General features: G+C 62.0%; 98 protein-coding genes, 1 other RNA gene and 3 pseudogenes (1 of these 102 cut by a window edge). 46 read left to right on the forward strand and 56 right to left on the reverse strand.

What is annotated here, in order from left to right; translation table 11 throughout:
* Window positions 1–248 precede the first annotated feature (248 nt).
* The 3 genes from recC to recD are packed head-to-tail and all read left to right on the forward strand — an operon-like array spanning window position 249 to window position 9,486.
* On the forward strand, window positions 249–3,725 hold the full coding sequence (gene recC / locus ACWKWX_RS19165) for an exodeoxyribonuclease V subunit gamma (RefSeq protein ID WP_483828584.1): 3,477 nt from the start codon (window positions 249–251) through the stop codon (window positions 3,723–3,725).
* On the forward strand, window positions 3,722–7,420 hold the full coding sequence (recB, locus tag ACWKWX_RS19170; RefSeq protein ID WP_483828585.1) for an exodeoxyribonuclease V subunit beta: 3,699 nt from the start codon (window positions 3,722–3,724) through the stop codon (window positions 7,418–7,420). Before recC ends, recB begins: the two co-directional genes overlap by 4 nt.
* On the forward strand, window positions 7,417–9,486 hold the full coding sequence (recD, locus tag ACWKWX_RS19175) for an exodeoxyribonuclease V subunit alpha (protein ID WP_483828586.1): 2,070 nt from the start codon (window positions 7,417–7,419) through the stop codon (window positions 9,484–9,486). The genes recB and recD overlap by 4 nt, the downstream gene beginning before the upstream one ends.
* Window positions 9,487–9,541: 55 nt before the next feature.
* Here recD and ACWKWX_RS19180 read toward each other — a convergent pair whose 3' ends face one another.
* From ACWKWX_RS19180 to ACWKWX_RS19195, 4 genes are read right to left on the reverse strand one after another with little or no spacing between them, the layout of a single operon-like run.
* Window positions 9,542–11,110, reverse strand: coding sequence for an amino acid ABC transporter permease/ATP-binding protein (locus tag ACWKWX_RS19180; protein ID WP_483828587.1), 1,569 nt, complete (start codon window positions 11,108–11,110; stop codon window positions 9,542–9,544).
* Between the two features lie 58 nt (window positions 11,111–11,168).
* Window positions 11,169–11,960 (reverse strand): ABC transporter substrate-binding protein, encoded by a 792-nt coding sequence (locus ACWKWX_RS19185; RefSeq protein ID WP_483828588.1) that lies wholly within the window; start codon window positions 11,958–11,960, stop codon window positions 11,169–11,171.
* Between the two features lie 29 nt (window positions 11,961–11,989).
* On the reverse strand, window positions 11,990–13,027 hold the full coding sequence (locus ACWKWX_RS19190; RefSeq protein WP_416422299.1) for an isopenicillin N synthase family dioxygenase: 1,038 nt from the start codon (window positions 13,025–13,027) through the stop codon (window positions 11,990–11,992).
* Window positions 13,028–13,036: 9 nt separating this feature from the next.
* Window positions 13,037–13,885 (reverse strand): sugar phosphate isomerase/epimerase family protein, encoded by an 849-nt coding sequence (locus ACWKWX_RS19195; RefSeq protein ID WP_483828589.1) that lies wholly within the window; start codon window positions 13,883–13,885, stop codon window positions 13,037–13,039.
* A gap of 334 nt (window positions 13,886–14,219) precedes the next feature.
* Between ACWKWX_RS19195 and ACWKWX_RS19200 the strand changes: the two genes are divergently transcribed.
* Window positions 14,220–15,155: a diguanylate cyclase domain-containing protein gene (locus ACWKWX_RS19200; RefSeq protein WP_483828590.1), complete on the forward strand. Its 936-nt coding sequence runs from the start codon at window positions 14,220–14,222 to the stop codon at window positions 15,153–15,155.
* 102 nt (window positions 15,156–15,257) lie between these two features.
* On the opposite strand, the gene ACWKWX_RS19205 is transcribed toward ACWKWX_RS19200, so the two are convergent.
* Window positions 15,258–16,211 carry a LysR family transcriptional regulator gene (locus ACWKWX_RS19205; RefSeq protein WP_483828591.1) on the reverse strand — a complete coding sequence of 318 codons (954 nt, stop codon included), beginning with the start codon at window positions 16,209–16,211 and terminating at the stop codon, window positions 15,258–15,260.
* Between the two features lie 102 nt (window positions 16,212–16,313).
* Here ACWKWX_RS19205 and ACWKWX_RS19210 point away from each other — a divergent pair, with 102 nt between their 5' ends.
* Window positions 16,314–17,831, forward strand: a complete 1,518-nt coding sequence (locus ACWKWX_RS19210) for a CoA-acylating methylmalonate-semialdehyde dehydrogenase (RefSeq protein WP_416422303.1) — start codon at window positions 16,314–16,316, stop codon at window positions 17,829–17,831.
* A 10-nt stretch (window positions 17,832–17,841) separates the two neighbouring features.
* Window positions 17,842–18,726, forward strand: a complete 885-nt coding sequence (mmsB, locus tag ACWKWX_RS19215; protein WP_476301417.1) for a 3-hydroxyisobutyrate dehydrogenase — start codon at window positions 17,842–17,844, stop codon at window positions 18,724–18,726.
* A gap of 70 nt (window positions 18,727–18,796) precedes the next feature.
* On the opposite strand, the gene ACWKWX_RS19220 is transcribed toward mmsB, so the two are convergent.
* A complete protein-coding gene (locus tag ACWKWX_RS19220; protein WP_008373643.1) occupies window positions 18,797–19,141 on the reverse strand; it encodes a cupin domain-containing protein in 345 nt (114 codons plus the stop codon).
* A gap of 96 nt (window positions 19,142–19,237) precedes the next feature.
* Complete coding sequence (locus tag ACWKWX_RS19225; RefSeq protein WP_476301419.1) at window positions 19,238–20,125, reverse strand: LysR substrate-binding domain-containing protein; 888 nt, start codon at window positions 20,123–20,125, stop codon at window positions 19,238–19,240.
* Window positions 20,126–20,211: 86 nt separating this feature from the next.
* Between ACWKWX_RS19225 and ACWKWX_RS19230 the strand changes: the two genes are divergently transcribed.
* On the forward strand, window positions 20,212–20,976 hold the full coding sequence (locus tag ACWKWX_RS19230) for a sulfite exporter TauE/SafE family protein (protein ID WP_483828592.1): 765 nt from the start codon (window positions 20,212–20,214) through the stop codon (window positions 20,974–20,976).
* A 111-nt stretch (window positions 20,977–21,087) separates the two neighbouring features.
* Here the strand turns inward: ACWKWX_RS19230 and ACWKWX_RS19235 are convergent, their stop codons facing one another.
* On the reverse strand, window positions 21,088–21,399 hold the full coding sequence (locus tag ACWKWX_RS19235; protein WP_476301423.1) for a putative quinol monooxygenase: 312 nt from the start codon (window positions 21,397–21,399) through the stop codon (window positions 21,088–21,090).
* Window positions 21,400–21,550: 151 nt separating this feature from the next.
* Here ACWKWX_RS19235 and mdaB point away from each other — a divergent pair, with 151 nt between their 5' ends.
* The 6 genes from mdaB to ACWKWX_RS19265 all read left to right on the forward strand — a co-directional run bounded on the left by mdaB (window position 21,551) and on the right by ACWKWX_RS19265 (window position 29,004).
* Entirely contained in the window at window positions 21,551–22,141 is a 591-nt protein-coding gene (mdaB, locus tag ACWKWX_RS19240) for an NADPH:quinone oxidoreductase MdaB (protein WP_483828593.1), read from the forward strand.
* A gap of 61 nt (window positions 22,142–22,202) precedes the next feature.
* Window positions 22,203–23,108 carry a LysR substrate-binding domain-containing protein gene (locus ACWKWX_RS19245; protein ID WP_473005281.1) on the forward strand — a complete coding sequence of 302 codons (906 nt, stop codon included), beginning with the start codon at window positions 22,203–22,205 and terminating at the stop codon, window positions 23,106–23,108.
* A 95-nt stretch (window positions 23,109–23,203) separates the two neighbouring features.
* Window positions 23,204–24,097: an NAD-dependent epimerase/dehydratase family protein gene (locus ACWKWX_RS19250; protein WP_416422310.1), complete on the forward strand. Its 894-nt coding sequence runs from the start codon at window positions 23,204–23,206 to the stop codon at window positions 24,095–24,097.
* Between the two features lie 114 nt (window positions 24,098–24,211).
* A complete protein-coding gene (gene ggt / locus ACWKWX_RS19255; RefSeq protein ID WP_416422311.1) occupies window positions 24,212–25,879 on the forward strand; it encodes a gamma-glutamyltransferase in 1,668 nt (555 codons plus the stop codon).
* A gap of 116 nt (window positions 25,880–25,995) precedes the next feature.
* A complete protein-coding gene (locus tag ACWKWX_RS19260) occupies window positions 25,996–27,453 on the forward strand; it encodes a hypothetical protein (RefSeq protein WP_483828594.1) in 1,458 nt (485 codons plus the stop codon).
* A 123-nt stretch (window positions 27,454–27,576) separates the two neighbouring features.
* Window positions 27,577–29,004 carry a hypothetical protein gene (locus ACWKWX_RS19265; protein WP_483828595.1) on the forward strand — a complete coding sequence of 476 codons (1,428 nt, stop codon included), beginning with the start codon at window positions 27,577–27,579 and terminating at the stop codon, window positions 29,002–29,004.
* Window positions 29,005–29,087: 83 nt separating this feature from the next.
* Here ACWKWX_RS19265 and ACWKWX_RS19270 read toward each other — a convergent pair whose 3' ends face one another.
* The 9 genes and pseudogenes from ACWKWX_RS19270 to ACWKWX_RS19310 form a co-directional block, all read right to left on the reverse strand.
* Complete coding sequence (locus ACWKWX_RS19270) at window positions 29,088–29,951, reverse strand: methyl-accepting chemotaxis protein (protein WP_416427531.1); 864 nt, start codon at window positions 29,949–29,951, stop codon at window positions 29,088–29,090.
* A gap of 39 nt (window positions 29,952–29,990) precedes the next feature.
* Window positions 29,991–30,992 (reverse strand): annotated as a pseudogene (locus tag ACWKWX_RS19275) (methyl-accepting chemotaxis protein); the annotation flags it as partial.
* A 249-nt stretch (window positions 30,993–31,241) separates the two neighbouring features.
* Window positions 31,242–31,796, reverse strand: a complete 555-nt coding sequence (locus ACWKWX_RS19280) for a sarcosine oxidase subunit gamma (protein ID WP_483828596.1) — start codon at window positions 31,794–31,796, stop codon at window positions 31,242–31,244.
* Between the two features lie 3 nt (window positions 31,797–31,799).
* Window positions 31,800–34,694 (reverse strand): 2Fe-2S iron-sulfur cluster-binding protein, encoded by a 2,895-nt coding sequence (locus ACWKWX_RS19285; protein ID WP_483828597.1) that lies wholly within the window; start codon window positions 34,692–34,694, stop codon window positions 31,800–31,802.
* Window positions 34,691–34,987, reverse strand: a complete 297-nt coding sequence (locus ACWKWX_RS19290) for a sarcosine oxidase subunit delta (RefSeq protein ID WP_483828598.1) — start codon at window positions 34,985–34,987, stop codon at window positions 34,691–34,693. The genes ACWKWX_RS19285 and ACWKWX_RS19290 overlap by 4 nt, the downstream gene beginning before the upstream one ends.
* A 10-nt stretch (window positions 34,988–34,997) precedes the next feature.
* Entirely contained in the window at window positions 34,998–36,239 is a 1,242-nt protein-coding gene (locus ACWKWX_RS19295) for an FAD-dependent oxidoreductase (RefSeq protein WP_483828599.1), read from the reverse strand.
* Entirely contained in the window at window positions 36,221–37,117 is an 897-nt protein-coding gene (gene folD / locus ACWKWX_RS19300) for a bifunctional methylenetetrahydrofolate dehydrogenase/methenyltetrahydrofolate cyclohydrolase FolD (RefSeq protein WP_483828600.1), read from the reverse strand. The genes ACWKWX_RS19295 and folD overlap by 19 nt, the downstream gene beginning before the upstream one ends.
* A complete protein-coding gene (gene purU / locus ACWKWX_RS19305; RefSeq protein ID WP_416422319.1) occupies window positions 37,114–37,980 on the reverse strand; it encodes a formyltetrahydrofolate deformylase in 867 nt (288 codons plus the stop codon). Before purU ends, folD begins: the two co-directional genes overlap by 4 nt.
* Window positions 37,981–38,267: 287 nt before the next feature.
* Complete coding sequence (locus ACWKWX_RS19310) at window positions 38,268–38,873, reverse strand: helix-turn-helix domain-containing protein (protein WP_416422320.1); 606 nt, start codon at window positions 38,871–38,873, stop codon at window positions 38,268–38,270.
* 258 nt (window positions 38,874–39,131) lie between these two features.
* Between ACWKWX_RS19310 and glnT the strand changes: the two genes are divergently transcribed.
* The 5 genes from glnT to ACWKWX_RS19335 all read left to right on the forward strand — a co-directional run bounded on the left by glnT (window position 39,132) and on the right by ACWKWX_RS19335 (window position 44,935).
* Window positions 39,132–40,466, forward strand: a complete 1,335-nt coding sequence (gene glnT / locus ACWKWX_RS19315; RefSeq protein WP_416422321.1) for a type III glutamate--ammonia ligase — start codon at window positions 39,132–39,134, stop codon at window positions 40,464–40,466.
* A 59-nt stretch (window positions 40,467–40,525) separates the two neighbouring features.
* Window positions 40,526–41,431: a class II glutamine amidotransferase gene (locus tag ACWKWX_RS19320; protein WP_483828601.1), complete on the forward strand. Its 906-nt coding sequence runs from the start codon at window positions 40,526–40,528 to the stop codon at window positions 41,429–41,431.
* An 11-nt stretch (window positions 41,432–41,442) separates the two neighbouring features.
* Entirely contained in the window at window positions 41,443–42,126 is a 684-nt protein-coding gene (locus ACWKWX_RS19325; protein WP_416422323.1) for a GltB/FmdC/FwdC-like GXGXG domain-containing protein, read from the forward strand.
* An 11-nt stretch (window positions 42,127–42,137) separates the two neighbouring features.
* Window positions 42,138–43,460 carry an FMN-binding glutamate synthase family protein gene (locus tag ACWKWX_RS19330; RefSeq protein ID WP_476301452.1) on the forward strand — a complete coding sequence of 441 codons (1,323 nt, stop codon included), beginning with the start codon at window positions 42,138–42,140 and terminating at the stop codon, window positions 43,458–43,460.
* A 152-nt stretch (window positions 43,461–43,612) separates the two neighbouring features.
* Complete coding sequence (locus ACWKWX_RS19335) at window positions 43,613–44,935, forward strand: ammonium transporter (protein ID WP_483828602.1); 1,323 nt, start codon at window positions 43,613–43,615, stop codon at window positions 44,933–44,935.
* A gap of 85 nt (window positions 44,936–45,020) precedes the next feature.
* Here the strand turns inward: ACWKWX_RS19335 and ACWKWX_RS19340 are convergent, their stop codons facing one another.
* A complete protein-coding gene (locus ACWKWX_RS19340) occupies window positions 45,021–45,839 on the reverse strand; it encodes an NAD-dependent epimerase/dehydratase family protein (protein ID WP_416422326.1) in 819 nt (272 codons plus the stop codon).
* A 238-nt stretch (window positions 45,840–46,077) separates the two neighbouring features.
* Between ACWKWX_RS19340 and ACWKWX_RS19345 the strand changes: the two genes are divergently transcribed.
* Window positions 46,078–47,385 (forward strand): MFS transporter, encoded by a 1,308-nt coding sequence (locus ACWKWX_RS19345; protein ID WP_416422327.1) that lies wholly within the window; start codon window positions 46,078–46,080, stop codon window positions 47,383–47,385.
* Between the two features lie 115 nt (window positions 47,386–47,500).
* On the opposite strand, the gene ACWKWX_RS19350 is transcribed toward ACWKWX_RS19345, so the two are convergent.
* Complete coding sequence (locus tag ACWKWX_RS19350; RefSeq protein WP_416422328.1) at window positions 47,501–48,538, reverse strand: LLM class flavin-dependent oxidoreductase; 1,038 nt, start codon at window positions 48,536–48,538, stop codon at window positions 47,501–47,503.
* 119 nt (window positions 48,539–48,657) lie between these two features.
* Entirely contained in the window at window positions 48,658–49,143 is a 486-nt protein-coding gene (locus tag ACWKWX_RS19355; RefSeq protein WP_416422329.1) for a flavin reductase family protein, read from the reverse strand.
* 186 nt (window positions 49,144–49,329) lie between these two features.
* Between ACWKWX_RS19355 and ACWKWX_RS19360 the strand changes: the two genes are divergently transcribed.
* A complete protein-coding gene (locus ACWKWX_RS19360; protein ID WP_483828603.1) occupies window positions 49,330–50,730 on the forward strand; it encodes a purine-cytosine permease family protein in 1,401 nt (466 codons plus the stop codon).
* Between the two features lie 154 nt (window positions 50,731–50,884).
* Here ACWKWX_RS19360 and ACWKWX_RS19365 read toward each other — a convergent pair whose 3' ends face one another.
* The 5 genes from ACWKWX_RS19365 to ribBA form a co-directional block, all read right to left on the reverse strand.
* Window positions 50,885–52,036 (reverse strand): ABC transporter ATP-binding protein, encoded by a 1,152-nt coding sequence (locus ACWKWX_RS19365; protein WP_416422331.1) that lies wholly within the window; start codon window positions 52,034–52,036, stop codon window positions 50,885–50,887.
* Window positions 52,033–52,854 (reverse strand): ABC transporter permease, encoded by an 822-nt coding sequence (locus ACWKWX_RS19370; protein ID WP_416422332.1) that lies wholly within the window; start codon window positions 52,852–52,854, stop codon window positions 52,033–52,035. The genes ACWKWX_RS19365 and ACWKWX_RS19370 overlap by 4 nt, the downstream gene beginning before the upstream one ends.
* Window positions 52,855–52,860: 6 nt before the next feature.
* The gene (locus tag ACWKWX_RS19375) at window positions 52,861–53,811 is read right to left on the reverse strand and encodes an ABC transporter permease (RefSeq protein ID WP_483828604.1); all 951 of its coding nucleotides are present in this window, start codon (window positions 53,809–53,811) and stop codon (window positions 52,861–52,863) included.
* Window positions 53,796–54,821 carry an ABC transporter substrate-binding protein gene (locus ACWKWX_RS19380; RefSeq protein WP_476298535.1) on the reverse strand — a complete coding sequence of 342 codons (1,026 nt, stop codon included), beginning with the start codon at window positions 54,819–54,821 and terminating at the stop codon, window positions 53,796–53,798. Before ACWKWX_RS19380 ends, ACWKWX_RS19375 begins: the two co-directional genes overlap by 16 nt.
* A 314-nt stretch (window positions 54,822–55,135) precedes the next feature.
* Window positions 55,136–56,245, reverse strand: coding sequence for a bifunctional 3,4-dihydroxy-2-butanone-4-phosphate synthase/GTP cyclohydrolase II (gene ribBA, locus ACWKWX_RS19385; protein WP_416422335.1), 1,110 nt, complete (start codon window positions 56,243–56,245; stop codon window positions 55,136–55,138).
* An 83-nt stretch (window positions 56,246–56,328) separates the two neighbouring features.
* On the opposite strand from ribBA, the gene ACWKWX_RS19390 reads away from it, so the two are divergent.
* Window positions 56,329–56,640, forward strand: a complete 312-nt coding sequence (locus ACWKWX_RS19390) for a DUF1330 domain-containing protein (protein WP_416422336.1) — start codon at window positions 56,329–56,331, stop codon at window positions 56,638–56,640.
* On the opposite strand, the gene ACWKWX_RS19395 is transcribed toward ACWKWX_RS19390, so the two are convergent.
* The 9 genes from ACWKWX_RS19395 to ACWKWX_RS19435 form a co-directional block, all read right to left on the reverse strand.
* A complete protein-coding gene (locus ACWKWX_RS19395; protein WP_483828605.1) occupies window positions 56,641–57,204 on the reverse strand; it encodes an NUDIX hydrolase in 564 nt (187 codons plus the stop codon). It abuts the gene before it with no gap.
* Window positions 57,205–57,206: 2 nt separating this feature from the next.
* On the reverse strand, window positions 57,207–57,959 hold the full coding sequence (locus ACWKWX_RS19400) for a GntR family transcriptional regulator (RefSeq protein WP_416422338.1): 753 nt from the start codon (window positions 57,957–57,959) through the stop codon (window positions 57,207–57,209).
* A 217-nt stretch (window positions 57,960–58,176) separates the two neighbouring features.
* Window positions 58,177–58,662, reverse strand: a complete 486-nt coding sequence (locus tag ACWKWX_RS19405) for a flavin reductase family protein (RefSeq protein ID WP_416422339.1) — start codon at window positions 58,660–58,662, stop codon at window positions 58,177–58,179.
* 13 nt (window positions 58,663–58,675) lie between these two features.
* Window positions 58,676–60,157: an aldehyde dehydrogenase gene (locus ACWKWX_RS19410; RefSeq protein ID WP_473005296.1), complete on the reverse strand. Its 1,482-nt coding sequence runs from the start codon at window positions 60,155–60,157 to the stop codon at window positions 58,676–58,678.
* The gene (locus tag ACWKWX_RS19415) at window positions 60,154–60,987 is read right to left on the reverse strand and encodes an alpha/beta fold hydrolase (protein WP_416422341.1); all 834 of its coding nucleotides are present in this window, start codon (window positions 60,985–60,987) and stop codon (window positions 60,154–60,156) included. The genes ACWKWX_RS19410 and ACWKWX_RS19415 overlap by 4 nt, the downstream gene beginning before the upstream one ends.
* A gap of 18 nt (window positions 60,988–61,005) precedes the next feature.
* Window positions 61,006–61,596 carry an amino acid synthesis family protein gene (locus ACWKWX_RS19420; protein ID WP_416422342.1) on the reverse strand — a complete coding sequence of 197 codons (591 nt, stop codon included), beginning with the start codon at window positions 61,594–61,596 and terminating at the stop codon, window positions 61,006–61,008.
* A 319-nt stretch (window positions 61,597–61,915) separates the two neighbouring features.
* Window positions 61,916–63,118, reverse strand: a complete 1,203-nt coding sequence (locus tag ACWKWX_RS19425) for an SGNH/GDSL hydrolase family protein (RefSeq protein WP_483828606.1) — start codon at window positions 63,116–63,118, stop codon at window positions 61,916–61,918.
* Window positions 63,119–64,132 carry an SGNH/GDSL hydrolase family protein gene (locus ACWKWX_RS19430; protein WP_483828607.1) on the reverse strand — a complete coding sequence of 338 codons (1,014 nt, stop codon included), beginning with the start codon at window positions 64,130–64,132 and terminating at the stop codon, window positions 63,119–63,121.
* A complete protein-coding gene (locus ACWKWX_RS19435) occupies window positions 64,119–65,522 on the reverse strand; it encodes an MBOAT family O-acyltransferase (protein WP_483828608.1) in 1,404 nt (467 codons plus the stop codon). Before ACWKWX_RS19435 ends, ACWKWX_RS19430 begins: the two co-directional genes overlap by 14 nt.
* A gap of 236 nt (window positions 65,523–65,758) precedes the next feature.
* Here ACWKWX_RS19435 and ACWKWX_RS19440 point away from each other — a divergent pair, with 236 nt between their 5' ends.
* A complete protein-coding gene (locus tag ACWKWX_RS19440) occupies window positions 65,759–65,950 on the forward strand; it encodes a hypothetical protein (protein ID WP_416422346.1) in 192 nt (63 codons plus the stop codon).
* 33 nt (window positions 65,951–65,983) lie between these two features.
* On the opposite strand, the gene ACWKWX_RS19445 is transcribed toward ACWKWX_RS19440, so the two are convergent.
* Window positions 65,984–66,844 (reverse strand): DMT family transporter, encoded by an 861-nt coding sequence (locus ACWKWX_RS19445; RefSeq protein ID WP_483828609.1) that lies wholly within the window; start codon window positions 66,842–66,844, stop codon window positions 65,984–65,986.
* Window positions 66,845–66,938: 94 nt separating this feature from the next.
* Here ACWKWX_RS19445 and ACWKWX_RS19450 point away from each other — a divergent pair, with 94 nt between their 5' ends.
* Window positions 66,939–67,499: a helix-turn-helix domain-containing protein gene (locus ACWKWX_RS19450; protein ID WP_483828610.1), complete on the forward strand. Its 561-nt coding sequence runs from the start codon at window positions 66,939–66,941 to the stop codon at window positions 67,497–67,499.
* Between the two features lie 101 nt (window positions 67,500–67,600).
* Here the strand turns inward: ACWKWX_RS19450 and ACWKWX_RS19455 are convergent, their stop codons facing one another.
* Window positions 67,601–68,044: a peptidase associated/transthyretin-like domain-containing protein gene (locus tag ACWKWX_RS19455; protein WP_483828611.1), complete on the reverse strand. Its 444-nt coding sequence runs from the start codon at window positions 68,042–68,044 to the stop codon at window positions 67,601–67,603.
* A 692-nt stretch (window positions 68,045–68,736) separates the two neighbouring features.
* On the opposite strand from ACWKWX_RS19455, the gene ACWKWX_RS19460 reads away from it, so the two are divergent.
* A complete protein-coding gene (locus ACWKWX_RS19460; protein ID WP_483828612.1) occupies window positions 68,737–68,976 on the forward strand; it encodes a DUF6124 family protein in 240 nt (79 codons plus the stop codon).
* Between the two features lie 308 nt (window positions 68,977–69,284).
* Window positions 69,285–69,623, forward strand: coding sequence for an acyl carrier protein (locus ACWKWX_RS19465; protein WP_483828613.1), 339 nt, complete (start codon window positions 69,285–69,287; stop codon window positions 69,621–69,623).
* Window positions 69,624–69,633: 10 nt separating this feature from the next.
* Here ACWKWX_RS19465 and ACWKWX_RS19470 read toward each other — a convergent pair whose 3' ends face one another.
* The 3 genes from ACWKWX_RS19470 to ACWKWX_RS19480 form a co-directional block, all read right to left on the reverse strand.
* Window positions 69,634–69,795, reverse strand: a complete 162-nt coding sequence (locus ACWKWX_RS19470; RefSeq protein WP_416422353.1) for a DUF2986 domain-containing protein — start codon at window positions 69,793–69,795, stop codon at window positions 69,634–69,636.
* A gap of 134 nt (window positions 69,796–69,929) precedes the next feature.
* Complete coding sequence (locus ACWKWX_RS19475) at window positions 69,930–70,328, reverse strand: nuclear transport factor 2 family protein (protein WP_483828614.1); 399 nt, start codon at window positions 70,326–70,328, stop codon at window positions 69,930–69,932.
* Between the two features lie 101 nt (window positions 70,329–70,429).
* Window positions 70,430–71,362, reverse strand: a complete 933-nt coding sequence (locus ACWKWX_RS19480; protein WP_483828615.1) for a LysR family transcriptional regulator — start codon at window positions 71,360–71,362, stop codon at window positions 70,430–70,432.
* Between the two features lie 112 nt (window positions 71,363–71,474).
* Between ACWKWX_RS19480 and ACWKWX_RS19485 the strand changes: the two genes are divergently transcribed.
* The 3 genes from ACWKWX_RS19485 (at window position 71,475) to ACWKWX_RS19495 (ending at window position 73,538) form a co-directional block, all read left to right on the forward strand.
* On the forward strand, window positions 71,475–72,227 hold the full coding sequence (locus ACWKWX_RS19485) for an SDR family NAD(P)-dependent oxidoreductase (protein WP_473005306.1): 753 nt from the start codon (window positions 71,475–71,477) through the stop codon (window positions 72,225–72,227).
* A 57-nt stretch (window positions 72,228–72,284) separates the two neighbouring features.
* The gene (locus ACWKWX_RS19490; protein WP_483828616.1) at window positions 72,285–72,809 is read left to right on the forward strand and encodes a VOC family protein; all 525 of its coding nucleotides are present in this window, start codon (window positions 72,285–72,287) and stop codon (window positions 72,807–72,809) included.
* 378 nt (window positions 72,810–73,187) lie between these two features.
* The gene (locus ACWKWX_RS19495) at window positions 73,188–73,538 is read left to right on the forward strand and encodes a DUF6124 family protein (protein ID WP_483828617.1); all 351 of its coding nucleotides are present in this window, start codon (window positions 73,188–73,190) and stop codon (window positions 73,536–73,538) included.
* Between the two features lie 99 nt (window positions 73,539–73,637).
* On the opposite strand, the gene ACWKWX_RS19500 is transcribed toward ACWKWX_RS19495, so the two are convergent.
* On the reverse strand, window positions 73,638–74,096 hold the full coding sequence (locus ACWKWX_RS19500) for a hypothetical protein (protein WP_483828618.1): 459 nt from the start codon (window positions 74,094–74,096) through the stop codon (window positions 73,638–73,640).
* Window positions 74,097–74,321: 225 nt separating this feature from the next.
* Between ACWKWX_RS19500 and ACWKWX_RS19505 the strand changes: the two genes are divergently transcribed.
* Complete coding sequence (locus ACWKWX_RS19505; RefSeq protein WP_483828619.1) at window positions 74,322–75,206, forward strand: HNH endonuclease; 885 nt, start codon at window positions 74,322–74,324, stop codon at window positions 75,204–75,206.
* A gap of 51 nt (window positions 75,207–75,257) precedes the next feature.
* Here ACWKWX_RS19505 and ACWKWX_RS19510 read toward each other — a convergent pair whose 3' ends face one another.
* Window positions 75,258–76,130 carry a BrxR family helix-turn-helix transcriptional regulator gene (locus ACWKWX_RS19510; RefSeq protein ID WP_483828620.1) on the reverse strand — a complete coding sequence of 291 codons (873 nt, stop codon included), beginning with the start codon at window positions 76,128–76,130 and terminating at the stop codon, window positions 75,258–75,260.
* Between the two features lie 120 nt (window positions 76,131–76,250).
* On the opposite strand from ACWKWX_RS19510, the gene ACWKWX_RS19515 reads away from it, so the two are divergent.
* From ACWKWX_RS19515 to ACWKWX_RS19525, 3 genes and pseudogenes are all read left to right on the forward strand, one after another.
* Window positions 76,251–76,505, forward strand: coding sequence for a hypothetical protein (locus ACWKWX_RS19515; RefSeq protein ID WP_483828621.1), 255 nt, complete (start codon window positions 76,251–76,253; stop codon window positions 76,503–76,505).
* Window positions 76,506–76,514: 9 nt separating this feature from the next.
* Window positions 76,515–77,567: an ADP-ribosylglycohydrolase family protein gene (locus ACWKWX_RS19520; RefSeq protein ID WP_483828622.1), complete on the forward strand. Its 1,053-nt coding sequence runs from the start codon at window positions 76,515–76,517 to the stop codon at window positions 77,565–77,567.
* Window positions 77,568–77,634: 67 nt separating this feature from the next.
* A pseudogene (locus tag ACWKWX_RS19525) lies at window positions 77,635–77,733 on the forward strand (IS66 family transposase); the annotation flags it as partial.
* Window positions 77,734–77,813: 80 nt separating this feature from the next.
* On the opposite strand, the gene ACWKWX_RS19530 reads toward ACWKWX_RS19525, so the two are convergent.
* The gene (locus tag ACWKWX_RS19530; RefSeq protein WP_483828623.1) at window positions 77,814–79,016 is read right to left on the reverse strand and encodes a hypothetical protein; all 1,203 of its coding nucleotides are present in this window, start codon (window positions 79,014–79,016) and stop codon (window positions 77,814–77,816) included.
* Window positions 79,017–79,278: 262 nt separating this feature from the next.
* Between ACWKWX_RS19530 and ACWKWX_RS19535 the strand changes: the two genes are divergently transcribed.
* From ACWKWX_RS19535 to ACWKWX_RS19545, 3 genes are read left to right on the forward strand one after another with little or no spacing between them, the layout of a single operon-like run.
* Complete coding sequence (locus ACWKWX_RS19535; protein ID WP_483828624.1) at window positions 79,279–80,154, forward strand: hypothetical protein; 876 nt, start codon at window positions 79,279–79,281, stop codon at window positions 80,152–80,154.
* A 56-nt stretch (window positions 80,155–80,210) separates the two neighbouring features.
* Window positions 80,211–81,842: a GTPase gene (locus tag ACWKWX_RS19540; RefSeq protein ID WP_483828625.1), complete on the forward strand. Its 1,632-nt coding sequence runs from the start codon at window positions 80,211–80,213 to the stop codon at window positions 81,840–81,842.
* Window positions 81,829–83,574, forward strand: coding sequence for a LeoA/HP0731 family dynamin-like GTPase (locus ACWKWX_RS19545; protein WP_483828626.1), 1,746 nt, complete (start codon window positions 81,829–81,831; stop codon window positions 83,572–83,574). Before ACWKWX_RS19540 ends, ACWKWX_RS19545 begins: the two co-directional genes overlap by 14 nt.
* Before the next feature lie 184 nt (window positions 83,575–83,758).
* Here the strand turns inward: ACWKWX_RS19545 and ACWKWX_RS19550 are convergent, their stop codons facing one another.
* From ACWKWX_RS19550 to ACWKWX_RS19575, 6 genes and pseudogenes are all read right to left on the reverse strand, one after another.
* The gene (locus ACWKWX_RS19550) at window positions 83,759–84,685 is read right to left on the reverse strand and encodes a DUF5655 domain-containing protein (protein ID WP_483828627.1); all 927 of its coding nucleotides are present in this window, start codon (window positions 84,683–84,685) and stop codon (window positions 83,759–83,761) included.
* Window positions 84,686–84,829: 144 nt separating this feature from the next.
* On the reverse strand, window positions 84,830–86,404 hold the full coding sequence (locus ACWKWX_RS19555) for a type IIL restriction-modification enzyme MmeI (RefSeq protein WP_483828628.1): 1,575 nt from the start codon (window positions 86,402–86,404) through the stop codon (window positions 84,830–84,832).
* A gap of 105 nt (window positions 86,405–86,509) precedes the next feature.
* Entirely contained in the window at window positions 86,510–88,312 is a 1,803-nt protein-coding gene (locus tag ACWKWX_RS19560) for a DNA methyltransferase (protein ID WP_483828629.1), read from the reverse strand.
* 316 nt (window positions 88,313–88,628) lie between these two features.
* A pseudogene (locus tag ACWKWX_RS19565) lies at window positions 88,629–89,009 on the reverse strand (tyrosine-type recombinase/integrase); the annotation flags it as partial.
* A 95-nt stretch (window positions 89,010–89,104) separates the two neighbouring features.
* A complete protein-coding gene (locus ACWKWX_RS19570; protein WP_483828630.1) occupies window positions 89,105–89,335 on the reverse strand; it encodes a DUF6124 family protein in 231 nt (76 codons plus the stop codon).
* 460 nt (window positions 89,336–89,795) lie between these two features.
* Window positions 89,796–90,038 (reverse strand): hypothetical protein, encoded by a 243-nt coding sequence (locus tag ACWKWX_RS19575; RefSeq protein WP_483828631.1) that lies wholly within the window; start codon window positions 90,036–90,038, stop codon window positions 89,796–89,798.
* Between the two features lie 564 nt (window positions 90,039–90,602).
* Between ACWKWX_RS19575 and mads1 the strand changes: the two genes are divergently transcribed.
* The 11 genes from mads1 (at window position 90,603) to brxL (ending at window position 105,783) form a co-directional block, all read left to right on the forward strand.
* On the forward strand, window positions 90,603–90,800 hold the full coding sequence (gene mads1, locus ACWKWX_RS19580) for a methylation-associated defense system helix-turn-helix domain-containing protein MAD1 (protein ID WP_167070214.1): 198 nt from the start codon (window positions 90,603–90,605) through the stop codon (window positions 90,798–90,800).
* Window positions 90,797–91,411, forward strand: coding sequence for a DUF1819 family protein (locus ACWKWX_RS19585; protein ID WP_483828632.1), 615 nt, complete (start codon window positions 90,797–90,799; stop codon window positions 91,409–91,411). Before mads1 ends, ACWKWX_RS19585 begins: the two co-directional genes overlap by 4 nt.
* A complete protein-coding gene (locus tag ACWKWX_RS19590; protein WP_483828633.1) occupies window positions 91,408–92,064 on the forward strand; it encodes a DUF1788 domain-containing protein in 657 nt (218 codons plus the stop codon). Before ACWKWX_RS19585 ends, ACWKWX_RS19590 begins: the two co-directional genes overlap by 4 nt.
* An 11-nt stretch (window positions 92,065–92,075) precedes the next feature.
* Window positions 92,076–95,630 carry a BREX system P-loop protein BrxC gene (gene brxC / locus ACWKWX_RS19595; RefSeq protein ID WP_483828634.1) on the forward strand — a complete coding sequence of 1,185 codons (3,555 nt, stop codon included), beginning with the start codon at window positions 92,076–92,078 and terminating at the stop codon, window positions 95,628–95,630.
* A gap of 79 nt (window positions 95,631–95,709) precedes the next feature.
* Window positions 95,710–97,518 carry a BREX-1 system adenine-specific DNA-methyltransferase PglX gene (gene pglX, locus ACWKWX_RS19600; RefSeq protein WP_483828635.1) on the forward strand — a complete coding sequence of 603 codons (1,809 nt, stop codon included), beginning with the start codon at window positions 95,710–95,712 and terminating at the stop codon, window positions 97,516–97,518.
* A complete protein-coding gene (locus ACWKWX_RS19605) occupies window positions 97,515–98,660 on the forward strand; it encodes an AAA family ATPase (protein WP_483828636.1) in 1,146 nt (381 codons plus the stop codon). Before pglX (ACWKWX_RS19600) ends, ACWKWX_RS19605 begins: the two co-directional genes overlap by 4 nt.
* Window positions 98,660–99,217, forward strand: a complete 558-nt coding sequence (locus ACWKWX_RS19610) for a hypothetical protein (RefSeq protein ID WP_483828637.1) — start codon at window positions 98,660–98,662, stop codon at window positions 99,215–99,217. Before ACWKWX_RS19605 ends, ACWKWX_RS19610 begins: the two co-directional genes overlap by 1 nt.
* On the forward strand, window positions 99,214–99,390 hold the full coding sequence (locus ACWKWX_RS19615; RefSeq protein ID WP_483828638.1) for a hypothetical protein: 177 nt from the start codon (window positions 99,214–99,216) through the stop codon (window positions 99,388–99,390). The genes ACWKWX_RS19610 and ACWKWX_RS19615 overlap by 4 nt, the downstream gene beginning before the upstream one ends.
* Window positions 99,387–101,153, forward strand: coding sequence for a BREX-1 system adenine-specific DNA-methyltransferase PglX (gene pglX / locus ACWKWX_RS19620; RefSeq protein WP_483828639.1), 1,767 nt, complete (start codon window positions 99,387–99,389; stop codon window positions 101,151–101,153). Before ACWKWX_RS19615 ends, pglX (ACWKWX_RS19620) begins: the two co-directional genes overlap by 4 nt.
* Window positions 101,154–101,160: 7 nt before the next feature.
* The gene (gene pglZ / locus ACWKWX_RS19625) at window positions 101,161–103,674 is read left to right on the forward strand and encodes a BREX-1 system phosphatase PglZ type A (RefSeq protein ID WP_483828640.1); all 2,514 of its coding nucleotides are present in this window, start codon (window positions 101,161–101,163) and stop codon (window positions 103,672–103,674) included.
* Between the two features lie 12 nt (window positions 103,675–103,686).
* A complete protein-coding gene (gene brxL, locus ACWKWX_RS19630; RefSeq protein WP_483828641.1) occupies window positions 103,687–105,783 on the forward strand; it encodes a BREX system Lon protease-like protein BrxL in 2,097 nt (698 codons plus the stop codon).
* 75 nt (window positions 105,784–105,858) lie between these two features.
* Here the strand turns inward: brxL and ACWKWX_RS19635 are convergent, their stop codons facing one another.
* The 8 genes from ACWKWX_RS19635 to ACWKWX_RS19670 form a co-directional block, all read right to left on the reverse strand.
* Window positions 105,859–106,155: a hypothetical protein gene (locus ACWKWX_RS19635; RefSeq protein WP_483828642.1), complete on the reverse strand. Its 297-nt coding sequence runs from the start codon at window positions 106,153–106,155 to the stop codon at window positions 105,859–105,861.
* Entirely contained in the window at window positions 106,152–107,132 is a 981-nt protein-coding gene (locus tag ACWKWX_RS19640; RefSeq protein WP_483828643.1) for an integrase domain-containing protein, read from the reverse strand. The genes ACWKWX_RS19635 and ACWKWX_RS19640 overlap by 4 nt, the downstream gene beginning before the upstream one ends.
* On the reverse strand, window positions 107,110–107,469 hold the full coding sequence (locus tag ACWKWX_RS19645) for a hypothetical protein (RefSeq protein WP_483828644.1): 360 nt from the start codon (window positions 107,467–107,469) through the stop codon (window positions 107,110–107,112). The genes ACWKWX_RS19640 and ACWKWX_RS19645 overlap by 23 nt, the downstream gene beginning before the upstream one ends.
* Window positions 107,453–108,850: a YfjI family protein gene (locus ACWKWX_RS19650; RefSeq protein WP_483828645.1), complete on the reverse strand. Its 1,398-nt coding sequence runs from the start codon at window positions 108,848–108,850 to the stop codon at window positions 107,453–107,455. Before ACWKWX_RS19650 ends, ACWKWX_RS19645 begins: the two co-directional genes overlap by 17 nt.
* A 962-nt stretch (window positions 108,851–109,812) precedes the next feature.
* Window positions 109,813–111,069 (reverse strand): integrase domain-containing protein, encoded by a 1,257-nt coding sequence (locus ACWKWX_RS19655; RefSeq protein ID WP_483828646.1) that lies wholly within the window; start codon window positions 111,067–111,069, stop codon window positions 109,813–109,815.
* 188 nt (window positions 111,070–111,257) lie between these two features.
* Window positions 111,258–111,649, reverse strand: a transfer-messenger RNA (tmRNA) gene (ssrA, locus tag ACWKWX_RS19660).
* A 94-nt stretch (window positions 111,650–111,743) separates the two neighbouring features.
* On the reverse strand, window positions 111,744–112,025 hold the full coding sequence (locus ACWKWX_RS19665; RefSeq protein WP_416422379.1) for a hypothetical protein: 282 nt from the start codon (window positions 112,023–112,025) through the stop codon (window positions 111,744–111,746).
* Between the two features lie 287 nt (window positions 112,026–112,312).
* Window positions 112,313–113,230, reverse strand: partial view of an FAD-binding and (Fe-S)-binding domain-containing protein gene (locus ACWKWX_RS19670; RefSeq protein WP_483828647.1) — the 3' portion only. 1,893 nt of this gene lie beyond the right edge of the window; the window shows 918 of its 2,811 coding nt (coding positions 1,894–2,811); the start codon falls outside the window, past its right edge; its stop codon occupies window positions 112,313–112,315.

Genomic DNA, 113,230 nt, shown 5'->3' on the forward strand with positions numbered 1-113,230 from the left:
TCGCCGATGGTAGTGTGGGGTTTCCCCATGTGAGAGTAGGTCATCGTCAAGATTAAATTCCGAAACCCCCATCTGCGAAGGCAGGTGGGGGTTTTGTCTTTTCTGGCTTGCACAAAATGCGTTCCGCCGCACCGCGCAATGATTTGATACCGTGCAGACCCCGGACGCCGCCTTCGGCAGCTGCTACGGGCAAACCACATCTGATAAGGTTTCCACCTGTCCCCGTTTCCCCAGCCAAGGAATTGCCCATGCCGGCCAGCCCCTCCCTTACACCAGGTTTCATGGTGGTTCACGGCAACCGCCTGGATGAACTGCGCAGCCTGGTGGTGAGCTGGATGCGGCGTTACCCCTTGGCGCCGCTGGAAAACGAAATCGCCCTGGTGCAGAGCAACGGCATCGCCCAGTGGCTGAAGCTGGCCCTGGCCGAAGACGCGCAAGACGATGACCTGGGTGGCTGCGGCATTGCCGCGGCCATCGATGTGCAACTGCCCGGCAGTTTCATGTGGCAGCTCTACCGCGGGGTGCTGGGCAAGGACGAGATCCCCCAGGCTTCGCTGCTCGACAAGGCACCGCTGACCTGGCGGTTGATGCGCCTGCTGCCGCAACTGATCGACCAACCGCATTTCGAGCCACTGCAGCGCTTCCTTACCGACGACAACGACCTGCGCAAGCGCTATCAGTTGGCCGAGCGCCTCGCCGACCTGTACGACCAATACCAGGTGTACCGTGCCGACTGGCTGGAAGACTGGGCCGCCGGCCGCCATCAGCTGCGCAACGTGCGTGGCGAGGCCAAGCCCTTGCCCGAGGCCAACCGCTGGCAGGCGGAGTTGTGGCGCGCGCTGCTGCACGACGTCGGCGAGCAGGGCATGGCCCAGAGCCGTGCCGGCGTGCATCAGCGCTTCATCGAGCGCATCAACGCGCTGGACACCGCGCCGCCCGGGCTGCCCAACCGCGTGATCGTCTTCGGTATCTCATCGTTGCCGGCTCAGGCGCTTGAAGCATTGGCAGGGCTGGCACGCTTCAGCCAGGTGCTGCTGTGCGTACACAACCCTTGCCGCCATCACTGGTCCGACATCGTTGCCGACAAGGACCTGCTTCGCCACCAATACAAGCGCCAGGCGCGCAAGCAGGGCATGCCGGTCGTCATCGACGCCGACGCGCTGCACCAGCACGCCCACCCGCTATTGGCCGCCTGGGGCAAGCAGGGCCGTGACTACATCAACCTGCTGGACAGCTACGACGACCCCAACAGTTACCGCGCCGCGTTCCGCGAAGGGCGCATCGACCTGTTCACCGAGGACGAGCCCACCACGCTGCTCGGCCAACTGCAGGACGACATCCTCGAGCTGCGCCCGTTGGCCGAAACCCGCACCACCTGGCCTGCGGTAAACCCGGCCAAGGACCGCTCGATACGCTTCCACGTGGCCCACAGCGCCCAGCGCGAAGTGGAGATCCTGCACGACCAGCTGCTGGCCCGGTTCAGCGCCGATCCCAACCTCAGGCCCCGCGACGTTATCGTCATGGTCCCCGACGTTGACAGCTACGCCCCGCATATTCGTGCCGTGTTCGGCCAGCTGGACCGCCACGACCCACGCTTCATTCCGTTCACCCTGACCGACCAGAACCAGCGTGGCCGCGACCCGTTGCTGATCGCCATAGAGCATTTGCTCAAGCTGCCTGACAGCCGCTTCGCGGTCAGCGAAATCCTCGATCTGCTGGACGTGCCCGCCCTGCGCGCACGTTTCGGCATGCAGGAAAACGACCTGCCCACCTTGCACCGCTGGATCGAAGGTGCCGGCATCCGCTGGGGGCTCAACGCGGCCCAGCGCGCTGGCCTGGGCCTGCCCGAGCAACTGGAGCAGAACAGCTGGCGGTTCGGCCTGCGGCGCATGCTGCTGGGCTACGCGGTAGGCGGCGGCGAGGGCTATGGCGGTATCGAACCCTATGATGAAATCGGTGGCCTGGATGCGGCGCTGATCGGCCCGCTGGTGGCCTTGCTCGATGCCCTGGAGGTCGCCCACCAGGTGCTGTCGACGCCTGCCGAGCCGCAGGAGTGGGGCGAGCGCCTGCACGGCCTGGTCCAGGTATTTTTCCAGGCCAGCACCGAGCACGACGACTACCTGCTGGTGCAACTCGAAGAGCTGCGCGAGCAATGGCTGCGCACCTGCGCCTCGGTGGAACTGCACGAGCCGCTGCCGCTGACCGTGGTGCGCGAGGCCTGGCTGGCCGGGCTCGACCAGGGCAAGCTGTCCCAGCGCTTCCTCGCCGGTGCGGTGAACTTCTGCACGCTGATGCCCATGCGCGCCATCCCCTTCAAGGTGGTGTGCCTGTTGGGCATGAACGACGGTGATTACCCGCGTGCTCAACCCCCCTTGGACTTCGACCTGATGGGCAGCGACTACCGCCCCGGCGACCGCTCGCGCCGCGAGGACGACCGCTACCTGCTGCTCGAAGCCCTGCTGTCGGCGCGCGAACAGCTGTACATCAGTTGGGTAGGCCGCAGCATCCGCGACAACAGCGAGCGCCCGGCCTCGGTGCTGATCGGCCAACTGCGCGACCACCTCGCCAGCGGCTGGGCGCTGCAGGGCGCGGAGGAGGGTGGCAAGCTCAACGCTGGCGAGCAACTGGTGCATGCCCTGAGCCTGGAGCACCCGTTGCAGCCGTTCAGCGCGCGTTATTTCCATGAAGGCAGCGGCCTGTTCAGCTTCGCCTCCGAATGGCGGGTGCTGCACACCGAGCAGAGCGAACAGCCCACCGAAGCCGTGCTGCCGCCCCATGAACAGGACGAGCCGCTGGCCCTCACGCAACTGCAGGATTTCCTGCGCAACCCGGTGCGTCATTTCTTCAGCCAGCGCCTGAAAGTGTTCTTCGAAACCGCCGAGGCGCCGCTGGCCGATGAAGAGCCGTTCGTGCTCGACGCCCTGGAGCGCTACACCCTCAGCGACCAGCTGCTGACCACGGCCATGGCTACCCTGGGCGCCGTCGATGAAGCGCTGCACACCCAGGCCCGGCGCATGCAAGGCAGCGGCCTGCTGCCCATGGCCGGTTTCGGCACCTTGCTGCAGGAAGAACTTATAGAACCGCTGCCCGACCTGCTGCAACGCTTCCAGCAGCTGTTGGTGCTGTGGCCGACGCCTGTGGTGGCCGCCAAGCCGGTGAACTTTGAATACAACGACCTGCGCCTGGATGGCTGGGTCAGCAACCTGCACCAGCGCGCCGATGGCAACCTGCTGAGCGTCACGGCCATCGCCAACGCCATCGGCGGTGCCCGTTCGCGCAAATGGCACCGCCTCACCCGCAGCTGGGTCACCCACCTGGCCGCCTGCGCGGTTGGCCTGCCGCTGACCACTGCGGTGGTTGCCAGCGACGACACCCTGGTGCTGGCAGCGCTGGAGCCAGGGCAGGCCCGCGAAGTGTTGGGCCACCTGCTGCAAGCCTGGCAACAGGGCATGCGCCGGCCGCTGCCGGTGGCGGTGAAAACCGCGTTCGCCTGGCTGGGCCAGGGCGACCCGGTCAAGGCCGAGGCCGCCGCGCGCAAGGCCTATGAAGGCGATGGCATCACCACCGATGGTGAGCGCCGCGAGAGCGTGGCGCTGGCCCGGCAGTTCCCCGACTTCAATGCGTTGGTCGACAGCGAAGAGTTCGAAGGCTGGTGCGATGCCTTGTACCGCCCCATGTTCGAAGCGCCCTGGCGCTCCATCGATGCCGACGAGGCCCGCTCATGACCGACTCCCGACTCAAGCCCCTGGCGCTGGCCTTCCCCCTGCGTGGCAGCCAGCTGATCGAGGCCAGCGCCGGTACCGGCAAGACCTTCACCATCTCGGCGCTGTACCTGCGCCTGGTGCTGGGCCACGGTGGCGAACAGGCAGGCTTTGGCCGCGAATTGCTGCCGCCGCAGATCCTCGTGGTGACCTTCACCGACGCCGCCACCAAGGAGCTGCGCGAACGCATCCGCACGCGCCTGGCCGAGGCTGCGCGCTTCTTCCGCGACGAGATGCCCAGCCCCGACGACCTGATCAGCCAGCTGCGCGACGAGTTCGCCCCCGAGCAGTGGGCCGGGTGCGCCAACCGCCTGGACATCGCCGCGCAATGGATGGACGAAGCGGCGGTCTCGACCATTCACAGCTGGTGCCAGCGCATGCTGCGCGAGCACGCCTTCGACAGCGGCAGCCTGTTCACCCAGACCCTGGAGACCGACCACAGCGACCTGCTGGGCGAGGTGGTGCGCGACTACTGGCGGCGCTTCTGCTACGCCATGCAGGGTGACACGCTCAACTGGGTGCGCAGCAACTGGGGTGGTCCGGCCGCGCTGCTGCCGCGCGTGCGTGCGCTGTTCGGCACCCCGCGCCGTGGCGACAGCGGCCAGGAGCCCGCCGAGCTCATCGAGGCCGCGCTGGCCGAGCGCAAGCTGGCCTTGCAGCAACTCAAGGCACCCTGGGCGCAATGGGCCGAAGAGCTGCGGGCCATCTGCCTGGAGGCCGTGGCGGCCAAGGCCGTGGACGGCCGCAAGATGCAGGCTCGTTACTTCGAGCCCTGGTTCGACAAGCTTGGCGCCTGGGCCGCTGACGAAAGCCTGGTGGACCTGGACATCGGCACCGGCTTCAGCCGCCTGACCCCGGACGGCATGGCCGAAGCCTGGAAGGGCGAGCCGCCGGCGCACCCGGCGCTGGAAGCCATGCAGGGCCTGGCCGACGCCCTGGCCGGCCTGCCCACCCCCGATGCCGCGGTGCTTGAGCACGCTGCGCGCTGGGTTGGCGCGCGCTTCGAGGAAGAGAAACGCCGGCGCGCCGAAATGGGCTTCGACGACATGCTGCTGCGCCTGGACGCTGCCTTGCAGGGCAGTGGCGGCGAGCGCCTGGCCGGGTTGATTCGCGAGCAGTTTCCGGTGGCGTTGATCGACGAATTCCAGGACACCGACCCGGTGCAGTACCGGATCTTCGAAAGCATCTACCACATCGAGGCCAACCAGCCCGAGAGCGGCCTGTTCCTGATTGGCGACCCCAAGCAGGCGATCTACGCCTTCCGGGGCGCCGACATCTACACCTACTTGCGCGCGCGCCAGGCCACCACCGGCCGCCTGCACACCCTGGGCACCAACTTCCGTTCCAGCCATGCGATGGTCGAGGCGGTGAACCACGTATTCAACGTCGGCGAACAGCGTGAGCTGGGGCGCGGCGCGTTCCTGTTCCGCCAGGGCGAGGACAATCCCGTGCCGTTCCTGCCGGTGCTGGCCCAGGGCCGCAAGGAGGCCTTGAGCGTCGGCGGCCAGCCCGTGCCGGCGCTGAACCTGTGGCAGCTGCAAAGCGACGCGCCGCTGTCCGGCGTGGTCTACCGCCAGCAGCTGGCGGCGGCCTGTGCCAGCACCATCGTCGAGCTGCTCAACGGCGGCCAGCGGGGCAGCGCCGGTTTCAGCAAGCCCGGCGAAGCCATGCGCCCGGTCACGCCGGCGGACATTGCCATCCTGGTGCGTGACGGCAAGGAGGCCCAGGCGGTGCGCGGCGAACTGGCGGCGCGTGGGGTGCGCAGCGTGTACCTGTCCGACAAGGATTCGGTGTTCGCCGCCCAGGAAGCCCACGACCTGCTGAGCTGGCTCAAGGCCTGCGCCGAGCCGGACGCCGAGCGCCCACTGCGTGGCGCCCTGGCCACCACCACCTTGAACCTGCCCCTCAGCGCCCTGGCGCAGCTGAACCAGGACGAGCTGGCCTGGGAGCGGCGGGTGATGCAGTTCCGCACCTACCGCACCCTGTGGCGCACCCAGGGCGTGCTGCCCATGCTGCGCCGCCTGCTGCACGATTTCCGCCTGCCGCAGACCTTGATGCTGCGCAGCGACGGCGAGCGCGTGCTCACCAACCTGCTGCACCTGTCCGAGCTGCTGCAGCAGGCCGCTGGCGAGCTGGACGGCGAACAGGCGCTGATCCGCCACCTGTCCGAGCACCTGGCTACGGCTGGCCAGGCCGGTGAAGAACAGATCCTGCGCCTGGAAAGCGACGAGCAGTTGGTCAAGGTGGTGACCATCCACAAATCCAAGGGCCTGGAATACCCGCTGGTGTTCCTGCCCTTCATCTGCTCGGCCAAACCGGTGGACGGCAAGCGCCTGCCCCTGGCGTTCCACGACGAGCAGGGCAACGTGCAGGTGACCCTGAGCCCAACCGCCGAGCAGGTGCAACTGGCTGACGACGAGCGCCTGGCCGAAGACCTGCGCCTGCTGTACGTGGCCCTGACCCGCGCCCAGCATGCCTGCTGGCTGGGTGTTGCCGACCTCAAGCGTGGCAACACCAAGGACTCGGTGCTGCACCGCTCGGCCCTGGGCTACCTGCTGGGCGGTGGCCAGCGCCTGGGCGAGCCCCAGGCCCTGGCCATCTGGCTGCGCGATCTTGCGGCAGATTGCCCGGCCATTCACGCCGGGCTGATGCCCGAGGCCACCACCCAGCATTACGTGCCGCCGCGCAACGAAGCCAACCTGCTGGCAGCCAAGCAGCCCAAGCGCCGGGCCGCAGAGAACTGGTGGATCGCCTCCTACAGTGCCCTGCGCATCAGCGACAGCGTGGCGCCGGGCAGCGACCAGTCCCCTGACAGCCCCCAGGCCCAGAAGCTGTTCGACGACGAACGCCTGGACCCTACCGCGCCGCGCGAAGCCCAGGCGATCAGTGGCGATATCCACCGCTTCCCGCGCGGCCCCAACCCCGGCACCTTCCTCCACGGCCTGCTGGAGTGGGCCGGGCGCGAAGGCTTCGCTACGGTCGCCGGGCAACCTGAGCTGCTGGCGGAAACAGTGGGCGCGCGCTGCAACCTGCGTGGTTGGAAGGGCTGGATCCCGACGCTGAACAGCTGGCTGCTGCACCTGTTGCAGACGCCCCTGGCCATTGGCGACACCCGCCTGAGCCTGACCGACCTTACGCAGTACCAGATCGAGATGGAGTTCTGGTTCGCCAGCCACCGCGTCGACGTGACCCAGCTCGATACCCTGGTGCGCGACCACACCCACGACGGCGCTGCGCGTGCGCCCGCTGAGGGCGCCATGCTCAACGGCATGTTCAAGGGCTTCATCGACCTGACCTTCGAGCACGAAGGCCGCTATTACGTGGCCGACTACAAGTCGAACTGGCTGGGCGCCGACGAGAGTGCCTACACCGAGTTGGCCATGACCCAGGCCATCCTCGACAACCGCTACGACCTGCAATACGTGCTGTACCTGCTGGCCCTGCACCGCCAGCTCAAGGCCCGCCTGCCCGGCTACGACTACGACCAGCACGTGGGCGGCGCGGTGTTCATCTTCCTGCGCGGCGTGCACGCGCCTAGCCAGGGCCTGGCGTTCGCCCGGCCACCGCGCGAGTTGATCGAACGGTTGGACGAGCTGTTCCGCGGCGTGGTGCGCCAGCCTGAACCCATGGGTGACCTGTTCGAAGGAGAACCGGCATGAGCCGTACATTTGCCGATCTGCTGCCTACTGCGCTGGAGGCCCGCAGCCTCGCCGAGCTGGCCCCGCTGCAACAGGTCGACGACCTGTTGGCGCTGCTGGAGCGCTGGGCCGAGCGCGGTTGGCTGCGGGCGCTGGACAAGGCTTTCGTCGGTTTCCTCGCCGAGCGTGACCCGGGCGGTGACCCGCTGGTGCTGCTGGCCGCTGCGCTCACCAGCCACCAGCTGGGCCACGGCCACGTCTGCCTGGACCTGGCGCAAACCCTGGAAGAGCCCGACTTCGCGCTATCGCTGCCGCCCGAGGGCGACGCGTTGGCAGGCCCGGTGCTGCTGCCCTCACAACTGCTGGAACACCTGCAACCCGAAGCCTGGCGCCAGACCCTGGCGGCCAGCCCGCTGGTGGCATTGGCCGACACCGACAGCGGTGAACGGCCGCTGGTGTTGGCCGGCCAGCGCCTGTACCTGCGCCGCTACTGGAGCTACGAACGGCGCATCGACACGGCCCTGCGCCAGCGCCTGGCCGCACAGGAAGCCACGCCGGACGATTTGCGCACGCGCCTTGAACAGCTGTTCGGCAGCCCCGGCAGCGAACGTATCGACTGGCAAAAGCTGGCCTGCGCCCTGGCCACCCGCAGCGCCTTCAGCATCGTCACCGGCGGCCCCGGCACCGGCAAGACCACCACCGTGGTGCGCCTGTTGGCCCTGCTGCAGGCCCCGGCGGTAGAGGCGGGCGCACCGCTGCGCATCCGCCTGGCCGCGCCCACGGGCAAGGCCGCGGCGCGGCTGACCGAATCCATCAGCGCCCAGGTCAAGCAGCTGGAAGTCAGCGACTGGGTCAAGGCCAAGATCCCCACTGAAGTGACCACCGTGCACCGCCTGCTGGGCAGCCGCCCGGGCACCCGGCACTTCCGCCACAACGCCGCCAACCCGTTGCCGCTGGACGTGCTGGTGGTGGACGAGGCGTCGATGATCGACCTGGAAATGATGGCCAACCTGCTGGGCGCCATGCCCGCCCACGCGCGGTTGGTGCTGCTGGGCGACAAGGACCAGCTGGCCTCGGTGGAAGCTGGCGCGGTGCTGGGCGACCTGTGCCGCGACGCCGAGCAGGGCTGCTACAGCCCGCAGACCTTGGCGTGGCTGGAAGCGGTCAGCGGCGAAGCACTGGCCGACGGCGGCCTGCAGGTGGGCAGCGCCGAGCGCAACCCGCTGGCCCAGCAGGTGGTGATGCTGCGTCACTCGCGACGCTTCGGCGAAGGCAGCGGTATTGGCCAGCTGGCCTTGCGGGTCAACCGCCAGGAGGCCGACCAGGCGCGCGAGCTGCTCAACGCCGGCCAGTTCGGCGACATCTTCGCCATCAAGCTCAGCGGCGAGCACGATCGCAAGCTCGACCGCCTGCTGCTGCAAGGCCAGGGCAGCGCCGGCCCCCAGGGCTACCGCCATTACCTGAACGTGCTGCAGGCCAACCGCCCGGCGCCGCGCACCGCGCTGGAAAGCGAGCTCTGGGCCGGTTGGGCGAAACAGGTGCTGGAGGCGTTCGAGTCGTTCCAGCTGTTGTGCGCGGTGCGCAAGGGGCCATGGGGCGTGGAGGGCCTGAACCAGCGCGCTACCCAGGCGCTGACCGCCGCGCGGCTGATCGAAGGCGACCAGCCCTGGTACGAAGGCCGGCCGGTGCTGATGACCCGCAACGACTATGGCCTGGGCCTGATGAACGGTGACATTGGCATTGCCCTGCGCCTGCCCGAAAGCGGTGCGCCAGACCGCCAGGTGCTGCGCGTGGCCTTTCCCCGCAACGACGGCCAGGGTGGCGTGCGCTTCGTGTTGCCCAGCCGCCTGAATGACGTGGAAACGGTGTTTGCCATGACCGTGCACAAGTCCCAGGGCTCGGAGTTCGCCCACACCGCGCTGATCCTGCCCGACGCGCTCAACCCGGTGCTGACCAAGGAGCTGATCTACACCGGCATCACCCGCGCCAAGCACTGGTTCAGCCTGATCGAACCCCGCGCCGGGGTTTTCGAAGACGCCGTGCGGCGCAAGGTGAAACGCCTGAGCGGGTTGATGCTGGAACACTGAGGCCCCGTAGCCGCTGCCGCCAGGCTGCGCAGGCCCGCGAGTGCGCTGGAAATCTTCAGCGTAGATAAGGGCCCGCGCCGCCTACGGCAGCGGCTACGAAGTGGGCAGGCTCCGCTTCCCCCAGCCCCATGAACCGCCGCACCCGCTCCGCCTCGGGCGCATGGCGAATGCGCTCGGGGCTGGCATCCAGCTGCACGTTGCCGTTTTCCATGAACACCACCCGGTCGGAAATCGACAGGGCAAAGTCCATCTCGTGGGTCACGATCAGCATGGTCATGCCGTCCTTGGCAAGGTCAGCGATCACCTTCAGCACGTCGCCCACCAGCTCCGGGTCCAGCGCCGAGGTGGGTTCGTCGAACAGCATCACCTGCGGCTCCATGGCCAGGGCGCGGGCGATGGCCACGCGCTGTTGCTGGCCACCGGACAATTGGTGCGGGTACTTGTTGGCGTGGGCCAGCAGGCCGACTTTATCCAGCAGGGCAAAGGCCTGTTGGCGGGTGACGTGCTTGTCGCCACCGTGGTAAATCGGCGCCAGGGTAATGTTGTCCACAAGGTTCAGGTGCGGGAACAGGTTGAAGCTCTGGAACACCATGCCGATGTGCCGCACGCCCCGGCGCATCTGCGGGTTGTTCGGCGTGTCGCCGGCGTGAATGAAGCTTTCGCCGAACAACACGATCTCGCCCTGGTCGATGCTTTCCAGGCCGTTGATGGTGCGAATCAACGACGTCTTGCCCGAGCCCGACGGGCCGATGATCGACACTACCTGGCCGCTGGCGACGCTGAGGTCGATGCCCTTGAGCACCTCATGGTCGCCATAGCGCTTGTGGATGTTCTGCAACTGCAGCGCTGGCGCCGCGCCGGCCAGGGGCTTGCGCCCGGTGCTCGGCAGCCGCGCCGCCAGGCTCTGGCGCAGTTGCGCCAGCGGGTTGGCCGCCAGGGTCTGCGGGCTGCGCTGGCTGAGGTCCAGGTAGCGCTCCAGGCGCTGCAGCAGCCAGCCGAACAGGCTGACGATCAGCACGTAGTACACGGCCACCGCCGCCAGGGTCTCCATGACCAGGAAATTCTGCGCGTACAGGCGTTGGCCCACGGTGAGCAGCTCGGTGAGGGAGATCACCGAGATCAGCGAGGTGAGTTTCACCACGGTGATGTATTCATTGATCAGCGTTGGCAGGGATATGCGGAACGCCTGGGGAATCACGATCAGCCGTTGCAGGCCCAGGGCGCCAATGCCCAGGGCACGGCCGGCTTCCTTCTGGCCCTTGTGCACGGAAATCAGGCCGCCGCGGTGGATCTCGGCCATGTACGCCGCCTCTGTCACCACCAGCGCCAACAGCCCCGAATAGAAGGGGTTGGACAGCACGCTGCCGGTCACCGGGAACAGCTGCGGCAGGTTGTAGACGAACACCACCAGCACCAGCAACGGAATGCTGCGGAAGAACCAGATGTACACCGCCGCTGGCAGGCTCAGCCACTTGATGCTCGACAGCTTGGCGCTGGCCAGGCCGAAGCCTAGCAGCATGCCGATGAACCAGCCCAGGGCGCTGAGTTCGACCACCGTGACGCAGGCTTCCCAGAACGCGGGCATGGAGAACAGCGAGATGAAATAGGACCAGTCGAATTGCATGGGTACCCGCTCCGCATTGAACGGCCGGCCACCCTGGCAAGGGCAGCCGGCGCCAGGGTCAGTTGGAGGCTTCTTCCAGGTTGTACTTCTTCAGGATCGCCGCGTATTCGCCGGACTGCTTGCTCTGGGCCACGGCCTTGAGCAGCGCCTGGTAGGTCTCCTCATTGCCCTTCTTCACGTAGATGCCCAGGGTCTGCGGGTACACCAGCTGCTGCGAGGTCACCAGCACGCGGCCCTTGGTCTTCTCGGCGATCATGTGCGCGGCGCCGGAAATCTCCACCTGGGCCTGGATGTTCTTCGACAACAGCGCCTGGGTCACCTCGGGCGCCGAGGGGTATTCGCTCACGGTGATGGCGCCCTTGTTGTTGGGCAGGCAGTAATCGGTGGATAGCTTCTGGAACTGCGCCACCCAGGTGGTGCCCTGCTCCAGCCCGACTTTCAGGCCGCACAGGTCCTCGGGCACCGCCGGTTTCAGCGGGCTGTCGGCCGGCACCATGATCGCCGCGCCGGTGCGCGCGTAGGGAATGGTCTGCGCCTGGGCCTGGCGTTCCGGGGTGATGTACATGCCGGAGATGATCGCGTCGTAGTGCCCGGCGTTCAGCCCCAGGATCAGGTTGGGGAACTTGGTGTCGACGAACTCGGCCTTGGCGTCCAGCTGCTTGGCCAGCGCGTGGGCCAGTTCCGGGTCGGAGCCCACCACGTTCTTGTCACTGTCGTAGGACTCGAACGGCGGGTAGGTGATTTCCATGCCGACCTTCAGCTGGCCGGGCGTGGCGGTGGTCGAGGCCAGGGCGGCGGTGGTGCTCAGCAGGCAGGCGGCCAGCAGGGTCAGGCGGGTAATGTGGGACATGCGGGTGCTCCAGAGTAAGGGGAAGAACGTCAGGCCTGTTTTTTCAAATGACCGAAACTCGACGGCTTGCGGGCCTTGGCGGGCAGCTGCACCTCGCCGTTTTCCACGCGTTTGCGCAGGTACTGGTAGGTCTGCAACGCCTGGCCGTACATGTGCTCGCCGATGGCGATTTCCTCGTAGTCCTGGCCGCCTTGGGCGAAGGCGGGCAGGGGCTTGATCTGGGTGTGGTAGTCGCACGCGTAGAACAGCGGGAACGAATAGCGCTCGTGGCTGACCTTGCGCACCCGATGGGCCGTTGCAACGAACGTACCGGCGGTCATCACTTCCAGCATGTCGCCGATGTTGACCACGAAGGCGTCGGCAATGGGCGGCGCGTCGATCCACTGCCCCAGGTCGTTCATCACCTCCAGGCCCGGCTGGTCGGCCTGCAAAATGGTGAAGCACTCGTAGTCGGTGTGTGCACCGATACCGGGCGCGTCGACGGCGTCTGCATCAAAGGGGTAATGGATCAGCCGCAGCTTGGAGGGCGGGCGGGTCACCAGCGGGTCGAAATAGTCCTCGGCCAGCCCCAGGGCCAGGGCAAAGCCGCCGAACAGCTTGCGGCCCAGGGCGAACACTGCGGCGTAATAGGCCTGCACCGAGGCCTTGAAACCCGGCACCTCGGGCCAGTGGTTGGGCCCCAGCAGCGGCGTGTTGGCCAGCACCAGCGGGTCGTCGGCGGGCACCTCGAAGCCCACGTCGAAGGCTTCCTTGTGATCGGGCTTGCCCTTGGAGTAGACCTCTTCACCCTCGGGCACGAAGCCCTTGTGGGTGGCCGAGGTGCCGATGTAGTGCTGCATCTTCGCCGCCAGCGGCTGGGCGAAATAGTCCCGGGCGGCCTGGCGCAGGTTGGCGATCAGCTGCGGGGCGATGCCGTGGCCGGTGATGTACAGGAAACCGACCTCGCTGGCGGCGCGGCCCAGTTGCTCGGCCACCGCCAGGCGGTGTTCCAGTTCGACGCTGAACAGCCCGGCGATGTTCACCACCGGGATGCTCTTGAAGTTGGCCTTGGGCTCAATGTTATTCATCAGGGTTCCTCAGCAGTGGGCGGCGCGGAAACGCTCGAAGTGGGCGCGTTCGGTGCGGGCCATCCACACGTTCAGCGACCACAGGTCGGCGACCGGGACATTGGTGAAGGGCAGGTGGTGCAGGTAGCCGTCGGCGCCGAACTCCGGGGTCAGGGTGGTGACCTGGTAGCCGCGCGCCTGTTGCGAGGCCCAGATGACCTCCCAGTGTTGTTGGTGGAAAGCCAGTTCGCGGCCGTATTCCGGGGCGCCGGGGTGCGGCACCTGCGGGCCCTGGTCGTAGCCGACCCGGGCCTGAATGTGATGCACGCGCTCGACGAACGCGCCGAGGTCGTCCGCCGGGTCGTCCAGCAGGCGCTCGCAGGTCACCACCCAGTGGCTGATGTCGCTGGTGAAACGCAGGTCCGGCAGCTGGCGGATCAGCTCCAGGGTCACCCAGGGGTTGAACAGCGAGCGAGAGCGGTGGGTTTCGAAACTGAGGAATTGGCCATGCTTGTGGCCCAGCTCCAGCGCGCGGCCGAAGAACTCCACCTGTTGGGCCAGGGGCCAGCGGTCGTTGCCGGCCAGCACGTTGATGAAGCGCGGCGTCAGCTCGCCGGCCCAGGCCAGCTTGGTGTCCAGGTCATTGAGGTGTTCGGCGGGTTGGGCCGATTGCTGGGGCAAAACGTCGTAGGCGGTGAACAGAGTACAAATGTACCCCGTCGAGTTGGCGCGCAGGAACGCGGCGAATTCGCTGCGCTCACGGGCCACCAGCGGCAGCCGCGCCTCCATGCCGTCGAAGCCGGCGGCCTGCAGTTCTTCCAGGGCCTGGGCCTTGCTGGCGGTGTAACCCCACAGGGTGCGGAAGGTTTCCAGTTTCATCGAGGCTCCTCATGCTACTCAGCACCCTGGCGGCATGGGCCGGGGCGTCATTGGGCTGGGCAGTAGCAAAAGGGCACGCGAATGGCCGGGTCTCTGGCGGAACCGGTCCGGTTGGATGGCTGGATCTTAGGCAGGGCCGTGTGTCGGGAAGAATAGGAAAGCTCAAATCGATAGTTCAGAAATCCTTGAACCAATAGCCCGCTACCGAACCGGGTAAGGTGAAAAGGCTGTGCTATCGTTTTGGCACGACCGGGCATCACATGGGTTTTCATCAGGGAGCTGTCTGGATGGCGGGTGTCATTGGCTACGGAAAGCGCATGTGGGAGCCTGCACCATGAGCGGCCGCACCCTGCGCAGCGCGCTGCGGCGTGCGCAACTGGCGGTGGCGCTGGGCGCGGCCGGCCTGTGCGCCGGCTGCATGATCGTGTTGGGCGCATTCGCCTGGCGCACCCAGGCCATCGAGGCGTTGCCGGCGGCCACGCAATGGCGCCTGGCCCTGGGCGGCATCGCTGGCGCGCTGATCTGCACGACGCTCGGCACCCTGGGCGCGCTGTACCTGTCGCGGCGCCTGCTGCGCGACATCACCGAGCCGCTGCACAGCCTGGCCAACGTCGCCGATGCCGCACGGCGCGAGCACCGCTTTGAACGGCGGGTGCCGCACAGCGAGGTGGATGACCTGGAACAGTTGGGCAGCGACGTCAACGCGCTGCTCGACGAGCTGGAACACCTGAGCGCCCACAGCCAGCCCGAGCCGTACCTGCAGGCCAGCCTCGACATCCTCACCGGCCTGCCCAACCGGGTGTTCTTCGAAGCGCGGCTGGCGCGCAACCTCAGTGACAAGCAGCCGCGGCGCATGGCCGTGCTGTACATCGACGCCGACCATTTCAAGGCCATCAACGACCGCCATGGCCATGCCGCGGCGGATGAAGTACTGATCTGCCTGGCCGGCCGGGTACGTACGCAACTGCGCGAAAACGACCTGCTGGCGCGCCTGGGCGGCGACGAATTCGCCGTGCTGCTGTCGCCGCTCAACGACAGCGATGATGCCTGGCGCATCGCCGACAACATCATCGCCGCGCTGCACGCACCGCTGGTGCTGCCCAACGCCGACAGCCTGCACGCCTCCATCAGTGTCGGCGTGGCCCTGGCCCCCGACCACGGCCAGGCCGCCACCGAGCTGCTGGCGGCCGCCGCCGACGCCCTGCACCAGGCCAAGCGGCTGGGCCGAGGCCGATGGCACCAGGCGGAGCCCACCAACCTGGCGGTGTGATCGCCGCGAAACTTGCGTAGCCGCTGCCGTAGGCTGCGCTGGCCCTTTGCCTCACTGGAGATCTTCAGGGGGCACCCCGGCCAGCGCAGCCTGCGGCAGCGGCTACGCGGGCGTGGTGAAATTCAGAAGCTGGGTTTCGCCCATCAGGAAGGGGGCGTTCAGCTCCGTCACTTCGCGGATGTAATCCCAGAGCAAATTGATCCGCTTCAACTTGCGCAGATCCTCCCGGCAGTACATCCAGAACTGCCGCGTTACGCTGATTTCCCCCGCCAGCACCGGCACCAGGTCGTCAGCCTGCGCCGCCAGGAAGCACGGCAATATCGCCATGCCATGCCCCTGGCGCGCCGCCACGTACTGGGCGATGACGCTGGTGCTGCGCAGCCCGGCGCTGGCGTTGGGCAGCAGGTTGGCCAGGTACAGCAACTCCGGGCTGAAGGCCAGGTCGTCGACGTAGCTGATGAAACGGTGCCCGGCCAGGTCGCGGCCGTGGCGGATGGGCGGGTGGTGGTCGAGGTAAGCCTGGGTGGCGTACAGCTGCAGGCGGTAGTCGCACAGCTTGCAGCACACGTAGGGCCCGTGTTCCGGGCGTTCCAGGGCGATAACCACGTCGGCCTCGCGCTTGGACAGGCTGATGAAGTGCGGCAGCGGCAGGATGTCCACGCTGATGGCCGGGTAGGCATCGACGAAGTGGCTCAGCTGCGGGGTGATGAAGAAGCTGCCGAAGCCCTCGGTGCAGCCCATGCGGATGTGCCCCGACAGGGCCACGCCCGACCCTGACACCTGCTCGCAGGCCATGTGCAGGGTGCTTTCGATGGACTCGGCGTAGCCCAGCAGGCGCTGGCCCTCGGCGGTGAGGATGAAGCCGGTGGTGCGCGACTTCTCGAACAGCAGGGTGCCCATGGCGGTTTCCAGCGAGGTGATGCGCCGCGACACCGTGGTGTAGTCCACGCCCAGGCGCCGGGCGGCGTTGCTGGCCTTGCGAGTGCGGGCGACCTCGAGGAAAAACTTCAGGTCATCCCAGTTCAGGTTGCCCAGGGAGGTGATGTTTTTTTGCATGTTGGACCGGCTTTTATCCGCGTTCTTGTTGGATGTTTGCACATCTATACTCCAGGAAAGAGCCATCACGCCATGCACAAAAACAATTACGCGGAGGTCTTGATGAACGTTTCGGTAAATGCCGGTATCCCCAAGGTGAAGCTGCTGATCGACGGCGAGTGGGTCGAGTCCCAGGCCAGCGAGTGGCGCGACATCGTCAACCCGGCCACCCAGCAGGTGCTGGCGCGGGTGCCGTTTGCCACCCAGGCCGAGGTGGATGCCGCCGTCGCGGCGGCGCAAAAAGCCTTCCTCAGTTGGCGCAATACCCCGGTGGGCGCGCGCATGCGCATCATGCTCAAGTTCCAGGCGCTGATTCGCGAGCATTCCAAGCGCATCGCCCAGACCCTCAGCGCCGAGCAGGGCAAGACCCTGGCCGACGCCGAAGGCGACATTTTCCGCGGCCTGGAGGTAGTGGAGCACGCCTGTTCCATCGGCAGCCTGCAGATGGGCGAGTTCGTCGAGAACGTCGCCGGCGGCGTCGACACCTACACCCTGCGCCAGCCCATCGGCGTGTGCGCGGGCATCACCCCGTTCAACTTCCCGGCCATGATCCCGCTGTGGATGTTCCCCATGGCTATCGTCTGCGGCAACACCTTCGTGCTCAAGCCCTCCGAGCAGGACCCGCTGTCCACCGTGCAACTGGTGGAGCTGGCGCTGGAGGCCGGCATTCCCAAGGGCGTGCTCAACGTGGTGCAGGGCGGCAAGGAGGTGGTGGACGCGCTGTGCACCCACGCCGACATCAAGGCAATCTCCTTTGTCGGTTCCACGGCAGTGGGCACCCACGTCTACAACCTCGCCGGCCAGCATCACAAGCGCGTGCAGGCGATGATGGGCGCCAAGAACCACGCCGTGGTGCTGCCCGACGCCAACCGCGAACAAACCCTCAACGCCCTGGTGGGCGCCGCCTTTGGTGCGGCCGGCCAGCGCTGTATGGCCACCTCGGTGGCGGTGCTGGTGGGCGCGGCGAAACAGTGGCTGCCCGAGCTCAAGGCCCTGGCGCAAAAGCTCAAGGTCAACGCCGGCAGCGAGGCCGGCACCGACGTCGGCCCGCTGATTTCACGCCAGGCCAAGCAGCGTGTGCTGGGCCTGATCGAGAGTGGGGTGAAGGAGGGCGCCGTGCTGGAACTGGACGGCCGCGACGTGCAGGTGCCGGGCTTCGAGGAAGGCAACTTCGTCGGCCCCACCCTGTTCTCCGGGGTGACCACCGACATGCAGATCTACACCCAGGAAATCTTCGGCCCGGTGCTGGTGGTGCTCACCGTCGACACCCTCGACGAGGCCATTGCCCTGGTCAACCGCAACCCGTTCGGCAACGGCACCGGCCTGTTCACCCAGAGCGGCGCGGCGGCGCGCAAGTTCCAGAGCGAGATCGACGTGGGCCAGGTGGGTATCAACATTCCCATCCCGGTGCCGGTGCCGTTCTTCAGCTTCACCGGCTCGCGCGGCTCCAAGCTCGGCGACCTGGGCCCGTACGGCAAGCAGGTGGTGCAGTTCTACACCCAGACCAAGACGGTGACGGCGCGCTGGTTCGACGACGACAGCGTCAACGACGGCGTCAACACCACCATCAACCTGCGCTAGGAGACTGCCCATGAACATCGCCTTTATCGGCCTGGGCAACATGGGCGCGCCCATGGCCCGCAACCTGCTCAAGGCCGGCCACCGCCTGCAACTGTTCGACCTGAACAAGGCCGTGCTCGACGAACTGGCCGCCCAGGGCGGCATCATCAGCGCCTCGCCCGGCGAAGCGGCGGCGGCCAGCGACCTGGTGATCACCATGCTGCCGGCCGCAGCCCACGTGCGTACCGTGTACCTGGGCGAGGGCGGCGTGCTGGCCGGTATTCGCCCCGGCACCCCGGCGGTGGATTGCAGCACCATCGACCCACAGACCGCCCGCGACATCGCCAGCGCCGCTGCCAAGCAGGGCGTCGACCTGGGCGACGCGCCCGTGTCAGGCGGCACCGGCGGCGCGGCGGCCGGCACCCTGACCTTCATGGTCGGCGGCAGCGCGGCGCTGTTCGACACCCTGCACCCGGTGCTGGCGCAGATGGGCCGCAACATCGTCCACTGCGGCGAAGTGGGCACCGGGCAGATCGCCAAGATCTGCAACAACCTGCTGCTGGGCATCTCGATGATCGGCGTCTCGGAGGCCATGGCCCTGGGCAACGCGCTGGGCATCGACACCGGGGTGCTGGCGGGCATCATCAACAGTTCGACCGGGCGCTGCTGGAGCGCGGACACCTACAACCCTTGGCCGGGGATTATTCCCACGGCGCCGGCGGCCCGTGGCTACACCGGTGGCTTTGGTGCGGAGCTGATGCTCAAGGATCTGGGGTTGGCCACCGAAGCCGCAAGGCAGGCGCACCAACCGGTGATCCTGGGGGCGGTGGCGCAGCAGCTGTATCAGGCGATGAGCTTGCGCGGTGACGGCGGGCTGGATTTCTCGGCGATCGTGAAGGGGTATCAGAAACCCTGAGAGTGCTGACGCGGCCTGTGGCCGCTGCTACGTACATCCCGTAGCAGCGGCCGCAGGCCGCGTCCCGCTTTCACGCGAAAACGAAATACTTGCGCACCGTCTCTACCACCTCCCATGTGCCCTTCATCCCCGGCTCGACGATGAAGATATCCCCCGCGCGCAGGTGCACCGGCTCCATGCCGTCCGGGGTAATCACGCAATAGCCTTCCTGGAAGTGGCAGTATTCCCACTTCACATAGTCCACCCGCCACTTGCCGGGGGTGCAGATCCAGGTGCCCATGATCTTGCTGCCGTCTTCGCTGGTGTAGGCGTTGAGGTTGACGGTGTGCGGGTCGCCTTCCAGCTTCTCCCACTTGCAGGCATCCAGCACGGGCAGAGGGTGGGTGTCGCGCAGCACAACGAGGGGTTTGGACATGGCGGGCTCCGGCAGTGGTTTCAAGAGCCCGCATGCTGACCCGCCCACGCCCGGCGCGGATGCCTGAGGTCGACACCCGGGTGCCTGTTTGCGCGCTCAGCCTTGCGGCAGCAGGCTGGCCACCAGCGCTTGGGCGTGGCCGGGCAGGGCGTCGAAGTCCGCCGAGCACAGCAGCAGGCGCCGCGCCGCCCAGGGTTCCGGCAGGGCGCAGCTGGCGAACTGCAACTGGCCTTGGCAGCGCCGCACCGCCGCCAGCGGCACCACGGCGACGCCGGCGCCGCGCGCCACCATGCGCACCGCGCCATCGAAGCCCTCGGCGCGCACCCGCACCTGCATGCGCCGGCCGCTGTGCAGCGCCTGTTCCTCCACCAGAATGCCCAGGGCATTGCCGGCTGCCAGGGCCACATGGCCGTGGGCCAGGCTGTCGACGAAAGTCACCTTGGGCTGGCGCGCCAGCGGGTGGTCCACCGGCATGATCAGCATCAGCGGGTCGTCGCGGAACGGCCGGGTCTGCAGGCCTTCGGTGGCCACGGCGCTGGAGACGATGCCCAGCGGCGCCGCGCCCTGGCGCAGGGCATGGAGGATGCGCTGGCTGGGCATTTCCTCCACGTCCAGGTCGACGCCGGGGTGGCGCTGCAGGAAGTCGCCCAGCAGCTCGGGCAGGTATTCGGTGAGGGCGGCGGTGTTGCACAGCAGCCGCACCTGGCCCTGAATGCCCTGGGCGTATTGCGCCAGGTCGAACTGCAGGTGCTCCACCTGTTGCAGCACCCGCCGGCTGTGCTCGCCCAGGGCTTGGCCGGCGGCAGTGGGTTGCACGCCACGGCGGTTGCGCTCGAACAACGGGATGCCCAGCGACGCTTCCATGGCGCGGATGCGCGCGCTGGCGGCGGCCAGGGACAAGTGCGTGCGCTGGGCGCCGGCGGTCATGTTGCCGCTGTCCAGGGTGTGCAGAAACAGGCGAAGGTCGACGAGATCGAAATGCATGGCAGGCTCCAGCCTCAACCAGGACAAGAGGCTGGCTCAGTATATGGCAGATTTTCAGCCGGCCGCCGAGTCGTCAGCATGGGGCCATGAATACCTTACTCGCGTTGTATCAGGAAATGGGCTGGGGCTTGTCGCTGCTGGTGCTGGCGACCTTCCTGCTGGCCGGCACGGTCAAGGGCGTGATTGGCCTGGGGCTGCCCACGGTGTCCATGGGCCTGCTGGGCCTGGCTATGGCTCCGGCGCAGGCAGCCGCGCTGCTGATCGTGCCATCGACCTTCACCAATATCTGGCAGCTGATGCTCGGCGGGCACTTGCGCGGGTTGGTCGTGCGGCTGTGGCCCATGCTGCTGGCGATCTTCGTCGGCACTGGCATCGGCAGCCTGTGGCTGGGCATCGATGGCGGCAAGTGGGTGGTGCATGCGCTGGGCGGCGCGCTGGTGCTGTACTCGCTCAGCGGCCTGTTCCTGCCGGTGCTGCGCGTGCCGGCCCGGCATGAGGCGTGGCTGGGGCCGTTGTGTGGCGTGGCCACCGGCATCATCACCGCCGCCACCGGGGTGTTCGTGATTCCGGCGGTGCCTTACCTGCAAGCGCTGGGGCTCAACCGTGACGAGCTGGTGCAGGCGCTGGGGCTGTCGTTCAGCGTCTCGACCCTGGCGTTGGCGCTGGGGCTGCTGTGGCATGGCGAGCTGGGTGGCGGCGAGTTGGGGGCGTCCTTGCTGTTGCTGGTGCCGGCGCTGCTGGGCATGCAGTTGGGGCAATGGTTGCGCCAGCGCATCAGCGCGGTGATGTTCAAGCGGGTGTTCTTCACCGGGCTGGCGCTGTTGGGCGCGCATTTGCTCATCAATGGCTGACACAGGTCCCGTAGCCGCTGCCGCCAGGCTGCGCTGGCCATCACGTGCGCTGGAAATCTCCAGCGAGGCACAGGGCCAGCGCAGCCTTCGGCAGCGGCTACGGGGGGAACCTCACACCGCGCTGGACGGGCTCAACATCTCCACTCGCTGAACGTCGAAATCCGCCTCCAGGTATTCCATGCGCTGGGCGAAGAACGCCGCCATGTGCGGCAACGCCGAATGCACGTCCAGGTCGGCCTTCGACGCCCAGATCTCGTAGAACACGAACAGCGTCGGGTCATTCAGGTCGCGCAGCATGTGGTACTCGATGCAGCCCGGCTCGCTGCGGCTGGCGCTCACGTAGCCGAGGAACAGGTCGCGGAAGGCGTCGGCCATGTGCGGCCTGGTCTTGGCCTTGAGGATGAAGCCGTGTTGTTCGTGCATGGGGGGATCTCCAGGGAAGTTGCAGCGATTCTAAAGGCAACAATCCGCCGTCATTCGTGATATTCAAGCAAATGTAATTTGCCCGATCAGGCCTTATTCCGCCCGCGCAAGGCCGGTAGAGTGCGCTGCATTCCTTACCGAGACCTTTCCCATGAAAAAGATTTTGTTGCTCAACGGCGGCAAGCAGTTCGCCCACTCCGAAGGCCGCTATAACGAAACCCTGCACGACGCCGCCGTGGCCGTGCTGGACCGCGCCGGGTTCGACGTGAAGACCACCTTCATCGACGGCGGCTACGACATCGCCGAAGAAGTGCAGAAGTTCCTGTGGGCCGACGTGGTCATCTACCAGATGCCCGGCTGGTGGATGGGCGCGCCCTGGACCGTGAAGAAGTACATCGACGAAGTCTTCACCGAAGGCCACGGCAGCCTGTACGCCAGCGACGGCCGCACGCGCTCCGACGCCTCGCAGAAATACGGCAGCGGCGGCCTGGTGCAGGGCAAGCAGTACCTGTTGTCGCTGACCTGGAACGCCCCGCAGCAGGCCTTCGACGACCCCAGCGACTTCTTCGAGGCCAAGGGCGTGGACGCTGTGTACTTCCCGTTCCACAAGGCCAATCAGTTCCTGGGCATGACCGGCCTGCCGACCTTCCTGGCGGTGGACGTGATGAAGCGCCCGAACATCGAGGGCGACGTCGCACGCTACCAGGCACACCTGGCGCAGGTGTTCGGTTTCCAGCTGTAAGGTAAAGTGGGTGACCAGCGCGCCAGCCGGCCTGGCGGCGAGCCTTACAGGGAAACCCAGGTTGAAAGCCAGATCCGACGAACTCCAGGTCTTCATCTCGGTCATCGAGTGCGGTTCCATTTCAGCGGCGGCCGAGCAGGTGGGGCAGACCCCCTCGGCCATCAGCCGCACGCTGTCGCGCCTGGAGAGCAAGCTCGACACCACGCTGATCAACCGCACCACGCGGCGCATGGACCTCACTGAAGAAGGCCGGTTCTTCTTCGAAAAGGCCAAGCAGATCCTGCAACAGATGGACGAGCTGGAAGAACGCCTGGCGGTGCGCCACCAGACGCCGTCCGGGCGCCTGCGGGTCAACGCCGCCTCGCCGTTCATGCTGCACGCCATCGTGCCGTACGTGGGCGAATTCCGCGCGCGCTACCCGGACATCACCCTGGAACTCAACACCGACGACCTGCTGATCGACCTGCTCGAACAGAGCACCGATGTCGCCATCCGCATCGGCGTGCTCGCCGACTCCACCCTGCACGCGCGCCTGTTGGGCCGCAGCCCGCTGAACATCCTCGCCAGCCCCGAATACCTGCGCCAGCACGGCACGCCGCGGCAGGTGGAAGAGCTGCGCGAGCACAGCCTGCTGGGCTTCACCCAGCCCGACCACCTGAACCTGTGGCCGCTGCGCCACGCCGACGGCGACCGCTGGCAGGCCAGCCCGCGGGTGGCCGCCTCCAGTGGCGAGACCCTGCGGCAGCTGGCGCTGGCCGGGCAGGGCATTACTTGCCTGTCAGACTTCATGACCCACCAGGACATCGCCCAGGGCCGCCTGGTGCCGCTGCTGGTAGCGGCCAACACTGGTGAGCGGCAGACCATCAACGCCGTGTACTACCGCAACTCGCAGCTGGCGTTGCGCATCCAGTGCTTCCTGGATTTCATGCAGGAAAAGCTGGCCTGCTACGCCCAAGGGGATTCGTGACCGGCGGGCAAAAGTCTATTGGCCGCCACCGGCTGTTTCCGCACGGATAACCCTTCGATACTGGCCGCCTCCACACATCGAACGGGAGTTTGAGCATGAACGTATTCGTCACCGGTGCCGCCGGTTTCATCGGCGGCTCGATCGCCACCGCCCTGGTCCAGGCCGGCCACCAGGTCACCGGCCTGGTGCGCAGCGCCGAGCAGGCCGAGGAAATGCAGGCCCTGGGTATCACCCCGGTGCTGGGCAGCCTCGATGACCGTGCACTGCTGATTGCCCAGGCGCGCGCCAGCGATGCCGTGATCAACGCCGCCAGCAGCGACCACCGCGGCGCCGTCGAAGCCTTGATCGAAGGCCTGCAGGGTTCCGACAAGCCGCTGCTGCACACCAGCGGTTCGAGCATTGTCGGCGACGCCTCGGGCGGCAAGGGCAGCGACGTCATCTACTACGAAGGCCACCTGCCCGAGCCCACCGTGGACAAGGCCGCGCGCGTGGCCATCGACAACCTGGTGCTGGCCGCAGCCGCCCAGGGCGTGCGCTCGGCGGTCATCTGCAACACGCTGATCTACGGCCACAGCCTGGGCGTGAAGCGCGACAGCGTGCAGCTGCCACGGCTGCTGAAGCAGGCGCGCAAGAGCGGCATCGTCCGCCACGTGGGCCCTGGCCAGAACATCTGGTCCAACGTGCACATCGAGGACGTGGTGGCGCTGTACCTGCTGGCGCTGGCGAAGAACCCGGCCGGCACCTTCTACTTCGTCGAGAGCGGCGAGGCAGCCTTCGTCGACATGACCCGCGCCATGGCCACCGCCCTGGGCCTGGGTGAACCCCAGGACTGGCCACTGGCCGACGCGGAAAAAGAATGGGGCTATGAAATGGCCAATTACGGCCTGGGCTCCAACAGCCGCGTGCGTGGCAGGAACGCCCGGGAATTGCTGGGCTGGGCGCCCAAGCGCAGCTCGGCGCAGCAGTGGATTCTCGACGAAATGCTCTGAAACCAGCAGCAACGCGGCCGCCCCTGGGCGGCCGTTTTGCCCTGTAGGGGTTGAAACCACCGCCATCCTGGGCCTAACTGTGGCTGCAATTCATAACAACAGTAAGGACACCCGATGCGTATTGTGTTGTTCAAGACCCTTGCCCTGAGTGCCGCCATTTTCGCCAGCACCCACTCCTACGCAGCGTTGCTGGACAGCGGCGCCGTCGCCGCGCCCGACCAATACGGCGCCAAGGTCGCCGCGCAGATTCTCAAGCAGGGCGGCAACGCGGTGGACGCCGCCGTCGCCACGGCCTTCACCCTGGCCGTCACCTACCCCGAGGCCGGCAACCTGGGCGGCGGCGGGTTCATGACCCTGTACGTCAAGGGCAAGCCCTACTTCCTCGATTACCGCGAGACCGCGCCCAAGGCCGCGAGCCGCAACATGTACCTGAACGACAAGGGCGAGGTCATCGAGAACCTCAGCCTGGTCGGCGCCAAGGCCAGCGGCGTGCCCGGCACCGTGCTGGGCCTGTGGGAAGCCCACAAGCGCTTCGGCAAGCTGCCGTGGGCCGAGCTGCTGACCCCGGCCATCGGCTACGCGAAAGACGGCTTCACCGTCGCCGACAAGCAGTTCCAGTACCGCCAGGACGCGCTGAAGCTGTTCAACGGCCAGACCAACTTCAACGACTACTTCGGCACCATGAAGCCCGGCCAGACCTTCCGCCAGCCGGAGCTGGCGCAGACCCTGGAGCGCATCGCCGACCAGGGCGCCAAGGACTTCTACGAAGGCAAGACCGCCGACCTGCTGGTCGCCCAGATGCAGGCCGACAAGGGCCTGATCACCAAGCAGGACCTGCACGACTACAAGGTCAACTGGCGTGAGCCGCTGCACATCGACTGGCGCGGCAACATCATCTACACCGCGCCGCTGCCCAGCTCGGGCGGCATCGCCCTGGCCCAGCTGCTGGGCATCAAGGACATCCGCAAGGACGACTTCAAGGGCGTGGCGCTGAACTCGGCGCGCTACATCCACCTGCTGGCCGAGATCGAGAAGCGCGTGTTCGCCGACCGCGCCAACTACCTGGGCGACCCGGACTTCAACGACGTGCCGGTGAACAAGCTGATTGCCCCCGCCTACCTGCTCAAGCGCGCCGACGAGGTCAACCCCACCGCCATCTCCGCCACCGAGAACGTGCACCCTGGCCTTGAAGCGCACCAGACCACGCACTTCTCCATCGTCGACCACGACGGCAACGCCGTCAGCAACACCTACACCCTGAACTGGGACTACGGCAGCGGCGTGGTGGTGAAGGGCGCAGGCTTCCTGCTCAACGACGAGATGGACGACTTCAGCTCCAAGCCAGGCGTGGCCAACGCCTTCGGCGTGGTGGGCGGCGACGCCAACGCCATCGAGCCGGGCAAGCGCATGCTGTCGTCCATGAGCCCCACCCTGGTGACCCGCGACGGCCGCGTGACCCTGGTGCTGGGCACCCCGGGTGGCTCGCGGATCTTCACCTCGATCTTCCAGGTGCTGAACAACACCTACGACTACCGCCTGCCGCTGGCCAAGGCCGTGGCAGCGCAGCGCGTGCACCACCAGTTGCTGCCCAAGGACACCATCTACTACGACAGCTACGCGCCGCTCACCGGCCAAACGGCCGAAGAGCTCAAGGCCATGGGCTACAAGCTCGAGGACCAGGGCTGGGAAATGGGTGATGTCCAGGCCATCAAGGTCGATGGCCGCAAGGTCGAGACTGCCTCCGACCCGCGTGGCCGTGGGGTGGGCCTGCTGGCCAAATGAAGTTCATGAAGTGAACCGTCACTAGCGGTAAGATGGTTTCCTTTTCGCGCGCCACCCTGTAGCCGCAGCCTGCGGCCGCGGCTACCGGGACCTCGCCTGCCAAATCAGGAAAACCCATGAAACGTGTTGCCCTTGCCCTGGCCATCGCCGCGACCGCCGCCTGCGCCCACCAGTCCACCCCGGCGCCCGCGCCCGCCGCCCCGGTGGCCAAGGCCCAGCCGACGCTGAAGGTGCCGGCCCCGGTCGACAAGGCCAACCAGCTGATGTTCGACATGGTCAAGCGCACCCCGCTGAGCAACAGCGTGCTGCGTGACGGCGACCAGCTCAGCTTCATGGTCATCCGCCCCAAGGATGACACCCTGCGCCAGGACATCATGATGCAGATCCAAGCCTCGTGCGTGGAGCCATCCGCCAAGCTGATGTACTTCGACGGCGGCAAGCGCTCCTACGTGAAGAGCCAGGACGGCCTGTACATGCCCGCCGTGCGCATGCGCAAGGATGTGGCCCAGGCCCTGTTGAAAAACCCCGATTTCGTCGACGCCTGCACCAGCACGCCGCAGCCGGACTGGCGTGTGGTGCGCACCGCCGCCAACGGCCAGCAGACCCTGATCGACCGCGCCAGTATCAAGCCCCAGGGCAACACCCTGCGCTTCTGGACCGCGTGGGATGAACCGGTCACCACCTTCGACCTGCCGTACTACGCGCCCATGGCGCAGAAGCGTGAATACGTGGCGGTGGACTGCACCCAGCAGACCTTCAAGGTGCTGTCGGGCTTCGACCTGGACGAACGCAACAACGTCACCGACGGCGCCGTGCACTTCGTGCCCGAGGCCCAGCAGATCGCCCGCGACACCGACAACCACGCCACCTACAAGGCCATCTGCGGCAACCCGCAGGCGCTGGAAAAACTCCCGGCGTTCAGCCCGCGGGTGAAAGCACCGCTGGCCGGCCCGTTCCCCGGGGTGATGGCGCTGCCACTGGCCGCCGTGCACAAGCTGGGCATGCCGGCGCCGCGCAAGCCGCTCACCTACCTGTCCGAGACCGGCACCGCCAACGGCCCCAACGGCGAAGTACCGCTGAACGTCGACACCTTCATCAAGCCTGACGCCACCACCGGCCAGCTGGCGGTGCGTTCCACCAGCGATGGCTTCGACAGCAGCGAAATCTCGTTCCGTGGCCTGTTCTCCCTGGCCAGCAAGACCACCTTCCATGGCCTGGACACCGTGTTCGAAAGCTCGTCGGTGATCGACGCGCACTTCACCGGTGACTGGCGCACTATGCCGGTGGGCAGCACCGTGGGCGTGGTGCTGGACACCAGCGCGGTCAGCGGCAACACCGGCGCCATCCTCACCCACACCAACGTGCAGTGCGCCATCAAGAGCCAGGTCAGCGCCGCCCAGGTCAACCCGCACCTCAGCGGCCAGGCCAAGCTGGTGCGCTGCACCGTGAGCAGTGACAAGCGCCAGAGCGTCGATACCCTGTACTACCTGGAGGACTACGGTTACTTCTACCAGTCGGGCACCGACAAGAACGACCAGTACTACAGCCAGCGCCAACTGAAAAAGGTCCACTAAACCCGTAGCAGCTGCCGCAGGCTGCGTCCGGCCCCACCGCGGGATCCCTGATGCACCGGCGGTGGCCAAGGACGCCGCCTGGCGGCAGCTGCTACGGGTGGGTGTTTCATGGAGAGAAGTGTTATGCAACGTCTGCCCCTGGCCCTGCTGATTGCCCTCGTGGCCGGCTGCGCCCAGCACGCGCCCAGCCCCGAGGCGCCGAAGCCGCACGTGCCAACCGACGCGGAAAAAATGCTCAGCGACACCCTGGCCCTGCCGCCCGTGCCCGAGTCAGTGATGCGCAACGGCGACACCCTCAGCTACCTGGCCGTGCCCCCCGTCACCGAGCAGCAACCCTACCCGTTCGCCGCGCAAATCGAGGCGTCGTGCAGCAGCTACCAGGCGCGCATTGCCTACGTGCAGGGCGAGAAACGCGTGTACTTCGGCAGCAGCAACGGCGGCTACATGCCGCCGCGCGACGTGCCTGACGAACTGGCCGGCAACCTCAAGAGCAACGCCGCCTTCAAGGCCGCGTGCCAGGCCACCGCGGTGCCGGAGTGGCGGGTGATCAAGGGCGGCGACCAGGTGTTCTGGGTGTTGCTGGACCGCAATAGCCTCAAGGCCGAAGGCGACGAGATGCGCTTCTGGGCCGCCCTCGACGAGCCCACCGTCACCGCCAGCCGCCCCTACAACGCCCCCAGCGCGCAGAAGCGCGAGCACTACGCCGTGGACTGCGGCAAGCAGAGCTTCCGCCTGCTGATGGGCTACGACGTCGACGAGCGCGACAAGGTGACCGACGGCAAGCTGTTCAAGGACCCGCAGCCGCAGCCCTTCAGCCGCAGCGTGCCCGAGTACCAGACGCTGTTCCGCGCCGTGTGCGCCAAGCCCGAGGCGCTGGCCCAGCTGCCGGCGTTCAGCCCGCGCAGCAAGGCGCCCATCAACACGCCGCTGCCGGCGGTGGGCGCGGTGCCCATGACCGCCATCAAGCACCTGAACCTGGCGCCGCCGCGCAAGGCGTTCAAGCAGACCCTGGAAACCGGCATGGCCAACACCGCCAAGAGCAACCTGCCGATTCGCGAAGAGCGCTTCTTCGAGGTCGACAAGGCCAGCGGCCAGCTGGGCATCCGCACCCGCGCCGACAGCTACGAAGGCAGCGAAGTGAGCTTCCGTGGCCTGGTGGCGCTGGCGCAGAAGACCCGCTTCTTCGGCAAGACGGTGATGACCGAGGACTCGATGCTCACCAACCTGACCTTCAGCGGTGACTGGCAGCAGATGCCGGTGGGCCAGGAGCTGACCTACATCACCCAGGGCAAGCGCAAGAACTCGATGATGGGCGACCTGGGCGAGAGCCGCCAGGTGGTCAAGTGCAAGGTGGACAGCGAGGCGCCGGCGGCGCAGCTCAACGCCAGCCTCAGCGGCCAGGCGAAGAAGTTGCGGTGCAGCGGGGAAGGGGACCCCTACAACCGCGTGGACACGGTGTGGTACCTGGAGGACTACGGGTACTTCTTCAAGCAGGGCACCGACAAGAACGCCCTGTACTACGACGACCGCACGCTCAAGACCGTGCAGTGACCTGTGGGAGCTGGCTTGCCAGCGAGCTTTTCAGGCCCTCGAAAAGCTCGCTGGCAAGCCAGCTCCCACCAGGTTTGTAGCCGTTACACGCGGAAGTGGCTGACCATCATCTGCAGCTGTCCACCCAGGCGCGCCAGCTCGACGCTGGAGGCCGCGGTTTCTTCGCTGGCTGCCGCGGTCTGTTCCGACACGTCACGCACGTTGATGATGCTGCGGCTGATCTCTTCGGCCACCGAGCTCTGTTGCTCGGCCGCCGCGGCGATCTGCTGGTTCATCAGCTGGATGTTCGACACCGTGCGGGTGATGTTCTCCAGTGACACGCCGGCCTGACGGGTCAGGGCCACGCTGCTGTCGGTCAGCGCGCTGCTGCTGAGCATCACGTTGGCCACTTGCTGGGTGCCGGTCTGCAGGCCGGCCACCAGGCCTTCGATTTCCTCGGTGGACTTCTGCGTACGCTGGGCCAGGCCACGCACCTCGTCGGCCACCACGGCGAAACCGCGGCCGGCTTCACCGGCACGGGCCGCTTCGATGGCAGCGTTCAGCGCCAGCAGGTTGGTCTGCTCGGCCACGGCCTTGATCACGTCCATGACCTTGCCGATCTTGTCGCTTTCCTGCTGCAGGTGGCCCATGGCCTCGGTGGAGCGCTTGACCTCGGCGGCCAGGCGTTCGATCTGGTCGATGGCCTGGTTCACTACCTTGTCACCGTCACGGGCCTGGCCGTCGGCATCGGTGGCGGCCATGGAGGCCTGCTCGGCGTTGCGCGCGACTTCCTGCACGGTGGCAGTCATCTCGTGCATGGCAGTGGCCACCTGGTCGGTTTCCACCTTCTGGCTGTTGACCCCGGCGCTGGTTTCCTCGGTCACGGCCGACAGTTCCTCGGCGGCGCTGGCGATCTGGGTCACGCCGTCGCGGATGCTGGTGATCAGCTCGCGCAAGGTGGTGCCCATGTTCTGGATACCTTGCTGCAACACGCCCAACTCGTCCTTGCGGGTCACGCGCAGGGTCTGGGTCAGGTCGCCGTCGGCGATGCGTTTCACCGCGTCCAGGGTTTCCTGGATAGGGCGGGTGATCTGGCGGGTGATGATCAGGGCGGCGGCGATGCCGAACAGCAGGGCCAGCAGCGTGGCGATCAACTGCACCGATTGCGCCTGGGCGCTCTCGCTGTCGCGGCGGTCCAGTTGCAGTTTGTACAGGGCGTCGCTGATGCGCACGATCTCGTTGCCCTGGTCGGTCATTTCCTTGCGGGCCTGGACGATGTCGGCGTTGGCGGCCTTGAAGCGGTTCAGCGCAGCGCGGTAGCTGTTGACGGCGCCCTCGTACAGCTTGATGCCGTCCTGTTGGCCCGGCAGCGCGCCATACAGCGGGGCCACGGCGGCCTGGGCGGCGTCGAGCTGGGCGAACGCGGTCTGTTCGTTGGCGGCGCTGGCGTCGCCCAGGTAGCCGCGTACTTCGTAGCGCACCACCAGCAGCAGGTCTTTGGCCTTGGCCACGGCCACCACTTCTTCCATGCGGCGGTCAGCCTGCACCGACAGGTTGACCTTGTCGATGGTCTGGAACGCCGCCAGGGCGGTGTCGTTCAGGTCCTGGCGCGCGGCGTTGCTGGCGCGGTAGGCGGCACGCATCTTGTTCAGCGAGACCTTGTAGGCTTCCAGCTGGCCGTTCTGCTCCTTGAGCAGCTTGATGTTTTCCGGGCTCTTGAAGGTGTCGAGGATCTTCTTCTGCTGGGCCTCGAAGCCGTCCAGGGTGGTCTGCACCAATTGCGCCGCGGTGTCGTCGCCGTTGGCGAGCATGTACTGCAGGCGCGCCACGCGCAGTTTGGTCAAGGCAGAGTTGAGCTGGGTGATGTCACTCATCCAGTTGCTGCGGTTAATCAGGCCACCCATGCTGTTCCAGCCGGTGGCGGCCAGCAGGGTGGTCAGTACCAGCACCAGGCCAAAGCCCAGTCCCAGCTTTTTGTTCACGCTTATGTTGGCAAACCAACTGTTCATTCTTCCCTCCGGAAACTTGTGCGCTTCTTGATCGTTGGTTGCTGGGGGGTATTTTTTTATCGTTGGCAGCCAGCAGTTTTTTTCTTCTTAGGCACGGTTTATCGGCGGGGAAAGCGCAAACATGAAATTTTAGTCATAAGCCTGTAGCCGCTGCCGTCAGGCTGCGCTGGCCCTGTGCCTCGCTGAAGGTGTCCAGTGAATGTGGGGGCCAGCGCAGCCTGGCGGCAGCGGCTACAGGTGGGTGGTGTATCAGGCGAACTCTTGCAGGGCGTCCTGGACGGCGGACAGGAAGTATTCGTGGGAGGCGCGGTCGAACAGCACGTCGAAGGTCGGCACCTCGCCGCCTGCGTTGATGATGATCACGTTGATGCGCGCCGCCGAGGTCTGCGCCACCGCGCCGGGGGCGAAGGCCTGGGCGCGCAGGTCGACGGCGCACAGCTTGGCCATCAGCGCCGGCAGCAGGCTGCCGCCCAGCCGTATCCAGGCGTGGCTGTCCTGGCGCGGCAGCAGGTAGTTGGCGCTGTGGTCCAGCGCCCAGCGCGCCTCCTCATCGGCAATGCGCTGGCCCTGATCGCCCTGGCTGCCCAGCAGCAAGTACTCGGTCTGCGACAGGCGCGCCACGCGGCTGCCATCGGCCTGGGCCACGGCGCGGTTGGCGGCCTGGGGCAGTTCGAAGCCACGCTGTTGCAGGTAGGCGGCGCTGTCGGCGCCGCGGAAACCCACCCGGGGCAGGTCGGTGAGGTCCAGCAGGGTGCAGGGCTGCACAGCCTGCCCGATGTAATCTTCAGCTTTGAGACTGGACATGGCTTACAACTCCTGGCGCAGGTTATCAGGGTCGAAAAACGGTAGTTTGACCACGGTGGCTTCGACGACGATGCCGCCTTCCACGCGGATCGGGATCTTCTGCCCGGGCTGGCTCTGGTCGAAACCGGCGTAGGCCAGGCCGATCACCTGGCCCAGGGTTGCGGAGTATTCGCACGAGGTGACGTTGCCGCTGATGTCCGCGCCGCTGAGCACCAGGTGGCCTTCGAGCGGCTGCACGCTGCCCTTGGGCAAGGTAAAGCCCACCAGCTTGCGAGTCATGGGCTGCGCTTCGAGGATGTCCACCGAGCGCCGCCCCACGAAGAACGGTTTGCTGCGGCTGACCGCCCAGCCCATGTCGATCTCGGCCGGGTGGGTCATGCCGTCGGTGTCCTGGCTGATGATCACGTGGCCTTTTTCCAGGCGCAGCAGGCGCTGGGTCTCGACGCCGAAGGGGCGGATGTCGAAGGCCTTGCCGGCGTCCATCAATGCATCCCACAGCTTCAGCGCGTGGCGGGCGGGCACGTGGATTTCATAGCCCAGCTCGCCGACGAAGCCCACCCGCAGCAGCCGCGCCTTGATGCCGGCCACGGTGCCCTGGCGCACCGCCAGGTAGGGGAAACCGGCCGGTGACAGGTCCAGGTCGCTGCAGACTTTTTCCAGCACCTTGCGCGCGTCCGGCCCCGCCACGTTCACCGCGGAAATGGCCGCGGTGACGTTGGCGATGTCGACGTTCAGGCGCCACTGGGCGTTCCACTTGAGCATCTGCTGGTAGATACGATCGACGCCGCTGGTGGTGGCGGTGACGTAGAAATGGTTGTCGGCGAAGCGTGCGCACACGCCGTCGTCGATCACCACGCCGTGCTCGTTGGTCATCAGCGCGTAGCGCGAACGGCCCACCGGCTGCTTGAGGAAGGCGAAGGTGTACAGGCGGTTGAGCAGTTCGGCGGCGTCCGGGCCGCGCACGTCCAGGCCGCCCAAGGTAGAAACGTCGATGATGCCGACCTTGTTGCGCACGTGCAGCGCCTCGGCCTGCATGCACTGCTCGCGCTGCGAGGCCTTGCCGTAGTAAGCCGGGCGCTGCCAGATGCCGGCGGGCATCATTTTCGCCCCGGCTTCCAGGTGGCGGCGGTGCAGCGGTGTCTGCCGATACGGGTCAAAGGCGCGCCCGGCAACGTGGGCGAGTTTCTCGGCCACGAACGGCGGCCGCGCGGTGGTGACGCCGGTCTCGCTGATGTTGCGCTGGGTCGCTTGCGCCACCAGGCGCGCCGTGGGCAGCGCCGAGTGACGGCCCTGGGACGGGCCCATGCCGACGGTGGAATAACGCTTCACCAACTGCACGTCGCGGTAGCCGATTCTGGTGGCATTGATGATGTCTTGCACCTGCAGGTCTTCATCGAAGTCGACGAAGTCCTTGCCCTTGGGGTGCGGGAAAATCGGCCAGGGGAAATTGACCCGGGCCTCGGGCGCCAGGCTGGCGCGCGCCGGGGCACCCAGGCCCAGGGCGGCGGCGATGGCGGCGGCGCAGTTGCTGGCGTCGGCCAGCACGTTCTGCAGGCTGTGGCAGCCATTTACCGAACCGGCCACGTGGAGGATCTTCGGCAGGCCGCTGAGGGTGAATTCCGCCAGCTGGTCGTCGTAGGCCAGCTTGCCACCGGCCTGGCACAGCAGCTGGTACACCGGCATGTAGCCGCCGGACATGCACAGCAGGTCGCAGTCCAGTTTCACCGCGCTGCTGGCCACCTGGCCCTGGCCGGTGATCTTGCGCAGCTCGACGCCGCTGACGTGGCGCATGCCGCGCTCGTGCAGGGCCTCGAACACTGTGGTGTCGACGTGCAGCGGAATCGAACGCTGGTCCAGTGCGCGCAGCAGGGCGCGGTCGGCGGGGCCGTTGCGCAGGTCGACCACGGCGGCCACTTTCACGCCCTGGTCGTGCAGGTCCAGCGCCGCCAGGTAGCCGTCGTCGTTGCCGGTGAGCACCACGGCGGTGTTGCCCGGCTTCACCGCGTACAGCTTCATCAGGCGCTGGGCGGCGCTGGTGAGCATGATGCCGGGCAGGTCGTTGTTGCGGAAAATAACCGGCTGGTCGAACGAGCCGCTGGCGACCAGGCACTGGCTGGCGCGCACCTTGTACAGGCGCTTGCCCTGGATGACCGGCAGGTAGTTGTCGGTGAACCAGGCGTTGCAGGTGGCCCGGGTGAGCACCTGGATATTGGCGTGCTGCTCGACGGCGCTCACCAGTTCGCGACGCAGGGTTTCGGCGCGGGTGCCGTCGATGTCGAAGCGCGCGTAGGTCAGCGAACCACCCAAAAGCGGGCTTTGCTCGATCAACAGCACCTTGGCCCCGGCATTGGCCGCAGTCAGCGCTGCCTGCAGGCCGGCAGGCCCGGCACCCACCACGGCCAGGTCCGTGAACAGGTAGGCCTTGTCGTAGTACTCGGGCTGGAACGTCAGGTCCAGCACGCCCAGGCCGGCTTTCTTGCGGATGATGGGTTCCCACACCTTCCACATGCCCTTGGGCTTGTAGAACGAGCGGTAGTAGAAGCCCACCGGCATGAACTTGGAGAACTTGCCCAGCCAGGCGTCCTTGTCGTTGTCCAGGGTGCCGTTGAAGTTTTGCCCGCTGGCTTGCAGGCCCTGCTCCAGCGGCTGCATGTCGGCCAGGACGTTGGGCTCGCGCGGCAGTTGTACCAGGCTGTTGGCGTCCTGCCCGGCCATGCTCAACGGGCCGCGCGGGCGGTGGTATTTGAACGAGCGCGAGAGCAGGAAGCGGCCGTTGGCGAGCAGGGCGCTGGCGAGGCTGTCGCCGGCGAAGCCCTGGTAGGGCGTGTCGTCGAAGCTGAAAGTCAGCGGCTGTTCGCGGTCGATCAGCAGGCCCATGGGGGCGGGGAGGCGGTTCATCCGGCGATCTCCTGGGTGGGGAATTCGACGCGGGTGGTGAAGACTTCCTTCGGGTCGAAGGTGCGGATGATCTCGTCGGTGACCGTGTGCCGCTCGGCCAGGAACCAGTAGCTGGACGGTGTGTGCATCCACCACTCGCGCACCACGCCGGCGAGGTTCTCGCAGTTGAACACGTAGTCGGCCCATTCGGCGTCGGTGCAGGTGGCCGGGTCGGGCATGGCCTTGAACTCGCCGCCGTAGGTGAATTCGCTGATGTTGCGCGGCCCGTTGAGCGGGCAATTCATGATTTTCATCGTCCGTTCCTCAGTGGCTGGCCGCGGTGGCGCCCATTTCGTTGACCTGCTTGAAGGTGGAAAAACGCGCCAGGCTGAACGGCTTGATCAGCTCCGGCACCTTGCCGCCGCTGGCCACCAGCTCGGCCATGGTCTTGCCGCAGATGGGCGTGGCCTTGAAGCCCCAGGTGCCCCAGCCGGCGTCCAGGTAGTAATTCTTCACCGGGCTCAGGCCCATGATCGGGCTGTAGTCCGGGGTCATGTCGGTGATGCCGGCCCACTGGCGCATCAGCTTGGCGTTGGCCAGGAAGGGGAACATCTCGATGGCGTGGGCCAGCAGGCTTTCCTTCAAGTCCAGGGTGGAGCGGGTGTTGAACAGCGGGTACGGGTCGGAACCGCCGCCGAACACCACCTCGCCACGGCTGGTCTGCTGCACGTAGCAGTGCAGCGCCGAGGAACTCACCAGCGGGTCGAGGAACGGCTTGAACGGCTGGGTCACCATGGCCTGCAGGGGGAAGGTCTGGATCGGCGAGCGAATGCCGGCCTTGGCCATCATCTGCGAACTCATGCCAGCGATGGCCTGCACCGCGCAGCCGCACTGGACGGTGCCGCGGTTGGTCTTCACGGCGGTGATGGCGCCGTTCTCGATCACCAGTTCCTGCACTTCGGTGAGCTGGTGGATCTCCACGCCGCGCTTGGCCGCCTGCTTGGCGTAGCCCCAGGCCACGGCGTCGTGGCGGGCGGTGGCGCCGTCCATGTGCCACAGGCCGGCCAGCACCGGCAGGTGGCCGGGGTCCAGGTTGAGGGTGGGCACCAGTTCGCGGATCTGCTGGCGGTCGATCATCTCGGTGCGGCCGCCGAAGTGCTTGTTGACCTCGGCGCGCTGGCGGAACGAGCGCACGGTGGCGTCGGTGTGCGCAAGCGTCAGCTGGCCGCGGTGCGAGTACATGATGTTGAAGTCGAACTCGTTGGACAGGCCCTCAAACAGGCGCACCGATTCGGCGTAGAACTTCACCCCTTCGCTGGTCAGGTAGTTGGAGCGAATCACCGCCGTGTTGCGTGCGGTGTTGCCGCCGCCCAGGTAGGACTTTTCCAGCACGGCGATGTTGGTGATGCCGTGGTACTTGGCCAGGTAATAGGCCGTGGCCAGGCCATGGCCGCCACCGCCGATGATCACCACGTCGTAGCGGGGCTTGAGTTCCTTGGGCGCGGGCAGGTCAACCTCGACCGGGTACTCCGAGCTCAGGCCATATTTCAACAGGTTGAAAGGCATGGGGCCTCCGACGGGCTGCGTGGGGGGGTGGCCTGCTGCAGCGCAGCGGTCAGGGTGTTCTTCATCAGGAAGGCGATGGTCATCGGCCCGACGCCACCGGGCACCGGGGTGATGGCGCTGGCCACGGCCAGGGCGCTGTCGAAATCGACGTCGCCCACCAGGCGGCTGCGGCCGCCTGCTTCGATACGGTTGATGCCCACGTCGATGACCACGCAGCCGGGTTTCAGCCAGCTGGCGTCGAGCATCTGCGGGCGGCCGACGGCGGCCACCACGATGTCGGCCTGGCGGCACAGCGCGCGGGCGTTGACGCTGCGCGAGTGCAGCACGGTGACCGAGCAATGGGCCTGCAGCAGCAACGCCGCCATGGGCTTGCCGACAATGTTCGAGCGGCCGATGACCACGGCGTGCTTGCCGCTCAGGTCGCCCAGCGTGGCCTGCAGCAAGTGCATGCAGCCGCTGGGCGTGCAGGGGGTGAGCACGTCGCGGCCCTGGCTGAGGCCGCCGACGTTTTCACTGTGAAAACCATCGACGTCCTTGCTCGGCGCAATCGCCTGCAACGCCAGGGCTTCTTCTATATGGGCCGGTAGCGGCAGTTGCAGCAGGATGCCGTTGACGCTGGTGTCGGCGTTCAACCGGGCGATCAAGGCCAGCACGTCGGCCTGTGGGATATCGGCGGGCAGGCGGTATTCCAGCGAGCGGATGCCGGCTTCCTCGGCGCGCAGCACCTTGTTGCGCACGTAGACGTGGCTGGCGGGGTCATCGCCCACCAGGATCACCGCCAGGGCCGGGTGGATACCGTGCCGGGCGATATCGGCTTTTACCTGGCGCAGCACCCCGGCCGCGGCGGCCTTGCCGTCGATCAACTTGAGGCTGTTCACCGGAAGATCACCGTGCGGTCCTGGTTGAGGAAGACGCGGTGCTGCAGGTGGTATTTCACCGCCTTGGACAGCGCCACGGTTTCGGTATCGCGGCCTATGGCGACCAGATCGTCGGGCAGGTAGGCGTGGTCCACGCGCTGCACTTCCTGCTCGATGATCGGGCCTTCGTCGAGGTCGCTGGTGACGTAGTGGGCGGTGGCGCCAATCAGCTTCACGCCGCGCTGGTAGGCCTGGTGGTAGGGCTTGGCGCCCTTGAAGCCGGGCAGGAACGAGTGGTGGATGTTGATGGCGCGCCCCGCTAGCTGCTTGCACAGGTCGTCGGAGAGGATTTGCATGTAGCGGGCCAGCACCACCAGGTCGGTGCCGGTTTCGTCCACCACCTTCATCAGCTCGGCCTCCTGGCGCGCCTTGGTGTCCTTGGTCACGGGCAGGTAGATGAAGCGAATGCCCTCGCGCTCGGCCATGGGCCGCAGTTCCAGGTGGTTGGAGACGATGGCGGTGATGGTCATGTCCATCTCGCCCTTGTGGTAGCGGTACAGCAGGTCGGTGAGGCAGTGGTCGAACTTGCTCACCATCAGCAGCACGCGCATGGGCTGGCTGTTGTCGTGCAGCTCCCAGTCCATGTCGAACTGGCCGGCCACGTCGCCGAAGCCGGCTTTCAATTGATCGATGTCACCGGCGTGGCCGTCGTTGAAGCGAAACACCGCCCGCATGAAAAACCGCCCGCTCAGCTCGTCGTCGAACTGGGCCATCTCGCCGATGTAGCACGCGTTGCCGGCCAGGTACGAGGTCACCGCCGCGACGATGCCCGAGGTGGCCGGACAGCTGATCTTGAGAATGAATTGGTGTTTTTCGTGTTGCATGGCTTGTCCTCGGGGGAAGGGTGGCGGCAGCGCATCGCAGGGCGAAAAAAGGCGTCCCACAGGAAATTGCCTGTGGGGAATAAAATATTCCTTGGTGGGTTTTATAGGGGAAAGCGCGGGGGGCGTCTAGAGGGGTGGTGAAAGTTTTTTAACTGGCAGGAATTTTATTGGGGGGGGTTGAGGCACGAAATCAATCCCTGTGGGAGCTGGCTTGCCAGCGAGCTTTTCAGGCCCCAAAAAGCTCGTTGGCAAGCCAGCTCCCACAGGTTTTGATCAAGGCCCCCGGCTTACTGGTTCTCGCTGCCGTAATTCATGATAGACAGCAACTTGATCGGCACCTGCACCAGCTGCTCCGGCCCATGGGGGATCTCGCCGTCGAAGGTCAGGCTGTCGCCAGCCTCCATGCGGTACAGCTGGTTGCCATGGCGGTAGATCAGCTCGCCTTCCAGCAGGTGCAGGAACTCGGTGCCCGGGTGCGAGAAGGTCGGGAACTCCTCGCTGGCGTCGTCCATGCTGACCATGTACGCCTCGAAGCTCTTCTTCGGCCCGCGGGTGTGGTTCAGCAGGTGGTAGGTGTGGCCCTTCTCGGTGCCGCGGCGCACCACCTCCAGGCCTTCGTCGGCCTTCACCAGCAGGGCGCTGCTGCCTTGCTGGTCGTACTGGCTGAACAGTTTGGACATGGGCATGCCCAGCACGTCGCACAGGCGGCTGAGGGTGTCGAGGCTGGTGGACACCTGGGCGTTCTCGATCTTGCTCAGCATGCCCTGGCTGATGCCGGCGATGCGGGCCACGTCGGCCAGCTTGAGTTCCTGCGCCTGGCGCTGGCGCTTGATCTGCATCCCCAGGTACTGCTCCAGCTTCAAACGTGGTTGGGGGTCGATAGGCATGTTCATAAAGGCCTGCACGGTTTCTGTACATTAATATTAGTTTCGCACCATGAATGTGCAAATCCGGGGAGCTCCGCCGTCCGGCGTTTGCTGGTATTCCCCCTGGGAAAACTATATTCCCATATAGACAGAGTACAAAGCTCGTTTTCGCGAACAGGCACCGGCATCGGCAAATCTGGCAAGCGGCTTGCATTCCCATTGGGAAAGTAAGTTTCTTTAGCGGAATAAACGATCAGCCAGCCAGTCGCGAGGAGTGAAGTGCACATGTTGCCAGAAGAAACCCAGCGCATTATCGAGCAGCACGGGATCAAGTACGTGCTGGCCCAGTTCGTCGATATCCACGGTGCGGCCAAGACCAAGTCGGTGCCGGTGTGTGGCCTCAAGACCGTGGCCGAGGAAGGCGCGGGTTTCGCCGGCTTCGCCATCTGCGGCATGGGCATGGAGCCCCACGGCCCGGATTTCATGGCCCGCGGCGACCTGGCCACCCTGACCCCGGTGCCCTGGCAGCCGGGCTACGGCCGCGTGGTGTGCATCGGCCATGTGGACGGCAAGCCCCACCCGTACGACAGCCGCTACGTGCTGCAGCAACAGGTGCAGCGCCTGGCCGACAAGGGCTGGACCCTGAACACCGGCCTGGAGCCCGAATTCAACCTGATGCGCCGCGATGGCAGCGGCAAGCTGCAACTGGTGGACGCCAGCGACAACCTCGACAAGCCCTGCTACGACTACAAGGGCCTGTCGCGCTCCCGTGAATTCCTCGAACGCCTGACCGAGGCGCTGCAGAAGGTCGACTTCGAGATCTACCAGATCGACCACGAGGACGCCAACGGCCAGTTCGAGATCAACTACACCTACAGCGACGCCATGACCTCGGCGGACCGCTTCACCTTCTTCCGCATGGCCGCCGGCGAGATCGCCAACGACCTGGGCATGATCTGCTCGTTCATGCCCAAGCCCGACCCCAAGCGCGCCGGCAATGGCATGCACTTCCACCTGTCGATCGCCAGCGCCGACAACAAGAACCTCTTCCATGACGCCAGTGACCCCAGCGGCATGGGCCTGTCGAAGCTGGCCTACCACTTCGCCGCCGGCCTGTTGGCCCACGGCCCGGCGCTGTGTGCGTTCGCGGCGCCCACGGTCAATTCCTACAAGCGCCTGGTGGTGGGCAACTCGCTGTCCGGCGCCACCTGGGCCCCGGCCTTCATCGCCTTCGGCGCCAACAACCGCTCGGCCATGGTCCGCGTGCCCTATGGCCGCCTGGAGTTCCGCCTGCCCGATGCCGGCTGCAACCCGTACCTGGTCAGCGCCGCGATCATCGCCGCGGGCCTCGACGGCATCGACCGCCAGCTGATGCCCGACCAGGTCTGCAACGAAAACCTCTACAAGCTGAGCCTGGAAGAAATCGCCGCGCGCGGCATCAAGACCTTGCCGCAGTCGCTCAAGGAAGCCTGCGACGCACTGGAAGCCGACCCGCTGTTCAGCGAAGTGCTGGGCCAGGAAATCGTCGGCGAGTTCATCAAGCTCAAGCGCATGGAGTGGGTGGAATACAGCCGCCACGTCTCCGACTGGGAGATCCAGCGCTACACCGAATTCTTCTGATTCTTACCCTTCAATGAAGCGCTGGCGGCGCCTGTGCCGCCCAGCGAAGGAGACCTGTTATGTGTGGAATCGTGGGGCTGTACCTGAAGAACCCGCAGCTCGAAGCCCAGTTGGGCAAGCTGTTCGAACCAATGCTGGAGGCCATGACCGACCGCGGCCCCGACAGCGCCGGTTTTGCCATCTACGGCGACGAAGTGGCTGATGGCTGGGTCAAGCTGACCCTGCAAAGCACCACCGAAGGTTTCGATTTTCACGCACTGATGAGCGCCCTTGAAGGCCAGCTGGGTTGCTCGCTGGACTGGTTCCAGAACGCTACCGCTGCGGTGCTCAAGGTCAACACCGACGAGGCCAGCGCCCGCGCCGCCCTGGCCGAGCTGGCGCCTGAACTGCGCATCATGAGCGCCGGGCAGAGCATCGAGATTCTCAAGGGCATGGGCCTGCCACGGGAAATTTCCCAGCGCTTCGGCCTGGCTGGCATGAAGGGCAGCCACATCATCGGCCACACCCGCATGGCCACCGAAAGCGCGGTGACCATGGAAGGCAGCCACCCGTTCTCCACCGGCGCCGACCTGTGCCTGGTGCACAACGGCTCGCTGTCCAACCACTTCCGTCTGCGCCAAGAGCTCAAGCGCGAAGGCATCACGTTCGAGACCGACAACGACACTGAAGTGGCCGCCGGCTACCTGACCTGGCGCCTGCAGCAGGGCGACTCGCTGAAGGAGGCGCTGGATAACTCGCTAGAAAACCTCGACGGCTTCTTCACCTTCGCCATCGGCACCCGCAACGGTTTCGCGGTGATCCGCGACCCGATCGCCTGCAAGCCGGCCATCCTCGCCGAGACCGATGACTACGTGGCCATGGCCTCGGAGTATCAGGCGCTGTCGAGCCTGCCGGGCATCGAGCACGCGAAAATCTGGGAGCCGGCACCGGCCACCCTTTACGTCTGGGAACGCGAGTCGGCCTAAGGAGCACGCACATGAAAACCATCGACCTTTCCACTGCCAGCGTGCGCGACCTCAACCAGGCGCTGCACGACCAGGTCAACAACGTTGAAGACCGTGAGTGGGTGGTGACCCATTCCAACGGCAAGCACAACCTCGCCGTGGGCGTGAACGAGGCGCTGTCCATCGATATCCAGGGCCACGCCGGCTACTACTGCGCGGGCATGAACCAGAAGGCCTCAATCACCGTGCACGGCAACGTCGGCGTCGGCTGCGCCGAGAACATGATGAGCGGCTACGTGCGGGTCAAGGGCAGCGCCTCGCAGGCGGCCGGGGCCACGGCCCATGGCGGCCTGCTGGTGATCGAGGGCGATGCCGGCGCCCGCTGCGGCATTTCCATGAAGGGCGTCGACATTGTCGTCGGCGGCAGCATCGGCCACATGAGCTGCTTCATGGGCCAGGCCGGGCGCCTGGTGGTGTGTGGCGATGCCGGCGATGCGCTGGGCGACTCGCTGTATGAAACCCACATCTACGTGAAGGGCAAGGTCGAGTCCCTGGGCTCGGACTGCATCGAAAAAGAGATGCGCGCCGAGCACCTGGAAGAACTGCAGGAATTGCTCAACCGCGCCGGTTTCGCCCACCAGGCCAGCGACTTCAAGCGCTATGGCTCGGCCCGTCAGCTGTACAACTTCAAAGTCGATAACGCGTCCGCGTACTGAGGAGCATTGATATGAGCGAGAAGAACCCTCCGGTGCTGCGCGAGTCCGCCACCTTCGACCGCCTGACCATCCAGGAAATCCAGCGTGCCGCCGAGACCGGCATCTACGACATTCGCGGCGGCGGCACCAAGCGCAAGGTGCCGCATTTCGACGACCTGTTGCTGCTGGGCGCCAGCGTGTCGCGCTACCCGCTGGAAGGCTACCGCGAGAAGTGCGGCACTGACGTTATCCTCGGCAACCGTTTCGCCAAGAAGCCTATTCACCTGAAGATCCCGGTGACCATCGCCGGCATGAGCTTCGGCGCGCTGTCGGCCAACGCCAAAGAGGCCCTGGGTCGCGGAGCCACCATTGCCGGCACCAGCACCACCACCGGTGACGGCGGCATGACCCCCGAAGAGCGCGGCCAGTCGCAGCACCTGGTATACCAGTACCTGCCGTCGCGCTACGGCATGAACCCGGACGACCTGCGCAAAGCCGACGCCATCGAGATCGTGCTCGGCCAGGGGGCGAAGCCCGGCGGCGGTGGCATGTTGTTGGGCATGAAGGTCACCGAGCGCGTAGCGGGCATGCGTACGCTGCCCATTGGCGTCGACCAGCGTTCGGCCTGCCGCCACCCGGACTGGACCGGGCCGGATGACCTGGCGATCAAGATTGCCGAGATCCGCGAGATCACCGACTGGGAAAAGCCCATCTACGTGAAGATCGGCGCCAGCCGGCCGTACTACGACGTGAAGCTGGCGGTGAAGGCCGGCGCCGACGTGATCGTGCTGGACGGCATGCAGGGCGGCACCGCCGCGACTCAGGAGGTGTTTATCGAGCACGTCGGCATTCCGATTCTGCCGGCCATTCCACAGGCGGTACAGGCTTTGCAGGAGATGGGCATGCACCGCAAGGTGCAGCTGATTGTGTCGGGCGGCATCCGCAACGGCGCCGACGTGGCCAAGGCCATGGCCCTGGGTGCCGATGCGGTGGCCATCGGCACCGCCGCGCTGATCGCGTTGGGTGATAACCACCCGCGCCTGGACGAGGAACTGAAGCAGCTCGGCTCGGCGGCCGGTTTCTACGATGACTGGCAGAACGGCCGCGACCCGGCGGGCATCACCACCCAGGACCCGGAACTGTCCAAGCGCCTGGACCCGGTGGAAGGCGGGCGCCGCCTGGCCAACTACCTGCGCGTGCTGGTGCTGGAAGCGCAGACCATGGCCCGCGCCTGCGGCAAGTCGCACCTGCACAACCTCGACCCCGAGGACCTGGTGGCGCTGACCGTGGAAGCCGCGGCCATGGCGCGGGTGCCGTTGGCGGGGACCAGTTGGGTGCCTGGCAGCGGGTATTGAGTTGAGCCCGGACGCGGCCTGCGGCCGCTGCTACCCCCGTAGCAGCGGCCGCAGGCCGCGTCAGTGCCCCAAGAAGAGGCCAACAACGCCCGAAGTTTTCCCCACTTAGCTTGCTGCCAGACAACCTTCCATTCCTCGCAGGAGCTTCGAAAATGGTCAACCGTCTACCCGGCATTTCCCTCCTTGCATTAACCCTCTTCTCCACCCTGGCCAACGCCGCCGACACCCCGCCGCCAACCCTGAACCTGGGCAGCAGCGCCTGGATGATCACCGCCGCCGTCCTGGTGCTGTTCATGTGCCTGCCGGGCCTGGCGTTGTTCTACGGCGGCCTGGTGCGGGCGAAAAACATGCTGTCGCTGTTCACCCAGTGCTTCGGCATCGCCGGCGTGGTCGGCGTGTTGTGGGTGATATACGGCTACAGCATGGTGGTCGACACCACCAACATGGTCGACGGCCAGGTGACCTTCAACAGCTTCGTCGGCGGCCTGAGCCGGGTGTTCCTGGCCGGCATGAACGCTGACAGCATCGTCGGCGACATTCCCGAAGGCGTGTTCGTGACCTTCCAGATGACCTTCGCCATCATCACGCCGGCGCTGATCGCCGGCGCCTTCGCCGAGCGCATGAAGTTCTCGGCGGCGCTGATCTTCATGGCCGTGTGGTTCACCCTGGTCTACGCGCCCATCGCCCACATGGTGTGGGGCGGGGCAGGGGCCTTGATGCACAACTGGGGCACCCTGGACTACGCCGGCGGCACCGCCGTGCACATCAACGCCGGCGTCGCGGCGCTGGCCGCGTGCATCCTGCTGGGCAAGCGCAAGGGTTATCCACATACGCCGATGCCGGCGCACAACCTGAGCTTCACTATGGTCGGCGCGGCCATGCTGTGGGTGGGCTGGTTCGGCTTCAACATCGGTTCGGGCGGTGGCCTCAGCGGCATCTCCGGCATCGTCATGATCAACACCCAACTGGGCGCCTGCGCTGGCATCATCGGCTGGATGTTCACCGAATGGTTCAAGGCCGGCCGCCCCAGCGCCCTGGGCCTGGCAAGTGGTGCGTTGGCGGGCCTGGTGGGCATCACGCCGGCGTGCGCCTACGTGGGCACTGGCGGTGCGTTGGCCATCGGCCTGCTGTGCGGGGTGATCTGCTACCTGGGCGCCACCAGCCTGAAACGTCGCTTCGGCTACGACGACAGCCTCGACGTGTTTGGCCTGCACGGTATCGGCGGTATCGTCGGCGCGCTGCTCACCGGCGTGTTCTGCGTACCGTCACTGGGCGGCTACGTACCCAACGTCACCATCGCCGGGCAGCTGTGGGCGCAGTTCAAGGGCGTTAGCTTCACCTTCGTGTATTGCTTCGCGGTGAGCTGGATCATCTTGAAGGTGATCAAGGCGGTGATTGGCTTGCGCGCGGATGAAGCTACCGAGGAGTTGGGGCTGGACTTGGGTGAGCATAATGAGAGTGCTTACAACCACTGATCCTGCCATGCGGTGGTGACTAGGACGCGGCCTTCGGCCGCTGCTACGGCGGGTAGCAGCGGCCGAAGGCCGCGTCAGGGGGCCGTCAATTGTCGCCGAATGGACCGGCTGCCACGAACGCGCCGCCCTGGTAAACCATGGTCGGGTCATCGGCCGGCGGCATCGGCTGCGCTTCCACCTTGGCGCGGAACGGCTCGCTGCTGTCCTTGGGCTGGTAGCCCAAGTGTGCTGCGTAGCGGTTATCCCACCAGTTGGGGGTGTTGTCGGAGGCGCCGTACACCACGGTGTGGCCGATGTCGGCGGTGTACAAACCGCGGGCGATCAGCTGGGTCAAGTCGTCGAAGCTCAGCCAGGTGCTGAGCATGCGGCGGTTCTGCGGTTCGGCGAACGAGGAGCCGATGCGGATGGTCAGGGTCTGGATGCCGTAGCGGTCGAAATAGAAGCTGGCCATGTCTTCGCCATAGCATTTGCTCAGGCCGTAGTAGCTGTCCGGGCGGCGGGCGCTATGGGCGTCCAGCACCTCGGTCTGCTTGTGGAAGCCGATGACGTGGTTGGAACTGGCGAAAATCACCCGCTTCACCCCATGGCGGCGCGCTGCTTCATAAATATGAAACACCCCGCAGATATTGGCGCCCAGGATCTCTTCGAACGGGCGCTCTACCGACACGCCACCAAAATGCACGATGGCATCCACGCCTTCCACCAGGTGGTGCACCGCCTGTTTGTCGGAAAGGTCGCACAGCTGGAATTCTTCCGTCTTGTCATCCACGGCGCCGATGCTGGCGATGTCGGACAGGCGCAGGGTGCGGCAGAAAGGCTTCAGGCGTTGGCGCAGTTCCTTGCCCAGGCCGCCAGCGGCACCGGTCAGCAGCAGGCGGTTGAGGGGTTTGCTTGGGGTGGTCATGGGCGGCTCTGGCCTCTTGTAAATTATTGTTGGGTAGATGTCATCGTACAACTTGCGGCGAATTATTGGGAGCGCAGCCTGTCGCTGTCAATCGACGAAGCGCGGAATCGGCATTGACACCTATTCGCCAGTATCGCTATAAGGTGGTTATACGACAACGTATGACTAAATGTGTCGATAGCGCGATTCCCTCCTGTGGATAACGCTCACCTAACAAAAATACAATCAAGGTGATGTGATGAAGATTAAAGGCATCCGTTGGTGGATGGTGGCCCTGGTCATGGGCGGCCTGATCGTCAACTACCTGGCCCGTAACACCCTGTCGGTCGCAGCGCCCACGATGATGAGCGAATTGACCATCTCCACCGAGCAGTATTCCCACATCGTCGTCGCCTGGCAGATCTGCTACGCGCTGATGCAACCCATTGCCGGTTACATCCTCGATGCCATCGGCACCAAGATGGGCTTCGCGGTTTTCGCCCTCGCCTGGTCGCTGGCCTGCGCCGGCGCCGCCCTGGCAACCGGCTGGCAGAGCCTGGCGTTCCTGCGCGGCCTGCTGGGGCTGACCGAAGCCGCCGGCCTGCCGGCCGGCGTCAAGGCCACCACCGAATGGTTCCCGGCCAAGGAGCGCTCGGTAGCCATTGGCTGGTTCAACATCGGCTCCTCGGTGGGCGCGCTGCTGGCACCGCCGCTGGTGGTCTGGGCCATCCTGCACAGCGGCTGGCAGCTGGCGTTCCTGATCGTCGGCGCCGCCGGCATCGTCTGGAGCGTGGGTTGGCTGTTCCTCTACAAGCACCCGCGTGACCAGAAGCGCCTCAGCGACGAAGAACGCGAGTACATCCTCAGCGGCCAGGAAGCGCACTTCAAGGAAGAACCCAAGCAGCGCGGCAGCTGGAAAAAGATCGTCGCCAGCCGCAACTTCTACGCCATCGCCTCGGCGCGCATCCTTTCCGAGCCGGCCTGGCAGACCTTCAACGCCTGGATCCCGCTGTACCTGATGACCGAACGGCACATGAACATCAAGGAAATCGCCATGTTCGCCTGGCTGCCGTTCCTCGCCGCCGACCTGGGCTGCGTGCTGGGCGGCTACCTGAGCCCGATCTTCCACCGCTACTGCAAGGTCTCGCTGTTCACCTCGCGGAAAATGGTCATGCTGTTCGGCTGCTCGTGCATGATCGGCCCGGCCTGCATCGGCCTGGTCGACAGCCCCTACATGGCCATCGCCCTGCTGTGCGTAGGCGGTTTCGCCCACCAGACCCTGTCGGGTGCGCTGTACGCCATCACCTCCGACTCCTTCGGCAAGAACGAAGTGGCCACCGCTACCGGTGCCGGCGGCATGTTCGGCTTCCTCGGTGCTGCGGCGTTCACCGCTGTGTTTGGTGTGCTGGTCACCCAGGTTGGCTACAGCCCGTTGTTCGTGGTGCTGGCGATCTTCGACATCATTGCCGCGATCATCGTGTGGACGGTGGCGCGGGAGGTGGTGCGGATCAAGCCGGAGGCGGATGCGCCAGGTGTGGTGCAGGGTGGGGCGGTGGTGGGGTCTTGATTTCCTGAACCCCTGACGACGCGTTCGATGGGGAAACAACAACCTTGTGGGAGCTGGCTTGCCAGCGAGCTTTTAGGGCCTCAACAGCTCGCTGGCAAGCCAGCTCCCACATGGACTAGCGGAACGCCGGCACCACGTGGTCGATGAACAGCTTCAGCGACTTCTTCTTCTCTTCATGGGGCAAGCTGTTGTCACACCAGAAGCTGAACTCATCCACCCCCAGCTCCTGGTAATACTTGATGCGCGCGACGATCTCTTCCGGCGTGCCGATCATGGTGTTTTTGCGGATGTTCTCCAGCTGGAACTCCGGGCGTTCGGCGAATTTTTCTTCCGGGCTTGGGTCGAGGAAGCCGTTCACCGGGGTGGTCTTGTTGCCGAACCAGGCGTCGAAGGTGCGGTAGAAGCGCGAGATGGCCTTGGCGCCGACCTGCCAGCCGTCCGGGTCGTCCTTGGCGTGCACGTGGGTGTGGCGCAGCACCATCAGTTGCGGGCGCGGGATGCTCGGGTTGTTGGCCAGCGCGGCTTCGAACTTGTTCTTCAGGTCCACCACTTCCTCGTCGCCTTTCATCAGCGGCGTGACCATGACGTTGCAGCCATTGGCCACGGCGAAGTTGTGCGAGTCAGGGTCGCGGGCAGCGATCCAGATCGGCGGGGTACGCACTGGTTTCGGCACGCTGGTGGAGGTGGGGAATTTCCAGATCTCGCCGTCGTGGGCGTAGTCGCCTTCCCACAGCTTGCGCACCACCGGCACCATCTCCCGTAGGGCGTTGCCGCCGCTGCTGGCGGGCATGCCGCCGGCCATGCGGTCGAATTCCACCTGGTAGGCGCCGCGGGCCAGGCCCACTTCCATGCGGCCGTTGCTGATGACGTCCAGCAGGGCGCATTCACCGGCTACCCGCAGTGGGTGCCAGAACGGCGCGATGATGGTGCCGGCGCCCAGGTGAATGGTGGTGGTCTTGCCGGCCAGGTACGCCAGCAGCGGCATCGGGCTAGGCGAAATGGTGTATTCCATGGCGTGGTGTTCGCCGATCCAGACGGTGCTGAAGCCGCCTTTTTCGGCCATCAGGGTGAGCTCGGTCAGGTCTTCGAACAGCTGCCGGTGGCTGACTTGCTCATCCCAGCGTTCCATATGCACGAACAGGGAAAACTTCATGACGCGTACCTCGGATCTTTTGTTTTTGGCCCGCCGAAAGCGGGCCTGATGCTGTGGGAGCGCCAAGGCGCTGCGGTCGTATTATTGGTATACCATAATACCAACAATCTGCAATGTCTTTATGCGAAGGCGGGCAGCGCGCCCATCTTGCCGCGGCAGTACACCAGCGGGGTTGGGCCCTGTTCAGGGACCACCAGGTTCTTCACCGCGCCGACCATGATGGCGTGGTCGCCGCCTTCGTATTCGCGCCACAGTTCGCACTCGATGATGGCCACGGCGCCCTTGAGCAGCGGGTTGCCCAACTCGCTCAGGGTCCACTCAAGGCCTGCGGCTTTGTCCTTGCCCTTGCGCGCGAAGGCGTAGGCTTCGGCCTGCTGCTGGCCCGACAGCAGGTGAATGGCGAAGCGCTTGTTCTTGATCAGCACGGGGTAGGAATCGGAGCTGTAGTTGGGGCAGAACAGCACCAGCGCCGGGTCCATGGACAGCGAGCTGAAGGCACTGGCGGTGAGGCCCACGACCTGGCCGTCGTCGTCCAGGGTGGTGATCACGGTCACGCCCGAAGGGAAGGAGCCCATGACGTTTTTGTAGACGGTGGCGTCGATCATTTGGTGTTCCTCGGTAGGCAGCGGCTGAATTGGTTTTATGCCGCTTTGTTGTCTGATGGTATGCCAAGTTTTCGCTTGTGGAAAGCTTGGAATACCATAATATGGTCTTCGTTCTGGAGGCCGTCGATGAACGGCCCCCGAATTGCATTTCCATACAAAGACAAGAACAGAGAATCGAGTGCATCCATGTCCCAGAAGACCGAACAGACGCAACTGATCGAAAACCATACGGTGGATTACGTGCCGTTAGCTGAGCGCCATGGGAAGGCGCGCGATTTCTTTACCTTGTGGTTCAGCACCAACATCGCCCCCCTGCCGATCGTGACCGGGGCCATGGTGGTGCAAGTGTTCCACCTCAACTTGCTGTGGGGGCTGATCGCGATCGTCCTTGGCCACATGATCGGCGGGGTGGTGATTGCCCTGGCCTCGGCCCAGGGCCCGCGCATGGGCATACCGCAGATGGTGCAAAGCCGCGGCCAGTTCGGGCGCTACGGCGCGCTGCTGATCGTGTTCTTCGCGGCGATTATCTACGTGGGCTTCTTCATCTCCAATATCGTCCTGGCAGGTGAATCGATTCACGGCATCGTCAATGCCGTGCCGCTGCCCGCCGGCATCATCATCGGCGCCCTTAGCGCCACCGCCATCGGTGTGATCGGCTACCGCTTTATCCACACCCTCAACCGCATCGGCACCTGGGTGATGGGCAGCGCACTGCTGGCCGGCTTCGTGATGATCTTCAGCCACGACCTGCCGCTGGACTTCTTCAGCCGTGGCGCCTTCAACCTGTCGGGCTTCCTGGCCACGGTGTCGCTGGGCATCATCTGGCAGATCAGCTTCTCGCCCTACGTGTCGGACTATTCGCGCTACCTGCCGGCGGATATCGGCATTGCCCGGCCGTTCCTGGCCACCTACGCCGGTGCCTGCCTGGGCACCATTCTGTCGTTCAGCTTTGGCGCGGTGGCGGTGCTGGCAACCCCCGAAGGCACCGAGGCGATGGCGGCGGTGAAGCAGGCCACCGGTGGCCTGGGGCCGATATTGATGGTGCTGTTCCTGCTGAACATCATCAGCCATAACGCCCTGAACCTGTATGGCGCCACGCTTTCCATCGTCACCTCGATCCAGACCTTTGCCGGCAGCTGGACGCCGAGCATCAAGGTGCGCGTGCTGCTGTCGGCCGTGGTGCTGGCGGGCTGCTGCTTCATAGCGCTGGGCGCTTCGTCGCACTTCATCTCGCACTTCATCGGGTTGATCCTGGCGCTGTTGCTGGTGCTGGTGCCGTGGGCGTCGATCAACCTGATCGACTTTTACCTGATCAAGCGTGGCAGCTATGACATTGCCTCGATTTTTGCCGCCGATGGTGGCGTGTATGGGCGGTTTAACCCCCATGCGATCGTGGCGTATTTCATTGGCATCCTGGTGCAGTTGCCGTTCGCCAATACCTCGCTGTATGTGGGGCCGTGGGCGAACGTGATCGATGGGGTGGACCTGTCGTGGCTGGTGGGGTTGGTGGTGACTTGCCCGCTGTACTGGTGCCTGGCCACCCGCGGCCATCAAGCCCAAGCCGCAAAGCTTGCGTATAGCGAATGACCCATGGGCGTTGCTCCCTCTGACGCCATCGCGGCCAAGGCCGGCTCCTACACAGTCCGAGGTAGGAGCCGGCCTTGGCCGCGATGCAGGCAACGCGATTCCGGCATGAAAAAAGGCGCCTGTTGAGGCGCCTTTTTTGTGGGTGGGATCAGGCTCAGTGCGCGCCGGCCGCCTTGTTAAGGTCGCCTTCGGCCCACTCGGTGTACACGCAGGCATCGGCCGTGGCCCAGCGCACTCGCACCGGGTCACCGGCCTTCAGCGGCATGCCCGCGGCGCTCAAGGCCTTCACGGTCATGGCGGTGCCGCCGGCGGTGATCACGCTGCAGGTCTGGCTTTCGCCCAGGAACAACACCTCGGTGACTTTCGCCGCCACCTCGTTCCAGCCCGCCTGCAACGGCTCGCTGGCCGCCTGGGCCACGCTCAGGGCCAGGGCTTTCTCCGGGCGCACCATCAGCAGCACGTCCTGGTCAGTGCGCAGGTTGGCCGTGAGGCGAATCGACAGCGGTTGGTTTTCGAAGGTCGCGGCGGCGTTGCCCTGGGCCTTGAGCTTGAGGAAGTTGGAATTGCCGAGGAACGAGGCCACGAAGGCGTTCGGCGGGTTCTGGTAGAGGTCGTAGCCGGTGCCCAGGCCGACGATCTTGCCGTGGCTGAAGATGGCGATGCGCTGGGACAGGCGCATGGCCTCTTCCTGGTCGTGCGTGACGTAGACGATGGTGATGCCCAGCCGGCGGTGCAGCTGGCGCAGTTCGTCCTGCAGGTCTTCACGCAGCTTCTTGTCCAGCGCGCCCAGCGGCTCGTCCATCAGCAGGATGCGCGGTTCGTACACCAGCGCGCGGGCGATGGCCACCCGTTGCTGCTGGCCGCCGGACATCTGCGACGGGCGCCGGTGGGCAAAGGCCTCCAGCTGCACCAGCTTGAGCATGGCGTCGACGCGCTTCTTCACCTCGTCCGCCGAGTGCTTGCGGATGCTCAGCGGGAAGCCGATGTTGTCGCGTACAGAGAGGTGCGGGAACAGCGAATAACGTTGGAACACCATGCCGATGTCGCGCTTGTGCGGCGGCACGTTTACCAGCGACTGGCCGCTGACCAGGATCTCGCCGCTGCTGGGCGTCTCGAAGCCGGCCAGCATCGACAGGGTGGTGCTCTTGCCCGAGCCGCTGGAGCCCAGGAAGGTGAGGAATTCGCCGTCCTGGATGTCCAGGGAAATGTTATCCACAGCGGCGAAGTCGCCGTAGTGCTTGTTCAGGTTGCGCAGGCTGACCAGGGTTTTGCCTGGCTGGGCGGTTTCGTTGATCACGGCACTCATTTGACTACTCCCAGACGCATTTCATTGCGCCGACGCAGGGCGGCGGCGATGACCATCACCATGACTGACAGGGCGATCAGCAGCGTCGAGGCGACGGCGATCACCGGGGTCAGGTCCTGGCGCAGGGTGGTCCACATTTTTACCGGCAGGGTTTGCAGGGTAGGGCTGGCCATCATCACGCTAAGCACCACTTCATCCCACGACACCAGGAACGCGAACAGGCCGCCGGCCACCATGCCCGGGCGGATGCCGGGGAAGGTCACCTTGAAGATCGCCTGCAAGCGCGAGGCGCCGCAGATCACCGCGGCGTCCTCGATGGACTGGTCGAACAGCTTCAGCGAATTGATGATGGAAATGATGGTGAACGGCAGCGCCACGATCACGTGGCTGACCACGAAGGCGAACAGCGTGCCGGTGTAGCCCAGCTTCAGGAACAGCGCATACACCGCCACGGCGATGATCACCAGCGGCACGATCATCGGCAGGGTGAACAGCCCGTAGAGCATTTCCCGGCCAGGGAACTTGCCGCGCACCAGCGCGAAGGCGGTGGGCAGGCCCAGGGCCACGGCGAAGAAGGTGGTGAGTACCGCCACCTTCAGGCTCGACACGGCGGCGTCCATCCAGTCGGCGTTGGAGAAGAACTGCACGTACCACTTCAGCGTCCACCCCGGTGGTGGGAACACCAGCCACTGGGACGAGCCGAACGACAGCAGCACGATGAACACGATGGGCAGCAACAGGAACAGCGCGATGATGCCCGTGGTGGTGTACAGGCCGACACGCAGGCGCGTGCTCATGGCATTGGGGGTCAGCAGCATGTCGGCTTACCTCGCGTTGCTGGAGCCGACCGGGCTTTCCGGTTGCAGCTTCAGGTAGAAGTAGAACAGCACCAGGGTGATGACGATCAACAGCGCCGCCGCCGCGCTGGCCAGGCCCCAGTTGAGGAACGACTGCACCTGCTGGACGATGAACTCGGGCAGCATCATGTTCTGCGCGCCGCCCAGCAGCGCCGGCGTCACGTAGTACCCCAGGGACATCACGAACACCATCAAGGCCCCGGAGAACAGCCCCGAGCGGCACAGCGGCAGGAACACCTTGAAGAAGTTGGTCCACGGGCTGGCGCCGCAGATGGCGCCAGCCTGCAGCACCATCGGGTCGATGGCCTGCATGGTGGCCTGCAACGGCAGCACGATGAACGGGATCATGATGTAGCTCATGCCGATGACCACGCCGGTGAGGTTATGCACCATCTCCAGCGGCTGGTCGATGATGCCCATGGCCATCAGCGCCTTGTTGATCACCCCGCTGGCCTGCAGCAGCACCAGCCAGGAATAGGTACGCGCCAACAGGCTGGTCCACATCGACAGCAGCACGATGTTCAGCAGCCAGCGCCCCCAGCCGCGCGGCACCAGGGTAATCACCCAGGCCAGCGGGAAGCCCAGCAGCACGCTGAACAGGGTCACCAGGCCGGCCACCGAGAAGGTGTTGAACAGCACCCGGGCGTAGGCCGAGTTGGCGAACAGCTCCTGGTAGTTGCCCAGGCCCGGCACCGGTTCCAGCACGCCACGCAGCAGCAGGCCGATCAGCGGCGCGAAGAAGAACAGGCCCAGGAACAGCAGGGCCGGCAGCAGGTTGCGGCTGCCGCGCCAGCGTTGCGCCAGGGTGGGGGTGTTTGCCATGGCTGTCGCCTTGCCGGGTGTGGCGCCGGCGGCGCTGGGGGCGCTGCCGGTGCCGTGACGGTGGGAAGCCGCCGTCATCTTCATTTGACCAGCCATTCGTTCCACCGTGTCGCAATAGCCGGGCCGTTTTTGGCCCAGTAGGCGAAGTCGAGGGTGATCTGATCCTTAGCGTAGGCAGTGGGCAGGTTGGGCGCGAGTTCAGGCTTGAGCAGGCTCACGCTGTCCTTGTTCACCGGGGCGTAGGCGGTGAGGTTGGCGAAGTCCGCCTGGCCCTTGGCCGAGCTGGAATTGGCCAGGAACTTCATCGCTGCGTCCTTGTTTTTCGAGCCCTTGGGAATGACCAGGAAATCGGCCATGACCAGGTTCTGTTTCCAGCTCACGCCCACCGGCGCGCCGTCCTGTTGCAGGGCGTAGACGCGGCCGTTCCAGAACTGGCCGAGGCTGGCTTCACCCGAGGCCAGCAGCTGCTGCGATTGCGCGCCGCCGCCCCACCAGACGATGTCTTTCTTGATGGTGTCGAGTTTCTTGAAGGCGCGGTCCAGGTCCAGCGGGTAGAGCTTGTCGGCGGGCACGCCGTCGGCCAGCAGCGCCAGTTCCAGCACGCCAGGGCTCGGCCATTTGTACAGGGCGCGCTTGCCCGGGTAGGTCTTGGTGTCGAACAGGGCGGTCCAGTCCTGGGGCTTGCCGGCGCCCAGCTTGCCTTCGTTGTAGCCCAGCACGAAGGAGAAGTAGAACGAGCCCACGCCGTGGTCGCCGACGAAGCGCGGGTCGAGCTTGTCGCGGTCAATCACCTTGAAGTCCAGCGGTTCGAGCAGGCCTTCGGCGGCGGCGCGCAGGGCGAAGTCGGCCTCCACGTCCACCACGTCCCATTGCACGTTGCCGCTGTCGACCATGGCCTTGAGCTTGCCGTAGTCGGTGGGGCCGTCCTGCACCACCTTGATGTTGGCGGCCTTGCTGAAGGGCTCGGCCCAGGCGGCTTTCTGCGCGTCCTGGGTGCTGCCACCCCAGCTGACGAAACTCATGCTGTCGGCGGCAAATGCAACGCTTGTGGATACGGCCAGAATGCCTGCGGCGAGAACCGCGGTAGCACCTTTGTTGAACACCATTTGTACGCCCTCATTTGTTGTGTTTTGAGCGGGCTGTAGCAACGCCCGCCTTTCGGGAGCAGTGGGTCCAGGGGGACCTGGTAATGGTCGACCGCGTCAGGGCTTGTTGTTTGTGCTGTCCCTGGCGGGCGCACCTGACACATTCTTTCGGTCTACTGGAATATCATATTATGGTATTCCAAGATTTGTACAAGAGTTTCGCCTTACCGGCCATCTGCGGATGGGGACTTCGCACGGTAGAAAATGTGGGAGCTGGCTTGCCAGCGAGTTTTTGGGGCGCCGAAAAGCTCGCTGGCAAGCCAGCTCCCACAGGGTCAGAGGGTAAACGGAATGCTTTCCACCACCTCCAGGTCATACCCCGTCAGCCCCGCATACTTTAGCGGCGGCCCCAGGTGGCGCAGCTTGCCTACGCCAATGTCCTGCAGGATCTGCGCCCCGGTGCCCACCTCGGAATAGATCCGCGACTGCGAGCGGCTGTACTGCCGCGGCGGCTGGGTGAGCTGCGGCACGCGTTCCAGCAACGCCTGGGACGATTCATGGTTGGCCAGCACCACCACCACGCCACGGCCTTCCTCGGCCACCCGTTGCAGGGCGGCCCACAGGGTCCAGTTGCTGGGGCCGCTGTACTCGGCGCCGACCAGGTCGCGCAGCGGGTCGATCACGTGCACGCGCACCAGGGTAGGGTCGTCGCGGCGGATGTCGCCCATCACCATGGCCATGTGCACGCCGCCTTCGATGCGGTCTTCGTAGGTGACCAGGCGGAAGGTGCCGTGCACCGTGGGCAGGTCGCGCTCGCCGTTGCGCACGATGGTGTGCTCGGTGCTCAGGCGGTAGTGGATCAGGTCGGCGATGGTGCCGATCTTGATGCCGTGCTTGCGCGCAAACACTTCCAGGTCCGGGCGGCGGGCCATGGTGCCGTCGTCGTTCATCACCTCCACGATCACCGCTGCCGGGGTGAAGCCGGCCAGGCGCGCCAGGTCGCAGCCGGCCTCGGTGTGGCCGGCGCGGGTCAGCACGCCGCCTTCGCGGGCGCGCAGGGGGAAGATATGCCCCGGCTGGACGATGTCGTTGGCAGTGGCGCCGGCAGCCACGGCGGCCTGCACCGTGCGCGCGCGGTCGGCGGCGCTGATACCGGTCGTCACCCCGGTGGCGGCCTCGATGGACACGGTAAAGGCAGTGGCGAACACGCTGCCGTTGGCCGGCACCATCTGCTCAAGACCAAGGCGTTGGCAGTGTTCGTCGGTCAGCGTCAGGCAGATCAGGCCACGGGCTTCGCGGGCCATGAAACTGATGTCGGCGGCGGTGCAGCGGTCGGCTGCCAGCAGCAGGTCGCCTTCGTTTTCTCTATCCTCATCGTCGACCAGCAACACCATCTTGCCCTGACGGAAGTCCTCGATGATTTCTTCGGTGCTATTGAAGGCCATGTGTTGTCTCACTATGACTGGCAGGCTGTAACGTTATTCTGGTATACCATAATACAACTTGAGTCGAAACTGTCGAGGTAGTAATGAAGGCTTACTGGATCGCCCAGGTCGATGTCACCGACCCCGAGCAATACGTCGAATACACCCAGCGCGCGCCCACGGCTTTCGCCCTGTACGGGGCCAAGTTCCTGGCGCGTGGCGGGCGCAGCATTGCCATGGAAGGGCGCGAGACGCCGCAGCGCAGCGTGGTCATCGAGTTTCCCTCGTACCAGCACGCGATCGACTGCTACAACTCGCCGGAATACCAGCAGGCCAAGGCCCACCGCCAAGGGGTGGCCACGGCTGAAATCATCATAGTCGAGGGGTACCCGCTGGGGGACGACGACGCGGTGTAGTCAGCGGATGAAGTGGATCTTGCCGCTGTCGTCGTTGCCCATGTAGATGCCGTAGACCCCGGCCTGGCGTTCCTCGATATAGCGTTCGAGGATCTGCCGGATGGCCGGGTAGTAAATGGCATCCCAGGGTATTTCGTCCGGGGCGAAGAAGCGGTAGTCGAGGGTTTCCGGGCCGAAGGCGCCGGTGATCTCCACGGCGATGGCGCGGAAGATGATGTACACCTCGCTGATGCGCGGCACGCTGAAGATGGAGTAGGGCGAGACGATGTCGGCGCGCACGCCGGTCTCTTCCCACACCTCGCGCACGGCGGCCTGCTCGGTGGTTTCGCCGGCTTCCATGAAGCCTGCGGGCAGGGTCCAGGTGCCGGGGCGCGGCGGGATGGCGCGCTGGCACAGCAGGTACTTGCCGTCCTGTTCGATGATGCAGCCGGCGATGATCTTGGGGTTGACGTAGTGGATGTAGCCACAGCCCGTGCACATCAGCCGTTCATGGGTGTCGCCGGCGGGCACCTGGTTGGCCAGGCTGGCGGCGCCGCATTGCGGGCAGAAGCGCGGGCTGGGCATGATCAACTCCCTATGCGGGGTTCTTTCTGGACGATGGGGGTGGCGATGTCACGCAGCTTGCTGGTGTCGTTCTGCTTCAGGCGCAGGTAGTCCAGGGCCACCTTGGCGGCGGCGCGCACGTGGTCCACCGAGGCCTGGTGGGCGGCCAGCGGGTCGCCGCTCTTGATGGCGGCGACGATGCGCTCCATCTCTTCATTGGACGCGCCGCGGCGGTTTTCCTGGGACACCGAGGTGGCACGCAGGTAGCTGATGCGCGCCTGCAACTGGCGCAGCTGGGTGGCGGCGATGTGGTTGCCCGAGCCTTCCAGCAGCACGTCGTAGAAGCCTTGCACCGAGTCCAGCACCTGGGTCAGCTCGCCTTCGTTGAGGGCCTTGCGGTTCTCGTCCAGGGCTTTTTCCAGGGCGCGGATGTCCTTGGCCTTGGCGTTCAGGGTGAACAGCTGCACGATCAGGCCTTCGAGCACGCAGCGCAGCTCGTAGATGTCGCGGGCGTCTTCCAGGGTGATGATGGCCACGCGCGGGCCCTTGGCGTCGGCGAACTCCACCAGGCCTTCGGATTCCAGGTGGCGCAGGGCTTCACGCACCGAGGTGCGGCTCACGCCCAGGCGTTCGCACAGGTCGCGCTCCACCAGGCGGTCGCCGGGCAGCAGCTGGAAATTCATGATGGCGCTGCGCAGTTTATCCAGCACGATTTCGCGCAGGGTGACCGGGTTGCGATTGACCTTGAAGCTGTCGTCGAGGGGCAGGCGTTTCATCGGGTCCGCTCTGATTAGTTGTGGGGGTACCTCAGGGCCGGAATGCGGGCCGGACAAGGGCCGAAAATCATGGGCGAGTTTACCATGCGAATGCCACGCAACGTAGCCGCTGCCGTTAGGCTGCGCTGGCCGGGTGCCTCGCTGGAGATCTCGAGTGAACGTGAGGGCCAGCGCAGCCTGGCGGCAGCGGCTACGGGTTGTGCGATCGCCACAAGAGTCAGGTGATGGTGGGCAACGCCCCCAATTTACCCTTGTGGTACACCATCGGCGTCACCGGCTCGGTGGGCAGGATCAGGTTCTTCACCTGGCCAACGATGATGGCGTGGTCGCCGCCGTCGTATTCACGCCACAGTTCGCACTCGATGATCGCCGTGGCCTTGGCCAGCAGTGGGTTGCCCAGCTCGCTCAGGTGCCACTCGATGCCGGCGGCCTTGTCCTTGCCCTTGCCGGCGAACGCGTAGGCCTCGGCCTTCTGGTCGGCCGACAGCAGGTGAATGGCGAAGCGCTTGCTGTCGCGCAGCACCGGGTAGGTGTCGGAGGCGTAGTTGGGGCAGAACAGCACCAGCGCCGGGTCGATGGACAGGGCGCTGAAGGCGCTGGCGGTGATGCCGACGATGCCGCCGTCCGGGCCCAGGGTGGTGACCACCGTGACCCCGGAGGGGAAGGACGCCATTACTTCTTTGTAGATGCCGGGTTCGATCATGGCAGCGGGTCTCTTAACGCATCACGAAGGGGTCAGGCATGGGCGCCTGGGAGAGGTTGATCCATACCGTTTTCAGCTCGGTATAGGCCAGCACCGAATCGATGCCGCTCTCGCGGCCGTAGCCGCTGTTCTTGAAACCGCCGATGGGCGCCATGGCCGACACCGCGCGGTAGGTGTTGACCCAGATGATGCCCGAACGCACGTCGCGGGCCAAACGGTGGGCGCGGCCCAGGTCGCGGGTCCAGATGCCGGCGGCCAGGCCGAACTGCGAGTCGTTGGCGATGGCCAGCGCCTGGGCCTCGTCCTTGAAGCGGATGACCGAGGCCACCGGGCCGAAGACTTCTTCCTGCATGATCTTCATCGAGTTGCTGTCGCATTCGAACAACGTCGGCTCGTAATACCAGCCGTCGCTGCCGGTGTCGGCGCGCTTGCCGCCGGTGCGCAGGGTGGCGCCTTCGGCGATGGCCGCGGCCACCAGGCCTTCCACCACGGCCAGCTGCTGCGCGGTGGCCATGGGGCCCATCTCGCTGGTCTCGTCCTGCGGGTTGCCGATGCGAATGCGCTGGGCGCGTTCCACCAGGCGGGCGACGAATTCGTCGTAGATCTCGTCCTGCACCAGCAGGCGCGAGCCGGACACGCAGCTTTGGCCCGAAGCGGCATAGATGCCGGCCACGGCGCCGTTGATGGCGCTGTCCAGGTCGGCGTCGGCGAAGATGATGTTCGGCGACTTGCCGCCCAGCTCCAGCGACAGCTTGGCGAAGTTCTCGGCGCTGCTGCGCACCACATGGCGGGCCGTGGCGGCGCCACCGGTGAAGGCGACTTTGCGCACCAGCGGGTGGCGGGTCAGCGCCGCGCCGGTGCTGGGACCGTAGCCGGTGACCACGTTGACCACGCCCGGCGGGATGCCGGCTTCCAGCGCCAGGCGCGCCAACTGCAGGATGGTCGCCGAGGCGTGTTCCGACGGTTTGAGCACGATGGTGTTGCCGGCGGCCAGCGCCGGGGCCAGCTTGATGGCGGTGAGGTACAGCGGGCTGTTCCACGGAATGATGCCGGCCACCACGCCCATGGGTTCGTGCACGGTGTAGGCAAACAGGTCGGGCTTGTCCAGCGGCAGGGTGCCGCCTTCCAGCTTGTCGGCAAGGCCGGCGGTGTAGTGGAAGAATTCCGGCAGGTAGCCCACCTGGCCGCGGGTCTCGCGGATCAGTTTGCCGTTGTCGCGGCTTTCCAGTTGCGCCAGCTGTTCCTTGTTCTCGGCAATCAGGTCGCCCAGGCGGCGCAGCAGCTTGCCCCGCGCGGTGGCGGTCAGGCCGCGCCAGGCCGGGCTTTCAAAGGCTGTTTGCGCCGCTTGCACGGCGCGCTCCACATCGGCTTCGTCGGCGTCGGGCAACTGCGCCCAGGCTTGGGCGGTGGCCGGGTTGAGGCTGTCGAAGGTCTTGCCGGACAGGGCATCGACCCATTGGCCATCGATGCACATCTGAAAACGTTCGAGCGTCATGCAACTATCCCCTTGGCTGGGTTCTGGGTAACGAGCGCGTGGGCGAGGAAGTCCAGCAGCACCTGGTTGACCAGGCGCGGCGACTCTACCGGCATCATATGCCGTTGTTCGTCCAGCACGGCAACCTGCGCGCCGGGAATGCGCTCGGCCAGTTGGCGGGCCATCAGCGGCGTGGAGCCGGGGTCCAGCTCGCCGGTGGCGATCAGCGTCGGCACCTGGATGTTGGCCAGGTCGTCGGCGCGGTACATGTCCTGGGTGGCGAACAGTTCGTAGGTGGTGAGGTAACCCTGGGGGTCATTGCTGGCCAGGGTCTGGCGGATGGCGGCGATCTGCGCCGGGTTGGCCGCCTGGTACTCGCGGCTGAACCAGCGCGACAGGGCCGCCTCGGCGTTGGCGTCCGGGCCGTGTTCGGCAGCCTGGGCGGTGCGCGCGATCACCCCGGCACGCTGTTCGGCGCTGCGGTTGAACACGCTGTTGAGCACCACCAGCCCCGACAAGCGGGTGGGGTGGTGCAGGGCAAAGGCGCGGGCCACCAGGCCACCCATCGAGAAGCCGATGACGATGGCCTGGGGGATCTGCAGGTGGTCGAGCAGTTCCAGCAATTGATCGGCATAGCCGCCCAACGGCGTACCGCTGGCCGGGCGCGGGCTGGCGCCGTGGCCCAGCATGTCGTAGGCGATGACACTGTAATGCGGCGCCAGGCCGACAATCTGCCCGCCCCACATTTCTTTGTTCAGGCCCACGCCGTGAATCAGTATCACCGGGTGGCCTTGGCCGGTCGCCAGGTAACTGGTGCCGGCCGGGGTAGTTTCAGCGGTAGGCCGAATCATGGAACGCTCCTGCAAGCCTTAATTGTTTTTTTCAGCGGCCAGTTCTTCGAGGTCGATGTAGCGGTTGCCGATGCGCGGGTGCAGGCGGCCACCGTTGGCGGCGCCCAGCACCACCACGATCTCGTCGGCGCGCGGGGCGTCTTCGATCTGCATTTCCAGGGTGATGTAGTGCGAGCGCAGGCCTTCGTCATCCTTGTGCATCATCGGGATCTGGATGGAGGTGCCCGGGCCGCCGCGCTTGTTGGTGAAGCTCAGGTAGCTCTTGGCCTTCACCGCTTCGCGGTAGTGGTTGCCGAAGCGCAGGGTGTGGATAACTGCGGAGGCGTGTTCAATCTCGCCATCGGCGCCCACCACGGCAGCCTTGCCATAGGCCTCGATCTTGTCGGCGCCACCGATGGCAGCGGTCAGGCGCTCGACCATCAACGCGCCCAGCTCGGAGCAGTTGGCCTTGATCACCGGCTTCAGGTCTTCGACGAAACCGTTGCCCACCCAGGGGTTCTTGATCACCACGGCCAGGCCGACCATGGTTACCGGCTTGTCAGTGGCCTTGCCGCCTTCGATGAGGGTTTCCTCGGTGTAGCTGACGATCTTGCGGATTTCGAAACTCATGGCCTGCTCCATTTTAGGGATGGGATTGGTGTTGTTGTATGATGGTATACCATAATATTCTGCGTGCAAGCCCCTTTGTGCAAGGTGAGGGCAGGGCGGGGCGACAAAAGGTATTCGGTATGCCAGAAGATGACATTCCAAGAATCATAGCGCAGGAGGCGGGGGGACAAGAAGGAGCAGATGGGCGGAGCGAAAAGCGGATCACTACAATGCCGTGGCAGCGGCGTTTAGTGTGGGAGCTGGCTTGCCAGCGAGCTGTTGGGGGCCCCGAAAGCTCGCTGGCAAGCCAGCTCCCACAAGATGTTTGTTGCTACCAGAGTCAGCGAATCACGCCCTTGAGGTAGTCATACAGCCCATTGGCCACCTTGATGTACCCCTCTTTTGTGAAGTGCACCAGGTCCGGCCGCGCCAGGTCCTGGGCCTGCCAGCTGTTGATCGAGCAGTCACCGCCCATGAACGCCTGCCAGCTCCAGTACAGCGTGCGGTTCTGGCTGGCCACGCGTCGCTGCGTGTCGATCACCCCGTGCAGGCTGCGCGGCAGGCGCGCCTGGCAGCCGCTGGCGCCCTTGTTCTTGATCGAGTCCGACGCGCCGACAATCAGCAGCACGGTGCCCGGCAGCGCCTGGCGCAGTTGCTGGATGCGCTGGTTCTGCTGGCTCTCGTACAGGCCCAGGTCGAGGTCGTCGTCGAAGGCTTCGTTGGTGCCGTAGGCGATGATCAGCAGGTCAGGCTTGAGCGCCTTCAAGGTGTCCATCCAGCCGGGCTGCCACTTGTCCACCACGCTGAACTGCGCACCGTTGATGCCCAGGGTCGAGAACACCACGCCGCTGTTGTTCTGGCCCAGCACGTTCCAGCCGCCCACGGCCAGGTTCTGGCTGCTGGCGAAGGTCAGGTCCAGCGGCAGCGCCAGGTTGCCGATGGCCGGACTGAAGCGCCACTGGCCATTGGTCGCGGGTAGCGGGCGCGCTGTTTGGGTGTAGTCGTCGCGCGCCTGCAATGTGTTGTTGCTGCCGGCCTGGTACAGGGTCGAGACCCGGTAGCGCAGGTCGGTGGGCGGCGTAGGCTCCAGGTGCACGTGGGCACCGGCGGTCTGCGGCACCGACAGGTAGCCGCCCAGCGGGAAGCGGTCGCTGTGCTGGTTGCGCGCCGAGGTCAGCGCCCACTGGCTCTTGGCCGCGGTGAGGCGCACCTGGTCATAGCGGGTGCCCGGCACCGGCGTGGCGGAGATAAAGCCGATACCGCCGTTGCCGTAGTCCTGCTGGAAGCGCGTCCGCAGCTCGCCGGTGAGCAGGTCGGCGGCGGTGTGCGAATCGCCCAGCTGCACGATAGTGACCGCCTGGCGCTGGGCGTTCTTCAGCTTGTTCTGCAGCAGCCGCAGGTTAGGCTCGGCGTCGGCGGCCTTGTTCACCCGCACCACTTTCGCGGGGCTTGGCGCGGTTTGCGTGGCGACGGCCGAGACCGGGCTGCAGCCGCTCAACAGCAGGGCGCTCAGCAGCGTCATGGGGCCAGGCAGTCGGTTCATTCAACGCTCCGTTAAGTCATGGGTCTGGACATTGATCAGCGACATCACGCGCTCCGCGATCAGCTTCTGGCCAGTGGTGGTGAAATGGATGCCGTCATCGACACGGGTCTTGACCTTCTTGCCGTCGGCGCTCTCCAGGTAGGGCGAGAACGCGTCGTCGTGGTAACCCAGCACGTCGTTGGCCGACAGGTACAGCTGGCCGTAGTGCTCGGTCTCGCTCTTGTACAGGTCGCGCAGGTAGGCCATGGCAGTGGACAGCTTGTCCTTGCGCATGTTCGGTGGGCCTACCCAGATCACCTGCACGTGGTGGGCCTTGGCCAGTTCGAAGATGCTTTCCACGCGCTGGCGGTAGGACGCTTCCCAGTCGGCGCTATGGAAACGCAGGAACGGCTTGCCCTTGGCAACCGGCATGTCCCACGGGTCGTTGGGCCCCAGGAACACCACGATCAGGCGGATATTGGCGTTGGCCTGCAGGGTCTGCTGCACCGTCAGCGGCCAGTTGAAGAAGCCCGGGTAGGCGAGGCCGGTGCTCTGCTTGCTGAGGTTGACGCTGTTGATCTTGTAGCGCTTGAGCAGGGTGTTGGCCATGTGCGGCGCCACGCCCTGCATCAGCGAGTCGCCGACGAAGAATACTTCGTCGCTGGCGCTGAGGCTGGCGATGGTCAGCGGCGTGATCTTCACCGGTGCTGGCGTCTTCACCTCTGGCACCACCACCGGCACGGGCACCGGCTCAGGCTCGGCCACCACCAGCGGTGCCGGCGGCGGAGCGTCGTCCAGGCGTGCGAAAAACGCCGTGCGGGCGTCGTCCAGGGCCTCGGTCAACTGCGCCCCCGCGCTCCACGCGGGGTTGTCGCCCAGGCCCGGCACGCTGCAGTCGGCGTGGTATTTCTGCTGGCAGTACAGGCGCACGGAGGTCTGGTTCAGCCACAGCAGAATCACCGCTGCCACCACCAGCCCGGCGGCCACCTGCAACGCCTTGATGAACTGGCGGGCCACCACGTTAGAAGCTTGCATAGATGAACCCCGGCACGCCCGACGGTGAGGCAAAGATGACCATGGAAATGAACACGCCCAAGGGCACCGGGTACACCAGCCAGGGTATGTGCTGGCTGGCGGCGAACGCCTTGCGCAGGCTGCGCACCAGCCAGGGGTAGGCAGCCACCAGCGCCAGGCAGGCAAGAATGCCGCCCCACGGGCCCTGGGCCACGCCGCTGAACGGCAGGTGGGTCAGGCCCGCCAGCATGTCCTGGGTGTCTTCCAGGGTGGCGCTGCGGAAGAAGATCCAGGCGAACGCCACGTAGTGGAAGGTCAGCAGGCGCGCCAGCAGGTCGGCGCCCGGCCAGCTGCGCTCACCCGGGAAGGCGCGGCTGTACAGTTTGTAGCCGATCAGCCCCAGCCCGTGCAGTGCGCCCCAGATCAGGAAGTTGACGCTGGCGCCGTGCCACAGCCCGGAGATCACCATGGCCGCGAACAGGTTCAGGTTGCTGCGCCAGAAGCCGCGGCGGTTGCCGCCCAAGGGGATGTAGACGAAGTCGCGGATGAACTTCGACAGGCTGATGTGCCAGCGGTCCCAGAACTCCTTGAGGTTGCGCGCCAGGTACGGGTAGTCGAAGTTGCGCGGCAGGCGGAAGCCCAGCAGCAGGGCGATACCGGTGACCAGGTTGGTGTAGCCGCTGAAGTTGAAGTAAATCTGCAGCGAGTAGCCGTAGATGGCCAGCAGGATCTGTTCTGGCGAGAAACCGGTGGGCGTGTCGAACACCGGGTCCACCCAGTTGTTCGCCAGCCAGGTGCTGAACAGGAACAGCTTCACCACCGCCAGCGCCACCAGGCCCAGGGCCCGTTGCGGCTCCAGCACCTCGCGCGGCGCCGTGGGGCGGATCTGCGGCAGCAGGTGCTCGGCGCGGTTCACCGGGCCGGCGATCAGGCTGGGGAAGAACGCCAGGTACAGCGCCAGGTCCAGCGGCGCCGCCGGCTTCAGCGTGCCGCGGTTGATGCCCATCAGGTAGCTGACCGAGTGGAAAATGTAGAACGACATCCCCACCGGCAGCAGCACTTCCATCAGCGGCAGCGCCACGTCCAGGCCCATGGCTTGCAAGCCCTGCTGCGCGCCACTGACGAAAAAGTCCTGGTACTTGAAGAAGTAGAAACAGCCCAGCACCAGCGCCAGGATCGCCCCATAGGTCAGCCGCCGGCCAGGGTAGCGCGCGCTCAGCTGCCCCAGCCCGAACACTGCCGCGCTGTAGCCCAGCAGGATGTACAGGAAGTTCAGGTTGAAGCTGGCCAGAATCCCGTAGCTGGCCGCCAGCAACAACAGGTTCTGCACGCGCAGGCTGAAGTTCAGGCACCAGTACAGCAGGAAAAATACAATGAAGCAGAGACCGAATTCGATCGAAAAGTAGCTCATCAACGTAGTCCGTTACGCAGTCTGCGGCAGCAGGAGGGGCGCGTTTTCAAGCGCTGGGCCGCAAATCAGGGCGCGGATTATGTCAGAGCGCCATCCCCGCCAACAAGCAGGTCGGGGATGAACTTTCGTGCTGGTGGTTGGCGCTTTTGTCCGACATTCCGACATGCGGCAGCCTTGTCGAAAACCATTTTTCCGACCCTTTGCTAGGCTTTTCCTTTCAACCAAAGGAGGTGGTTATGGACCGCTCAAACAGTGATCGTTCACGTATGGCCGCTATGGATAGCGCAGTGGTCAGGGAAAATCTGTACCAGGAATGGGACAGCGGGGAAGTGATAGAACAGCCATGGGGCACCGCGCGCGGAGGGGCAGCAGGCTACCTGCGCCATGAAGCCGGGTACAACATGGAAGAGGAAGAAGAGGAAGAGTAAGGCTTGAGCAAGGCGGTGGTGGCAGGTGGTTGGTCACCGCCGCTGCTTTGGCTGCAAGGTCATGCCGGCTGCGGCCGCCAGAATCAACACCCCGCCAGCGTATTGCCCCACTGACAGGCTGTGGCCCAGCGCCAGCCGGTCCACCAGCACCGCCACCACTGGGTAGATAAACGACAGCGCGCCGACCAGGGCTGTCGGAATTTTCTGCAGCGCCCCATAAAGCAGTGTCGACATCAACCCCGTATGGATCAGGCCGATGGCCAGCAGGCAGGCCCAGGTTTGCAGCGGCGGCTGGGCGCTGGTCACCGCTGCAAAAGGCGCCAGCATCACGCACCCTACCGCCATCTGAATCAGCACGATCAGGTGGGGAGGCATGCCTGTCAGCCGCTTGGTGATCGCGGCCGTCAGCGCATAAAAGAACGCCGCGCCCAAGGCCATGGCCACGCCGGCCAGGTAGTCGCCTGGTCCGTTTGCCTGGCCGTTGACCACCAGTAGCAGCCCCATGAACGCGGCCGCCAGCCACGCCCACGTCCTTGCGTTGACGCGCTCCTTGAACACCAGCACGCCCAACGCCACCAGCATGAACGGCTGGGTGTGATACACCACCGTGGCCACCGCAATGGACGCGCGCGAATAGGCGCCGAACAGCAGCACCCAGTTCAGCACCAAGGCCACGCCACCCACCGCCGCCAGCAGCAATTGCCTTGGTGTGGTGGCGACCTTGAACGCGCCCCGCAGCACGCACGCCACCAGCATTGCCAACGCGCCGAACGCGCAGCGCCAGAACACCACCGTGGCCGCCGGCTGCCCGGCCATCAGCACAAACCAGCCGACCGTGCCGGAAATCAGCATGGCCCCGGTCATCTCCAGCGTGCCGCGTGTCCTGCCATCCATGGTGTGGTTTTCCTGTCATAACGAACGAATGGACGATATGCTGAACGCCTGATAATTGTTCGTCAAGATGAACGAACGGATGATTTGGTGAACGATGACTGACCCGACCTTGAGCCCCATTGCCTTGCTGTCTAGCTCCATCCGCCGCGAGCGCGAGCGTGCGGGGCTGTCCGTGACCGATCTGGCCAAGCGCGCCAGCGTGGCCAAATCCACCCTGTCGCAGCTGGAGTCCGGCACCGGCAACCCCAGCCTGGAAACCCTGTGGGCCCTGGCGCTGGCACTGGACGTGCCGGTCAGCCGGCTGATCGCCCAGCCCAGCCAGCACGTGCAGGTGATTCGCGCGAACGAGGGCGCGGCTGCCGAGTCCGAACAGGCCAACTACGCCGCCACCCTGCTGGCCGCCTGCCCGGCGGGCGCGCCGCGGGACATCTACCGGGTCAAGGTGTTGCCGGGCGAACCCCGAGTCTCCCGGGCCCATGGGCCGGGCACCCTCGAGCACGTCATCATCTGCAGCGGCACCGCACGGGTCGGCCCGGTGGGGCGGGCGGTGGAGGTGACGGTGGGGGACTACGTGCGGTATTCGGCGGATGGGCCCCATGAGTTTGAGGCGGTGGGTGGGGAGGTGGTGGCGGTGATGGTTATCGAGCAACCCTAACCCACCCTGTAGCAGCGGCCGTAGGCCGCGTCCCAGACGCCGCGCATATACCGGCAAATCGCGGTGCCTGCCTGACGCAGCCTGCGGCAGCTGCTACGGGGCTACATGGCTTTCCAGTGCACGTTCACTGCCTGATGCTTGCCTGTGCTCAGGTCGACCGGGGTGCGCATTTCATGGCCATCCAACTGCGACACCACCTGGTACTTCCCGGCGGGCAGCTGCACCAGCAACATCGGCCCTGCATCATCCACGCTCAGCACTTGCTTGCCCTGGGCGTTCTGAATGCTGACCTTGATGCCTGACTCATACTTGTTGTCCGCCCCTGCGGAGAACGTCAGCTGCAGGCTGTAGCCGTGCTCTTTCTGGATGGCACACGATTCATCGATGCCAATACCGCCGGACATATACGCGACGCCGTTCTGGTTCATCGGCTCCAGGTGCACCCCGGCAGGGTCCACCGGCTCAGTGCAGGCCGCCTGCACCGGCCCGCAGGCCAGGCCTGCCAGCATGACGCCGGACAGCGTGAGTAATCGCAACGCTTGCATGATCACCACTCCCGAGCCCACGCAGGGCTCCGTCTAGACGATGCCACCTGTGAATCCAGTGCCGTGGGCGGTGGCAGCAGTTGGCACCGGTTACTTGGTTAAGACTGCGGGCGGGGGGCGATTGTTCGAAGGGCAGTGGTGATAAACGGTAAATGGAAGGGCAGTGCTGATGCACGACGCCCCGTAGCAGCTGCCGCAGGCTGCGTCTGGGGGCAATGGGGTGTTCCTGGGAATGCGCGGTGCTTTCTGACGCGGCCTGGTGGCCGCTGCTACGGGACGGTGTTCGGTGCGCGCCTAGGCGCTGCCGCCGAAATCCCCTGCCAGGCAAAGCCTTCCCAGACATTTCCCACATCCTTCGTAGTTATGCCCTACACCAATCCCGGCTCGGTAGTGCGCTAGCATAGGCACCGTCCGACAGGCGTCCGCAATTCCCAGTGATAGCCTTCCCCTGCCGCTGAAAACCAGCGGTCGGGTGTGAGAACCCGTCGGAAAATCGGAGCGCAGCCAGCCATCCCGCTGGCTGTTCTGTCGCTGCATGCTCGCTCTATGGCAGCTGCACGCGGGCGGGCCTTGGCCCGACCGGGTTTCCCGTATTTCCCTGGTTCTCACCCTGCGTGCGGCTGCCACCCAATTCTGTGAGAAGGCTTGGGTGGTTGGCGCTTTACGTTGGTTCAGGAAATACGGAGATGTCCATGAATGACGCTTTAACGAATCGAGCCCTCCCTGCATCCCTCTTCCGCGTGCGTTATGACGTCAGCGCCGAGGAGGTGCTGCTGCATCTGTCGGAAGTGCTGCGGGTGGGGGAGGCGGCGGCTTACGAGCTGACGGAAAACCCGGGTTTCAACGCCGGAGGATTGGCCTTGGCCGTGGTGCATGCCATGGAAGCGGCGCAGGTGTTGGTGGGGCGGTTGCTGGAGATGGAGGCTGCGTAACCAACGCGTAGCCGCTGCCGCCAGGCTGCGCTGGCCCTTGCTGTAAATTCCACGTGCAGAATACGGCCCAAATCAGCAGTTACAATTTCTACGCTAATGCGGAAAAGCAGGGGGTGTTACCCTCTGCGGCTCCACGGAGAAAATTAAAAGGTTGTTGCATGCTGCACGAGACAGACCTGCCGATGTCAGTTTTACTGGGCGTGGATGAGCTGCGGCGGACCGGTCTGAAATTGGCACCTTCTTCGCAAATCATCGTCTGGCAGTATTCGATTTAATCAGCATCGGTCTGTGTGCATACGAGGCCAAAAATGCAAAGTGATACCCCCAGGCAAGCGCTGGTCACCGCCGTCATCGATATTTTCGTCAGCACCATCGGCTTCATCCCGCGTGACAAGGTCAACGAGCACACCCGCTTCCTGACCGACTTCAAAATCATCGACGATGACCTGACAGTATTTGTCCTGGAGGTGCAGAAGGCATTTCCCCTGAACGCCCCCCGCGAAGACTGGCAAGCCATCGAGACCATCGGCCAAATCGCCGATTTGATCATCCGTTGCCGTGAGCACCCCGAAGATTATCCCCCGCAGCCGCCCAGCCGGCTCAAGCGCACGCTAGCATCGCTCAAACAAAAATTGTCGGGCACCTGAGCAGGCCAGCTCAAACTTCAGCGGCATCCCCCGCAACCTGCTCCGCCTCCAACGCCAGCTTCGCCCGGTCCGCCTTGCTGATGTACTGCGGCTTGCTCTTGGGCGCCAGCTTGGCGTTGGCCTTCTTGGCGTTGGCTTTGAGGATTTGATTGATTTTCTTGCGACGGTTCATGGTGTTTGCTCAGGCTGGAGGGCGTTACGGTGTTTCCATGGGATGCATGGTGCCAGAGCCGGGTAAAACCATGTAATAGAAATTGCGCAAACGGTACCGGCAGCCGCGGTTGCCCGGGCTGCCAGTGGGGCATCTTATTCCACCGGCGCGAAAGCCTGCGCTGCCGCCATCGTGTCCAACGACTCGCGCAGCAACTGGATCTTGCCATCGCGCGCCACCAGCCGCCCGGCATACAGCTGCCGATAAACCCGCCCGGTCGCCGGCACCAGGGCCTCCACGCTGTACTCGGCAAACGCCTGGTCAGGCGTGTCGATCAAGAACCGCACGTTGTGGAACTTGAATCCAGGCACCTTGCCCAGCAACGACCCGATAAACCCGGCGATCGCCTGCGGCCCCTGCACATGGTGGGGAATGCCCAGCGACTGCAGGTACGGCAGCTCCAGCACGCCATCGTCGGCGAACAGCGCAGCGGCGGCCTGGGGTGACTGAATGGATTCAAGATACGACTGAAGCAGTTCGACGGCGTTTTTCATGGTGGCGTTCTCCTTGAGGTGGGCACGTTGCTGTGTGCCTGTGCGCTCACAGTAAGGGAGTGGCCAGTCAGTTAAAATGGCAATTATAGAAAGCCATCATTTCATTTTTGTTCATTTGGTTTGGGCCAACGCCACACCGGTTCCGCCAAATGCTGCGCAAAGAAATCCGACAGCGCCTTGATCTTCACCGGCCGCGTGCGCGCCGACGGCGTGACGAAATACAGCCCGCCACGCGCCATGCTCCACTCCGGCAGTAGCGCCACCAGGCGCCCATCCGCCAGGTACTCGCTGGCAATGAACTCCGGCAGCTCGGCAATCGCCAGGCCTTCCAGCAACGCCGGCAACAACACGTCCGAGTTCGTCACCCGCAACGGCCCGCTGGGCACCACGTCTTCTTCAGTGCCGCTTACATGGGTAAAGCGCCACACCTGGCTGCGCGCGCGGTAGGCGTAACTCAGGCAGGCCCGGCTCGCCAGTTCGCGCGGGTGCTGCGGCATGCCGTGCGCCGCCAGGTAGGCCGGCGACGCCACCAGATACTGCGTCACCGCACAAATGCGCCGCGCCACCAGGGACGAGTCAGGCATCACCGCAATGCGCAGCGCCGCATCGAAGCCCTCGGCAATCAGGTCCACCGCGGCATCCGACAGGTGCAAGTCCACCGACAGCTCCGGGTACTGGCGCATCAACTGCGGCATCAGCGGCGCCACCCAGCGCAGCCCGAACGACATCGGCACCGCCAGCCGTACCTGCCCACGCGGCTGCACCGACAACTCCTGGGCCTCGCTCTCCACCTCTTCAGCCTGGCGGTAAATGTCCCCCGCCTTGGCCGCCATGCTGGCGCCGAATTCGGTCAACGACAGTTGCCGCGACGTACGGTTGAACAGCCGCCCGCCCAAACGCTCCTCCAGCCGCGCCACCGCCCGCGACACCGTGGGCACCGACACACTCATGACCCGCGCCGCCGCCGCGAACGAACCTTCCTCCGCCACCTTGGCGAACATGGCCAGACCTTCGAAATCGGGAAGTTTGCTCATTTCAAATCTGCAATGATGAGTTTCAGATGATTCTATTTTGAAACGCAACGGCCGTCGATATGCTTCTCCCACACCGCAACACAACCTAACGATTCAACCCTGGAGAAACATCATGGCTCGCAAACTTGAAGGCAAAATCGCACTGGTCACCGGCGGCACCACTGGCATCGGCCTGGCCACCGCCAAACGCTTCGCCGCCGAAGGCGCCCACGTCTACATCACCGGCCGTCGCCAGGCCGAACTCGACGCCGCCGTGGCCGAAGTCGGCAACGCCACCGGCGTGCAAGTCGACTCCACCCGCCTGGACCAGCTGGACAGCCTATACGCCCAGATCGGCGCCACCCACGGCCACCTCGACGTGCTGTTCGCCAACGCCGGCGGCGGCTCCATGGTGCCCCTGGGCGAGATCACCGAACAGCACTACGACGACACCTTCGACCGCAACGTCAAAGGCGTACTGTTCACCGTACAAAAGGCCCTGCCACTGCTGGCCAAAAACGCCTCGGTGATCCTCACCGGCTCCACCGCCGGCAGCTCGGGGACCGCCGCCTTCAGCGTCTACGCCGCCTCGAAGGCCGCCGTAAGGTCCTTCGCCCGCAACTGGATACTGGACCTGAAAGACCGCCACGTGCGCATCAACACCATCAGCCCCGGCGCCACCCGCACCCCCGGCCTGGTCGACCTGGCCGGCCCCGACGCTGCGCAACAGCAAGGCCTGCTCGACTACCTGGCCTCGCTCATCCCCATGGGCCGCGTCGGCGAAGCCGAAGAAATCGCCAGCGCCGCGCTGTTCCTGGCCTCGGACGACGCCAGCTTCGTCAACGGCATTGAACTGTTCGTGGATGGCGGCCAAGCCCAGGTCTGACCCACGCGCCGGGCGGCCCACCCCAGGCCGCCCGCCCACTCAAAGGAGGTGCTTCACATGCGTATGCCAAAACTCGCCGCACTTGCCCTCAGCCTGCTGCTGGGCGCCGCCGCCCAAGCCGCCACCCCGCCCACCCTGGCGGTGTCCACCATCGACCACGTCGGCATGAACGTGCCCGACATCGACGCCGCCACGCGCTTTTTCACCGACCTGATGGGCGCCAAGGTGATCTCCGACATGCAGCCAGGCAGCATTCCGAGCCAGTGGAAAGCCCAGTTCCGCTGGCATGCTTCCAGCGACCTGCAGCGCTTCGTGATGCTGCAACTACAGGGCGGCGCCAAGCTTGAACTGTTCCAGTACCGCGGCACCGAAATCAACCGCCAGCAGCCCCATGGTGATGATGCGGGTGCCAGCCACGTCGCGCTGAAGACCGACGACATCGACGGCAGCCTGGCGCTGTTGAAGGGCAGGGGCGTGACCATTCTCAATGAGCCGATCACTAACCCGGATGGGATTCGTTGGTTCTACTTTCAGACGCCGTGGGGGGCGCAGGTTGAGTTGGTGGCGTTGCCTAAAGCGTGATCTGTTTGGGACAGTGGAAAGGTGTAGGACAGATCCTACAAAGTCTGCGATAATCGCCTTACGGCTTTGAAATGATTGCTAAAAGTTTCCATGTTTCGCTTTCATGATTGGCGCTTGCGCTGGTTTTTTTCTGGGGCTACTCTCCGGTCGCCGCTACTTATCAGCGGTCGGGTTTAGTCGCTCGGAACAGAGCCAGGCGCGTAAAGCGCCCTCCTGAAGTGTTGCCGGCAGGTTTGCCAGCAGCGTTTTATGGTGATCGTACGTGGGGCGCTTCGGCGCGCCGGGTGCTGGCTACCGGTCGACTAACCCGCGTACGGTCGCCTCCCTTCGTTTAGTCGCGAAGGCGGCGGCTTCAGTTGCACCAGCCAGAGGTACACCATGTTCAAGCCGGTCCCCGATCCACCCGCGCCACCCGAAACCTTCGCCGCCGAAGGCATCTCCCCTTACACCACCCACCCCGTCCCCCTGAGCCCCCACGTCACCGCCCACCACGCCTTCGGCCCCTGCGTAGGCGACATGCCCATCTTCGCCGTACGCGAAGGCATGCCACTCGAAGAAGTCCTGGTACAAGCCAGCGCCTACCTGCGCAGCGCCAGTGCCGGCGCCACCGAACTGGTGGAAAACTGCCCAGAGGAATGGCGCGCGTTGGCGCGGAACGTGGAGCACGTGAGTGAAATAGCGCGGGCGTTGGTGGAGGCGGCTATTGCGGGGCTGCCCAAGGCACGGTAGCCCAGGCTGCCACACCCCGTAGCCGCTGCCGCAGGCTGCGCTGGCCCTTGCCTACGCCAACAAACTCAAGCGAAGCAAAGCCCCCAGCGCAGCCTCACCTCACTGCCCCAAACGGCTGAGGCTAGCCCCCCGAAACTCCCCCGCAGCCCAGCGTCGATCAAACTCATTCTTCTCGTTGGTCTTGTACGTCAGGCACTTCACCATCTGCGCATCCGTACGCCAGTTATCACACCCCTCGGGGTCATGGTAATAGCGGTCCCAGGCAACGTTCTTGGCCCGATCCTCGATAGCCTGGCGCAGCGCCTGTTCCTCATACTGCTGCCTAGCCAACCGCGCAGCCTGCGCGTCCGCCGCCTTCTTCTGCTGCGCCAGCATCAACTGACGCTGCTGCTGAGCTTGAGCCTGCTGCAGCGTGGCCTCGATCTGTTTGATCTGCTGGGTGGCGACATACTCCAGCACCGCGAGCCGGGCGAAATAGAAGGCAATGGCAATGACCGCGACCGCAGCCGCGTTGATCAGATAGGACTCAGCGTTGGGTCGTGCCCGGCGTCTTGCCATGGGAAGGCTTCCTTGAGTGATGGCACATGCTAATCACCTGAGGGGATGGGTTCAACGTTGGTAGCTATGACCGCGTCCATGTCTAGCGTTGCGACGTAATCGGCGGGATCAACCTAGACAGGAAAATTCCTACAAGATAACGTCCTTATCCCTACAGAAACGCACGCGCGCCCCCCGCACATGGACGTCCCGAAACTCCCCCCAGCCCCACCCGTCTCTAACCCCATGCACCTCCAATTGCTGGCTTGGTTCGAACAGCACGCCGGACAGGTACTCACCTGGGACCAACTCCAGCAAGCCCCAAGCACCGTCGCCATTTCAGCCAAGGGCATCTACAAACCCAAGGAACTTGCCTACGCCCTATCGATTAGCCAGCGGCTGGGCAGCCCCTACAGCGACCTAGACCCCGAGTACCAAAACGACGGAAGCTGGCGCTACTATTACGCCCAGGAAGAGAGCAAGCGTGGCGATGCCGAAACCCTGTTCACCAACCAAGGCCTGAAACAGTGCATGCTCGATGGAGTGCCAGTAGCGGTGCTGGTTCAACTATCGAGAAAACCTGCCGTCACGACCTACCGGGTGCTAGGCCTCGCCAACGTCGTCGCCTGGGAGGGCGGAGTATTCACCCTCGAGAGCACCACCTTGTCAGAGGATGGCGTCACCGCAGCTCAAGAAGCCGACGAGTCCCCGAGCTACTCTCCCACCGGAGTCGAAGACAACCGCAAGCGCACACAGCGAGAGATCGCCACCCGCCAGGGGCAAGGAAAGTTTCGGAGTGGGTTGCTGACCGCCTATGGCGGGCTCTGCGCCATCAGCGGCTGCCAGGTTGTGGAGGTGTTGGAGGCTGCGCACATCACCCCGTATCTTGGGCCGGAGACGAATCACATTAGTAATGGGCTTTTGCTACGTGGCGATCTGCACACGCTGTGGGACAAGGGGCTGATTTACCTTTGTGATGGTCTTACTGTGCAGGTTAAGCCGTGTCTCGCTGGGTCTGAGTATTTTGGGTTTGTGGGGAAGAGGATTCGGGATACGACGGGTGGGGCGCCGGGGCCGTCTTTGGCGGCTGTTCGGGCGCATCGGGAGTGGTGTTGTGAAGGGGGGGATTGAGGTACAGGGACACGCCCGGGTAAAGCGGCCTCTATCGACCGCAGCTTACTCCTAGTCATACAACCAAGGCTTCAACGCCTCCAGGTTCTGCACCACAATCTGCTGCGCCGCCGCCTTGGGGTTATGGCTTTTCGGATCGATCTGGTACCGCTGCAACACATACTTCACCAGTGCCCGACGGCTAGGCACTACCAGTTGCCCGTCGACCATGCCGAAGTCCGTTTCGATAATCGCCATTTGCTCAGGCTTCAACCGCTGGTCGGCAGTAAAGATCACTGGAATGTCGGTGTTCCAGTCCTCGTCCTGATCGGCGCCATTTACCGAAGCGTCCAGCAGCTCCGGTTCGCCACGCAACCGGCTCAGGACGAAATCCCGGTACTGCCGGTTCTTCTCGCAATACGCGCGCACATGCCAGCGCATGCCGGTGTACACCAAGGTGTGCGGGGCTATCAGCCGTATCTCGGCCTGGGGTGTGTTCAGCGACACATACTCGGTCTCAAGCCGCAGCCCCTCGCGGCAGGCCTTCAGCAACGGCCGCAGCACCTCCGGCCGAATGGGGCGGTCCGGCACCTCCAGCACCCGCGTATGGGCATAGGCCAGTGCCAGCCCCTCGATGTGATCCTTGCGCTCATTGTTCTGGTACAGCAGGTGCAGGTAGGCGCTGGCACTGTCCTCGATAAACCGCGGGGCAAAAGCCTTGCTGGGCACGTAGCCCTTTATTTTTTTGTCATATGTAAGGTTTTCAGGCGCATGTTCGTTGATGTACGTATTGATGTCTTTCGAGGCCTGTTGCCGGCTGATGCCGAAGCTCTGCATCAGGTGCCCCGTGGTCAGCCGGCCTTCCCACCAGGCGACTGTTTCGATCAAACGATAGCGAAGTGCCAGGTCCCAGCGGACTTGTTCGATTTCCTGCAGGCGTTTCATCGCGACTCCATGTGTGCGGAATGTTTACCTGTATAAGTCTACATTCTAGACCTGTCGTTTAACACTACATATCGTTTGTCTGGCAAAGGCAATTCAAGCCGTCATCCAAAGGATATGAACATGAGTACGTCGGACCTGGTTTCGACAGGCGCCATCACCCTGATGGGCGTCATCCTGCTGATCCTCCTGATGCAATACCTGCGTCTGCGCGACCTGTGGCAATTGGCCCGCAACTGCCAGAACGGCGTGCACTGGGCGCGCATCCGCGAAATGGAAAACCGCGAGCTGCGCTCCGCCCTGCGCGCCGAAAAAGCCTGCATCGCCGACTTGAAGCAAAAGCTGGCCCGCCTGCAACACACCGAAGCCGCCCTGTAAGGACACCTCATGAACCGACTCGAACGCATCAAGGGTTGCCTGCTGGGCGGCGCTGTCGGCGACGCCCTTGGCGCCCCGGTAGAATTTCTTGAGTGGCCGGTGATCGAGGCCAAATACGGCCGCCACGGTATTACCGACTTCACCCCGGCCTACGGCCAGATCGGCGCCGTCACCGACGACACGCAAATGATGCTCTTCACCGCCGAAGGCCTGCTGCGCGCCTACGTGCGCCGCAGCGCCGGGCGCACCTGCCACGTGCCCAGCGTGGTCCACCACGCCCTGCTGCGCTGGCTGCTGACCCAAAACGAACGCCCGGCCATCCACGTCAGCAGCGACGGCTGGCTGATCAGCGAAAAAGCCCTGTGGGCCCGGCGCGCACCCGGCACCACCTGCGTCAGCGCCCTCAAGGCCATCCCTTTCCTGGGCGCCCCGGCGCAAAACCGCAGCAAGGGTTGCGGCGCGCTGATGCGCAGCGCCCCGTTCGCCTTCTTCGCCAACGCCTTTGAATACGCCGCGCAAGCCGGACGGCTGACCCATGGGCATCCCAGTGGCTATCTGGCCGCGGGGCTGTTCGCCGACATGCTGCAGCGAATGGTGGATCAGGTGGCGGGACTGAAAAAGGCCGTGGTCGACAGCCTGGCCGAACATGGGCACAAGCCGGGCATGGAAAAGGTGCGGGAATTGCTGGAGCGGGTGTTGTTCTTCGTGCGTGAGGGGTATCGGCCTACGCCGGAGCGTATTGGCGAACTGGGCGGCGGCTGGGTGGCGGAGGAGGCGCTGGCCATCGGGGTGTGGTGTGCGTTGACGGCTGAGCATCTGGAGGAGGGGGTGATTCGGGCGGTGAATCATAGTGGGGACAGTGATAGTACCGGGTTGGTGGCGGGGCATTTGTTGGGGGTGGAATACGGGGCGGCGGCGATACCGGCGCGGTGGTTTCAGCGGTTGGAATTGCGGGGGGTGATTGAACGGGTGGGGGAGGATGTGGAGCGGGTGGTGCGGGATTATTGTGGGGTTGGGGGGAAGGAGGATGGGTGGATTGAGGTTGCTTATCCGGGGGGGTGAGTTGGCAGGGGGCTAAGGTCCCCCCTGGAAGATATAGGATGAGCAGTCTCTATTCCAGGGGGAATGTACCAGGTACCTGGACGATAGGGCTGTGGACATCGACAGCAACCAGGTGGAGAACCAGATACGGCCATGGGCACTCGTTCGCTCGAACCGTTTGTCTGCCGCGATAAAAGGGGGACAGATTTATATCTTGCGTTCCGGTATTGAATCAACACCGGAACGTGGGTAGGCATGGGGGCAGGATCAATTCGGCTTGGCTACCGTCGCGGCATCCTTGCTTAATACAGGAGCGGCTACATGCACCTTGGCCTCAGACAACGCAATACAGCGGTGTGCGTAGCTGCCGATCTCTTTCAAAGCGATATTTCGATAGCTAGCGGGACAGATTAACAACGTATCGCCGAAGCGGAACTGACGAAACGCCTTGACGCTATACAAACCATTCGGCCCGTCGTAGCTCTCCAGTTGCCACGGGTCGCTGCTGAAGACCTCCTTCGGATAATCCTTTTCGTTCAACACATAGCTCAGCTCGGTATTGTCCCTGATTTTGATCAGATTGGCGGCGGAATAGACCCACAGGTCCAAGAGGGCTGGCAACAGCATGGCATTAACGAAGATGCACCCGAGCAGCACTAGTGCGGCTCTGCCGGTGCGCTGCATCGCATTGCCGTTTGTCAGATAAAAGACGAGAACTGGCGCTAGGTACAGGAACATTATCAGTAAGCAGAGAGCGATAGCCCCGAATGCCTCTTCGTCGCTATCTCCGCCTCGCCACGTCATGATGGCTAGTTGGGCAGGCATCACTCCACTCACTGAAGTAAACGCTAGCAGCACACCTAGCCAGCCAACGAGGGCTGTGTAATAGAGTCTGCGATGCAAGGGTTTGCGGGGACCCGGCGGCAGCTCCAGTACATTGCTATGCAGGAGCGCATCGCCGCGAAGCAGAACTATCACGGCACAAGCGGCAGCGACTACGACGATAGGAAAGAAGTAGCCTGGGGCCATTGTGTAATCAAACATGGCCCCCAGCAGATTGAGCGATAGCAGTAGGTAGCCCCCGCCTACGATGAGGCCAAAGCGGAAAGCGAGCCTCTTTTCCAGTTCTCTGTTAACGGTGCATACAGACATGCTCAACGTGAAGACCACAGACGGCACCGATACGATGAGCAGCAGCGACGCAAGTATCAGTAGGCTGAAGAATAACCAGGCGACGAGGTTTGAGGGGTTACCTAACGAACTCAGGATCAACTCGGGGTGATGGATTACCCAGAGGTACTTGGTGAGGAGTGAGATTGAGATAAGCGTTGAAACTACCGGCAGCCACCATTTGATATCGGCGAGGAGTTTGAATAGTGCTTGCCGGGGGCTGCTGGAGGCGGAGGGGTCGGGCGCTGAAGCGGGGGATGGGCTCTGCGGGATGGTTGTGGGGGGAGATACGGCTGTCATGAGTGTGTGTTTCTTCCTGGTTTTCGTGGTTATGGGATGCAACGAGCGCGTTGAATCAGTCATAGAGCCAAGGTTTCAGCGCGTTCAAGTTGGCGATCACGACCTGCTGCGTTTCTGGCTTAGGGGCCAGGTTTTTGCCGATACAACGTTTAGTCGCTCAATAGTGGCTGTCGGTGCGGCGAAGGTGAACTTGACAGTTGTAGTGGCAAAATGCAATTTACCGAGCGGAATTGGATTCAGCCTAGAATGAACAGGGAACGATATGAGTAGGGCTCAAGATTTCTCCAAGCTGTACGCTCGGGTAGCGAATGACATTGCCACCGCGCTGGATGATGTCTCCCGGCTGGACGTGAGTAACGACAAAGGCAACGCGCACCTTGCCAAAGTCAAGGAAAAGCTCGGCGAAATGAAGTCGCGCTTCGACGGTGAAATCACCTATTTGGAGAAGCACGCCGAGTGGGAAAACTTCACCATTGCATTCTTTGGCGAAACCAACGCCGGCAAGAGCACGATCATCGAAAGCCTGCGGGTCCTGTTCGCAGAGAAAAAGCGTCAAGCACAGATCGAGCGTAACCTAGCGACCGCCAAAGACATCCAGGCGGTGTTCTCTAGCAAAAGCGATGAGCTGATCGAAGAGCTCAGCACACGCTACGTGAATTTCTGCGAAGACATCGCCACGTTAGGCGACGATATCGGGGCGCTGGTCAACCAGACCCAGCGCGACTTGGTGAGTACCCGCCAACAACTGGCGCACAGCCAGCAGGATCTCACTTACAGCAAAGAGCGCCTGACCAGTGCGACTACCGAACTGGAAAGCACACGCCAATCGCTGCAGGGCAGCGAGGCGCGGTTAAGCCAGAACCAGCTGGCGCTCACTCAGACTCAAAGCGCGATGCAGCAGGTAGAGCTTCAGCTGCAAGGCGTGCGGGCCGATTTCCAGCGCAGCCAGCAACAGCTGACCGAGCAAGGTAACCAGTTGCAGGCAACTCAAGCGCAGTTGAGTGAATGCCAGCGCCAGGGCGAAGCCACCCGCGTCGCGCTTGAGCAGAGTGGCAAAATGAAGTTGTGGTTGGGGCTGTTCGGCGGTGTGGTGATCGGTGCCATTGCTGGTGCCTTGGGCTATATGCAGTTGATGTGAGCCGGGGCGGTGATCGCCTTGAACTGACTTTCATTTCATAGACTCCGGACTTCCCCATGCGCGAACAACATTCTTTGAGCGAGCTGGTCAGCAACACGCTGCCCACTCTGCTGAAGCAACAGCAACAACTTGAGCGCCTGCAGCGCGTTGCCGGCCAAGTCGATGGCGAAATCGTCGGTACCGGTCAGGAAGACTTCACTCAGGACAACGTCGTTTATCACTTCACCCACGAGGGCAAGTCGTTCCAGTTGATCGACGTGCCAGGCATCGAAGGCAACGAAAAGAAATACGAAGCGATGGTGCAAGCCGCTATCGCCAAGGCTCATTTGGTGTTCTATGTGAACGGCACCAACAAAAAGCCCGAACAGAACACCGCGCAGAAGATCAAGCATTACCTGAACCGTGATGCCAAGGTGTATGCCATCTGCAACTTGCGCGGCAAGGGTGACACCTACGAATTCGGGCGCGACCGCGAGTCGCTCGAGCAGACCCACAAAGACGCGACAGCGATGCGCGACCAGACCCAAGAAGTGCTTGAGGACATGCTCGGTGCCGAACTGGTCAGTGGCTGCCAAACGCTTCAAGGGCTACTGGGCTTTGCCAGCGTGGCCTTCGATCAGCGAGGCCTGACCAGTATCCACCCCAGCCGCACCGACTTGCTCAAGTCGCAGCGCACCTACCTGCAAGACTTCACTAGTCAGCAGGCCATGCGCAGCTTTAGCCGGTTGGATCAATTGCAGGATGTCATCGGCAACAGCTGCGCCAACTTCGAGGTGGACATTGTCGAAAGCAACAAGCGCAAAGTGCTCCGCCTGTTGCAAGACACCGTCAATGGCCTGCAAAAGCAGCGAGACGAGCACCAGGCTTTCTCCGAGAAAATCGGTGCCGAGGTCCAGGAGTGCCAGGACGTCATCCGCAAAAGCTTCGAAGAGCTCAAAAGCAGCTTCACCTCCAAGCGTAATAGCGCATTGGACCGCTTCTTCAATGAACTGAACTCGTCAGCCCGTGATGCGGTTGAGGAGCATTTCAGCGACAAAGATGATGTGGAACGGGTGATTCAACAACATGTCAGCGAAGGCCAGGATCGGCTACGCGAGCGCTTGGAAGCCATCCAGCAGCAATTGCTCGAGGACCTTACCCAAGTCATCGAACGTGCGCTCAAACGCTTGCAAGAAAATGCCAAGCGGGTGAGCTTCCAGCAACAGTTGAGCGAAGCGGCGAACAACTCGTTGTCGCTCTCCAGCGCCATGGACGCCATCAGTTTCAACTTCTCCGACGTCGGCAGCTTCCTGCTCAGTGTTGGCGGCTATGCACTCAGCGGTTTCGGCATAGGCACCGTATTCCCAGGGATAGGCAACATAGTCGGGGCAATCGTCGGCGGCTTGTTCGGCCTGTTGGCTGCGGGCCTGAGCTACTTCTTTGGCGGGCGCGGCAAAAAAATCGCTGAAGCCCAGGAACAGGTGGCCAAGGCCATTCAAACCGAGCGCGAAAAAGTCACCAAGACGTTCGCCACCGACACCAAAGGGATGCTGGCGAAAATCGGCGAGCAGATCGAAGACAGCGTGCTGCGCCAGCTCAAAGACGAGCGCCGGAAGATGGCCGATGTCACCGCCTTGTTCGATGAAAAAATTGCCTCGATCCAGGCCCTCAAACAGAAAGTGGAAGCCAAACCCCATGGAACAATTTAAACAGTTCAACGCCAGCAAGACCGAGGTCATCAAGTCGCTCGACAACCTGCACAAGCTGGTTGGCGCGCTTGAAGAATTGGGCCTGGATGTTTCGCAAGACCTCGACAAAATCAAGAAAGCCATTGGTGACGTGCAGTCCGATGCCCTGCGTATCGCCTTGCTCGGGGCATTCTCTGATGGCAAAACCAGCGTGGTTGCCGGTTGGCTTGGCCAGGTAATGAAGGACATGAAGATCGACACCAACGAGTCCTCGGACGCGCTGGCGATCTACCGCCCTGACAACCTTCAGGACCGTTGTGAAATTGTCGACACCCCTGGTCTCTTCGGTGACAAAGAGAAGGCAGCGGAAAATGGCGCCGTGGTGCAATACGGCGATATCACCAAGAACTATATTTCCGAAGCGCACCTGATTTTCTACGTCGTCGACGCCACCAACCCGCTGAAAGACAGCCACCAAGACATCGTGCGTTGGGTGCTACGCGACCTGAACAAACTCAGCTCGACCATTTTCGTCATCAATAAAATGGACGAGGTCGCAGACTTGCGCGACCCCGAAGAGTTCGAGCAACAGAGCGCCATCAAGAAAACGAACCTGCTGAACAAGCTGCAGCGCTTCGTCGAGCTAACGCCTGCTGAACGCGAAGCGATCAACGTGGTGTGCGTTGCCTCCAACCCCAACAGTCGCGGACTGGACTTCTGGCTGGAGCAAAAAGACCTTTACGACCAGCGCTCGCGTATCGGCGAACTCAAGCTGGTGACTCAGCAAGTGCTGGACGACAGCGGCCGCGATACCTTGATCAAAAAGACCGGCATCGATGTAGTGCGCGATGTACTGGGCAAGAAGATCGCCGTCGCGCAAGACGAGCTGATCAAGTTCAGGTTACTGGCCGATAACCAGCGCCTCGATTCGGCGCGCATTCAAGAGGACATTGCGGAGGGCAAGCGCAAGGTCCTAGCTACAGTCGGCAACCTCTACGAGGAACTGAACAACCTCGAGACCGACCTGCTCAACTGCATTCGCACGTTGCCCCGTGACCAAGTGCACGCGTTTCTGGAATCGAAAATTGGCTTCACCAAGGACGATATTGGCGAAAAGTTGCGTTTTCGCATCGATCACCTGTTCAGCACCGCGTTCAACCAATCGTCCAGCATCATGAATGGCATCAGCGCGAAGATCGAACATCAGCTCGACAGTTCTTCCGACTTCGCCGACAGCATTGCAGCCTCAGCCTTGGCAGCCTCCAGCAGAGCGTTGAGCGCGGTTTCCAAGATTCCGGTCGAAAGCATCAAGAACGGGGTGTTCCTCGCGCGGGAAACGCTAAAGAACCTCACGGGTTACGTTTACAAGTTCAAACCCTGGGAAGCGACTAAGCTAGCGGCCAATATCAGCCGTTGGGCCGGCCCGATCGGTGCAGGGATTCAGGTGCTGACCGACGCCATCAGCGTGGTCCAGCAGCAACGTGCGGAGGCCGAGCTGAAGCAGTTGCAGAGTGACTTGGCTGAAGTAGTGAAGAGCCACTTTGCTGAGCCGATGAAGTTGCTTCAGGACCATGAAAAGGTGATGGAGATTTTCGCGCCGCAGATTAAAGCGTTCGAGAAGATTTTGCTGGAGCAGGAGCAGAGCTTGGAAGACTTGCGCAGGCGGCAGGAGCAGTTGGCGGAGTTGGAAAGCCATCTGACCCAGGCGTTTGGCGCGCGTGCGCCGATTGAGGGGGAGTATCAGGTGGTTTGATAGCCAGACCTCCATGTATCTGCACGTTCATCGGCCCTAGGTTTTCCCGATGGGGGCAGGGCTGCGGGCGTGCAGCGCAGCATTGATTGAACATGAGGAGCCTGGATACCCATCCCTGATTTCCAAACAATCATGCGCCCGGTATTGGAATCGGTACTGGAATCGGTACACGACGGCGTAAGATCTAGTTCTCCTGATAACTGCGCTCAATCAATGCCTTGGCCCTTTCCAAGTCATCCTGGTTGCGCAAGCTCAATTCCAAGTCGCCGGTACCCCAGTGACCGATAGCTCGTACATCACGGCTGAAGTCCTCCATTAGTTCGACCGAATCTGGATTGAGTTTGAGGTAAAGCTGCAGCCGCTTAGATTGAACTACTACGCTCGCAAAGTTCTTCAGGCGGCGGAAAGCCAGGTAGAGCTTGAGAGGCTTCTCTTGCACATCATCGCCGAGGGAATGCAGGTAGCTAGTCGTCTGCTCGAAGAGTGCAGCGATTTCCGTCGGAGCTTGGGCTAGTTGTTCCTGCCAAGTCTTATCCTTACCGACAGATGCCGGTTTATCTGCGCTACTATCCATAGACTTAGCTGTGGCGGAGGTGTCCGCCACGCTCACCACATTGACCAGTTCTAGCAGAAGTAGATCATCTCCAAATAGCTTATATCGGATAAGCTCGATGTTACGTTGAATTAGCTGTACGGCATGCTGGTCGTAGCGGGTGAAGTCTGCAGCTATACATAACAGTCGCGTGCCGCTCCACTCAATTTGATCGGCTGCATCCTTACCCAATTTTTCCATCACCAGCCAGCGGAATTCCGCCTGATGGTCTAGTAGCCAGTCAAGGTAGAATAACCCTTGATTGATCACGTTTTCGTTGCTATGCCGCTTATATTCGACGATAACTGGGCAGCCGTTTTCATCGAGGCCCAGAGAGTCTATACGGCCTTTGTGAGTTTTGCCGGTGGTGTACTCGGTCGCAATAAAGCGTACTCCGAGAAAAGTTTCCATCTGGGCTTCTATAAGGCTTTGAAGCTGTTTTTCAACAGCAACTGCCCGACCGGGTAGCTCATGAGCATCACCAGTTGTACTCATCCGGAAGAGTTGAATATCGCTCATATCTCATCCCTTTTTAGCGATCCGCGCCAAAAGTAAGCTGTGTATGGCGCGGATCTATCAATGCCTTTGGAAGATATCACCATATACAGAGCTTCGGTGCAGGCAAATGTTTCTCGTGTCAAAACTTAGCGCTAGTGCTAAGGGTTAGCTTGCAAGTCGATAGCAATCGCCTTCCAAATGAACCATCCCAAGTTCTTCTAAAGCTGCTAGTGCCTCAAGAATAAGCGGTGACGTTTTTTTCGGAGCCGTAAAGTGTGTGGTGATAGTTTCTGCCGTCATAGGTTCGGCGCTCAATGTTTTGCGTACGGCAGCAATTTGCTCTCGCATACTCTTAGGCCAAGCAGTTTTTTTGGTTTTTGCCGTTGGAGCAGTACTTTCGACTTCGTCCTCGTCCTCGTCTTCCTGCTCTGTTTCAACTTGTTCCAGCGAATCTTTACCAGCGGGATGCTGATAGTCCGGCCGCAGCCATTGGACTTGGCCGCGGTTCTCCTCATCGGAACGATAAGTGTTGAGTTCTGCTAGGCGTTGCAGAAGTTCCTCCTCCGCTTCGGCCTGAGCTTCCGACTTGTCCGGCAATGGTGTAGTCGCGCCGGGGAGGCCGACCAGCTTTTCGGCTAGATCATTCCAGCCGTAGGCAGCGAACACCGCTCTGTCGAGATTGTCGTGAAGTTCACGCAGCACAGATACCAGGCCCTGGGAATGAATGACTTTGTCTTTATTATTCAGCTCTTCATTGGCGCGTAGTTTCTCTAACACATTATACATGCCGGTCATGGTCAGTTCGGGGTTTGCGGCTTGTTGGCGACGGCGGTGAGCGTTTAATTGCTCGGCCAATTCACGGATAACCGACTGTTGCGCAGGTGGAACGTGGGGGAACGGGAAGGTTTCGAAGCAGCGAGTTTTGTTATAGCGGGGATCATTGCCCACACCAAGCCTGCCACCTGCTGCAAGCGCCCAAGCCACATGCAGGCGACTGGAAAGTACGCCAAGGAAAAACGCATCACTAAGGCCGAACGTTACTAAAGTACTGTCGGGTGCATCCTCTGATGGTACCCATGCAAAGTAACGGTGCTTTGCTGATTCAATCGTGGCTATGTATCTAGAGAGGCCATAAGTAAACTTTCGGAAAATCGGCCTAGGGTGCCCAATAACCCACCAATAATGTTGGAATTTTTTGTTTCTATTTTGCTCTCGCAATGGCTTAACTCGATCCAGTAGGTACTGGTAGGTGCTGGCATAGAACTCCTTTACATCCTTCAGTTCCACCCCAAAAAAATCTACCACATAGAGGCCACGCCGTTGGCCAGCTAGATCTCGACCACTTAGGTAGGGGCGAATATATCTTTCAATTCCAGCAATGCTGCCCAAGCCTAAAGTCTTGGCTGTAGACTCATTTACCTGGAAGGGCTTGCCAATCGTTTTGAATCCTACTGCACAAAGTTTTTTGTTTGCCGATAGGCTGACCGCCTTTGTCATGTCGACGCCGATTTTTAAATCAGCATGCACCTTACCGCTCACAGTTGTTACCCGGTCGACCAAATCCTCGTCGGAAGGCTGCCCTTTGTCGTGTTCCTTGGTAACTAGAAGCACATTAGCTTCGTGGTAACCGGCTTTCGCTGCTGTCATGGCTATTCGGACTGCTGCTCCATCGGCGGTATCAACCCAAGGATGGTCAGGAATAGCGAAGGTAAGAGAGAGTGGTGTTTTTTCGTTATTCAAAAACAGTTCAAGTACACGGCGGTTATAAGTTTGGCGAATGGAATTAGACGTGATGAATCCAAACGCCTTGATTTCGCCAGAGATAACTAAGCTCGCCGCGTGATGCTACCAACGAAGAACGAAGTCGGTAGCTTGTGGGACTTCAGGCGAAGCAACCTGAATTGCATCGACATAACCATCTCCTAGAGCGTCTCGCATCAACTTAGTCCCAATGAATGGCGGGTTGCCAATGATGTAATCTGCTCGCGGCCACTCTGTTTTACGTGGGTTTAAATAGCGATACTGTTCGGTCTGCGCAGACTCGTCGGGAATTTCTTCTTTGGTAATATGGCTTGTTTTGTAGGTCACTCCATCCCAGCGTGTGATGGGCTTGCCAGCCTCATCAGTGATTAGCTCAACAGAGTCGTAGGTGATCAGCGCATCACGGTGCTCGATATTGTGAAAATCCCGTAATACCGGCTCTGGTGGGTTGACCTTTCCATAGGTGCGGAAGTGCCATTGAAGGTATCCGATCCATAGCACCATTTCGGCAATTTTGGCAGCACGTGGATTAATCTCAATTCCTATAAACTGGTGAGGGTCTACAGTTAGTCCCTCCAATTCAAAGGATCCCGATTTCACAAGGCTACCAAGCACTTCCAGTACCTCACCCTCAAGTCGCTTCATGTGTTCAAGGGTTACATATAGAAAGTTACCGCTACCACAAGCCGGGTCAAGCACGCGAGTCTGGCAGAGTTGATGGTGGAATTTGCGGATCTCGGCGATGGCTTCCTTAGTTTTACGTTGCTGTTTGTACGTCAGGGCTGCGGCTTGGACTTCTGCCCACTCAGCACGCAGTGGCTCGATGATGGTCGGTAGCACTAGGCGCTCAACGTAGGCACGTGGAGTGTAATGTGCACCGAGCTTGTGGCGCTCGCGCGGATTGAGGGCGCGCTCCAGCAGGGTGCCAAAAATAGCCGGCTCAACATAATGCCATTCAGCCTTCGAGGCAGCAGTCAGCAGTTTGACTTGTTGAGCGTTAAGCTCAATGACATGAGCATCGGCAAATAACCCACCGTTGAAGCGAAGCACCTCGGCATCTAGCGCTGGCGCAAAACCGCCGGTGTTCATTGTCTGCCAGAGACTCCGTAGCTGCCGGCAAAACGACTCCGGTTTGGCCTGTAAATTCTGAAGTAGCTCAGTAAAGCAGCGCTCCGGAAGCAACCCAACGTCTTCTGAGAACATGGTAAACAGGCAGCGCATCAGGAAGCTGGCGACCTGCTCGGCAGGGTGGCCGCTGTCCTCAAGGGATTTGGCAAGTGTAGCGAGCTGACCTGCTATGTCGCGCGTGATTTTTCCCGCATAGCGTGTAGGATCAAGCTTCTGAGGATCAAGCCAAGCTTTCTTCAGAAGCTCTCTAGTTTCAACGTCGCGCAGTTTCTCTAGAGAGATCTTGTGAGTTCGTGGGTCCGGGAAAGCAACGTAATTTCCACCGGATCGGCTGAACTCGGAGTAAAGCGCAAAGGACTTACCGACATCGACAATGATGATAAATGGTGGGCGACCTTCCTCTGGGGGAAGGGAGCGGGCGTAGTTCTCAGCCTGCTTTAGGGCTTTGGTGATAGATGCGTCCCAGCCGTCGCTACCGGTCTGCTTACCGGTGTCTTTGCCTTCAAGGATGAAGCAGCCACGCTTGTAGAGATCAATCCGGCGATTAGTCTTGCCTCCGTCTGCGAACAGTTCGGTCACACTTCGCTCGAAAATGTAGGCATTGTCGCCACGCTCTGCGCGCGCGGGCTCTGGCTGCGGCAGATCTAGTAGAGTGCAAAGCTCAGTGAGGAACATCTGAAGGTTGGCAGTTTCATTACCTCCTCGGCTGTTACCACCACCCCATCGCTCGATGTAAGCCTCTACCTTTTGTTCGATCACGCTAGCTCTCCCTTTCGGCGACAAAAACCGGGAGTCTAATGGATAACGACAGAGTGATGGCACATTGTTGGTTGGGCCGAGATTGTTGATCAGAGAACTACAGGCATCTCAGTATGGGCTGGAGGTATGGGCTGAAAACCATCGAATTATGAAGGCCTTGTTTTTAAAGGATTTTTTAAATTAAAAAGTCGGCTTGTGACCGGCCTTGCTTCACTGAAGCAACAGCTGGCGACCAGCTGAGGGAGCCACTCAGCATGCGTCTTAGCGCTGCCGGGTGTGAAGCATCTCTTGCTGAGCACGAGACTATCCGCGCATGCTAGCCGAGGTTCTCAGCGGCAAGATTAGCCGTTGCGAGGGCTGAACTTCCTACCACAGTCATGACTGCTGAGATCAAAAGGCTCCCTGTGGCGGCGCCTTGAATGTGCTCGCTCCACCATTTCATCATTGGACGTCGGTGCTCTATATAGTCAGCCTGGTTGTAGGCGCTGCGTACCTCATCCTTATCGACGTGCGCCAGTGCCACTTCGATGAGCTCCGGGTCCCACCCATGTTCATTCAAGATGGTGCTGGCCATTGAGCGCATACCGTGGCTGACCAAGCGATCTTGGAAGCCCATGCGCTTCAACGCCATGTTGGCCGTTTGGCTATTGGCGTGGGTACGTGGATTTCTGCCTGCCGGGAAGACGTATTCGCGATGGTCACCAGTGATTACATCAGCGCTGTCATTTGAACGGAGCTCCGTCCCCGGTCAGCCACGTTGTCTCGCGACTGACCGGAATCAACCAACTGCTATTAGATCCCATTACTCCGATCGTCAATCTCGGAAGCATCCCCCACCCGCAAAGCAGCCTCCACCTTCCCCCGCGCCATCTCAATCAAATGCACCACCGCAAACGCATGATCCCGCCGATCCCCCGCCAGATCATCCGCATGCTCATAAGCCGTAGCCTTCGCACACCGAAGAACCCCCTCAGCGTCATAAAGCAGCTGCTCAACAGTCAAATTCTGAACATCATGATTCATGGTCTAGCTCCCAGAGTTATGGAGCTGCCACAGGCCTTCCTACGGGCTTTAGGTGGCAGCTGTACGTGGGGTAGGAATACCGGAACTCTAGGCAACCGGCCACGCGCGAGCGTGCCCACGCACAGCTGCCATAGCGTGCTGCAGGTGCGCGTGAGCGCTTGCAGTCGATACGGTTGGCACGTGCGCGCCTAGTTTTGTTCCGGGTTCCTACGCCCAGGTCGCTGATTTGGCAGCGACGGAGGGAAGGGTAACGGGGGATGGGGTTTGTCGCAAGGTGGGGTTTGCTGGGGATTTTTGGTGGGGCTGAGGGCCAGCGCAGCCTTCGGCAGCGGCTACGTTTCGCGGTGGGTTTTTCGCGGGCAGAGCCCGCTCCCACAGGGTTGGTAGCGGGGATGCGTGGTGGTCAGGCGGGCGCTATCGCGAGCAAGCTCGGCTCCTACGGGAACGGTGTCGAGCGGGTCTATTGCTGAAGCGCTTGTAAGCGCTCTTGCACGGCGTCATCGAAGATGATGTACAGGGTTTCGACATCCGCAGGCCGCACCTTCCGGCTACTCGCCAGCTCGGCGATCACCTCAATCTGCAGCGCCGCTTCACGCTCGAGATCCTCGCGCGTACTCGCCGCATTCAACGCCCGCACCAGGTCATCAATCGCCCCGCGTGCAGGCTTGGGAAGCTTCAGCAATTCCAGTCGTTCTTGGAGCATGGGCAGTGATCTCTGGCGGGATGAAGGGCGCGAAAACAACCACCCGGAAACAAAAAAAGGCACCTGCTAGAGGTGCCTTTTTCGTGACGCTTTGTTTGGTGGAGCCGGGGTAATTTGAATTAAGTAAGTAACTCGTTGATTAAATTTGTGAATTCCGATTTGTATTTTAAGCTGGAATACCGATCGGAATACCGCGACAAGTATTCTTGAGCCGCTGATAGTCATTACGGCCCCCGATGTTGGGCGGCCTCAGGCCCGAAGCGCGGTCACTGAGCTAAACGACTACGGATAACACGCATCACCCCACAACGTTTCTGCTTTACCCGGCAGCATCAGAATAATGACTGGGAGCCAGGCTGCTGAGGTTGGATTGAGGTGCATACGTTCCTGACTGTGACAGGGCTTCAGAGCTTGGTGGAGCGGCCTTATCGTGCTTTTTCGATAGGTCGAAGGATTTGTGGGCGATCTAAAGCTCGCGTGCTGAATCTGGGCATTTAGCTCATGCTTATGCCTGCTTAACCCGTTCAAATCGGTTAAGATTGCAGTTTTTTCTAGGCAAATTCGATGACTGACCGTTGGCTGAGCGTCGATGAGATTGCAGAACACTTGGGTGTCAGCAAAGACACGGTTTACTCATGGATTTCCAAACGCAGCATGCCTGCACACAAGGTGGGGCGTTTGTGGAAGTTCCAGAGGTGCGATGTAGACGCCTGGGTGAAAGGAGGTGGGGCGAACGACGATGTGGCACGAGAGCCAGCATGAGCACTGAACGCTACCGTCTGTCGTTTACAACAGGTGGCCTATTTCTACAGGAAGCCCCTCTAGTAGCTGAGCGTTACCTATCGCTGCGCGACTGGTCGCAGACTCGTGCTGAGGTGCGTAATGGTAACCTTCTGCAGGCGCGTACAGCTAGTGCAGCCAAGCGCATTAGCATAGAGTTGTTCGGGAGACTTGTACTGCTTGATGTCGAAGAACTGGAGGCTCTGGTCGAAGGTAACCGTCGTGAACGCAGTTACCTGCTTTGGTCGGCGACCTGCCGCCGTTATTCTTTTATCCGTGATTTCGCCATTGAGGTATTGCACGAGTACTATCTCAACCGACGTCACCAGATCATGAGTGCTGACTACGAGGCTTTCTACAACGCTAAGGCACTTTGGCACAAGGAGCTGGACGAGCTTGCAGTCTCCACCCAAAACCGTCTGCGCCATGGTGTATTTCAGATGCTGCGCGAGGCTGATCTGCTCTCCGATCAAGGTCAGATTCAGTCTGCGCTGCTTAGTCCTTATCTCGCCCGATTGATAGCCAAGCATGGGCGTGAGCATCTGTTGGTTTTTCCTGCCACGGATAGCGAAATTCAGAGGTGGCTTCAATGAGCCGGAAAATTAGCGAGCAGTCGTTGGCCGTACGCTTCGAACATCTGCTGGGCGTTATCAGCAGCCAGCGCTTTCTAGAGATGAGGGGGCTGAACAATGACCTACCCTTTTACATCTGCGAGTTCAAGGCTAGTGAAACGGTGGAAATGGAGCGTGTACGCCGGCAGTTGATAACACGGCTAGCGAACATGAGCATTCCTTGCCTCCAAGGGAGAGGCATCCTTGCCCTAGACATCAATCTGTATGACTTGTCCATTGAACTGCTCAAGGCCCGGGAGGGCAGCAGTGACGAAGGTAGTCTCTGGGATGACCTCCTCTCCATCGAGCAGGAGGCAGAAAAAGATCAACTGCTGGAGACTCTGCAGAACGTATTGGGCATCGAGGAGTATCTGATCCCTGCAATTGGAGAACGCCTCGCAGCTGCTGAGTATGACGTTTTATTTCTCTCTGGCATCGGTGAGGTGTTCCCTTATATTCGCTCACACAACGTGCTGAATAATCTGCAAAGTACAGCAAAGTCCAAGCCAACGGTCATGTTCTTCCCTGGCGAGTATCGCTACTCGCTGGAACAGGGAGCTTCGCTAGAGCTGTTTGGCTTGCTGCATGACGACAAGTACTACCGCGCATTCAACATTTTCGAGACACAGGCCTGAGGAAGCAGTAGATGGAACTCAACGGCATTTTCCTGAACCCCGTCAGCCGTCCTATCGAAGGGGTGATCAAGGCAGATGATGATGCTAGCCTTTACAACGAGCTGAGTGAGTATGTGCTGACCGATGAGGTCGCTAAGCGTCTGGAGCATTTCCTTGATGCTTACACCGACTATCACGGCGCCAATGGTGTGTGGGTCTCTGGCTTCTTCGGGTCGGGTAAATCGCACTTGTTGAAGATGCTGGCGCTTCTGTTGGAAAACCGACGCATTGATGGCACCTCTGCCTTGGATATCTTCCTGCCCAAGATCCACGAGGACGATGAGCTACTGCGAAGCAAGCTCAAGAAGGCCGTTGCCATTTCGTCGAAGAGCATCTTGTTCAACATTGACCAGAAGGCCGACATTATCAGTAAGACACAAATCGACGCTTTGCTGTCGGTTTTCGTGAAGGTCTTCAACGAGATGTGCGGTTATTTCGGCAGACAAGGTTACATTGCCCAGTTTGAACGAGATCTCGACAGTCGCGAGCAGTTCGATGCTTTTAAGGATGCCTACCAGGTTATCGCCAAAAAAACCTGGGAGCGTGGACGTGAACAGTCCCTGCTGGAGTCCGGCAATATAGCAAAGGCTTATGCACAGATCACCGGCGAAGAGCCGACGCTGTCCAAGGGAATCCTCGACAAGTATCGCACCCAATACAGTGTCTCCATTGAGGACTTTGGCAACCAGGTCAAAGCCTGGTTAGATAAGCAGCCGGCCAATTATCGCCTGAATTTCTTTGTTGATGAGGTAGGTCAATACGTCGCCGAAAACACCAAGCTGATGACTAACCTACAAACAGTCGCCGAAAGCCTGGCGACTAAGTGCCAGGGCAGGGCTTGGATCATCGTCACCGCTCAGGAAGATATGAACTCCGTACTCGGTGACATGAGCAAGCAGCAGAGTAACGACTTCACCCGAATCCAGGCTCGCTTTTCCAACCGTCTCAAGCTCACCAGCGCTGACGTGGCCGAGGTGATCCAGAAGCGTCTGCTGACCAAGAACGATAGCGGTGCAGTCCTGCTGAAAACCGTCTACGATCAACAGTTCAACAACTTTAAGACCTTGTTCGAGTTCGCCGATGGGGGTCAGCATTACCAGAATTTCCGCGATCTGCAGCATTTCACCTACTGCTATCCCTTTGTGCCGTATCAGTTCCCGCTGTTCCAGTCAGCCATCCGAGGCATTTCTCTGCACAACGGTTTTGAAGGTAAAGCCAACTCGGTGGGTGAGCGCTCAATGCTCGGTGTCTTCCGCGAAGTTGCGATCGCCATTGATAACGAGCCGGTTGGGCAGCTGGCCACCTTTGATCGAATGTTTGAAGGCATTCGTGGTGCACTGAAAAGTGCGATTCAGAGTGCGATCAATACTGCTGAGCACCATCTAGGTGATGATTACGCTGTCCGTGTCCTCAAGGCTCTTTTCCTGGTTAAGTATGTCAAGGAGTTCAAGTCCACTCTGCGAAATCTAAGTGTTTTGATGCTAGAGCGTTTCGGCGAGGACGTGCCAGCCCAGCGCAAGAGACTGGAAGCTGCGCTCAGTCTGCTTGAGCAGCAGACTTACATCCAACGCAACGGCGATCTGTACGAGTACCTTACAGACGAAGAGAAGGACATTGAGGAAGAGATCAAGAGCACCGAGGTGGAGTCTGCGGATATCCTCAAGGAGCTAGAGGTTCTGCTGTTCGATGGCGCGATCAAGCAGCGCAAGATCCGCTACGAGAACGGCCAGGACTACTCCTACACCCGCAAGATGGATGATCGGGTGCTCAGTAGGGAGCATGAGCTCACCCTCCATGTTGTAACACCGCTCAGTGACAACTTCGATAATCTCACCGTGCAGCGCATGCAAAGCATGGGGCGTGATGAGTTGCGTGTCGTGTTGCCTGCCGATGCTCGTTTCATGCAAGACCTGACCATGTACAAGCGCACGGAGACGTACATTCGTCAGAACAGCAGCACTCAACAAGAGGCTGTCAAACGAATCCTTGACTCTAAGAGCTTCCAGAATACCGAGCGTCTTGCGGAAATCCAGGAGCGTGCCAAGCATCTGCTGGCAGGTGCCCAGCTGATCATCAATGCTGCCGATATCGAAGCCCCCAGCACCGATGGTCAGACACGAATTTTGAAAGGTTTTTACCAGCTCATCGAAAGCACATATCCGAACCTGCGAATGCTGCGGGATGTGCCGTTTAGCGAGGTTGATATTGGTAAGTACCTACGTCAGGACCAGGAAGGGCTGCTTGCCAACGATGCCACCAGCCTGAGCGAGCCCGAGCAGGAGCTGTTGGCCTTTATCCAGACTAATGCTCGAAGCGGTGTTCGCACTACTGTAAAAAGCCTGCTGGAGCGATTCGAACGTAAGAGTTACGGTTGGTATTACGCCGCAATTCTCTGCAACCTCGCCCTGCTTAGTGCGCGAGGAAAGGTTGAAGTTCGCCAAGACAGTAATCCACTGGAAGGTGATCTGCTCGAGCGCAGCTTACGTAATACTAATGCCCATGCCACTCTCGTGCTGGAACCACAGATCGAATTCAGCGCTTCCCAGGTGCGTGCGCTAAAGGATTTCTTTGCGGATTTCTTTGACCAACCGGCTAGCAGCAATGAGGCTCGCGCTCTGGCGCGTGAGACGGTAGACGCGATCAAGGAGCTGGAGATTGGTCTGGCCGAATTGCATGGCCAGAAGGTTCAGTATCCCTTCCTTGGCGTTTTGGACGGTGTGCTGGCGACTCTCAAGGAAATCGCGACCAAGAGTCCATCCTGGTTCCTGACGGATCTTTCACGCGCAGAAGATGCGCTGCTCGATGCCAAGGAGCAGATCATCGACCCTGTGCAGCGCTTTATGAAAAGCGCACAGAAAGAGATCTACGACCAGGCGCGTCTGCTGGTTCAGGAGCAGCAAGAGAATTTTTCCTATATTGGCTTGTCCGAAGTTGACGCAATTCGAGCTGTGCTCGCAGATGCTAAACCCTGGCAAGGCAATCGTCTTCAACAAGCCCGGCAGCAGTTGGAGGCACTTCAGCTAAATATTGCCAATCAACTGGCAAACGAACAAAAAGCCTGCGAGCTGTTGTTCGATGAGTTGGAGCAACGCCTTCAGGGCGATGAGGGTTACGCGGCTCTCGACGCGGGGCAGAAACAGCAGCTCTCGGCCCCCTTCGCGCAGGTTAAGGAACAGCTGAAAGGACAGAAGTTGATTGCGGTCATTCGTGACCAGCGCAATCGTTTTGAGGATGAACGATACCCTCAGCTGTTGTTGAAACTTGATCAGCTGGCGCGTCCGAAACCGGCCCCTCCTGAGCAGCCTACGCTATATGGCCGCCCCGAGAGCACCGAAGCGCCAGGCGCTGAGACGCCTAAACAGCCGGCGCTGGAAGTGGCGGAGCCGCGCATTGTGCAGTCCCGACACATCAAAGTTGGCTACGCAAAGCCCTGGTTGACCAGTGAAGCTGAGCTGGACGATTACCTGCAGAAGCAACGTGAAGCCTGGCTGAGAGAAATTCTGGCCGGCAACCGAGTGCAGATCTGACACGGAATAAACGCAACTGGCCCGCTCGGTGCGAGGCCAAGTCTACGGCCGTTCGATTAAGCGGCCTAGAGGAAATTTGATGGATACCAGTAAACTCAAGAAATTTGCGCAGTACGCCCGTCGCGTACTGCTGGATCAGGTGAGCGGCAAGTTGGATGTGGTACTGGCGCCGCAGAGTGCCGCTCGCCGTGAGCGTTCCCAGGTTGTGTCTGAGCTGGAAAAACTGATCAACAGTTCCGGTCGCGAGCATGTGGAGGAGCGAGTTGCCTACACCTGGTTCAACCGTTTCTGCGCTCTGCGCTTTATGGACGTCAACCGCTACACCCGCATCGGAGTTGTGTCGCCTGCTGAGGGACAGTTCCAGCCCGAGATTCTGGCTGAATCCAAGATGGGGCACATCGACGAAGCGATGGTGCCGAATCAGGTTCGTCAGAAGATTCTGGACCTTCTGGCAGGTCGATCACCAAGCAGCGACTCGCAGGGAGAAGCATATCGCCTGCTGGTAGTTGCTGCGTGCAACGCTTGGCATCAGTCGATGCCTTTTCTATTCGAACGCATCGACGACTTCACCGAGTTGCTGATGCCCGAAGATTTGCTTTCTGGCAATTCCATCCTGGCCTACACCCGTGAGGCTATGACGCCCGATGCCTGCAAGGATGTCGAGGTGATCGGCTGGCTCTACCAGTTCTACATCTCCGAGAAAAAAGACGCGGTGTTCGAGGGGTTGAGGAAGAGTCAGAAAATTACCCCAGAGAACATCCCGGCTGCCACTCAACTGTTTACTCCGCACTGGATTGTGCGCTACCTGGTGGACAACTCTCTGGGCCGTCTTTGGCTACTCAACCGGCCAAGCTCTCGGTTGACAGAGCATATGGAGTACTACATACCGCCAGAGAGACCAGAAACCGCTTTTCTCAAGATCAACGGCCCAGAGGACATTAAGGTCTGCGACCCCGCGTGTGGTTCCGGCCACATGCTCACCTACGCCTTTGACTTGCTTTATGCGATGTACGAAGAGGAGGGCTATGACCCGGCTGAGATCCCGGAAAAAATCCTCACTCACAACCTCTTCGGTATCGAGCTGGATGAGCGTGCGGGGGAGCTAGCAGCCTTTGCGCTCACTATGAAGGCACGTGCTCGCCAACGGCGCTTCTTCACTAAAAGTGTCGAGCCAAAAATCACCGTGTTGAATAAAGTGGTTTTCAGCAGCGAAGAGCTGGACGAGTACATGGCCTTTGTCGGCCGTGATTTGTTCAACTATGGCTTGCGAGAAACGTTGCAGCAGTTTAGCGAGGCCGACAATTTCGGATCGCTGATTGTGCCCAAGGTCGCCAACGTAGCCGATTTACTGGGTACGCTAGAAAGCAAGGACATGGGCAGTAACCTGTTCTTGGCCGAGACGCACAAAAAAGTGCTGAGTGTCCTGCGCATGGCTGACGCGTTGAGCCCGCGCTACGCAGTTGTTGTGGCCAACCCACCATATATGGGCGGCAAAGGCATGAATCCGCGCTTGAGCACTTGGGCTAAAGAAAATTTTCCAAGCAGCAAATCTGACCTGTTTGCAATGTTCATTGAGCGCAATCTGGATCTGGCGTTGAAACGTGGAGCTGTTGCTATGATCACCATGCAGAGTTGGATGTTCCTTTCCTCATTCGCGCCTTTGCGCAGCCGTATCCTTAATCAGCACACCATTCTCTCAATGGCGCACTTAGGAGCAAGGGCCTTCGATAGCATTGGCGGTGAGGTTGTGTCGACTACGGCCTTTGTGCTGGAAAACGCTCACAACCTCGATTACCGGGGGGCTTACATGCGCCTGGTGGATGGCAATTCGGAAGCGGAAAAGATGGAAATGATGGCCCAGGCCATCGTACAAGGCAGGATTGCATGATCACTAACCTGCAGCTGAAGAACTTCACTGCCTTCACCGATCTAACTATCGAATTTTCGCCGGGTATCAACATCGTGCTCGGTGAGAATGGTACGGGTAAAACTCAGCTGCTCAAGGCTATTCTGGCCTTGAGCGGGCGAGAAGTCCGTGGGGAGCATGCTGGTGAGCAGCTCGCGCACAAATTGTGCCGGCTCTACCACCCGTTCAGCAATCAACTTGGCGAGCTACGCCGTACGGGCACGCGTGGCGAGGCTTTGCTTAGAGCCTCTTTTGCAACAGACCACGAAATTACAATTTCAGCTAGGTTTAGCAGCAGTGCCGCGGTTGCTAAGGTTAGTACTGACATGAATGGCGAGGTTACTCCCGCCATCTTTATACCGACCAAGGAGGTACTGTCGCTGGTGCGGGGGCTGACGGCCGAAGCGCCTCACCTGCCCACAATCGAACGCGTGTTCGACGACGGCTATTTGGATCTCGCTAACCAGTTGGTGGAAGAGGGGCAAAATGACCTAAACGCCAAAGTTCAGTTTGACCCACGCTTTGCTACCATCGTGCCCCGCCTGACTAGTTTGATAGGTGGAAAATATCTTCTTGAAAACGGCTGCTTCATCTTCCAGTCTGGCCGCTTCGTAGAAAAGCACTCTTCTGTACGCGGCAAATCCAAGCATGCCCAAATGTACCAGGACAGCACTGAATGGAAATTTGTGGCCAGCAGCAAGAAGCGATTGTCCAGTGGCATGACGGCCGAGGGGTTCCGCAAAATTGGCGTACTACAGCGACTGCTCAGCAACGGTAGCCTCAACCCCGGCACTACTGGCCCGCTGTTGTGGGATGAGCCTGAGTCCAATCTCAACCCCAAGCTGATGAAGGATCTCGTATTGGCCCTGCTGGAGCTTGCCCGCAACGGCCAGCAAGTGATCCTCGCCACCCACGACTATGTCCTTCTGAAGTGGTTTGACCTGCTGATGGACAGGGGCAAGGGGGATCATGTGATCTTCCATCGCCTGTATCGCGAAGCTGGCAGTGACGACATTCAGCGGGAAAGCCAGGGGGACTACAACATTGTCGGCCGTAGTGCTATCAGCAACACTTTCGCTGAGCTCTACGATGAAGATGTCAAGCGCGCATTGGGGAGCGATTGATGCCGGCATATCGTGCTGAAGATACGGCTGAGCTGCTGTTCAACTTTCCCGATGGAGTGAGCTGGAGCGAGCTCGACAAGCAAGGCCTAAAGCTGCCCGTACGGATGAAGTTCGTCGATCTAGTGATCGAGCGCGATCAGGACATCCTGCTGGTCGAGATTAAGGATCCATCGCATTCACGAAGCCAGGACAGGGAACGCAATGCATATTTGAAACGCTTGACTGACAATTCAGTCCTGACACAGGAGCTAACACCCAAGGCGCGTGACTCCTACCTCTACCTTCACTTGATGCAGCGGGACAGCAAACCCTTCAAATACATCGTGCTGCTTGGTCTGGATGCATTTGACTCAGATCGCCAGAAGGCGCTCATGTTCGGCTTTAAGGATCGTCTGCTGGCAGATATCCGTAACGAATCCTTCGAGGCTTGGAAACGCAAGCACATTGCAGACTGTTTGGTGCTTTCGGTTGATTCATGGAATCAGCAGTTTCCGGAGTGGCCATTGCGTCGTGAGGCACCTGTAGCTCCGGTTGTTCCAGAGGGGGCTATTCAGTGACCACTCTCCAAGATATCGGCCTGGCCTATCGCGTGATTGGCGAGATTGACATGCGGGCGCTACGCCAGTTCCAGGGCAACTATCGCACACCGGTCGGCCTGTTCAAAGCGGTGCCGGATGGGCTTGAAATTGATTTTGGCCGCAAGGTATTGCCGGCGGGAGATAAAGAATGAGTGATAATCGGGGCAATACCCGTGATCAGAAACTTGATCAATATTTTTTTCGGGCTTCTTCTGTTGACTTTAAAGCCATACCTGATACCCCGATTGCTTATTGGCTGACACATCCGTTCGTCTCGAGTTTTGAAATCTTTCCAAAGTTGGGCGACATACTTTCATCTAGAGAAGGTCTCACTACTGGCAGCAATGCAACATTTCTACGTCTGTGGTTTGAGGTTTCTGCATCCAAAACATCTTTGCCTGGCAACGTAAGAAAGAACGTCAAATGGCAAGCTTACCTTAAGGGCGGAGAATATCGGCGCTGGGCCGGCAACAATGAATATCTAGTCGACTGGGAAAACGACGGGGAGGGGATCCTCAATTTCATCGATCAGAAAACAGGCAGGGTAAGATCCCATAACTACAATGGGGAATGGGCATTTAGGCCTGGGATAACTTGGTCTAGCGTTTCCGGTGAAGGATTTTCAGTTAGAAATGTTGCTGGCGGCTACATGTTTGATACCACCGGTTCAATGGGCTTCGTTGATCCAGACTCTGACCGGCTCGGAGTTGTTGCGTATTTGAATAGCGTTGTTGCATCGGAGTACATGAAAGTACTTTCTCCAGCCATTCGTTTTCAGCCTGGGCACGCTCTCAACTTACCATATAGCAATGTGCCTACCTCAGTTTCGAGTAATATCTCATCGAGAAATATATCTATCTCGCAGTGTGATTGGGATTCCTATGAAACTTCTTGGGACTTCACCAGCCTCCCGCTGTTGCACTCCGACCACCGCCAGCCCACTCTCAAAGCTAGCTACCAGAGGCTTCGTACCCACTGGCGCGAGATTACGCTGGATATGCAGCGCTTGGAGGAAGAGAACAACCGAATCTTTATCGACGCATATGGTCTGCAGGATGAGCTTGATAAGGAGGTTGACCTAAGTAAGATCACGCTCACCTGCAACCCGCACTACCGCTACGGCAGCGAAAAAAGCGAGGAAGAGTTGGAGGCCATGCTGCTGGCCGACACTATGCGAGAGCTGGTGAGCTATGCAGTGGGTTGCATGTTCGGTCGCTACAGCCCGGACAAACCGGGCCTAATTTTGGCAAACCAGGGCGAGACGCTGGCGGATTATCTCGCCCAGGTGCCGCAGCCCAGCTTCTCGGCGGATGACGATAACGTGATCCCGCTACTTGATGGCGACTGGTTCCCCGACGACATCGCCCTGCGCTTCCGCCAGTTTCTGCGTGTGGCCTTTGGAGATGAGCATTATGAAGACAACCTGACCTTTATCGAGCAGGCACTCAACGTTAAAGGCAAACGGACCTACAGCCTGCGCGACTTCTTTCTGGGGGAGTTCTACGCAGACCATGTGAAGCGCTACAAGAAACGTCCCATCTATTGGTTGTTCAGCAGCCCCAAGGGCACCTTCAGCGCACTGGTGTACCTGCACCGTTACCGCCCAGATACGGTCAGTGTGGTACTTAGTTACCTGCGCGACTTCCGCAAGAAGCTCGCTTCGCGTCTTGACTATTTGCAGCAGGTGGCCATCAGTGCTTCTGCTAGCCCGAGCGAGAAGACCAAGGCCATCAAGGAAGTCGAACTCCTCAAGAAGCAGTTGCTGGAGCTGGACGACTACGAGCGTGACACTCTCTACCCACTGGCGACCGAGCAGCGTAAGTTGGATCTAGACGATGGCGTCAAGATCAACTACCTCAAGCTGGGAGCAGCACTTAAGAAGATCGTCGGATTAGATGCCAAGGGTGAGGATTGATTCGTTCATGAATAATGCCAAGATTACCCAGGCGCTGACTAGCCTGTTTGAGAAGCAGCGTATTGTCTTCTGGTATGACAATCGTCAGGAGTTTCGTGCGGATTTTGAATCTCTAGTGCTGCCGGGTGTCGAAAAAATCGAGCTGATCAATAACGAGTTCGGTGTTAAGTACCGCATTCTGCGCGAGCAGCCCGAGCAGAATTTTCTGCTGTATCGCGAGGGCGCAGAGCCGGCCTATCTGGATAATTGGTTGCTCGATGTGCAATTGGGCAGCGGCAATATCTTCCGCACGGATCAGCTTGCCCTCTGGCTGGCCGAGCTGGAGTTGGGGCCTGACTGCTATCCAGTATTGGAAGAGCACGTTGCCTTCTTCGCTGCGGCCAAGCGGCGTGAGCAATTGCATAAGCTGCTGCAACCGGGCGATTCGCAGAGCATGCTGCGTTTCAAAATGCTCGCTGTCTGTGCTGGCTCGAAGGGTGAGCCGAGACTGGATGTGATTGTTGAGCAGCTGTTGGCTGAGCTCGCGAGTGCTGAAAGTACGTGCATCAAGCTCATTGAAACAAGCGGTCTGGGTAGCTTCCTCTGGGAGCAGATGAAGCGCGCTTACGGCTACGTGTCGAAGCAGCCGGGGCTGCATGATTTCGTGATTGAGCTGTTCAAGGCCTGCTTCATGATGGGCACTGATCCTGAGTACAAGTCGCGCTTGTCTGCTGAGTCGCTGGTTTTTCTCCGGCGCTGGAAGGACAGTCGTTCGCATCAAGGCAGTTTCGAGCTCCTGTCGGCACAGTGTGCGGAGGTGCTTCAGATTGGTGAGAAGCTGCATAAGCTCGATTACCGGAACCTCCTGGATCTCGACTACTTCGAGTTGATAGACCGCAAGATCCTTAGTGAACTGGTTCATGCGACCGTAGCCCGGACGGCGACAGCTGCCGATGTGGAGCATTCTGTTCGTCAGCGACGACAGAGCCATTGGTTCAGCTATTTCGAGGATGTCTATCTGGCGCTGGATCATGCTGCCCAGTTCCTACAGACGCGGGATGCAGCAAAGCTGGAAATGATCTCCCTGGCCGATGGCGTGGAGAAGTATACGAAGAGCTGGTACCGGCTGGATCAGCTGTATCGCAAATTCGTCCATCACGCACGCAAGTCTGGCCAGGCCTCCTTGCTGGAGGCGCTCAGCGCCCAGATCGAAAACCAGTACACCAACAACTATCTGGCGCCTCTCAATGATCGTTGGCAAAAACTTGTGGACACTACTCCGAGCTGGACGGCAGCTCCGATCATGCTGCAACGGAATTTTTTCAGCCGCTGCGTAAGGCCCTTCCTGGAGCGCAAGACCAAGGTCTGCGTGCTGATCTCGGATGCTTTCCGGTATGAGGTGGGTGAAGAGCTGCATAGCCTTATCCGCCGTGAAGACCGCTTTGAGGCAGAATTGGAGCCGGCGCTTTCCATGTTGCCGAGCTACACCCAACTGGGTATGGCTGCACTGCTACCTAACCAGGCACTTCAGTTAGCTGAAAATGATAGTGGTGATGCGTTGGTGGATGGTCAAAGCGCACAGGGCTCGGCAAATCGGGGCAAGATACTTGCTGCTGCGGTGCCGAGTTCTGCTGTTGTATTGGCCAAGGACCTACTGGCGATGAACCAGGCAGATTCGCGGGCACTGCTGCGGGATCACGATGTGGTTTACGTTTACCACAACCTGATCGACAAAACAGGCGATACCCGAGATACCGAGGAGCGGGTATTTGCTGCGGCGGAAGAGACACTGTCCGAGCTTGTCCGCCTGGTGAAGAAACTGACCAACGCCAATGCCAGCAACCTATTGGTTACTGCAGATCATGGCTTTCTCTATCAGCACCGACCGTTGGATGAGAGCGACTTTCTCAGCAACGTGCCGGACGGTGATGAGGTGCTCTATCGTGATCGGCGTTTTGTACTGGGGCGCGGTCTGCGTAGTCAAGCTGGTTTCCGGACTTTCACTCCTGAACAGCTGGGACTTCAAGGATCGTTGGATGTACAGATCCCTAAGTCGATCAATCGCTTGCGTCTCAAAGGCTCTGGCAGCCGTTTCGTGCATGGCGGGGCCACGCTGCAAGAGGTGGTGATCCCAGTTGTGCGCATCAACAAAAAGCGCCAAAGCGATGTCGGAAGTGTGGACGTCGAGTTCATCGGAGGTGGAGGTAGGAGCATCACGACTGGCCAGTTGGCTGTTGTGCTGTATCAATCCGAGGCGGTCACCGAGAAGAAGCAAGCTCGCCGCTTGCGTGCAGGCTTGTTCACCCTCGGCGGTGAGTTGATCTCCGACTCTCATGAATTGATGTTCGATTTCGCGTCCGAAAACCCGCGCGACCGCGAGCTGTCGGTTCGCTTCATCCTGAGCCGGAAAGCTGATGAGGCAAACAACCAGCAGGTTGAGTTACGGCTTGAAGAACAGGTGGAAGGGACCTCGCATTTCACCCAGTACAAGGCCATTCGGTATACGATTCGTCGCTCGTTCACCAGTGAATTCGACTTTTAAGCGGGAGCCGTCATGAGTCAGCTCGACGACAAGATCAACCATCATTTCGCGGGCCTCGTAGTTCGCAAGGATTTGGTCAAAGCTGTTAAGGGCAACGCCATCGTGCCGTCCTACGTGCTGGAGTACCTGTTAGGCCAGTACTGCGCGACGAATGATGAGTCGACGATTCAAACAGGTATCGAGACGGTCAAAGAAATCCTGCGCAAGCACTATGTGCATCGCAATGAAGCGGGGTTGGTGCGTTCGATCATCAAGGAAAAAGGCCGCCACAAAGTCATTGACCGGATCAGTGTTTCTCTCAACGACAAGGACGATGTATACGAGGCTGAGTTTGCCAACCTTGGAATAAAAAAGGTGCTGATCGACTCCAGCACGGTGAAGGCTCATCAGAAGCTTTTGGTCGGAGGCGTGTGGTGTATCGCTGATCTGGAGTACGAGTACACTGAGGATAAGTCGGCCTCGCCCTGGGTTTTAGCCTCGCTCAAGCCGATTCAGATCTCCCGGTTCGATTTTGAGGGTTACCTAGACGCCCGTAAGCAGTTCACCACCGATGAGTGGATCGACCTGCTGATCCAGAGCGTCGGCTTCAACCCGCAGATGTTCGGCAAGCGCAATAAGCTCCTGCAACTGATCCGTCTGATTCCGTTTTGCGAGCGGAACTACAACCTGATTGAGTTGGGGCCGAAGGGCACTGGCAAGTCGCATGTGTTCTCGGAGTTCTCGCCTCACGGCATTCTGATCTCAGGTGGCGAGGTAACGGTGCCCAAGCTGTTCGTCCACAATGGCACTGGCAAGTTAGGTCTGGTGGGTTACTGGGATGTGGTGGCCTTCGACGAATTCGCCGGCAAACAGAAGCGTGTGGACAAGGCGCTGGTCGACATCATGAAGAACTACATGGCCAACAAGTCATTCTCACGGGGGGTTGAAACCCTTGGCGCCGAGGCCAGCATGGTGTTTGTCGGCAACACCGACCACACAGTGCCATACATGCTCAAGCATACCGACCTTTTCGACCCGCTGCCGGAGAAGTTCCACGACTCAGCTTTCCTCGACCGCTTGCACAGCTACATACCTGGATGGGAAGTGGATGTGATCCGTGGAGAAATGTTTTCCACGGGCTACGGCTTCGTAGTGGACTACCTGGCCGAGATTCTACGCTCACTGCGTAGCCATGATTTCTCAGATCGCTACAAAGGTCTGTTCACGTTGTCAGATGACATCTCCACACGTGATCGTGATGGTATCAACAAGACCTTCTCCGGCTTGATGAAAATCCTCTTTCCTCATGGTGAGGCGACTGAGTTTGAGGTCGAAGATGTGTTGCGCTGCGCTATCGAGGGGCGCAAACGGGTCAAAGACCAGTTGCTGCGCATCGACACAACCTACCCGGCTGTGCGTTTTACCTATATAGGAACAGATGGCGTAGAGAGGCTGATCTCCACCCTGGAGGAGAGCGAGTACCCGAACCAGTACCACCGACTAGTGGCGAGTGAAGTTTCGGAGTTAGATCTATTCGATTTGGCTAACGCTGCTTCCAAGGATACTGATAGCGATGCAGTCTCTGTTCAGCCTGTTCAATCTACTGTCTCGGTGAGTAAAGAGCCTGAGCTAAAACCTCAGCATCTTGTAGTCCAGGAGAACCAGCGCGGCGTCACCTTCGATAAGCTTTTTGGGCCCTACTTAAAAGGGGCCAAGCGGATCATCGTTATAGATCCGTACCTGCGAATGTTCCATCAATTGCGTAACCTCATGGAGCTAATGGAGACGATCAGTAAGCAGCTTGCTTCCGGTGAGGAGGTGGCCGTACATGTGGTCACCGTTGAGGATGAATTCAACGGTGATCGCCAGACCGAAAGCCTGCAGAAAATTGTGGAAGCTTGTGCCGGGGTGGGCATTCAGCTCACTTGGGTGTACGACACGACAGGGACTAAACACGATCGTGACATAACTACTGATAGGGGCTGGAAAATCGTTCTCGGGCGGGGATTGGACATCTTCCAGCGTTTCGAGCTGAACGACGCGTTTAGCTTTGCGAATCGCCTACAGCAACATCGCCAATGCAAGGAGTTCAGCGCAACGTTCATCAAGGTCGAGGAAGCCGGGGAGTGAAGCGGCTGTGAAGTAATTCTCGACTCTAGGTCTGCAGAATCTTTACAAACTGTTCGTATGCTAAGGCGCCGCATCTTAATACTGTCGACTGACGGCTTTCGCTTTGAGCATCCAGACGGCGCCCATTCGTTTGAGGATCAATGAGGCTGTGAGGCAATAGTAGTAGCGGCTAGCATTCGAATGGTTTTTTAGGTACTCGGTGAAAAACCAGCGTACATGCTTGTGCCGCCAGGTCCAGGGGTTGTCTCGTTGCCATCGCTGTTGGATGGCCGCTTGCATGCATCGGGCTTGCCGTAGGTGGCGTTGCTGTGTGGCCTTCGAGCCACTCAGTACGCCGCTCAGGTACAGCGCCATATCGAAGGGCTTGGTCACGTTCGATCTCCAATGTAGGTTGTGACCACATCGATCCGGTTATGTCCGAGCTCAATGCTGATCTGCTGGCGGGCCTGTTGATCAATGTCGCGATCAATGCAATAGCAATGACCACCATTGACTGGTGCGGCGTGGCCCGTGAGTTGCTCATAACGCTCGCAGGCGTAAGCCGCGCGAAGTTCATGGAAACCTTTCAGCCCTTGATCATGTATAAGTTCGCGGGCAGGAAGCACTGATTGTTGAAGGAATACGGCGTAACTTTCGTCTGGGGCCAGCAGATTACGGCTGCCCCGAGGTGACGCGTTTCTTGCGAAAAGGAGTGCTTCATTCACCAGACTGTTGGCAGTAATCCACCGAGGCGCCGACGCCCCAGATCGGCCGCCTTTAGTTCCGTCTTGGATGTTGATACGGCCAAGCTGCTCAGCTTCTCGCTGCAGGCGTGGCAGGTCAGCCAGAGTCGCCTCCCGCAGGCGCATTCCAGTAGTCCGCGCCAACATGACGATTGCGGCCACCCGGTCGTATTGTTGTTCCACCAGCGACCACGCTACTCGCTGCACGTCCTGATAATCTTGGCCGTCCGGTGCACGGGGGCGTACGTTGGAGCGGTGCTGTCCCAGCGCCTGGCTCGGGCTGATGACTCTCACGTCCTGATCACCGCGCAGCGCGGCGAGGGTTCGGTTAACGCTACTCAGACGGTTTTGCGCGGTGGCGATACACAGTTCGCCTTGTTGGATCTGATGGCGCAGGTATGCGGCGTAGTCCTCCAGCGTCTGTCGATCAATCTGGCGTGCATCGTTGTAACCGGGGCCGTCCTGCGATCGGCACCAGCGCACGAAGGCTTGCCAGCGATCGCTGTGTGCTTTGACGGTGGCAAAGTGGCCGCCGGCAAACAGATCTTCCAGTGCCTGCCGACCGGCGTAGCTCAGTTGGCGACCGTAGCCAAAGTTGCGACCGTCACGCCGACCGACCAGCCCCATTGTCTTCACCTTGATCGTTGGTTTGTAGGAGCAGCAGCAGGGCTTTCCAGTGGAGGCCGATGGTGTCCAACTGTCCCCAGTGTGCTGGTCGGATGAAGAGGGCATTTTCGCTGCGTTGCAGCAAAGCCCCTTCTTCTTGCAACTGCTCGATAAGCCGAGCGAGGTCGATTAACTCAGATGTTGGAGCGGCGACAGCGGCGACACTGGCGACAACCCCCGCCGCATCTGGATTGGCACGTGGCGACAGAGTGGTGGCAGTGGCGGCGACACACCGTAACTCGGTCGGCGAATGATGTTGCGCTCGATAGCGGCGCACGGCGTCATTGAGTCGGAACATGGCGCACCTCGAATATGTCCCCGTCATTGTCCAGCCAGTTATGGGCAACCAGTTGCAGCAATAACTCGAAGGTGTGCCGCGTGCTTTTACGGGCAAAGCGGGGGCCGTTGCGCGTAAGGTCGCGTAGGCGAAACGGTGGCCAGTTCTTCTTTATCAACCAGCGCAGCAGGCAATCAGCCTCTGCGCGAAGCTTATTCAGTGGTTCCTGTTCAGTCAGTCGTTGGTTCTCAGCCAAGTAGTAATCCATCAGCGTAGAGGCGCGCTGAATGTGCATGTCTTCCAATACAGTCGATTCCTCAACCACCGCCATCACGCCAGCCATGCGTAGTACGTTCGCGGCGGCTTTGCTCGCAGCAGCTTGGACGTTGACCAGCTCGCCGAATTCTCCGGACTCGCATTCAATGGTGTCGTGAATGGCAATCCAGGCCTCACGAGCGCGGGGGGACAACTCAAGAACCTCGGGGTTGAGGCCACCGTCTTTATGGCGTGACCAAGGCTTCTGCATCAGCGCGGCAATGCGCTGATGGTAAAGGTGCACCTTCGGATCTCGGGTCAGGTTGATAGCTTTGTACAGCCGTTGTCCGACCAGACGCTCGGGCCAACTGATCAGGCAGCGCCCTAGGATGCCCTGGTCTTTTATATCGACGTCCTGGAGCAAGCGGTCGGCAAGGCGTGGTTGCAGCATCAAGTGCATGCTGAGGCGGCGATCATAGGCACGCAGACTTTCCCCAGCCATCGCGCGCGACCGATCAATCGGGCTGCCGTCCCACAGCGTCGACAAGTGAGTGATCGCCTTGATCATGTTGTCCTTGCTCATGGTGCTGCCGCCCAAAAACTGCCCGCCCTCATCGCTGAACAGCCCCATGCTGGGCAAGCCGTGGCACAGGCTTTTGACCAGGCCCTCAATGGTCGGCTCAGCACTGAGGAGTCTCGGTTGGACGGGTTCGGGTTGGGCGTCCAGCGCTAGCTGTGCTGACTTTTTCGAGGTCGGTGACTTCGCGGTGAGGCTCATTGCTGCTCGGTGCGCCTTGAGCTGTTCGCCATAGGCGATCCATTGCTGTCTTTCCCAGTCGCGTACGGCCTGCAGTGCAATATGGTCCACCGCGCTTTTGCGATCACCCGAGCAAGCCACCGTCAGCAAGTACAGCGACAACGGATAGATTCGTCCGTCGAGGTGAACATTGGCGTGCGCCTGGCTCGCCAAAGCTGCCGTGGCCAGAACGGATTGCGCGGCCATGGCGCAGGGTACGGCGATTACATCGGCCATGCGTTCCACGGCAGGCCCCAATAGATCGCCCAGCGCCTCGACCGGGTAGGGTAGGGGCTTAATCTGCTGTTCCAACAAGGGGCGTGGCGGCCCTTGTACTTCGCGCAGTTGCATAGCCGTCCTCCATAAATTACCAAAACTCCCTCACGTCATCCCGCCAAGAATGTTGAGTGTTATCAGGGATCAAGGCCCCTGCGACCTGTGAGGGTGTCCACTGACGCGGGACTGGCGGCTCCTTACGACCAGGAGCAAGGCCATCTCATGATCTGGCCTCCTGAGCACCGTTACCGGTGGGCGGGTGGAGGCTGCATTGGCTGACGAGACCAGTGCCGCGAGATCCTGAGCCAGGTGCAAGCAGCACTGCGATGACCGGGGCATGCCTGACTGCCAGTCAGGTGCAGTCCATTCCCTGGTCTGCGGCACCATCATCTACAGCGCTGTTGCTGGTGACATCTGCGTTTGTCACGCCGATTGTCACGAGGGGGATTGCCGCAAAGCCCTGTGCGATCAGGGCTGCCGCAGTGGTAGGAGCGCCCGTCTCTTTTCAGGAAAAAGAGACGGGCGAACGGTTGGCGCAAAACGTTGGCCGAGCAGGTTCGTTGCTGCAGGGGCAAAGGGTTAGCGGGCAGCCGCACTAGGCGGATTGTTTAGAGGGCGTCCATCATTCTGGCGAATGACCGTGCGAGCCTCCGGGCGCGAATCGCACTTTGGGATGAACCACCGGGTTAGCGGCATGACCTTGAAGGCTCTGGTCATCTGGGGTGCTGCCTAAGGCAGCGCTTTGAATCTTCGTTCTATCGGTCACCGTGGCACGGGTCAATTGGTGAAGGGCACATGGAAATGCGCCAGACTCCACCTCTGGTGTGCTTTGGAAGTCGGTGGGTGTCAGTGGCAAAGTGGCCGTTTGTCGCTTTTCTAGTGTTAGCCCGTGAGCATGGGGATGCGAAGCCTCCCCATGCTCACGGGCTCAGCCGGAGAAACCAAATCGAGGCGAGTTGGCGACTGTCGCCATCCGCTCAGACGGCAAGGATGTAGATGGCACGCGGTCTGTCGCCAGTGTCGCCGTTGTCGCCGCCCTATCGGATGGGTACTACCTTCCGATCCCTGGCCACACTCATCGCGCTGGCCGAGAGATTGCCCGTCGACGCCTTCAGAATGTACTCGCTCCACCAAGCCATCATCGGCCGCCGTCGCTCGATGTAGTCGGCTCGGTTGTAGGCACTGCGCACCTCATCCTTGTCGACGTGCGCCAGCGCCACTTCGATGAGCTCCGGGTCCCACCCATATTCATTCAATATGGTGCTGGCCATCGAGCGCATGCCGTGGCTGACCAAGCGGTCCTGGAAGCCCATGCGTTTCAACGCCATGTTGGCGGTCTGGCTATTGGCATGAGTACGAGGGTCTCGGTCTGCCGGGAAGACGTATTCCCGGTGACCACTGTGCGACTTCAGTATCTCCAGCAATGACATGGCTTGATCGCTCAACGGGATGCTGTGCGGTCGGCGCTTCTTCATCCGCTCCGGCGGGATGGTCCAGACACGCCTTTCAAAATCGATGTCTGCCCAACGAGTAGTCGCCGCCTCGGCTGGGCGAGTCATGGTGTGCAACTGCCATTCGATCAAGCAGCGGGTGGTGCGTTTGATGCTGGCGTTCGCAATTTCCAGCATGAGCTCAGGGAGCTCCTCGGGTGGAAGTGCCGCCATGTTTTCTTTCTTCGGTTTCTTGAACACCGCCCGAATCCCGCTGAGCGGGTTCGCGAAGATCATTCCCGAATTGACCCCGTAGGTCATGATCTCGTTGAGGCGCTGGCTAAGCCGCTTCACCGTTTCCAAGCTGCCTTTGGCTTCGATAGGGCGAAGGATCTTGATCACCATCGGTGCACTGACTTCCGAGATTGGAGTCGATTTCATGCTCGGAAAAACGTGCAGCGTGAGTGAGCGCCAGATGTCCTCAGCATAGGCCGGCGTGACCGAGTCCTTTTTCAGCTCGAACCAGGCGCTAGCTACTTTCTCGAACGTATGTTCTGTCTCGGCTAGTTTGGCCTGCGCGAGATCATTGCGCTGAGCTTTGGGGTCGATCCCCTGAGCAAGTACTTCCCTAGCTTCAACCGCTTTTCGCCGAGCTTGCGCCAGAGAGACCTCGGGATAGGAGCCGAGCGCCATGTTGATTCGATTCTTGGTGACTGGATGCCTGTAGTTGAAATTCCACTGCATCGAGCGGTTGACCCGGACTCGGAGCTGGAGCCCGTCGCCATCCGTGAGGACGTAGTCCTTGTCTTTGGGCTTGACCGTCTTGAGCTGGCGGTCGGAGAGGCGAGCTGTTTGAGCGCACATGGGAGAAGCTCCATGACACCTTTTGGTATTCCCAAGATTAGCCCCAGGTAGGCTGGAATACCACCGGGAATACCGGGGTGGCTGGAACTCAAAAAACCGTTGTGGCCCTCAAAAGAGCGGTAAACCCTTCATTTCACTGACTTCCAGGCACAAAAAAAGACGTCCGTGGACGTCTTTGATTGATCATTTGGTGGAGCCGGGGGGATTTGAACCCCCGTCCGCCAGTACTCTGCTGTCGGTTCTACATGCTTAGCCGTGTCTACTAAGTTAACCCTCGGCCGCCCGACGGGCAGGGTGCTTCAGGCGAGTTGTGTAAGTTTTAGGCGCTTCGTCCACAACGTACTAGGCGACGATTCTGTTCTATATGACAATCGCTTCGAGTTTACAGACATCCTCTAACGATTGCTGGAGCCGAAGCTACCAGAAGGGAAAGCTAACACCGCTTACGCGGCGAGAGCGAATTCCCCGTAATTGTCATCATTGGCAATTATAAAGTTTGCAACAGTGGATTTACGAGTTCTGTTACCCACTCGGCATGCACCTAGAGTTTCGTTACCGGCGTCGAATCCTAATCGGCCCCGCTTTCTGCTCTTGCCTGTCCGCGCTAGCGGGCAGGACGCTCAGTGTACGGCAAAACGTGGCGGGAGTCGACCGTCTGTCACGTCTGGACGGCTTTACTGCGATTTGCCGTCGGTGTTGGTGGCTTTGTCGATGTCGCCCAGCACGCGGGTGGACAGGGCGATGCAGGTTTTCTTGTCGCCGCTGGCCTGGGCGGCCTGGGCTTTCTGGATGTCTTCCTTGTTGGTTTCCATGATTTGCGCGGAGGCGCTGCCGGCGGTTTTGTCGGCGTCGTCGATTTTCTGCAGGTTGGCGGCGCAGAGGTCGTCGGCGGCGAAGGCGTGGGAGGTCATCAGGGCGGCGGCCATGCACAGGCCGGTCAGGGTAAGGCGTTTCATGGTAAGTCTCCTCGACGTGGAAGACTCGGCAGCGCCGACCGGGAAAGGCTCAGGCACCGAGCGCGATTGAGCCTTTTTAGCAGGCCTTGATAGATGGACTTTGGGGGGTGCAAGGGGTTCGAAATATTTGCGCGGCGATAGTGTGAAAAAGCTATTTCAATTGCAACAGAATACTTCTGTAGCCGCTGCGGTAGGCGGCGCTGGGTATGAAGCCTGAAGATTTTCAGTGAGTCATAGGGCCAGCGCAGCCTGGCGGCAGCGGCTACGGGGGCGGCGTGGTTCAGGCCTCAGAGTGCCCGCGGGCGGGTGACGCGGTCTACCAGGTAGACCAGGCTGTGGTAGTCGATGCCGCTGTGGCTGCTCAGGCCTATTTCGCAGGTGCGGCTGGTGGAGATGCCTTCTTCGCAGTATTGGACGGCATCCTTTAGCGTGCGCAGGGCGTGGTCGTTGAGTTCGGGGGTGGTGAAGCCTTTGTCGCCGGCGAAGCCGCAGCAGTGGATGCCTTCGGGGATGACGACCTTTGTGCTGCAGCGCCGCGCCAGGTCGATGAGGGCCTGGCTTTCGCCCAGGTGCTGGGTGCTGCAGGTGACGTGCACGGCGATGGGCGTGTCTTGCGGGGTGAACACCAGTTTGTCCAGCAGGTGGGTGCGGATGAAGCGCACTGGGTCGTAGAGGTCCAGGCGAGTGTCGGCAAGGTCTTGCACCAGGCGCAGGGTGCAGGGGCTGGTGTCGCAGTAGATGGGGTCGAGGCCGCCGCGGCTGGCGGTGAGCAGGGCGGCGATGAGTTCCTGGCGTTTGTGTTCGGCTTGCTCGGGGTAGCCTTTGGAGGCGAAGGGCTGGCCGCAGCAGAGGCTGTCCTGGTTGGCGGGGAATATGACCTGGTAGCCGGCTTTTGCCAGCAGGCCGCGGGTTTTGTCGAGCAGGGACATCTGTTCGCGGTCGCTGGCGGCCGGGCCCATGACGCGGGACACGCAGGCGGCCAGGTACACCACGCGGGGGCGGGCGTCGGTGACCGGCGGGGTGATGCGAATGGCGTTTTCCGGTTGCGGCATGGCGGCGGTCCACCGCGGCACGCGGCCTTTGGAGGCGCGTGTGAGGCTGGCGGACAGGCTGGCCAGGCGCGGCGCGCCCAGCAGCAGGCGTGCGCCGTTGGCCACGTGCAGGGTGAAGCGCGCGCCCTTGAGTGCGGTGCTGAAGTGTTCGCC

This window comes from Pseudomonas imperatae, assembly GCF_057128625.1.

Excerpts from the sequence above, each read along its gene's own strand:
- recC (WP_483828584.1), top strand. The coding sequence starts at position 249 with ATGCCGGCCAGCCCCTCCCTTACACCAGGTTTCATGGTGGTTCACGGC.
- recB (WP_483828585.1), top strand. The coding sequence starts at position 3,722 with ATGACCGACTCCCGACTCAAGCCCCTGGCGCTGGCCTTCCCCCTGCGT.
- recD (WP_483828586.1), top strand. The coding sequence starts at position 7,417 with ATGAGCCGTACATTTGCCGATCTGCTGCCTACTGCGCTGGAGGCCCGC.
- ACWKWX_RS19180 (WP_483828587.1), bottom strand. The coding sequence starts at position 11,110 with ATGCAATTCGACTGGTCCTATTTCATCTCGCTGTTCTCCATGCCCGCG.
- ACWKWX_RS19185 (WP_483828588.1), bottom strand. The coding sequence starts at position 11,960 with ATGTCCCACATTACCCGCCTGACCCTGCTGGCCGCCTGCCTGCTGAGC.
- ACWKWX_RS19190 (WP_416422299.1), bottom strand. The coding sequence starts at position 13,027 with ATGAATAACATTGAGCCCAAGGCCAACTTCAAGAGCATCCCGGTGGTG.
- ACWKWX_RS19195 (WP_483828589.1), bottom strand. The coding sequence starts at position 13,885 with ATGAAACTGGAAACCTTCCGCACCCTGTGGGGTTACACCGCCAGCAAG.
- ACWKWX_RS19200 (WP_483828590.1), top strand. The coding sequence starts at position 14,220 with ATGAGCGGCCGCACCCTGCGCAGCGCGCTGCGGCGTGCGCAACTGGCG.
- ACWKWX_RS19205 (WP_483828591.1), bottom strand. The coding sequence starts at position 16,211 with ATGCAAAAAAACATCACCTCCCTGGGCAACCTGAACTGGGATGACCTG.
- ACWKWX_RS19210 (WP_416422303.1), top strand. The coding sequence starts at position 16,314 with ATGAACGTTTCGGTAAATGCCGGTATCCCCAAGGTGAAGCTGCTGATC.
- mmsB (WP_476301417.1), top strand. The coding sequence starts at position 17,842 with ATGAACATCGCCTTTATCGGCCTGGGCAACATGGGCGCGCCCATGGCC.
- ACWKWX_RS19220 (WP_008373643.1), bottom strand. The coding sequence starts at position 19,141 with ATGTCCAAACCCCTCGTTGTGCTGCGCGACACCCACCCTCTGCCCGTG.
- ACWKWX_RS19225 (WP_476301419.1), bottom strand. The coding sequence starts at position 20,125 with ATGCATTTCGATCTCGTCGACCTTCGCCTGTTTCTGCACACCCTGGAC.
- ACWKWX_RS19230 (WP_483828592.1), top strand. The coding sequence starts at position 20,212 with ATGAATACCTTACTCGCGTTGTATCAGGAAATGGGCTGGGGCTTGTCG.
- ACWKWX_RS19235 (WP_476301423.1), bottom strand. The coding sequence starts at position 21,399 with ATGCACGAACAACACGGCTTCATCCTCAAGGCCAAGACCAGGCCGCAC.
- mdaB (WP_483828593.1), top strand. The coding sequence starts at position 21,551 with ATGAAAAAGATTTTGTTGCTCAACGGCGGCAAGCAGTTCGCCCACTCC.
- ACWKWX_RS19250 (WP_416422310.1), top strand. The coding sequence starts at position 23,204 with ATGAACGTATTCGTCACCGGTGCCGCCGGTTTCATCGGCGGCTCGATC.
- ggt (WP_416422311.1), top strand. The coding sequence starts at position 24,212 with ATGCGTATTGTGTTGTTCAAGACCCTTGCCCTGAGTGCCGCCATTTTC.
- ACWKWX_RS19260 (WP_483828594.1), top strand. The coding sequence starts at position 25,996 with ATGAAACGTGTTGCCCTTGCCCTGGCCATCGCCGCGACCGCCGCCTGC.
- ACWKWX_RS19265 (WP_483828595.1), top strand. The coding sequence starts at position 27,577 with ATGCAACGTCTGCCCCTGGCCCTGCTGATTGCCCTCGTGGCCGGCTGC.
- ACWKWX_RS19270 (WP_416427531.1), bottom strand. The coding sequence starts at position 29,951 with ATGGGCACCACCTTGCGCGAGCTGATCACCAGCATCCGCGACGGCGTG.
- ACWKWX_RS19280 (WP_483828596.1), bottom strand. The coding sequence starts at position 31,796 with ATGTCCAGTCTCAAAGCTGAAGATTACATCGGGCAGGCTGTGCAGCCC.
- ACWKWX_RS19285 (WP_483828597.1), bottom strand. The coding sequence starts at position 34,694 with ATGAACCGCCTCCCCGCCCCCATGGGCCTGCTGATCGACCGCGAACAG.
- ACWKWX_RS19290 (WP_483828598.1), bottom strand. The coding sequence starts at position 34,987 with ATGAAAATCATGAATTGCCCGCTCAACGGGCCGCGCAACATCAGCGAA.
- ACWKWX_RS19295 (WP_483828599.1), bottom strand. The coding sequence starts at position 36,239 with ATGCCTTTCAACCTGTTGAAATATGGCCTGAGCTCGGAGTACCCGGTC.
- purU (WP_416422319.1), bottom strand. The coding sequence starts at position 37,980 with ATGCAACACGAAAAACACCAATTCATTCTCAAGATCAGCTGTCCGGCC.
- ACWKWX_RS19310 (WP_416422320.1), bottom strand. The coding sequence starts at position 38,873 with ATGAACATGCCTATCGACCCCCAACCACGTTTGAAGCTGGAGCAGTAC.
- glnT (WP_416422321.1), top strand. The coding sequence starts at position 39,132 with ATGTTGCCAGAAGAAACCCAGCGCATTATCGAGCAGCACGGGATCAAG.
- ACWKWX_RS19320 (WP_483828601.1), top strand. The coding sequence starts at position 40,526 with ATGTGTGGAATCGTGGGGCTGTACCTGAAGAACCCGCAGCTCGAAGCC.
- ACWKWX_RS19325 (WP_416422323.1), top strand. The coding sequence starts at position 41,443 with ATGAAAACCATCGACCTTTCCACTGCCAGCGTGCGCGACCTCAACCAG.
- ACWKWX_RS19330 (WP_476301452.1), top strand. The coding sequence starts at position 42,138 with ATGAGCGAGAAGAACCCTCCGGTGCTGCGCGAGTCCGCCACCTTCGAC.
- ACWKWX_RS19335 (WP_483828602.1), top strand. The coding sequence starts at position 43,613 with ATGGTCAACCGTCTACCCGGCATTTCCCTCCTTGCATTAACCCTCTTC.
- ACWKWX_RS19340 (WP_416422326.1), bottom strand. The coding sequence starts at position 45,839 with ATGACCACCCCAAGCAAACCCCTCAACCGCCTGCTGCTGACCGGTGCC.
- ACWKWX_RS19345 (WP_416422327.1), top strand. The coding sequence starts at position 46,078 with ATGAAGATTAAAGGCATCCGTTGGTGGATGGTGGCCCTGGTCATGGGC.
- ACWKWX_RS19350 (WP_416422328.1), bottom strand. The coding sequence starts at position 48,538 with ATGAAGTTTTCCCTGTTCGTGCATATGGAACGCTGGGATGAGCAAGTC.
- ACWKWX_RS19355 (WP_416422329.1), bottom strand. The coding sequence starts at position 49,143 with ATGATCGACGCCACCGTCTACAAAAACGTCATGGGCTCCTTCCCTTCG.
- ACWKWX_RS19360 (WP_483828603.1), top strand. The coding sequence starts at position 49,330 with ATGTCCCAGAAGACCGAACAGACGCAACTGATCGAAAACCATACGGTG.
- ACWKWX_RS19365 (WP_416422331.1), bottom strand. The coding sequence starts at position 52,036 with ATGAGTGCCGTGATCAACGAAACCGCCCAGCCAGGCAAAACCCTGGTC.
- ACWKWX_RS19370 (WP_416422332.1), bottom strand. The coding sequence starts at position 52,854 with ATGCTGCTGACCCCCAATGCCATGAGCACGCGCCTGCGTGTCGGCCTG.
- ACWKWX_RS19375 (WP_483828604.1), bottom strand. The coding sequence starts at position 53,811 with ATGGCTGGTCAAATGAAGATGACGGCGGCTTCCCACCGTCACGGCACC.
- ACWKWX_RS19380 (WP_476298535.1), bottom strand. The coding sequence starts at position 54,821 with ATGGTGTTCAACAAAGGTGCTACCGCGGTTCTCGCCGCAGGCATTCTG.
- ribBA (WP_416422335.1), bottom strand. The coding sequence starts at position 56,245 with ATGGCCTTCAATAGCACCGAAGAAATCATCGAGGACTTCCGTCAGGGC.
- ACWKWX_RS19390 (WP_416422336.1), top strand. The coding sequence starts at position 56,329 with ATGAAGGCTTACTGGATCGCCCAGGTCGATGTCACCGACCCCGAGCAA.
- ACWKWX_RS19395 (WP_483828605.1), bottom strand. The coding sequence starts at position 57,204 with ATGCCCAGCCCGCGCTTCTGCCCGCAATGCGGCGCCGCCAGCCTGGCC.
- ACWKWX_RS19400 (WP_416422338.1), bottom strand. The coding sequence starts at position 57,959 with ATGAAACGCCTGCCCCTCGACGACAGCTTCAAGGTCAATCGCAACCCG.
- ACWKWX_RS19405 (WP_416422339.1), bottom strand. The coding sequence starts at position 58,662 with ATGATCGAACCCGGCATCTACAAAGAAGTAATGGCGTCCTTCCCCTCC.
- ACWKWX_RS19410 (WP_473005296.1), bottom strand. The coding sequence starts at position 60,157 with ATGACGCTCGAACGTTTTCAGATGTGCATCGATGGCCAATGGGTCGAT.
- ACWKWX_RS19415 (WP_416422341.1), bottom strand. The coding sequence starts at position 60,987 with ATGATTCGGCCTACCGCTGAAACTACCCCGGCCGGCACCAGTTACCTG.
- ACWKWX_RS19420 (WP_416422342.1), bottom strand. The coding sequence starts at position 61,596 with ATGAGTTTCGAAATCCGCAAGATCGTCAGCTACACCGAGGAAACCCTC.
- ACWKWX_RS19425 (WP_483828606.1), bottom strand. The coding sequence starts at position 63,118 with ATGAACCGACTGCCTGGCCCCATGACGCTGCTGAGCGCCCTGCTGTTG.
- ACWKWX_RS19430 (WP_483828607.1), bottom strand. The coding sequence starts at position 64,132 with ATGCAAGCTTCTAACGTGGTGGCCCGCCAGTTCATCAAGGCGTTGCAG.
- ACWKWX_RS19435 (WP_483828608.1), bottom strand. The coding sequence starts at position 65,522 with ATGAGCTACTTTTCGATCGAATTCGGTCTCTGCTTCATTGTATTTTTC.
- ACWKWX_RS19440 (WP_416422346.1), top strand. The coding sequence starts at position 65,759 with ATGGACCGCTCAAACAGTGATCGTTCACGTATGGCCGCTATGGATAGC.
- ACWKWX_RS19445 (WP_483828609.1), bottom strand. The coding sequence starts at position 66,844 with ATGGATGGCAGGACACGCGGCACGCTGGAGATGACCGGGGCCATGCTG.
- ACWKWX_RS19450 (WP_483828610.1), top strand. The coding sequence starts at position 66,939 with ATGACTGACCCGACCTTGAGCCCCATTGCCTTGCTGTCTAGCTCCATC.
- ACWKWX_RS19455 (WP_483828611.1), bottom strand. The coding sequence starts at position 68,044 with ATGCAAGCGTTGCGATTACTCACGCTGTCCGGCGTCATGCTGGCAGGC.
- ACWKWX_RS19460 (WP_483828612.1), top strand. The coding sequence starts at position 68,737 with ATGAATGACGCTTTAACGAATCGAGCCCTCCCTGCATCCCTCTTCCGC.
- ACWKWX_RS19465 (WP_483828613.1), top strand. The coding sequence starts at position 69,285 with ATGCAAAGTGATACCCCCAGGCAAGCGCTGGTCACCGCCGTCATCGAT.
- ACWKWX_RS19470 (WP_416422353.1), bottom strand. The coding sequence starts at position 69,795 with ATGAACCGTCGCAAGAAAATCAATCAAATCCTCAAAGCCAACGCCAAG.
- ACWKWX_RS19475 (WP_483828614.1), bottom strand. The coding sequence starts at position 70,328 with ATGAAAAACGCCGTCGAACTGCTTCAGTCGTATCTTGAATCCATTCAG.
- ACWKWX_RS19480 (WP_483828615.1), bottom strand. The coding sequence starts at position 71,362 with ATGAGCAAACTTCCCGATTTCGAAGGTCTGGCCATGTTCGCCAAGGTG.
- ACWKWX_RS19485 (WP_473005306.1), top strand. The coding sequence starts at position 71,475 with ATGGCTCGCAAACTTGAAGGCAAAATCGCACTGGTCACCGGCGGCACC.
- ACWKWX_RS19490 (WP_483828616.1), top strand. The coding sequence starts at position 72,285 with ATGCGTATGCCAAAACTCGCCGCACTTGCCCTCAGCCTGCTGCTGGGC.
- ACWKWX_RS19495 (WP_483828617.1), top strand. The coding sequence starts at position 73,188 with ATGTTCAAGCCGGTCCCCGATCCACCCGCGCCACCCGAAACCTTCGCC.
- ACWKWX_RS19500 (WP_483828618.1), bottom strand. The coding sequence starts at position 74,096 with ATGGCAAGACGCCGGGCACGACCCAACGCTGAGTCCTATCTGATCAAC.
- ACWKWX_RS19505 (WP_483828619.1), top strand. The coding sequence starts at position 74,322 with ATGCACCTCCAATTGCTGGCTTGGTTCGAACAGCACGCCGGACAGGTA.
- ACWKWX_RS19510 (WP_483828620.1), bottom strand. The coding sequence starts at position 76,130 with ATGAAACGCCTGCAGGAAATCGAACAAGTCCGCTGGGACCTGGCACTT.
- ACWKWX_RS19515 (WP_483828621.1), top strand. The coding sequence starts at position 76,251 with ATGAGTACGTCGGACCTGGTTTCGACAGGCGCCATCACCCTGATGGGC.
- ACWKWX_RS19520 (WP_483828622.1), top strand. The coding sequence starts at position 76,515 with ATGAACCGACTCGAACGCATCAAGGGTTGCCTGCTGGGCGGCGCTGTC.
- ACWKWX_RS19530 (WP_483828623.1), bottom strand. The coding sequence starts at position 79,016 with ATGACAGCCGTATCTCCCCCCACAACCATCCCGCAGAGCCCATCCCCC.
- ACWKWX_RS19535 (WP_483828624.1), top strand. The coding sequence starts at position 79,279 with ATGAGTAGGGCTCAAGATTTCTCCAAGCTGTACGCTCGGGTAGCGAAT.
- ACWKWX_RS19540 (WP_483828625.1), top strand. The coding sequence starts at position 80,211 with ATGCGCGAACAACATTCTTTGAGCGAGCTGGTCAGCAACACGCTGCCC.
- ACWKWX_RS19545 (WP_483828626.1), top strand. The coding sequence starts at position 81,829 with ATGGAACAATTTAAACAGTTCAACGCCAGCAAGACCGAGGTCATCAAG.
- ACWKWX_RS19550 (WP_483828627.1), bottom strand. The coding sequence starts at position 84,685 with ATGAGCGATATTCAACTCTTCCGGATGAGTACAACTGGTGATGCTCAT.
- ACWKWX_RS19570 (WP_483828630.1), bottom strand. The coding sequence starts at position 89,335 with ATGAATCATGATGTTCAGAATTTGACTGTTGAGCAGCTGCTTTATGAC.
- ACWKWX_RS19575 (WP_483828631.1), bottom strand. The coding sequence starts at position 90,038 with ATGCTCCAAGAACGACTGGAATTGCTGAAGCTTCCCAAGCCTGCACGC.
- mads1 (WP_167070214.1), top strand. The coding sequence starts at position 90,603 with ATGACTGACCGTTGGCTGAGCGTCGATGAGATTGCAGAACACTTGGGT.
- ACWKWX_RS19585 (WP_483828632.1), top strand. The coding sequence starts at position 90,797 with ATGAGCACTGAACGCTACCGTCTGTCGTTTACAACAGGTGGCCTATTT.
- ACWKWX_RS19590 (WP_483828633.1), top strand. The coding sequence starts at position 91,408 with ATGAGCCGGAAAATTAGCGAGCAGTCGTTGGCCGTACGCTTCGAACAT.
- brxC (WP_483828634.1), top strand. The coding sequence starts at position 92,076 with ATGGAACTCAACGGCATTTTCCTGAACCCCGTCAGCCGTCCTATCGAA.
- pglX (WP_483828635.1), top strand. The coding sequence starts at position 95,710 with ATGGATACCAGTAAACTCAAGAAATTTGCGCAGTACGCCCGTCGCGTA.
- ACWKWX_RS19605 (WP_483828636.1), top strand. The coding sequence starts at position 97,515 with ATGATCACTAACCTGCAGCTGAAGAACTTCACTGCCTTCACCGATCTA.
- ACWKWX_RS19610 (WP_483828637.1), top strand. The coding sequence starts at position 98,660 with ATGCCGGCATATCGTGCTGAAGATACGGCTGAGCTGCTGTTCAACTTT.
- pglX (WP_483828639.1), top strand. The coding sequence starts at position 99,387 with ATGAGTGATAATCGGGGCAATACCCGTGATCAGAAACTTGATCAATAT.
- pglZ (WP_483828640.1), top strand. The coding sequence starts at position 101,161 with ATGAATAATGCCAAGATTACCCAGGCGCTGACTAGCCTGTTTGAGAAG.
- brxL (WP_483828641.1), top strand. The coding sequence starts at position 103,687 with ATGAGTCAGCTCGACGACAAGATCAACCATCATTTCGCGGGCCTCGTA.
- ACWKWX_RS19640 (WP_483828643.1), bottom strand. The coding sequence starts at position 107,132 with ATGGGGCTGGTCGGTCGGCGTGACGGTCGCAACTTTGGCTACGGTCGC.
- ACWKWX_RS19645 (WP_483828644.1), bottom strand. The coding sequence starts at position 107,469 with ATGTTCCGACTCAATGACGCCGTGCGCCGCTATCGAGCGCAACATCAT.
- ACWKWX_RS19650 (WP_483828645.1), bottom strand. The coding sequence starts at position 108,850 with ATGCAACTGCGCGAAGTACAAGGGCCGCCACGCCCCTTGTTGGAACAG.
- ACWKWX_RS19655 (WP_483828646.1), bottom strand. The coding sequence starts at position 111,069 with ATGTGCGCTCAAACAGCTCGCCTCTCCGACCGCCAGCTCAAGACGGTC.
- ACWKWX_RS19665 (WP_416422379.1), bottom strand. The coding sequence starts at position 112,025 with ATGAAACGCCTTACCCTGACCGGCCTGTGCATGGCCGCCGCCCTGATG.